Origin of the sequence: Chitinophaga barathri (assembly GCF_003807585.1) — a bacterium.
GTDB classification, from domain to species: Bacteria; Bacteroidota; Bacteroidia; order Chitinophagales; family Chitinophagaceae; genus Chitinophaga; species Chitinophaga barathri.
In genome coordinates this window covers 173,014-281,501 of the sequence record NZ_RMBX01000012.1, presented here as the reverse complement: position 1 = coordinate 281,501, position 108,488 = coordinate 173,014, and the positions used below count along the sequence as shown (strand labels likewise).

Below are 108,488 nucleotides of genomic sequence, written 5' to 3'. Positions count from 1 at the left end.
CGCTTTTATGTCAATCCAAATCCGTATTATTGACAACCCCTGTAAACCTCCAGCAGGATAAAATCATCGACTGTAAAGTCCTGCCAGGACAAAATACCCCACTGTAAAGTTTTTTCAGGACAAGACACTACCTTCAGGAACGCCTTTACTATGCTGTTAGAACGCTTTTACCTTGCCGTATCAATACTGTTTGGATACGGTTACAATACTGTTACTGTTTTAATACTGTATTAATACGGTTAGGATACAGTTACAATACTGTTAGACCGTTTTTTCCCGCCTCCCTGGCCTACCCCGGCCTGCTGTTATGGTAGTCTAAATATATTTCAATAACTTTTGAAAGTTCAAAAACATTGTATAGCTTTGGAATATGAAATTGCCAGAAGCCAAAGCACAATTCATCCAGGCGTGGGGTCTCCTGGGCGCACAATGGGGCGTGAACCGCACCATGGCCCAGATCCACGCCCTGCTCCTCATCGCCCCCGAACCCCTGAGCGCGGAAGAGATCATGGAAGCACTGGACATTTCCCGCGGCAATGCCAACATGAACGTACGGGAACTGATGAACTGGGGCATCGTGGAAAAAGTATTGGTGCCCGGCGAAAGAAAAGAGTTTTTTATCGCGGAGAAAGATATCTGGAAAGCAGGCACCGCTATCGCCCGCGAAAGGAAAAAACGCGAACTGGACCCGATCCTCAAAGTACTGCTCCAACTCAATAAAGTAGAAGGCGACCAGAAAGACAAACACGTAAAAGCTTTCCGGGAAACCATCCAGAACATCCAGAAGTTCGCGCACCAGACGGATGCCGCGCTCAACGCCTTTATCAAATCGGAAGAACACTGGTTTTACAGCACCCTGCTGAAGGTGATCCGCTGAGGTAAATCACTCCCGGAATATCTTCAATATCCCTATACCTATATATTTCAATTTTTACTGAAAGTTCAATAACATTACCGACATGAAAAACAAAAAGATCGTACTGGCCGGAGGAAGCGGTTTTTTAGGCGCCGGGCTGGCGGATTATTTCGGGCACAGCAATGAGATCATTATCCTTACCCGTAACCCGGGCGGGCTGAACGGGGCCGCACATCCGGATGCGGTTTACGTACAATGGGATGGGCGCAGCACAGGCCCCTGGACAGCATTCCTCGAAGGCGCGGACCTGCTCGTGAACCTCTCCGGCAAAAGCGTGAATTGCCGCTATACCGAGGCCAATAAAGCCGAAATATTCGCCAGCCGGACAGAGAGCACCCATGCGCTCGGCGAAGCCATAAAGGGGCTTAAACAGCCTCCGGCACTCTGGATCAATGCCGGCTCCGCCACCATTTACCGCCATGCGGAAGACAGGCCGATGGATGAATTCGACGGGGAGATCGAAAATGACTTTTCCGTACAGGTATGTAAAAAATGGGAACAGGCTTTTAACAAAATCAACCTTCCGCATACCCGCAAGGTGATACTGCGAATAGCGGTGACGCTGGGTAAAGGCGGCGTGATGAACCCTTACCTGAACCTGGTGAAATTCGGGCTGGGCGGCCACCAGGGCAACGGGAAACAGAAATACAGCTGGGTGCATATCATGGACGTGGCGCGGATGATGGAGTGGCTGTATCATCACCCGGAATGTGAGGGCACGTATAACTGTTCCGCTCCTAACCCGGTGGACAATCATGAATTTATGGCCACGCTGCGCAAAACGGCGGGTCATCGTTTTGGGCTGCCCGCGCCCGCCTGGATGCTGGCGGTCGGCGCAGCGATGATCGGCACGGAAACGGAGCTGCTGCTGAAAAGCCGGTGGGTATTGCCCACGCGTATCACGCGGGCGGGGTTCGCTTTCAAATACCCGCATTTGCAGGAAGCGATGCAACAGATCGTGGGGAGCTGCCCCGGAAGACGTATCACCTGTTTTGAGCCGCCCCCGGCGAATAAAACGCCCGTGTTAAGGTCCGTCGACCTTTCGCCAAATGCCCTCCCAGAGGGCTGCCGGCAGATATTACCACCATGAATTGGTTTTTGATCCAAAGCAGCGGGAAACATGCCATCCATGCCGTTGCAATGCAACAATGTCATATATCCCATCATGGTATAACTTTTGAGCCACCACTACCGGAATCAATACCTGAATCATGGCAAATACACCTAAACTGACCGTTGTACTTGGCGCTTCGCCCCATCCCGAACGCTACAGTTACCTGGCCGTTACCCGGCTGAGAGCACATGGTCACCCGGTGGTAGCCATCGGCCAGCGGGACGGGAATATCGGGGACACGCCCATTACGGCGGAGCATCCGCAAACGGAAGGCGTAGATACCGTCACGTTATACCTGAACCCGCTCCGGCAGCAGGAGTATTACGATTACATCCTGAGCCTGAAACCCAAACGTATCATCTTCAACCCGGGCACTGAAAACCCCGAGCTGATCCAGCTGGCGGAAGCCAACGGCATCAAGGCGCAGCCTGCCTGTACGCTGGTATTGCTGAGCACCGGCCAGTACTAATCCACACGATTTCCCCAAACTTCTCCCTTCATATTGCGGTAACACTCACTGCAGTAAAAAGTCGTATATTCGGACAATACTTCATACATCCTGTTAGCCCCCGGCCAAAGACCCAACAGACAGGCATTCGTATACGCTTTACCGTTCAAAACTTACAACCCATGAAATGGAGAAGATTCAACGGCGAACCTATTCAGTTGCCCATTAAGGAGGAGGTGCGGCACGCCATCGTCCGGGAGACCGGCCTTGGCCACCGTTTAAAGGTCTGTATCGGAACAGACTCACAGGTAAAAGGGCTTGAAACGGAATTTGCCACCGTAATCGTGTTCCTGCGTGAAGGCCACGGCGGGTTCATGTTCATCCACAACGAAAAAACGCGGGACGTTTATTCCATCAAAGAAAGAATGCTGGTAGAAGTTGCCAAAAGCATCGAGATCGCGTATGAATTATGCGACCTGTTCACCGAATATGACGTGGACATGGAGGTGCATGCGGACATCAACACCAATCCCCAGTTCAAAAGCAACCTGGCGCTCAGGGAAGCGATGGGTTACATCCTCGGGATGGGGTTTGCTTTCAAAGCGAAGCCTGAAGCATTCGCCAGCAGCTCCTGCGCGAACAAGATCGTGAATTAGGCGATGCGCTGAAAACGGCCGTTCATTTCGTCTATAAACTCCAGGATCTTATCCCGGCCGGTTTTTTTGACGGTGGACGTAACGTAGTTGGCAGGCAGAAATTGCCAGGTTTCACGGAGTTTGTTCAGAAATGCCTTTACATTACGGCTGGTTTCCAGCTGTGTACTTTTGTCTGCCTTTGTAAAAACCAGTTGAAACGGCACCTGCCATTCTCCCAGCTGGTTAACGAACTCGATATCTATCTTCTGAGGGGTATGCCGGCTGTCTATGAGTACAAATACATTCACCAGGTTCGTCCGCTTTCTCAGGTAATTTTCGATCATCTGCTCCCAGCTGCGACGCTGGCTTTGAGACACTTTCGCAAATCCATACCCCGGTAAATCCACGATATACCAGCTTTTATTGATCAGGAAATGATTGATCAGCTGTGTTTTGCCCGGAGTGCCCGAGGTTTTGGCGAGCTTGTCATGATTCATCAGCATATTGATCAGGCTGCTCTTGCCCACGTTGGACCGGCCAATAAAAGCATATTCCGGCATGTCCGGCGGAGGGCACTTTTGCCAGTCCACGTTACTGATGAGGTATTCAGCAGATTTGATCACCATAATTTTCCCATTTTGCGGCCCTTCTGTTACCTTTGCCCCACTATGGCGAGCAACGATGTACAGAAAGTGGTTCCTTTTGAAGGGTCAAAATTAAGCAAGAAGGAGCAGATAGCCCACATGTTCGACGATATTGCGGGCAGATACGATTTCCTGAACCATTTTATGAGCCTGGGAGTGGACGTGCAGTGGCGTAAAAAGGCCCTTAAACTGCTGGCGCCCCTGCAACCCAAAACCCTCCTGGACGTAGCCACCGGCACCGGCGATGTGGCTATTATGGCCCACCATATGCTGAAACCGGAAAAGATCACCGGCATAGATATCTCCGAAGGAATGCTGACCCTGGGCCGCGAAAAAGTCGCCAAAGCGGGCCTGGACGGCGTTATCACCCTCCAGCAGGGAGACAGCGAGACAATAAGTTTCCCCGATGCAACGTTTGATGCCATAACGGCGGCATTCGGCGTCCGGAATTTTGAAAACCTGGAAAAGGGGCTGGCGGAAATGTGCAGGGTGCTCAAACCCGGGGGTAAAGCGGTGATACTGGAGTTTTCCAACCCCACCAAAACGCCCGTGAAGCAGTTATATAATTTTTATTTTCGCTACATTACACCCCTGATAGGGAAATGGATAGCCCGGAGCCAGGCAGCTTACAGCTACCTGCCTGAATCCGTAAAGGCGTTCCCCCAGGGCCAGGCAATGTGCGATATTTTACACAAAGTTGGCTTCCAGGCTGTTACATGCAAAACGCTAACCTTCGGCATATGTTCCATTTATTGCGCTACCCGCTAACGGGGGCATTGTTCCTCCTGTTGAGCACCATATCTGCCAAAGCGCAAATGAACATGGAGGAGCACGACCGCAAACCCTATTACTTCGGCATCACCCTGGCTGCGAACCAGTCTTATTTCAGGCTTTCCCATTCAGACCTCTTCCTCCACCAGGATTCCATCATGGTGGCAGAGCCATTGAAAACAGTCGGTTTTAATCTCGGACTCCTGGCAAATCTCCGCCTCAGCAACCGCTTCGACCTGCGTTTTAACCCGCAGCTCTTTTTTGCCAACAAAAATCTTTATTTCCGCGAAAACTACCCGGACCGGTCCACCGAAAAGAAAGTGGAATCCATCGTGGTGAGTTTCCCGCTCCAGATAAAATTTAAATCGGACCGCATCGGCAACATGCGCGTGTACACCATTGCCGGTATGAAGCTGGACCATGACCTCGCTTCGAACAAAAGCGTACGCCTGGCTGAAGACCTCGTAAAGATCAATAAAACCACCTATGGTTACGAGATCGGCGCGGGGTTTGAATTTTATTTCCCCTCCTTCATCTTCACCCCTGAATTTAAGATCAGCAACGGCCTGAACGACGTACATGTAAAAGATCCGAACCTCCGTTACTCCAATGTAATAGACCAGCTCAATTCCCGCATGATCGTGTTTTCCATTCATCTTCAGGGGTAAAAGTTTTACCTTTGCGACATGCAAAATGTCATCATCAAAAATATATCCGTCGTAAACGAAGGCGTTACCAGCGTGCAGGACGTACTGCTGCGCAATGGCCGTATTGAAAAGATCGCGGCGCAGATCGGCGAAACCGGGACAGAGATCAACGGCGAGGGCAAATACCTGCTGCCGGGCGTGATAGACGACCAGGTGCACTTCCGCGAGCCGGGCCTTACCCACAAGGCCAACATTCATTCCGAAGCCCGTGCCGCCGTGGCCGGGGGCACCACCAGCTTCATGGAAATGCCCAATACCAAACCCGAAGCCGTTACCCAGGAAAGACTGGAAGACAAATACGACATCGGCGCGCGTACCTCGCTGGCGAACTACTCCTTTTTTATGGGCGTGTCGAACGACAACGCGGAGGAAGTGCTGAAGACCAATGCCAAAAAAGACCGCGTAGCCGGCGTTAAGATATTCATGGGTTCTTCTACCGGCAATATGCTGGTGGACAATTTCCTCACCCTCGAAAAAATATTCTCCGAAACGGAACTGCTGATCGCCACCCATTGCGAGGATGAAAAGATCATCCGCGCCAATATGGAAAAATACAAACAGGAAAAAGGAGACAACCTCTCGGCGGCCGATCACCCGCTGATCCGCAACGAAGAAGCCTGTTTTGAATCTTCGCTGGTAGCCGTGCAGTTTGCCATGAAACACAATTCCCGCCTGCACATCCTGCACATCTCCACCGAAAAGGAACTGCAGCTGTTCAGCAACCTGCTGCCGCTGAAAGAAAAAAGGATCACGGCGGAAGTATGCGTGCATCACCTCTGGTTCACCGCGGATGACTATACGAAATACGGCAACCTGATCAAATGTAATCCCGCCATCAAAGCCCCGCACCACCGCGAAGCGCTTTGGCAGGGCCTGCTGGACGACAAGCTGGACATCATCGCCACGGACCATGCGCCCCATACCTGGGACGAAAAACAACAGGCATACCTCCAGGCGCCCTCCGGCGTGCCGCTGGTACAGCACAGCCTGCTGATGATGCTGGAGCAGGTGAAGGCCGGCCGTTTCTCCATCGAAAAGATGGTACAGAAAATGAGCCACGCCCCCGCTGACTGTTTCCGCATCCGCGAAAGAGGATATCTCCGCGAAGGGTATCATGCGGACTGCGTGATAGTGGACCTTGCCGCCAGCACTACGGTGGACAAATCCAACATCCATTACCATTGCGGATGGAGCCCGTTTGAAGGCCATACCTTCCCCGCGGCGGTGACCCATACCTTCGTGAACGGGCATCTTGCTTACGAAAACGGCACGTTCAACGAAAACCAGCTGGGGCAACGGCTGTTATTCAACGCATAAGATCATTGTCAATAATCTTCAAAGGCCGGGAATCTCAGGTTCCCGGCCTTTGTCATTTATGGAAAATTCCCGTCCCCGCATCTTTCACCTTAACATCTTTCACTGTAAATTCACCAAAAATTCTGCGCATGGAGCTGGATAAAACAACCTACCTCGACCTGTCGATCTTTAACCGCGAAGACGAATACTCCCTGTTCCATAAGCTGGATTTCACCACTACCTCGGGCGGAAGGGAATACCTGCGTACGCTTTTCGGCAGCCCACTGAAAGACATAGACGCCATTCACAACCGCCAGCAGATGCTGCAGTACCTGCTGGAAAAAGAAGATACCTGGCCGCCGATGATCACGAACGGCACCATTGTGGTAGTGGAAAATTATCTCAATGCCGAAATAGAGCCCATCTCCACTTCCGAAGGCCCGCTCCTCTACGTGAATGCACTGATCACCAAAACTATTTACGCACCGGACTTCGGGTTCATCAAATTCTCCTTCGACCAGCTGCTGAACCTGATCACCGGTTTTAAATCCCTCACCGACACTTTCCTCTCCGTGGAAGCGCCCCTGAACCTGCGACTGCTGCTGGAAAGAGCGCGCGTACTGATCAACCAGCGAGAGTTCAACGACATCGTGGCCATGCGCGAAAACGGCACGCTGAACTTTGTGCAGATACTCCGTTATGACAAACAGATCCGCAAAAAACATAAAAAAGTACTCTGGGAACTGACCGAGCTCTACACCCGCCTGGACGCGTATCACAGCATGGCTATGGCCATCCGGCATTTTAAACTCAACTTCCCCGTGTTCTCCGAAGAAGGGAAACCGTATTTCGAGATCAAACAATTGTACCACCTGATACTTCCGCAGCCCGTGGCATACGACGTGGCCATGGACCCGCACCGTCATTTTACTTTCCTCACCGGGGCGAACATGGCGGGCAAAACCACGTTCATCAAAGCGGTGGGCATTTCCGTGTTCCTCGCGCACCTGGGCATGGGCGTGCCCGCGCAGCACATGTGCCTGAGTTTCTTCCACGGCATCCTCAGCAACATCGACGTGAAGGATAATATCTTCAAAGGAGAAAGTTATTTCTACAACGAAGTGCAGCGTATCAAAAACACGATCATCAAGATCAGCGACGGCAAAAACTGGCTGATACTGATCGATGAAATGTTTAAAGGCACGAATGTGGAAGACGCCAAGAACTGTTCCCTTGCAGTAATACGCGGGTTGCTGAACAATCACCGCTGCCTTTACATCCTCTCCACGCATCTATACGAGATCGCTGAAGAGCTGCAGGGGGAAGACCAGATCATTTTCAAATATTTCCAGTCGGAAGTGATAGACGACAACCTGCATTTCACTTACGAGCTGAGAGATGGTATCGCAAAAGAAAAGATCGGGTATTTGATCCTCCGGAAAGAAAAAGTAATTGAGTTGCTGGCGAACATGAAATAAAAATTCCCTTATCTTCGGAAGGTAACAACCATTGTTTGTCCCATGCTCGTCAAAATCTTTGGCAGCGCCATACACGGCGTGGAAGCCATTACCATTACCATCGAAGTTAATGTCGGCCAGGGCACGCGTTTCTGTCTTGTGGGCCTGCCGGACAATGCGGTAAAAGAAAGCGAATTCCGCATAGAAACGGTGATCAAAAACATCGGCTATAAAATGCCACGCCTCCGCACGGTGGTAAACATGGCGCCGGCGGGCATCCGCAAAGCGGGCTCCGCGTACGACCTTCCCATTGCACTGGGGATCATTGCCGCATCTAAACAGGTCACATTTAAACGCCCTCCGCATGATTACATCATTATGGGCGAGCTGTCGCTGGATGGGGCGCTGAGGCCGATCCGAGGGATATTGCCGATGGCGATGCAGGCCAAAAAAGAAGGATTCAGCGGCATCATACTGCCCATGCAGAATGCGCGCGAAGCTGCGATCGTGGAGGGGTTGGAGGTGTTCGGAATGCAAAGTATCGGTGAGGTGCTGGCGTTTTTGCAGGGGAATGCGGATGTATCGCCCATGGAACCGCTGCCGTTCGAACCAGGTTATCCCGGGGAGTTTGATTTTTCCGAAGTAAAAGGCCAGGGAGCCATCAAACGGGCGATGGAAATCGCGGCGGCGGGCGGGCATAACATCATCCTGATCGGGCCGCCCGGTGCGGGAAAAACAATGCTGGCCAAAAGGCTGCCCACCATACTGCCGCCATTAAGCCTTGAAGAAGCGCTGGAAACCACCCGCATACATTCCGTGGCAGGCAAATTAAAAGATGACACAGGCATTATTACCATGCGCCCGTTCCGGTCACCGCATCATACCATGAGCGACATGGCCATGGTGGGAGGAGGCAGCATACCGCAGCCCGGGGAAATATCGCTTGCGCAGAACGGTGTGCTTTTCCTGGATGAATTACCTGAATACAAAAGATCCGTGCTGGAAGTATTACGCCAGCCCATGGAAGAAAGAAAAGTAACGATCTCGCGGGCACGAAGTTCCGCTGAGTTTCCCGCTACTTTTATGCTGGTGGCATCAATGAATCCCTGCCCCTGCGGCTTCTTTAATCATCCTGAAAAAAAATGCACCTGTATGCCGGGCGTGGTGCAAAAATACCTGAACAGGATATCAGGCCCGCTGCTGGACAGGATCGATCTGCATATTGAAGTTGTACCGGTAAGCCCCGCGGCATTTTCCAGGAACCTGCCGGCCGAAACCAGCAGCCAGATCAGGGAAAGGGTGATTGCCGCAAGAGCCATACAATGGGAGAGATTTGCGCAGCAAACTTCCATCTATTCCAACGCCCAGATGAACGCCAGGCAACTCCATCACTACTGCCGCCTGCCGCCGGATGCACGGGACCTGCTTTCACTGGCGATGAAAAAATTACAACTCTCCGCGCGCGCATACGAACGGATCATCAAAGTAAGCCGCACCATCGCGGACCTTGACGGCGCTACGGACATCTCGCCCGGCCATATCGCCGAAGCCATCCAGTACAGAACGCTGGACAGGGAGAGCTGGGGCAGGCAATATTAGGAAGCAATGGCATACATTAATGCGTCCCGTTCTGCTGCTCCACCTTTTTATAATCTTCACTCAGTTTCTTTTGTACGTCCGCGGGTACCGGCGCGTATTCGGCAAATACCGCTTTTACTTTTGCCTTGCCCTGCGTCACGTTACGAAGGGCGGCGTATAATCTATCCAGCTCGGCCTGCGGGGTGCGGGCTTTGATCACCTGGCTGGAAGTGCCGCTGTCCATACCCGTGATGACGCTACGGTGGGTTTGCAGTTCGCTCATGATGTCGCCCATCATCACGTCCGGAGCGCTGGCTTCCAGGTCGTACACGGGCTCCAGCAGTTGTGGCGCGGCCTGGTGGAAGGCTTCACGGAAAGCCATCATGCCGGCTATTTTGAAGGAAATATCATTACTGTCTACCGGGTGCATTTTGCCATCGTACACGGTTACACGCACATCGCGCACGTAAGAGCCGGTGAGCGGGCCTTCCTGCATTTTTTCCATCACCCCTTTGAGAATGGAAGGAAGGAAACGCGTGTCTATCGCGCCGCCCACGATGCAGTTGTTGAACACCAGCTTTCCGCCCCAGTTCAGCGCGATCTCTTCCGTATCGCGCACGGGCCATTCCTTGCTTACCGGCATGCCGTCGTAATAGGGTTCTATTTTCATGTACACCTCGCCAAACTGCCCCGCGCCGCCGGATTGTTTTTTGTGCCGGTAGCTGGCCATGGCCGGTTTCTGGATGGTTTCCCGGTATGGGATGCGCGCTGGCAGGTAATCCACCTCCATGTTGTAGATATGTTCCAGCCGCCACCGGGTAACGGCCAGGTGCAGGTCACCCATGCCGTGGAGTATCACCTGCTTCAGTTCCCGGTTGAATTCTATTTCCAATGTGGGATCTTCCATATGAATCTCCGCGAGCACTTCACTTAATTTCTCATCATCGCCTTTGTTTTTAGCTAAGATGGCCACCCGCACTTTCGGCGGCGGGAAATGAATCGGCTCGATCTGCGCGGTGAAATTCTTTTCGTTGAGGGTATGATTGGTGAAAGTGTTCTTCAGTTTGAGGGTACAGCCAATGTCACCGGAGCGCAGGCGCTCTACGGGCTGCCTGTTTTTACCATCGGTGATAAACAGCTGGTTGAGCCTTTCGGTGGTGTTGCCTTTTTCATTGTACAGCTCCTGCCCGGCTTTTACTTCGCCGCTCAGTACTTTAAAAAAGGACAATTTCCCGATATGCGGTTCCAGCAATGTTTTGAATACAAAAAGGCAGGTGAGTCCTTCGGGGTTACAAGGCACTTCTTTGCCTTCTTCGGAGAGTTCGGGCGGCATTTCCACGGCGGAAGGGGCTACGTTGTCTATAAATCCCATCATACGGCCGCTGCCCATGTTCTTTTTGGCGCAAAGGCAGAAGACGGGGAACACCTGGTGTTTCATCATCCCGATCTTGAGGCCCAGCCGCAGTTCGTCCTCATCCAGGCTGCCTTTTTCAAAAAACAGCTCCATCAGGGCGTCATCGTTTTCCGCCGCCTTTTCCACGAGTACATTGTGCAGGTTATCAGCCTGCTCCCGCTCCTCCTCCGGGATGGGCAGTTTTTCAGGTTTGCCGCCTCCCGCGGGGAAGCGGTACATGGTCATTTTCAACAGGTCGATGATGGCGTTAAAACCCGTCCCCTGGTTCACGGGATACTGCATAATGGTCACAGCGTGGCCTAAAAACCCCCTTGCCTGGTCCAGCGCCTGGTGATAGTTGGCGTTTTCATGATCAAGGTGGTTTACCGCCAGGATGGTGGGTTTGTTATAGCGGTCCACATAGTCCCAGATAAGCTCCGTGCCCACTTCCACGCCGTTGTAGGCGTGCAGCAGCAATACCGCGGTGTCGCACACACGGATGGACGATACCACTTCACCGGCAAAGTCCTCCAGCCCGGGGGTGTCTATGATATTGATCTTATAATCCCTCCATTCCGTGTGCAACGTGGTGGCGTATACGGAATTGCCCCGCTCATGCTCCACTTCATGATAATCGGACACCGTGTTCCGCTCCTCCACGGAACCGCGCTTACTGATGATGCCGGCCTCGAACAGCATGTCCTCGGCCAGCGTGGTTTTGCCGCTCTTGGCAGCGCCAATGAGCACGACATTTTTAATGTGTTTTTCATCATACATTTTCATACGGCAGGAGTTTTTTGCAGTGATGGTACGCCGGGTTGTTGCGTATGCCGTTCGGGGAATTGTATCAGTTTTCAGGCTCAGAACATGCTGGTGGATAATCTTCCGGCTTCTACTATTAAATTACGCAATTTTTAGGGTAAATACCGTGATAAGTCCAGTTTAAAATTGATGTTCCAACACCATTGCAGCCCCTTTTTCCACTAACTTTGCCCCATGAAATTGTTACTTCAATATCTCAAAAACTATAAATGGCTCATTGCGCTGGCGCTTCTGCTGGCCACCGTCAACCAGGTGTTTTCCCTTCTGGATCCCTGGATTTTCGGGATGATCGTCGATAAATTCGCTTCCCATCCCGCTTCCTTTAACAAAGAAGGCGAATCGGTAATTTTCCGCAGCGAGAACCAGTATCTCGTGGGCGTATTGCTGCTTTTGCTGGCATCCATCGGCGTAGCCATGGTAAGCCGTATAGCCAAAGCATTCCAGGATTATTTCGTAAGCGCCATCACCCAGAAGCTGGGCGCGCAGATGTATACGGATGGTTTACGCCACTCCATGCGGCTGCCCTACCAGGAGTTTGAGGACCAGCGCTCCGGCGAAACCCTGGCCGTACTCCAGAAAGTAAGAGTGGACAGCGAAAAGTTCATTTCCGCTTTCATTAACATACTGTTCACCTCCCTTATTGGCGTGGTGTTCGTAATGATATTCGCCTACAATGTACACTGGAGCCTTGTGTTCGTGTACTTCGGCGGTAGCGTGATCCTCGGCTGGCTCATGAACGTGCTTAGCAAAAAGATCAAAACCATCCAGAAAAGCATCGTGAAGGAAACAACCGTGCTGGCGGGCGCCACTACAGAATCCCTGCGGAACATAGAGCTGGTGAAAAGCCTCGGGCTTACGAACCAGGAGATCCGCCGCCTCAATGCGAACACGATGAAGATCCTGCTGCTGGAACTGAAAAAGGTGCGCAGTGTGCGAAGCATCGCCTTTGTACAGGGCACTTTTGTGAACCTGCTGCGCTCAAGCATCCTGTTCCTGCTGCTGTGGCTGGTGTATGGAAACGTGGCCACCCTTGGCCAGCTCTTCTCGCTGCAACTGTACTCCTTCTTCCTGTTCGGGCCTTTGCAGGAACTGGGAAACATCATCCTGGCTTACCGTGAAGCACAGGTGTCATTGGCGAACTTCAACCGCATCCTTAAAACACCGGTGGAAATAACACCCGCCAATCCGCCCAAACTCTCCACCGTCCAGGAGCTGACCTTCAGCCACGTAGGTTTCAAACACCTCACCGCCATGGGCAAAGCACTGGACGATATCAACTTCTCCATCAAAACCGGGGAAACCATTGCGTTCGTAGGCCCTTCGGGCAGCGGCAAAACCACCCTGGTGAAACTCCTGGTAGGATTGTACAAACCGGGCGAAGGCGATATTCTTTACAACGGCCTAAACAGCAACAGCATAGACATTGAAGAGCTGCGCCACCAGATCGGGTTTGTAACACAGGACACCCAACTGTTTTCCGGCACCATCCGCGAAAACCTTGCGTTTGTGAACCCGCGCGCCACGGAAGAAGAAATGATGAACGCGTTGCAACGCGCATCCGCCTACAGCCTGCTGGCAAGAGCGGAGAAAGGGATCGATACGGTGATCGGCGAAGGCGGCATCAAGATCTCCGGCGGTGAAAAACAACGCCTGTCCATCGCGCGTGCGCTGCTGCGCCAGCCCCGCCTGCTGGTGTTCGACGAAGCTACTTCCGCGCTGGATTCCATCACGGAAGAAGAAATCACGCAGACCGTGCGCCAGGTTTCCTCCAGCAAAGAACATATCACCGTGATGATCGCTCACAGGCTGAGCACCATCATGCACGCAGACCGCATTTACGTGCTCGAAAAAGGCCGCATTGTGGAAACCGGGAGCCACTATACCCTACTGGACGAAAAAGGGCTGTATTACGCTATGTGGAGGCAGCAGATCGGGGAAAGAAAAACGACTGAGAGCATTCAGCCCGTGGCGTAACATATATAATTTTACAAAACATTCAGACGGGACTGCTTTGGCGGTCCCGTTTTGTTTTCCTGCTGAAGCATGACGCGCATCATTGACCTGCCTGCGGGAAATCGTACCTTTGCAGCACCATGAAGAAAAAAAGACCGAATTATTTCCTGAGCATCCTGAAGATGAAATGCCCGCATTGCCGCAGGGGCGACATGTTCCTCCGGAAAAGTTCATTTCACTGGCGGCTCTCCAAAATACTGGGCATGTACGACAACTGCCCTGTATGCGGTCAGAAATATGAGCTGGAAACCGGCTTCTGGTTCGGCACCGGTTATGTCAGTTATGCATTGGGGGTAGCATTGTCCGTATTCACCCTGATCCTGTACTGGATGATATTCGGCATGTCTTTCTGGGACAATAGTATATTCTGGTGGTTAGGTATCAATGGTGTTATTCTTGTCTTAGCTCAGCCCTGGCTGATGCGTATTTCCCGTGTGGTGTATCTTTATTTCTTCGTGTATTACGATGAAGATACAGCTGGCCTGCCGGATGCAGTTCATAAGCATGGTGAACACTCCCGTCCGCACCCGGCAGGGCATTCACATTAAAAAGACACTAAAGATATTTGTTTCAGGAAGGGCCGTGAAAACGGCCCTTTTTGCTTTTCATCCAAAATCTGAGCAGTATGTCAGATCATCTTTAGTTCGTTTTAATATGTTCGAAACCGGCTTCCCGGTTAACAGTTTCATCAACTAACAAATATATCTTATCCCCGTCACTCTTTCGCTGCTTTTTTGTACGAACGGCAGCAGCGCGGTTTCCGTGCTAATCAGATTTAGTTATAAACGGCAACGTCTGCATAAGTTCTTCAACACATCATTGGTAAGCTATGTTGACATATTCCTGTCTATAAACGAAAAAATCTTTCAGGGAAATGAAAAAAAGAGGCTTTGCTATTTGCAACAACGATGCATTTATATAGATTTGCAACTTTGTTGCACTTATTAAATCATCATTATGAAAAGAATCCTGACGCCTGTAACACTAGCCTTACTATTGCTGGCGGCGTGTAAAAAGAATGACCGTCCAATGGAACCCGAAAAGCCCGAAGCGGAGTACCTGCGCCTGGTGATCTCCGATGCGGACAAAGCCCAGATCACCGTACTGGAGCCGGTTACAAAGAAAACGACGGTGTACCCGATCCGGTCATCGAAGCCCTCGCTTTACGCGACCGGCACAGGCCAGTTTGCGACAATCATCAGCCGTGCGGCAAACGTGGTGGAGTTTTTTAACACCGGCATTGAAGCGCATGGCGGGCACCTGCATGTACATCCGCCGGAGATGTCGCCCGTTCAGTTCACACAGGCCGGGCCCACCCACTTCTTTGCGCATGAAGGGCTCAATGCCATCTTTAATGATGGCGCGGGCAGCCTTAGCGTGTTCAAGGACAGTGACCTGGAAGACGGCGAAGGAAGGATACTTCCCGTAGCCGCCCCGCATCACGGCGCCATGGTGATCTATGATGACCACACCATTGTGGTGACGCAAAAAGACGGCTCCGCCAGCGGCACGCTGCCGGAAAAAGTGAAGATCATCGACCGCTTCGGGGTTACGCTGCACGAATCGCGGATCGTCACCAAAGGCATTCATGGTGACGCCGGAAACGGGCGGCTGGCGGCCTTTGGTAGCCAGGACGGCATCCTCATCGTGAATCAGAATGGTACTCAAAATCTGATCACTTATCCCACCGACTTTGGTACCAATTGGTTCGGGACCGTGTTGGGCAAAAAGGGATTACCGCATTTTTTTGGTTATACCGCCGCCCTGGGTCTTTACAAGATAGACCCCGCCAATTCGCAGATCACAGCCGTGCTGAAGAACGAAAACCAGTCCATCGTGCAGTACGTACTGGATACGGAAGGGAAATACCTGTATGTGCTGCTAAAAAACGGCAACCTGAAAGTATTTGACGCAGTGACGGTGCAGCTGAAAACAGAAGGCAGGATCACCGCCGCCATCCCTGATGGTACGGCGGCGGCGGATATCCCGTTCTTCGCCGTGTCGCAAAAGGTGGTGTACGTCACCGATCCTGCCAGCGCAGCGGTGAAGATGTTCAATGCCGCGAACCTGAAAGAGACCGGCAGCGTGAATGTGGGCGGCAAGCCGTTTAAGTTGCTGGTCGTGGGCGATCAGAAGGGGCTGAAGGCGGAAGAGCATTGATTAATCCGGGTTATAATTTAAAAGGGCAGCTGGTGATCCTGGCTGCCCTTTTTGTTTATTTCTTTATTTGTTTTTTCATCTGGCGCACTTCTTCCGTCAACGCTTCGTGTTTTTTATTCATTTCGATAACGTAAAGCGTCAGTTCTTCCACTTTTTTCAACAGTTTTTTATTCATTTCTCCAAGATCAGCTCCGTCCTTTTCCACTTCAGCGGCGGAAGGCATTTCCGGTAAATGCTGATGTCTATTCACAAACGTTTCCACATCGTACAAAGCGGGCAGTTTATAATCTTTCGCAAACACATAATCCGGCCAGTCTGCCGCAGTCTGTGTCACTTTTATTTTCCTGGCATAAACGGTTCCGTTCACCGCCAGTTTTGCCTGCGGGCTGACCGTGCCGATGCCTACATTTCCGTTTGGCAACACCACCATGTCTTTGCCTGTTACATCGCCGCCCAACGTAAGCCCTTCGCCGGTGGTACCGAACAAATGAGGATTACCGATCCTCGTAAACCCAATGCAATAGGCGGTTCCACCCGTACCGGCACCAATTCCCAGCCTGAAATTCCCGTGCACGTCCAGCTGCGCAGTGGGCGTGATGGTGCCAATACCCACGTTACCGTTGGCCAGAAGCGCCATCCGGTATGAAATCGGAGAAGTGCTGGTATCACCGGTAGATGAGAAAAAATAAAGACCGTCGGGAGTGGTGCTGCCAATACCAAAGTAACTGGTGCCGCCATTTATAAATCGTACAGCTCCGCCGGCTCTCAGCCTGATGGATTTACGCCATGTTGCCGTGGTCCAGCTAGGACCGCCGGCTATTTCCAGCGCTGCCGCCGTAGGTTTTCCTGTTCCAGTGCCAAGACCTAAATTTCCGGTAATAGGATAAGGGTCAGTATTCTGCTGGGCATAGGCACAGGAAATAGACAGCAGTAGCAAAAACAAAATGGTTAACTTTTTCTTTAAGTATAGTTTGCGACTAAAATAACAAAAAAGGAACGCACGAACGGCGTTCCTTTTTCCACTTTGTATACTTGTTTCCGTTATTTGATCTCAATGGGAAATTCCGCGCTGGCGTCCGTGCTGCCGGGGCCGTAAGTACCGTTTTTGGTACCGGGCTGATGCCTCACCACCATCCGCAGGAAACCGGTGAATGCATTTTTTGTGGCGACAGACACTTGCAGGCCGATGGGCAGGTTGTTCGCATCTTTATCCAGGGGGATTACGGTGGCGGCGGTCGTCAGTGAGTCCGTCACCGGTGCGTTCGCATTCACGAAGAACAGGTGAAACAGGCGGTGCTCGTCAGACTCCTCTTCGATCTCCTCCGTCACATTGTCCGGGGGATTTTTTGTTTCATCCAGTACTTCCGTGGAGAGCGTATAAGTGGTGTTGGCTTTCAGGTTGATCTTGTCGATCACGGGTACGGCGCCGCCGGAGCCGTCAAGGTCTTTCCAGTTGGCGATCACTTTTTCAGCGGGCACGGCAACGTTTGTAAAAGTAAGCTTCACCGTGGTGATCTCTTCGTTTTCATTTTCATCCGGCGTATCGTTCTTTTCCTTTTTGCAGGCGGCAAAAAACAGTGTAGCGGCAGCTGCGTATAATGCGATATTTTTCTTCATGATGTAGTTCGTTTTAAAAATTCTCAGGATGCTTTTTTGCCGAATTGCAGCGGCAGTTTAAGTTTCAGATAAACGTTCGTGCCCGGTTCGTCCGCGAAGTAGCGGAAGAAGTTCAGGTAATCGCGGTAACGGGTGTTAAAAAGATTGCTGGCACCAAGGATCACAGACAGCGGCTGCTTGCCCAGTTGTAAAGTGCTTCCGGCCTCCAGCCCTACCAGGTTGTAGGCGGCGGGCGGCGGCATCAGGTCCTGGCCGCGGGGATCGTTTTTATTTTCCAGGTTGGCCGGTATGCGGGTTTGTTTCAGCACATTGCTCAGGCTTACGGAAATGTAGTTGTCCTTCATCCGGGCGGTGTTGCCGGGGAAAAAACTCAGTTCATGCTCAAACCGGTCCGATGGCATATTGATCAGCCAGTCATTCTCGGATTCGTTGTATGCGCGGAGTATGGAGGCTTTGGTGGTTAGCTGCCATTTGGGAAGGAACTGCCAGCGCAGCTGCGCATCCACGCCTTTCATATTTACGTCGGACTGGCGGTAGTAGGTGAACGGAAACGCGCCGCGGATCGTCACCACAATGCTGTCTGTCGGTTGCAGGTAAATGAAGTTCTGAATGTGATTGTAGTACAGGTTCACATCTGCTTCCAGTTTGTCCGATATATCGTAGTGAAAAGCGGCGTTGAATTTGGTGGCGGTCTCCCCTTTCAGGAAAGGATCGCCCTGCTCGATAACAGCCGCGCCATGATGCAGCCCCGAAGCATACAGTTCATTCACGGCTGCGGGGCGCCATGCGCGGGCTGCGTTCACCGATACATGAAAATGGTCGGTGATGCGGTATTGCCCGCCTAATGAGCCTGAAAAGCTGGAATAACTTTGTTCGGGATAATTGATATCCCCTGTGTTATCCCCAAGGTTAAAATATTCTTTGTTGTCGTAGCGGATCCCTCCTTCGAGCAACCATTTTGAATCATTGCTTTCCCATTTCTCCGTCCAGAACGCGCCGTATTGCAGGCTTTCGTAGTTCGGGATAAAAAGGCGGCGTTTGTAGCTGTTCTCCTGGTACATGTAAGACACGCCTACTGTGCCGCGAAGGCCTTTCCAGCTGTTGTGGTCCCATACCAGGTCGCCCGTCCAGGTGGTGAGGTTCAGGTTCATCTGGTTCACCGAGAGCGCGGAATTGCGGTCCAGCTCATCGCGGTAGTTGAACTGCCGGGCGAACGTCAGGTTCAGCTTCCCGGCATTACCGGTGTTCACATACCCTTTCACTTTAAACAGTTCATGCTCCACATGCTGGTACGGCCTTTCGATATCGTAGCTGAAACCTTCCGTGTATTCGGGCAAAGGTTTCTGCTGGCTGATCAGCTGCTCCAGGTCCGTCCGGTTGCCGATGTGCGAGCCTTCGAATACGCCAAGATTGGTATTGAACTGGCTGTAGAACAATTCGATGCCGTACTTCGGTTTTTTCCAGCCCGCGGCGGCGGAGAAATTAAATTCTTCCACGCCGGTATTGTCCAGCCAGTAATCCGGCGTCCGGGTATTGCCGCCTTTGCGTATTGTGCCTTGCAGGCGCCAGCTTAGGCCAGGTACCGCGGGCACCTGCTGTTCGATGATCGCGGAAAGCGCGCCGAGGCGGTTGTTGGAAAAGCCCGCCATGTTCACCTCTCCGGCCAGGCCGGGTTGTACAGGCAATGCTTTCGGTTCTACCAGCACCACGCCGCCAATGGCGTCGCCGCCATAACGCAGTGCGCTGGCGCCTTTGATCACCACCATTTTATTCGCGAGAAAAGGGTCTACTTCAGGCGCGTGCTCAGAGCCCCACTGCTGGCCTTCCTGCCGGATGCCATTGTTCAGGATGAGCACACGGTTGCTGTGCAGGCCGTTGATCACGGGTTTGGAAACGTTTGGGCCCGTGGTCATGGAGGTAACGCCGTTTATCTTTTTCAGCGCTTCACCCAGGGTGAGGCCGCGCGTCTGGTCCAGGGCATTGCCGCTCAGCGACTCTACCGCCGCGGTGGTTACTTCTTTGGCGGCATGACCGGTAACGGCCACTTCCTGCAATTGGGTAACGCTATGCGGAAGGACGATATTCCTCCGTTCGTCCCCGCTTACCTGCCAGCTTATTTCCAGCGGCAGGCAGCCGATGTGGCTGATGCGCAGGGTATAAAACCCGGGGCAAAGCCCGTCTATGGCATATGTTCCGTTATCCGCGCTTTTTACGGAAGCGCCGGTTTCTTTCACTATGATCGTAGCGCCTGCAAGCGCCTGTTTCGTCTGGCTGTCCGTCACCGCTCCGCTGAGGCGGATGGTACATTGTGCGCCGGCCGTGCCCGCCAGTAACAGCAGCACGCCCGCAAGCGCGAGTATCCTTATCATCTTGTATGAATCAATGCGTCAAGGCAACAAATCCGTTGTTGCCATCAATAATTATGTAAAAAAAGGGATCCGCTCTTAAGCGGCAGGAGGTGCACGAAGGGAAAAGAAATACGCGGGGTAGGAAAAAATATGAGCCGGCAGGCCCTGAACGGGGTCCGCATAGGAAATTGAAGCGGCGGTAAAATGAATGGTATGCGAGTGAAGGTACACATCCACCGTCCAGTTCAGCCATTCGCAGTGCCGGTGCTGTGTGGACAGCGCGTGACCGGCGGGCTGGGTATGATCACCGACCGTCACCTCATCCACCGTGTCCTCATGGCCGGTAAAATGGTGCACATAATCCCTGGGCGTAATGTATAAACAAAACACGCCCAGCAGAATAATAGCTCCTATGGAATGGAACAGCTTTCTCACCTTACCGGATATAGAGGCAAAGATAAGAAAAAGAGGACGAATGCAACATTGTTGCATGAAAGAATACACCAGCGGTAACGAAGGCTTAACGCACCTTCAGCATGGTACGTACCTGTTGTACGGCGCCATTCTGCAAGCGGATGTAATAAACGCCTGCCGGCAGGTCCGTTTCAAAGTCCACGGTATAGTTGCCCGCTACATGCACCCTGTCTGTGAGGGTGGCCATCAGGCGGCCCATCGTGTCAAACACCTGGAGCATCGTATGCCCGCCCCGGGATTTGTAGGATACCACCGTTTTGCGGGTGAAAGGATTGGGATAGTTGGTCACCAGTACATCATCGTCGTTTACGCCGGGCACACCCGTTACCACGCTGCAGGCCAGGCCGTTGATCAGCGGAAGGCTCTGGTAGTTGTTCAGCATGATCGTGTTCAGATCAGCCGGTTTTACGCAGAACCATTGTTCTAACAGGGAGGCATATACGGAACGGAAGTCGTACTGCATGGGGATGTTATCTATGGCTGAAGCGGCGTCCGGCATGGTAGGCGTATTGCCCAGTACCTGCTGGTTCACGTAATCTCCAAAGATGATCATGGGAGCGGATGCGCCGTGATCCGTGCCCATACTGCCGTTCGACTTGATGCGGCGCCCGAATTCGGAGAAGGTCATACCTACCACCCGCTGCGATTTTTTCATGTCGCGCAGGTCTTCGGTGAATGTCCTTACCGCGTCGGAGATATTTTTGAGCAACTGTGCGTGACTACCGGTAGTGGTGTCGCCGCTGTTCACCTGGCTTGCGTGAGTATCAAAACCGCCGATGCTCACCATATACAACCTTGTTTTGAGGCCACCACCCACGAGGCGCGCAACGATCTTGAGCTGTTCGCCCAGGTAGTTGTTTGCCGGATAAGTGCGCTGGTTGGTCACTTTGGAGGCTGCCGCTTTGATGGCGTCCGCAAAGCGGTTGGTTTGTTTCTGGATGAGGCGGATGTATTTCAGTTCCTTCCCCGCGCGGGTATTGGGCACATCCTGCTCACGACCTTCGATCAGGTCGTAAAAGTCCGTGGCGCTGGTCACGGCCATGCCCATGTTACCACCATTGCCTACAAATGAGGGCGATACGATGGAGCCGATCTGGATAGCCAGCGGGTCCGGCATTTCGGCGTTGGGATAAGCATCCGGGTAACCGGGGTATTCGGTATCGAGGTAACGGCCGCCCCAGCCGGTTTCCAGGACGGTATTGGCGTCCGAACCGGAGAGCCAGATATCTGTTGCGCGGAAGTGCGAGAAGTTTGGTGAAGGGTAACCCACGCTGTGAATGATACTCACATGCCCGTCGTCGTACATATCACGAAGGCCCGTCATGGCGGGATGCAGCCCTGTTTTGGTCTGACCGGTGAGCTTCAGCACGTTGCCTGTAGGGATGGCAATGTTGGTACGCGCGGCCTGGTATTTATCGTACTGATCCAGGGGGATCACCATGTTCAGACCGTCGTTACCACCATTCAGCTGGATCATCACGAGCACGTGATCATTATCTGTGGCGGTAGCTTCCAATGCGGCCAGCAAGGGAGAACCGCCGAAAGCCTTTACAGCGAACCCGTTGATAAAAGACGGCAGTATGGCGGCCGGCGCGGTATATTTAAGGAAGTCTCTACGTTTCATCCGTTCATGATTTATTTTAAGTGGTCGGATGGAACCTTAGGGTTCGGTTTCATCCGTTCATGATTTATTTTAAGGGGCCGGCCGGAACCTTGTGGTTCTGCCCGGTTTCATAAATAGGTTTTCAACATTGATCACGCTAAGTGATATTCAGACATGTTCATGATGGCATGGTAAAGGTCTTTGAGCATACTCACCACCAGCCCGCGGGCCATTGCATCCCCGGGAGCGGCCTTGTAGGCATTCCAGGCCTGCGTCCAGTAGTAATCCTGGTTCTGGTTCTTCAACAGGATATTTGTTTTGAGATATGTTTTCATAGCATCTGAGATGCCCATGCGGTACAGGATGCTGAGCGCATCGTTGATGAGCGCTACTGGATCGGAAGGGTCGGCCAGCTGTTCTGTGAAGATCAGCGGATCGATCTGGAGCGTAGCACCGCCGGAAGAAAACCCGGTGGTGATCAGCCTGTCCGCCATGGAAGTACGTTTAGGCAGCGTATCGGTATTGATCCACAATTCATGGAACTGCGGAGCGAGATAATACGCATCCCAGCCTGATACCCCGGGAGGATCGCCGATGTTCTGCTGTTGCGTGGCGGCCGCGTTCTGCAAAGCGCGCCATTGCGGGTATGCCTGTGCATAGTTCGCGGCGGGCGCAAACTGCACACCAAACTCGCGGCAAAGGCCCACGGTAAAGTCCACCGGGCTTTTGATGAGGCAGCTCATGTTTAGTGGGTCGTAGAAGTGCTCGCTTTTGAGCAGCGCAGCCAGCAGCGGTTTTATTTCGTAGTTACCCGTGCGGAAAATGTCCGCCAGCGGCGTGATCACATTTTCCTCAGCGTTCTGGTCTATTTCGTAGTAGATAAAGAACTGGTAAAATTTGCGGCAGATGAATTTGGCTACTTCATGCTGCTGGAAAATAATGCCCAGCATATCGTCCAGCTCCGTGGTGCCCATCTCTCCGGTCTTACCGGTGATCACTTTGTTCGAGAACCAGGATGAGAATTGTTTATTGGTAATGTCGTGTTTGGTAGCGTCGAAGTAAGAGGTGATGGCCACTTTATCCACCTTGTAACCGGTGAGCACATGCGCGGCGGCCCTTACGTCTTCTTCCTGGTAAAGAGAATCGGGCCCTTTGCCGCAGGTAAAAAGCTCGAGCAATTCACGTGCGTAGTTTTCGTCCGCCGCTGTTTTTTCATTCAGGTATCCGTTCAGATACACCAGCATTCCCGGATCTATCGTCACTTCTTTGGCGAGCGTTTTAAAATTGCCGAGCGCATTGTTGCGCAGCATCACATTGTGTTTATACATAAAACGCGCATCACCGATGGTCTGCGTTTCTGTAGCGAAGTGGTTATGCCAGAACAGCACGAGTTTTTCGTGCATGGTCCTTTCCTGGTTGAGCATCACACCGGTCCACCAGGCTTTATAGGAAGCGCGGCGGTCATCGTTCAGATCTTCGTCTCCTTCGGGAGCCAGCACCCATGGAGCGCCGGCCGCCACGCCGGTAGTGTCCGCGCCGTAATTGTTTACGGGAGGTGCCGGTGTGTTTGCATTCGGCTGAAGTAAAGCATCCACGGCCTGATCGAGGGTCATGGCCTCGAAGTGTTTTACATCCGCGGGCGCCGCGCCAAACATGCAGCGTTTCAGCAAATGCACCACCTGCGCACGTCCCCACTCACCTGTGTAAGGATTAAGCCCTGAAAAGGTCCTGGAAGTATTTACTTTTTTCGCCGTTTTTTTGCGGGAAGGGGCTAGTGTTAAGAAGTCTCTACGGTCCATCTGGGATACGGTTATGACGATTTTCGAAATGGTTTTTGCTTTGCCGCCTATCGGTTCAGTTATACATATTCGTTACAAGGCATAGTCAGGCAGAGCGGTTTTCCGACACCAAATTAGCAAAAACTTTAATTCAATCATATTATTTTATATGAAATAACATCTTAAATATTTTCCACAGGTGAAAGACAGCCGGTTTACCATCAAAAAAGCCTGGCGCGCGTTTGGGCTCCAGGCTTTTGATATTGATCCAGTGGATGGTATGACGATTTACTGTCGGCTACGCCAGGTTTTCGATGATCCCCGCGATGCCCTGCCCGCCGCCAACGCAGGCGGACACGATGCTGTATTTCTTTTTCAGGCGCTGCATTTCGTGCATCACCTGGATGGTCAGTTTGGCGCCGGTACAGCCCAGCGGGTGCCCCAGGGCAATAGCTCCCCCGTTGATATTCACGATATCCGGGTTCAGGCCCAGCTCGCGGATCACAGCAATGGACTGGGAAGCAAAAGCTTCGTTCAGTTCCACCAGGTCAATGTCCTGGAGGGTTTTACCCGCCTGCTGCAATACTTTGGGAATAGCAGCTACCGGCCCGATACCCATGATACGGGGATGAACGCCCGCTGAAGCACAGGCTACCAGGCGGGCCAAAGGTTTGAGGCCCAGCTCTTTCACCATCTTTTCGCCCATTACCACCACAAACGCGGCGCCGTCGCTCGTCTGGGAAGAGTTGCCCGCTGTTACGGACCCTCCCGCGGCAAACACCGGTTTCAGTTTGGCCAGCGCTTCAATGGAAGTATCGGCGCGCGGTCCTTCGTCTGTATCCACGGTGAAGTTGCGCGTTTGTTTTTTCCCTTTTTCATTGAGGTATACATCCTCGATGGTGATGGGGAGTATGCCGGGTTTAAAGTACCCGTTCTTGATGGCGTTGATGGCTTTCAGGTGGGAATTCAGGGAGAACTGGTCCTGCTCTTCGCGGCTCACGTTAAATTCTTTGGCTACTGCTTCCGCGGTAAGGCCCATGCTGAGGTAATAATCCGGGGTGGTGGTGGCTACACTGTAAGCCGGTACTGTTTTCCAGCCGGCGGTGGGCACCAGGCTCATGCTTTCGGTACCGCCTGCAATGATACATTCCGCCTGCCCGCTCCTGATCTTGGCCGTTGCAATCGCAATGGTTTCCAGGCCGGAAGCGCAGTAACGGTTCACCGTCATGCCGGGCACTTCAATGCCCAGGGCCCTTACGGAGATCATCCTGCCTATCTGGAGGCCCTGCTCCGCTTCGGGAACGGCGTTCCCCACGATCAGGTCATCCACTCTTTTCGGGTCCAGCTGCGGAACGGATTTCAACAAACCGTTGATCACGTCCACCGCCAGGTCGTCCGGGCGGTAAAAACGGAAACCTCCTCTCTTGGACTTCGTAACCGCCGATCTGAATCCTGCTACTATATATGCGTCTTGCATGGCTAATCCTTTTTTTTGGTGTTAATCAAATTTACGGAATTTGATCCTTATTTGACCTCCACCGTCAAACGCGCCGTATTTACGCCGCCGAGAATTCCGTACCCCTTTACCACATTGGAATACACCTTGCTCGGATCCACCAGCAGGTTCCCCTGGTTGAAGGTCTGCAGCTCCAGGGTTTTGAGATAAAGCCAGCTGCTGCGGGTAAGACCGGTCACTTCCAGCAGCAGGATATTGTCTTTTACGTTCACGTCCTTCGTCTGCATCACGATGGTGATCGCCCGTCCGTCAAACCGGTCGTCCGGAACGAGGGTGGACTCCAGGTAATTTTCCGTGAGCATGTCCGTGAAATTGTTATTGTAAGACGGGTCGAAGCGGTAAAGGCGGCGCTCGGAAGGGATCACCTCGCCATTTGCGTTTTTGATTCCCTGGTAAAGTCGGAAACGGTAATAGTCCACGCCGGGCATGTCCTGCATCACAAATTTAATGCGGTTGCCGCCGCCCTGCGCAAATGGCCCGGACAACAACGGCCGGCGGGGCAGCGTGTCTTTGGCGGTGATCGTGTCCAGCCCGGGAGCGGATACGCTGATATTGTACTCCACCCCGGGTTTCGCCGGACGTACAGATACAAAATAACCTTTCCCGCCAATGATGCTCCACTGCGTAGGAAGCGTTTCCGTGCCTGCTTTCAGCGCTATCACCGCGCCGGGCACTTCGGGAAATTCACTGCCTCCCGGCGGTTGGGAACGGGTGATGCGGAGATAGATCACAGAATCCGGCTGCACAAAACTGTTCAGCACGAGTTTATCCCCTTCATAAGGAATATCCAGCTCCACGGTCTTTTCGCAGGCGGCGAAGAGCAGGGAAAAAATAATGATATGCCACTTGATTGCTTTCATAATTAAAACCTGAGTGCGTAGGACACACTGGGCAGGATGGGCAAAATGCTCATCATCGTCAGCTCCCGCTTTTGTGTGCCTTCATTGCGTTTATAATAATAAAAGAAAGGATTCTGCTGGTTGTAAACATTGTACAGGCTGATGTTCAGGATATATGTCAGGCCTTTTCTTGTTTTGGTATGCGTGGCGCCAAGGTCCAGCCGGTGTACTTCCTGCATACGCAGCGTGTTGCGGTCCTGCACCAGGTCCACCTGCCCGGGATCGTTCGTAGTGGGCGGCAGGTGCGGGGACGGATCGGTGATCTGTTCGTAACTGCCCGTGGGCAAGGTGAGCGGCATGCCGGTTGAGTATTGCCACTGGCAGGAAAGTTCCCACTTCTTGCCCAGCCGTTGTGTGAGCACTACTTCCAGCTCGTGCCGGCGGTCGTATTTGTAAGGGAAGATGCTGCCGTTGTTCACATTCGGGAACGAACGCTGGGACCATGCCAGCGTGTAAGCCACCCATCCGCGGAAGTTTCCCTGTTTCTTTTGCAGGAACAGCTCCGCGCCATAACTCCAGCCGCGGCCCTGTATCACCTGGTCTTCCCAGCTGCTGGTCGCGGAGTTGAAGTTATCCAGGTTCTCCACGTATTCAATTACGTTCTGCATGGATTTGTAATATCCTTCGGCGGAAAATTCATACTTGCCATCGTTCGTGGTTTTGGCGAGGCCCAGCGCCACCTGCGTGGAAAACATCGGCGGCACCTTGTCCGTAGCGGCTACCCAGAGGTCCGTTGCCAGAAAGGTCGCGTTGTTGGTGAGCAGGTGGATGTACTGCGTCATCATGGTGTAGGACAGTTTCAACGCCCATCTTTTCGGCAGGATGTACCGAAAGCCCAGGCGCGGCTGTACGGAAAAATAAAAACGGTTATTCACCAGGAAACCGGATGTGTGCACGCCTAAATTCAGGTGCACGGAGTCCCGTATTTTCCAGTCGTCTTCCGCGTACAGCGAAAGTTCCACGCCTTTGCTCGTTTGGTTGTTATAGGCAGTATCCGTCAGTTCCTGCTCGTCGGACACGTTGTTGAAGCTCGTGATGCCCGGCTGAAAGATATGCCAGGTGGCCAGTCCTCCGAATTTCACCGCGTGTTTCGGGTTGGGCTTATAATCAAAATCGATCTTGGCGGATGCGTTCTGCACTTTGGACATGTAGCGGCCGAACATATTGTCGGACTCCCGGATTGCGGGCGTGTCCAGCGCGAGATGTTTGTAATGGTATTCCGTAATGAAGTAGAACTGCGAATAGTTGAGGGTTACATTGGAAAAAAGTCTTGGGTTGAAGATGTGGTTCCAGCGGAGGGCATATGCCTGGTTGCCCCAGCCCAGGCGGAACCTCATTTCTTCATGGTATCTTTTAGCTGTGCCGTTCATGGAATCGAAGGTCATGTTCCGGTTGAGGCTCATATTGTCCTGCCCGCCGTAGGCGCTGATATACAGGCGGTCTTTCGGAGAAAAAATATGATTGATCTTTATGTTCGCGTCATAGAAATAAGCAAAAAACTCACCGTCTTCACCAAGGTTCAGTTCGCGTTTCGTAAAGTCGGACATGATGAGATCGGCGTAGGTGCGGCGGGCGGTGAGGATAAAAGATGTTTTCCCCTTTTTGATCGGCCCTTCCACCATGATCTTCGAAGCCAGCAGCCCCAGCGATACTTCGCCGTGGTATTTGTACATATCCCCGTCTTTCATCGAAATATCCACCACGCTGGACAACCTTCCGCCATAACGCGCCGGGAACGCGCCTTTGTAGAGGTCTACATTTTTGATAATATCGGGATTAAACACGGAGAATATGCCGAAAAGATGGGTGGAGTTGTACACCGGCGTATTGTCCAGCAGGATGAGGTTCTGATCCGGGCTGCCACCGCGCACGTGGATGCCGCTGGTGCCTTCCATGCCGCCGCTTACGCCGGGCATGGCCTGTATGGTGCGCAGCACGTCCGCTTCGCCGAGCATACGCGGCATATTTTTTATCTGCGATACGGAAAGGTTCACTTTGCTCATCTGCGTTTGCTCCTGCAGTTGGGGGAGGGTTTCCGTCACTTCCACTTCCTGTAAAGTATTGGAGGGGCCGAGTTTTACGTGCAGCTGGCGGTTTTCTTTGTCTTTGAGGGGGATCTGCGCGGGTGAGTAACCCGTGTAGGTCACCAGCAGGCTGAGGGTGTCGCGGGCGGTGGTAAGACTGTAGAACCCGAACTGGTTACTGGTGGTGCCCACACGAAGGGCGGGTGAATAAATGGTGGCGCCGATTAGTTTTTCCCCCGTCAGCGCATCCTCCACATACCCGCTGATGGTACGCGTGGTAGCTTTGCTGGCGGTAAGCACCAGCTGATCGCCGATGCGGCGGAACTCAATGCCGTTTTCGGAAAACAGCAGTTCCATCACCCGGCGGAGGGGCATCTGGTCCACATCGATGCTCATGCGGCGGCTCATCTTTACTACATCTGAGCTGTAGGAAAAATGTATCCCGTATTCTTTTTCTATTTTTTCACAAATGGCGGAGAGTGGCTGATCGTTCAGCGACAGGGAAATCCGCGTTCGCCAGTTCCATGCAAAAACCTGGAGGGGCAACCAGGTTAAAAGCAATCCCAGCAGAACTTTCCTCATCATTCTAAAACAAATTAACAGTTACAAAGTCAGGTTAAATTATTCTTGCAGGGTGAACTGCTGCGTGCCGGCTTTCTGTACCGTGGTGTTGGTAATAAAGGCAATAGACGCCATCACGTTGTCGATGGTTTCGTTTTCAAAGTTGGAGGTGATGGACTGGCGCAGGATGGCGGAATCTTTCACATCCACTTGTACGTCATACATTGCTTCGATGGACAGTATTACATCTTCCAAAGGCACGTTCCTGAAAACGAGCCGTTTCTTTTCCAGGTCAGGAATATGCGCTGCTACGGTAAACGGTTCTTTCGTTTCATTGCAGCGCAACAGCATTCCTTCTGTCAGCACCACGCTTTTCTGCCGGTCGGGATCATTCACCTGTATCTTTCCGCTGGAAACATGGATGACCAGGTTTCCGGCGGCATAGTTTACGGTAAAACGGGTGCCGAGCACTTTTATTTCGGTACGGCCCAGGAGAATGACGAACGGGGCGTCCGGGTTGGGGCTGATATCAAATTCCCCTTTCCCGGTAAATGCCACGCGGCGTTCATTTTTCCCGAAACCGTTTTCCAGTTTCATTTCAGCGTCGTCAAACAGCCGCACTTTACTGCCATCGGGCAAAGCGGCCTGCTGTGCGCCGGTAAACACCTGTTCCCGGTTGCTTTTGGAAGGCAGCAATACCCAGGTGAGGCCCAAAGCCAGTACGAGTACCGCGGCGATCTTCAGCCACAGATAATTGCGGCGTATAGGCACTACCGTAGCGCTCGTATTCATTTCCACCGGTTCAAGGCCGGCGCCGGTGATATTTGCCTTCAGCCTGTCCCAACTTGCATCCGTACTGAGGCCGGGGTACGCGGCAACGGGGAGCGGCACTTCCAGCATCCTGCGGATGGCGGCCAGTACGTCCTCATTGGCGGGCACTTCCTTCAGCCAGGCACCCACCCACTGACGTTCGGCGTTGTCCGCCTCGTTCAGCAGGTACTTGCACAGCAAGGAGTATAAAGCCTCATCAGGTTGCAAATTGCTCATGAACAGTTGTAAAGTTATCGGTTCGGGTAAAAGACGCCTGTGGTGGCGTTTTCCCCCTATTTTTTTATAAAATAAACAGGTTCAGGTACTCTCTCAGCTCCTGGTGGAGGATCTTAAGCGCCTTACCCATTTGATTTTCAACGGTTTTAACGGAAATATTCATCACCGTGGCGATCTCCGCATATTTTAATTGTTCCTTCCGGCTGAGGATAAACACCTCGCGGCAGCGTTCCGGCAGCTTCTCCAGGGCCGTATGCAGCTTTTGCTCCAGTTCCCGCGCCTGCATGGACATATGCACGGTATCGTCCTGCATCCGGCCAAAGGACTGCTCTTTTTCAGAACGTACGTTCTGTTTGCGCCACTGGCTGATAGCCGTGTTCCGGATGGCGGTAAAAAGATAGGACCTTTCGGACCCGTTGATCATAATAGTCTCCCGTTTCTCCCAGAGCTGGGAAAAAACGAGCTGCACTACTTCTTCGGCCTCGTACGGGTCGCCCGTATAATGAATGGCAAAAGCAAGGCAATGCGCATGATGCTCCCTGAAGAGCCGTTCAAATGCATGGAGATCCAACATATTATAACCGGGGCAAAATTAGGCGGCTACAGCTGATTAACCAAATAGGGATTGGTGAATGGCAATTTTATATCTTTGCGCGTACATGTACGGTTTTATAAAGAAAATACTCTTCGGCTTTCCCCCTGAAAGCATTCACCATACGGTGATGCGGGGATTAAAAGTGGTGAACGCCCTTCCATTCGGCAAAAATGTGCTGGATGCTTTCTGCCAGCCTAAAAACAACGGCCTGGAAAAAAAACTCTGGGGCCTTACCTTTTCCAATCCCGTAGGCCTGGCCGCGGGTTTCGACAAAGACGCCCGTTATATCGACGAACTGGCCCATCTCGGCTTCGGATTCGTGGAAATAGGCACCGTCACCCCCCTGCCGCAGCCGGGCAACGATCAACCAAGATTGTTCCGCCTGCCGCAAGACCAGGCCCTGATCAACCGCATGGGCTTCAACAACGAAGGCGTGAGGGCCGCAGCCAAAAGATTACAGAAAAGACGCTCCAATATCATTGTGGGCGGCAATATCGGGAAAAACAAACTGACCCCGAACGAAGAAGCCGTCAGCGATTACGAAAAATGTTTCCATGCATTGTTCGACGGGGTGGATTATTTCGTGGTGAATGTTAGTTCCCCCAATACCCCCGGCCTCCGCGCATTACAGGAAAAAGAACCGCTGAAACAGTTGCTGCATCACCTGCAGACCCTGAATTCACAAAAGAACAAACCCAAACCCATCCTGCTGAAAATAGCCCCGGACCTTACCAATGAACAACTGGACGATATCATCGAGATCATCCAGGAAACAGGACTGGCGGGCATTGTAGCTACCAATACCACCATCAGCCGCGAAGGCCTTGCCACTCCGGCCACGGAGCTGGAAAAGATCGGCATGGGCGGGCTGAGCGGGCTCCCCGTAAAAGAACGCGCCACCGAGGTGATCCGTTACATACATAAAGGCTCCGGCGGCAAGATCCCCATCATAGCCGTAGGCGGCATCTTTACCGCGGCCGACGCACAGGAAAAACTGGATGCCGGCGCTTCTCTCGTGCAGGTATACACCGGCTTCATCTACGAAGGGCCGGCCATTGTTAAAAAGATCTGCCAGGGATTATCATCACAATCATAAATCATGGAAGAATTACTGACCTTAGATTCTCTTATCAGTTTACTGACCCTCACCGTCATGGAAGTGGTGCTGGGCATCGACAACGTTATTTTTGTATCTATCGTTATGAACCGCCTGCCCGAGGCTAAAAGGCTCCAGGCACGGCGTATCTGGATGTTCACCGGTATTGCGGTACGTATTATCCTGCTGCTGCTCATCGGCCGTATTGTGGCAGCCGTACACCCGCTGTTCTACATCTTTGACAAAGGCATTTCGCTCCGCGACCTTATCATGCTGGCCGGCGGTTTGTTCCTGCTCATAAAGACCACCCTCGAAATACATCATAAACTCGAAGGCGATGATGAAGAAGCGCCCAAACTCGGCGGCAAAGGCGGCGCCACGCTGCTGAATGTCGTGGGGCAGATCATCATCATCGACATGGTATTTTCATTTGACAGTATCATCACGGCCGTAGGGCTCGCCAAACACGTGGAGATCATGATCGTGGCGGTGATCATCGCCATGTTCATCATGTTCACCTTCGCCCCGCGCATCAGTAATTTCATACACAAACATCCCACGCTCAAAATGCTGGCGCTTTCTTTCCTGATCATGGTGGGCGGCATCCTGATCATTGAAGGGTGGAATGCGGAAGCGGCGCACAGCCTTCACCTGAAGAACTATGTGTATTTCGCGATGGCCTTCTCTTTTGCGGTAGAACTGCTGAATATGAAAATGCGGAAAAAATCCGATCCGGTGCAACTGAGAGGCCCTGTGGACCCGAAAGAAAAGGATTCATAATGAACGACTTATATTTATAGGTAGTAGTATATTAACAGCAAGGTCATTATTGGGCAGTTATAGGGAAATACAATGGTAGCCGAAGGAGAAGCGGAGTTGAGGTGGAGATGAGGCGGAGTTGATCAGGAGTTAATATAGTACGAGCCATACCCCTAAAATATTCTATATAAATACTTTATAACGAAAAGGGCTGCGGTAACGCGGCCCTTTTTTTATGATGAGAACGATCTAATTTGAAGCATTTACACCGGCCATCAGGGCACAACCCACCATCCCAGCCGTTTCTGTGCGCAGGCGGGTATTGCCCAGGCTCACCGGCACAAAACCATATTGCAGCGCCAGCTCCACTTCCTGCGGGGCAAAGTCACCTTCCGGCCCGATCAATAGCAGCGAATCTTTATTGGGTTGCATCGCGGCAAACAGGTGTTGTTTATCACCGGGCAGGCAATGGGCGATAAAACGCTGTTCCGTAGCACTCATGAGCGATTCAAGCGGCGTGGGCTCCGCCAGGTCAGGGAGGAACCATTGGCGGGATTGCAACATGGCGGAAACGAGGATGTTTTCCAGTCTTTCCGCCTTCAGTTTTTCTTTTTCAGTACGCAGCGTCACCAGCGGGATAATCCCCTGCACGCCGATCTCCACCGCCTTTTCAAGGAACCATTCCATACGCGCCGCATTTTTGGTAAAGGCGATGGCTATACGAATACGCGGCTCAGGTTCAGGCATCTGCTCCACCTGCCTGATGGCCGTTACACATTTCTTCCGGTGATCGTCCGCGATCTCCGCTTCGTAACGGTTGCCCTTGCCGTCCGCCAGCAGCACCTTATCTCCTTTCTGCCGCCGCAGCACCTGGATGCAATATTTGGAAGTGGGCTCGTCCATCGTGTAGGACGCTGCCCCTGGTATCAGTTCCTTTGCGTAAAATACGGGTAACTCCATCCTGTAAAATTATACTTTTCCGACGGTCTGTTCCAGGCCGCGTGTAATGGATTGAAAACGGAAAAACAGTAATACCGAAGCGATCAGCAATCCCAGCGAAAGCCCCCACCAGATACCATACACACCAAAACCAAACGTGAACCCCAGCAGGTACCCTACCGGCAGGCCCAGCACCCAGTATGCCAGCATGGTGATCACCGTAGGCACCTTCACGTCGCCGAGGCCGCGCAGCACGCCGAGGCCCACCACCTGCGTACCGTCGAACAGCTGGAAAAAAGCCGCGATGAGCAGCAGGCCCGAAGCGATGTGGATCACCGCGGGGTCCTGGATGTACATGGCGGGCAACAGCCGGTTGCCCAATACAAACACCAAAGCCGCGATGCCCATGAGCACCAGCACCATATGATAACTTGCAATGGCGGAATGCCGAAGGTCCCGGAAATTACCGGCGCCGAGATTGTTCCCGCTGCGTATGCCCGCCGCGGCAGATATGCCGCTGGCCATCATATACGTCATGGATGCAAGGCTGATCGCGATCTGGTGTGCAGCCTGCTGCGCGGAGCCTATCCAGCCCGCCATGATCACCGCGCCACTGAATGCGCTCACTTCAAAAATATATTGCAGGGCCACAGGCATGCCCAGGCCGGTGATCTTTTTCAGCGAAGCGGCACTGATCTCCCGGAAATGGAACGTAGCTAAATATTCTTTAAATCGCGGGCTTTTCAGCACATACCAGGCCATGGTGACGCCCATCAACAGACGGTCCGTAAACGTGGCAATACCCACGCCCGCAATGCCCATACGCGGCATCCCAAGAAGGCCGTACACCAGGGTGATGCCCAGCAGGATATTCAGCAGGTTTCCGATAATGCTGATGTTCATCGCCTGCTTTGTAAAGCCCAGCCCTTCCGCAAATTGTTTGAATGTCAGGAATACCATCAGCGGGATGTAAGACGCGGCGAGGTATTGCAGGAAGATCTTTGCCTGCGCCGCTACGTCCGGCGGCTGTTTCATGCGCTCCAGGTTATGCCCCACCAGCAGTATGCCGCCGGTGAGCACCAGCCCGGTGATCATGTTGATGATAAAACTATGCGCCAGCAAATGCCCGCAGCTGCTGCGGTTGCCCCGCCCGTTCTCCTGCGCGATCAATGGCGTGAGGCCATAGGACATACCGATGCCCGTCACCATAAAAATGGAAAACAGGCTTACGCCGAGTGATACGGCGGCCAGCGGCACTTTGCCGGTATGGCCGATGATGATGCTGTCGCTGAGGCCTACCAGCGTATGGCCCAGCTGCGAGATCACTACGGGGTATGCAAGATGGAAGTTATGAGTGTAGTGTGTTTTGTATTTGGTGTATATCCGTTTCATGGTGTATGATCCATTAAAAAAGCCGGTTTCTTTTCAGAACGCACCGGCTTTTTAGTATCTCTTAAAAGATGTTCCTGTTAGAAAGGAGCATCTCCGAATGCATCGTCTTCAAAATCCATATCGTTCATCTTCGATCCTTTCTGGATGAAGATCTTGGCTTCGTCGTAACTGCCGCTGCCCTGGTGGCCTTTCATGCCGGCGAAGGAGTTTCCGCCGCCACCCGCGGGCGCGGGGGGGCCATCCACAAAACCATCGTCCTCAAAACGCTGGAATTGCAGCACCGCGCGGAGCTTTACAGTGTCAAGCTGACCGTTACGGTGTTTCGCGATACGTACGTGCGTTTCCCCTTTATTGGATTCGCCATGTTCGTTCGTGGTGATGTCATAGTATTCAGGGCGGTAGATGAACATTACCATGTCCGCATCCTGCTCGATCGCACCGGATTCGCGAAGGTCACTCAGCTGGGGCATCTTGTTGCCGTCCTTACGTTTTTCCACGTCGCGGCTAAGCTGGGAAAGCGCCAGTACCGGCACATGCAATTCTTTTGCAAGGCCCTTCAGGTCGCGGGATATCTTGCTGATCTCCTGCTCGCGGTTGGTGTTCCTGCCGTCTGCGGAGCCGCTCATCAACTGCAGGTAGTCGATGATGATGATGCCCACGCCGTGGTTGTGTACCAGCCTGCGGGCTTTGGCGCGCAGCTCGAAGATATTGAGACCGGGGGTATCGTCGATGAAAATGGGGGCTTTGGCCAGGCGTTCGATACCGTGGGTCATCAGCTTGCGCATTTCATGTTCTTCCAGTTTACCCCTGGTGATCTTTTCAAGGTGAATTTCCGATTCCGCGGAAAGGATACGTTGTACGATCTGCCCGCTGGACATTTCAAGGCTGAATACCGCCGCGCCTTTCGGGAATTTCGGGTGAAGGGCTGCGTTCCTGGCCAGGTTCAGCGCGAAGGCCGTCTTACCTACCGCGGGACGGGCCGCCAGGATGATAAGGTCGGAAGGCTGCCAGCCGTAGGTGATCTTATCCAGTGAGGGGAAGCCGGAGGGCACACCGGTGATATCGTCGCCTTTGTTACGAAGGTCTTCGATACGCTTAATGGTGTTCACCAGTACGCGGTCTATGGAATCGTAGTTTTTACGGAGGTGATTATTGGTTACTTCAAACAGTTTGGATTCCGCGGCATCCAGGAGGTCGAACACATCGGCGGTATCTTCATAGGCTTCGCTGATGATCTCCCCGGAGATGCGGATCAGCTCACGCTGGATGAATTTCTGCAATACGATACGGGCGTGGGCCTCAATATTGGCGGAGGAAACGACCAGGTTGGTCAGGCGGGTAACGGCAAAAGGGCCGCCTACCACTTCCAGGTCGCCGGAGCTTTTCAGCTCTTCCACGACGGTGAGGATATCCACCGGCATCGATTTTGCGGCGAGGCGCTGCATGGATCCAAATATCTTCTGGTGGGCGTCCACATAAAAACACTCGGCTTTAAGGATCTCGATCACAACGTCAAACGCCCCTTTTTCAAGCATAAGGGCACCCAATACAGCTTCTTCCAATTCTTTCGCCTGAGGGGGGATTTTACCGTACACCATGGTGGAAATGTCTACGCCGGGTTTGCGGCGGGTGTTACGGTCTTTCTTAAGATTGAGATCCATTTATATTCTAGGCGTTAATAAGGTTAAAAAAATGGTTACTGGATGGCTTTTGCTCATACATTTACAACATTTTGGGCACCTTGATCCTTCAACTATCTTTAACAAATTGTAAATTTTTTTCAGCCAGGGAAACTAAGGTAACGGCATTTTTCCGATAAAACCTGCTTCCTTCAGAACTATATTTATCCGTCGGCAATCCACCGGTTAAGTCACATACCGTACCGGGTTATCCACCGTTTCCATCCGGGTTATCCACCAAAATGACAGAAAATCCATAGCAAAGGTCCGATTATTCACATTTTTTGTGCAAAAAGATTTTCCACATTTTGTTTGGGAAAATTCCCCCTTTCCGTACAGCAGAAGTTGTTAACTTTACGCGGCACAATCACGGCTGCACGAAGCGTGCAAAAATGATTTAAATAATTGATTTTCACAAAATTAAATCGATACAAAGCGTATCGGGCAGGATAATACAAGGAGCATACAATGACTATTTCGTACAACTGGCTATGTGATTATTTACCGGTGAAACCAACCCCGGAGGAACTTTCTGTGATTTTGACGGCCATCGGCCTCGAAGTGGAAAGCCTCGAGCGGTTTGAAAGTGTGAAAGGCAGCCTGGAAGGATTGGTGATCGGTGAAGTACTGAGCGTGGAACAACACCCCAACGCAGACAAGCTCCGTTTGACCAAAGTAGATATCGGTAATGGCGAACCGCTGTCCATCGTATGCGGCGCCCCCAACGTAACCACTGGCCAGAAAGTAGTGGTAGCCCCTATCGGCGCGACCATTTACCCCTCCACCGGCGAGCCGCTGACCATGAAAAAAGCCAAGATCCGCGGAGAAGAAAGTTTCGGCATGATCTGCGCGGAAGACGAAATAGGCCTCGGCGCCAGCCACGACGGCATCCTTGTGCTCGACTCCTCCCTGAAACCCGGCACCACCGCCCGCGAGCTGTTTCAGCCCGTACAGGACTGGGTATACGAAATAGGCCTCACCCCGAACCACATGGACGCGATGAGCCACATGGGCGTAGCCCGGGACGTATGCGCCTGGATGAATAACCATGAGAACACGGCGGTTTACCAGGTACGAAAGCCCGGTATCCACGCAGCCACCAGGGCCGCACAGCCGCTGAACATCGGCGTGGAAGTGAAAAACAACGAGGCCTGCCCCCGTTATTGCGGCCAAAGCATCACCGGCGTAAAAGTAGGGCCTTCCCCCGCCTGGATCCTGCACCGACTGCTGGCCATCGGCGTAAGGCCCATTAATAATATCGTTGATATCACGAACTACGTGCTTCATGAAACCGGCCAGCCTCTGCACGCATTTGATGCGGACCAGGTGAAAGGCGGCAAAGTAGTGATCCAAAACCTGCCCGCCGGCACTGTATTCCTCTCCCTGGACGGCAAGGAACGCAAGCTGGATGCGGGCGACCTGATGATCTGCGACGGCGAGAACAACCCGATGTGCATCGCGGGCGTATTCGGCGGCCTCAATTCTGGCGTAAAGGCGGAAACCACCAATATCTTCCTGGAAAGCGCCTATTTCAGCGCCACCGGCATCCGGAAAACCTCCGTACGCCATGGCCTGCGCACAGACGCAGCGGTACGTTTTGAAAAAGGGCTGGACATCGGCCTGGCGCCTTTCGCCCTCGAAAGAGCCGTGGCCCTGATCAACGAACTGGCGCATGGCGCGCCCGCTTCGGACATCGCGGACGTGTACCCCACGCCAGCCGTTCATAAACATATAGACATCACATACGCCTATATCAATAAACTCAGCGGCCATACCTACGCCCCTGAAAAAGTGAAAAACATCCTCTGCACCCTCGGTTTCACCGTTCATTCCGAAAATGACATGGAACTGCGTGTAACCGCGCCGCTGCACAAGCCGGACATTAATATCCCGGCGGATATCGTGGAAGAAGTGATGCGTATAGACGGCCTGGACAATATCCCCATCCCCGAGTTCGTACGGATGGTGCCCAGCCGCCAGGCCCAGCCCGATAAAGAGCGGGTGAAGGAAAAAGTAGCGGATTATCTCGCCTCGAACGGCTTTTCCGAGATATTCACCAACTCCATCACCAACAGCCAGTATTACAAACACCTGGACCAGGATTCGCTGGTAACGATGCTGAACAGCCTTACTTCAGACCTTGACGTGATGCGCCCCTCCATGCTGGAAACCGGCCTGGAACGCATTGCCTATAACCTGAACCGGCGCAACGAAGACCTGCTGTTCTTCGAATTCGGCAAAACCTACCAGAAAGAAGCCGTTGGCCAGTACCCGGAAACGGCGCACCTGAGCCTTTACCTCACCGGGCAGAAGCTCCCCGAGAACTGGATGCACAAAAGCCAGCCGGTGGATTTTTATTACCTGAAAAGTTTCATCGGCAACATCCTGCAGCAGCTGGCACTGCCCGCCGCACAGATGACCGCTTCCCATATTCACGGCCTGCAACCGGCATTCGAAATTGCCCTGAACGGCAAAACCATAGCAGTAGCAGGCGGCGTCACTCCCCAGAAACTGAAGGAATTCGATATCAAACAACCCGTTTGGTTCGCGGATTTTTACTGGGAAGAGATACTGCAACAGCTACAAACCAAAGATTCCTTCTACGAAGAGATCCCCCGCTTCCCCGCCGTGCGCAGGGACCTGGCACTGGTGCTGGATAAAGCGGTGACCTTTGCGGCGGTGGAAACGGCGGCACGTTCTGTAAAAACATCCCTCCTGCAACATATCAACCTGTTCGACGTTTTCGAAAGCGAAAAACTGGGCGCCGGCAAGAAGTCGTACGCCGTGAGCTTCACTTTCCAGGATAAACAGAAAACGTTGACGGACCAGGATACGGATGCTCTGATGAACAAACTGGTAAAAGCCTTCGAATCACAATTACAGGCGGAAATCCGCAAATAAATGGAGATCGAACAGTACATACAAAGCATAGAGGACAAGCTCCAGCAGCTGTTTAAGAAATTACAGCAGTTGCAGGCGGATAATGCCATGCTGCGCGAGCAGGTGCAGCAGCAGCAGGACGAGCTGCAACTGCAACTGCAGACCATAGAGGCTTTGGATGAGAAACTGAAACTGGCCAAAATAGCCACCATGACGCAGGGCAACGGTCTTTCGGAAGAAGAAGACGCGTTCAGGAAAGAGGTACGGGGCAAGATCAACGATTATATCCGGGAGATAGACCGTTGTATTGCGTTGCTGAATTCTTAATCGCCTCCTCCCCTCAACGGGAAAGGATAATAAAAGTCAACTACCTTCACTTCCCGCGCCAGCGGATGCCGCAAGTTGATCACATAGTGATATTCCCGTTCAAACCTGCGCGCAGGAAAACCTAATACCAATGTTTCCGCTGCTTCTAATTGCGCTGCACCAAAGGCCCGGCTACTGAACTCCGGCACGAGTTCCCACCCAAAGGGCAACTCTTCTTTTGTAAAAATCCTAATACTTCCGTCAGGCACTTCCAGGACGCCAATACCACGCCCGGGGGCAATCCTCGTAACTGGCTCCAGTTGCACGAGCGCACTTTCAAGCAGGCACATCAGCGGATGATCTACTACATAGAGACAATCATCCGTCGCTTTGTTCCATCGGCCCTCCACCCGGGCTCCGCTCAGATCGCGGAAACCAGTTTCGCTGGCCAGCCTATAAAAATTCATATATGGTTTTGTTTTAGTTAAATGCGTCTATCCTCTGCAATCGTTTTTTTACCTCCTCAATACCTGTGAACGTATCCAGCAAGGCAATCGGCACCACGCCGTCCAGATCATCCGATGGGCTCTTCAGCCAATTATGGAATAATTCTCTTTCCCGGAAAACATTATATCCCAGGCTGAATACATCTGCAATGGCGATGATGCGGTCGCTGACATTACGGCTCAGGATGTCTTTTCCTTTTTTGAGGTGAAGGGACCGGTTGGTAACGATCAGCAAAGTGCTCAGCGTGTCATAATCCAGCTCAAAGATCTCCTTGAGCCGCGTCAGTTGCTCTTTGGTCACTCCCGCCCTGGCTGCTTCTATCTTCTTGGAATACAGCATTTCCTGCATTTTCACGATAGATTCGTAGGACACGAGCATGTCATCTGTCAAAGATTTCCTGGGGGCTGCGGGCTTTTTGCCAGCGCCTGTTTTAGCCTTGTCTGACTTCAGGTTCATAGCGAAGATAAGTTTTTAATTGACAATTGTGCACATACCTACGTGAAAATTTGCAGGCAAGATTCTTTTAAACTCAATGTGAACGAGCCTCTATCACTAATTTTAGGCATGCGCATATTTTCATCAATTATAAATATAATTATCACAGCTTTGTGCAAAAACACAGCAATTATTTTTCCACTTCGGGAAGCGCGCGTATTTGTTACATTTGTAACATACACCACAACCAAGCCAATACAATGGAACCTCTAATACCCGTTAATATTGTTGTCGCGGACCGCACTTACCGGATCAAGATCCGTACTGAAGAAGAAGAAGACGTACGCAGAGTGATGAAAGAAGTGAATGAAAAGATCATCGAGTTCAAAGCTGCCTATGCCGGAAAAGATATCCAGGACTATATCGCCATGGCCCTGATCATGTACGCCACCCATCCGGCCACCAGCGGCGGCAAAGCCCAGGCCGGGGTAGCCCCTTTCCTCCGGGAAAAGCTGCAACACCTTGACAATCTGTTGGATGAGCAGCTTAAATAGCCCTTCCCCGCAACGTTTAGCATCCATAAATTATTCATTATCACATGCTCCCCTGTGCTTTGCTGCTATTTTTTTGTTATTTTCGCGGGTCGGCTTTAGCCCTTTCGTCGGAAACGGGCCAGGGACGTAATTATAAATACTATTAAATATTGAGATATGACTGAATCCATCATGGTAATAGTCGCCGGAGCCGTGGCGCTGGCGGTTGGAATAATACTCGGAAAACTGATATTCGCTAAAAACACCCAAATAAAAGTTCAGGAAGCAGAAGAGCAGGCTAAAAGGATCATCGCAGAAGGACAGCTGAGTGCAGAGAACCTGAAAAAAGACAAATTGCTGGAAGCAAAGGAGAAATATCTCCAGATGAAGTCTGAATACGACAAGGATGTAATGCAGCGTAATCAGAAGATCACCGAGTCAGAGAACCGCATCAAACAAAAAGAACAATCACTTAACCAGAAGAACGACAACATACAGAAGCAGGTTACCGAAAATGAAGCCATCAAGGAAAACCTCGCGCGCCAGATAGAACTGGTGAACATCAAACGTTCAGAACTGGAAAAACACCAGGAAGAGCACATCCGCCGCCTGGAAAAAGTGGCCGCCCTTACTGCGGAAGAAGCGCGCCACCAGCTCATCGAAAGCCTGAAAGAAGAGGCCCGCACGCAGGCCCTCAGCCACATCCAGGAGATCATCGAAGAAGCAAAGACCAAAGCCAACAAAGAAGCCAAAAAGATCATCATACAGTCCATCCAGCGTACAGCCGCGGAGCAGACCATCGAGAACGCCATCACCGTGTTCAACCTGGAAAGCGATGAGATCAAAGGCCAGATCATCGGCCGTGAAGGGCGTAACATCCGCGCCATCGAAGCGGCTACCGGCGTGGACCTGATCGTGGACGATACCCCGGAAGCCATCGTGCTTTCTTCTTTCGACCCGCTGCGCCGTGAAATTGCGCGTCTCAGCCTCCAGCGCCTTGTGCAGGACGGCCGTATCCACCCCGCCCGTATCGAGGAAGTAGTGGAAAAGACCAAACGCCAGCTGGAAGAACAGGTAATGGAGATCGGCGAGCGTACCGTGATAGAAATGGGCATTCATGGCCTGCACAAAGAACTGGTGCGTATGGTCGGTAAAATGCGTTTCCGTTCCTCTTACGGCCAGAACCTGCTGATGCACTCCAAAGAAACCGCTAACCTTTGCGCCGTGATGGCCGCCGAGCTGGGCCTCAACCCCAAACTCGCCAAACGCGCCGGCCTGCTGCATGATATTGGTAAAGTACCCGACGAAGAATCCGAACTGAGCCACGCCCTCCTGGGCGCCAAACTGGCTGAGAAATACGGCGAACATGCCGCTATCGTAAACGCCATTGGCGCACACCACGATGAAATGGAAATGGCTTACGTGATCTCCCCCATCGTACAGGCCTGCGATGCCATCAGCGGTGCACGCCCTGGCGCACGCCGTGAGATCATGCAGAGCTACCTGCAAAGGATCAAGGATCTGGAAAATCTCGCCATGGGATACGACGGTGTCGAAAAAGCATACGCTATCCAGGCAGGCCGCGAGCTGCGCGTGATCGTTGAAAGCGAGAAAGTAACAGACAACGATGCAGACCGCCTGAGCTTCGAGATCGCCAACAAGATCCAGAATGACATGCAATACCCCGGCCAGATCAAAGTAACGGTGATCCGTGAACGCAGAGCCGTGAACGTGGCAAGATAACCGCATACGTCAAAACGATATCCGAAATGCCGCCCATCCGGGGCGGCATTTCTATTTTCAGTAACCACATCTTTATGCGATAGTCCGGTACCGGATAACAACCTATATTGCAACAGCATTCATGGAAACCTCTCGTGCAACCCAGGAACCATCGAAACAGTTTGAACAGTTACCCAATCGGACCCATGAGATCCCGCAAGTGTTGCAGACCTTGTTAACCGATCCGCCCCGACGCCCCATGCCATAATATCCCGGCATGGCGGAAGTATCTCTTTCTGTTACGAATCTTCATCAAAGATTATTTGAGCGTACCTGCCGGTACGCAGCCCAACTGCCGCACAGGTAATTAAACCATCCCGTGCCAGCCCAGGCTTCGGCATTTCCTCATCCCAAAACATACAACACATGAAAAGAAGTATCCTTTTCCTGGGGCTTTGCATTGCCCTCGGGCTTGGTATTACCACCACCCTCAAAGCCAGCGGCAAAAAATTCATCAAGGTCTGCTGCGATCAGAACACCGGCGTATGCCAGCGCATCAGCGCCACCGAGGTGCTGTATGGACCGGACGTATACCAGCTCAATCAATGCCCCTGATCTTAAAGTCTTTCTTTTTTTCACCCAAAAACCCAAATCCATGAAACGTTCACTCGTTTTCCTGGGCCTTTGCCTCGCATTGGGCACAGGCCTCACCATCGCCAAAGAGGCGAAAAGCGCACCCAAAGCCGCAGCTTCCGTTTGCTGCAGCTTCAATACCACCCGTTGCCAATATGGCCCGTTAGGCTGGGATTACGGTCCCCGCGTCGCAAGTTGGAACGACTGCGTGGAATTTTAATCAGCGCCTTTGATGCAGACCCGGCGCTTTGCACGAGCGTCGCATGAATGCTCCGGCTTTGCCGGATTCCAATCACCGGGGCCGGTGGAAACACCGGCCCCATTTATTCTTTGTTTGTTTATGAAAAAACTGCTTCCAGGTATCCTCTTCATTTGCGTAGCGGTAACAGGCCTGTTCATCGTCCTCGTTTCCAGCTCGGACAAACCGGGGATCACCCGCACCGCCGTTAACCGCGATTACAACCGCGTCACCGCTTCACCGGCAGATACATTGCAGATGCCTGGTGAAATCCACCTGCTGGCCGCGTACGGCAGCATTGTATATGCACTCGACCGGCGCGCGGGCATCCTCTACCAAACTTCCCCGCACAAAACCGCCCCCGGCATTGTAGCCCGGCCAGGCTTATATTTCACGGAAATGCCTGCTTCCCTCCAGGCCGACTCTACCGGTATTTATTGTTTCGCCGCCAATAAAAAAAAGATCTTCCGCTTCCCGCTTAACGGCGGCCCGCCCGACTCACTTTCCGCCGCAGCACTTCCTTTTTCGCGCTGCGCCCGCCTGCCGGACGGCACCGTTTTCACCCACCTGTACGACTCCGCGGCACGGAAAGCCCGCTTCGTACTGGCGGATTACCGCAATGGCGGAAATATTATAAGCCATCTCCACGATCTTCCGCACACCGATGACGGCGGACTTGCTTCGGACGGCATAGCCCTTCCCGCAATGGCAGGCAGGCAAATCCTGTACGTCCAGTATCACAACAGTGACGTGTACCGATGGCAACCTCCCGGCCTTCATACTTTCCAGACCATCGACCGCACACCGGCTGAAAACACTATTATCAAGGGCGATAACACCTGGAGCATTTCCAGCAAAACGCAGTTCATCAACATCGACGCGGCAACGGAAGGCGACTATCTCTATGTGCTGTCGCTGGCGGTGTCGCACAACCTGCCCACCGCCGCGCCCGAAGTGGATATTTACCACCTGCCCGGCGGTGAATATACCGGCAGCCTGCGGCTCCCTTCATTCAAGAAGTCCGGTGTCCGCCACATCGCGGTGGCCAATGGCATCCTGTATGCAGCCCATTCTCAACATATCATCGCTTACCAACTCAGCCTCCCATGAAAAATATCTTCCTCCAGGCCATCTGCTTCAGCCTTTGTATCCTTTTTTTCTACGCGGCCTCTATGAAAGCCCTGGAATTCGGGCAATTCATGACGGACATTGCAAAATCGCCCCTGCTCGCCAACATCCCTCCGGCGCTTACCGGCGCCTCAACGATCCTGGCGGAAGTAGCGGCGGCCATGATGCTGGCCCTGCCCGCCACAAGGAAAGCCGGGCTCTACCTGTCCGCCTTTCTCATGCTGAGTTTCACGGCATATATGAGCATCCTTTATTTTTTCTACGAAAACATTCCCTGCTCCTGCGGCGGCATCCTCGGGACCATGGGTTATCCCGCCCATATTGTATTCAACACGGCTTTTACCCTCCTGGCAATTACAGGTATACTTCTACACCATTTTTCCCTATCTTACCCGTCCACAAAAACTACGGTAAGATGAAAAAAAGATGGTTAACGCTGGCTGTGTTCGGGATGCTCTCCGTAAGCACCGCCTTTGCTCAAAAGCAGCAGAAACTGTTCAACGGTAAAAACCTCGATGGCTGGAAGATTCACGGAACAGAGAAATGGTATGTAGACAACGGTGAACTGGTTTGCGAAAGCGGCCCGGACAAAGAATACGGCTATCTCGCCACAGACAAAACCTTCAAGGATTTTGAACTGACCGTTGATTTTAAACAGGAAGCCAATGGCAACAGCGGCGTGTTTTTCCACTCTTCCCTGGATGGCACTAAAATAGCAGGCTGGCAGGCTGAAGTAGCCCCTCCGGGCAGCAACACCGGCGGCATCTACGAATCCTACGGCCGCGGCTGGCTGATAAAGCCCGCTCCCGAAAAGGATAAAAACCTGAAGATGGGCGAATGGAACACGATGAAAGTAGTCGTGAAAGGCAACAACGTGACCACTTACCTGAACGGTGTGGAAATGATCACGCTCGATGACGAAAAGATTGGTGCGAAAGGCGGCCAGATCGCGCTGCAGATCCACTCCGGCGGCGGCATCAAAGTACACTGGAAAAACATCAAGATCAAAGAGATCAAAGGATAAAACAGAAAAAGGAAAGAGCGTTCTCTTTCCTTTTTTATTTCGTTTATTTTGCAGCATGACTTTACAGCAACAGCTTTCAGAAACCACCACATACCTGCGCCAGCAGGGCTTTGCGGACGCAACCGCCGGTATCGTGCTGGGCACCGGCCTCGGCGAACTGATCCAACACATCGATATTAAAAAGAGCATTCCTTACGGCAGCATCCCGCACTTCCCGGAATCCACCGTGGAGACACATAAGGGCCAGCTGATCTTCGGTTTTATCGGCGGCACGCCTGTGATAGCCATGCAGGGCCGTTTCCATTATTACGAAGGGTATACCATGCAGCAGATCACCTTCCCCATCCGTGTAATGAAAGCGCTGGGCGTGCAGCAGCTCCTGCTCAGCAACGCGGCCGGCGGCATGAACCCCGCTTACAAAAAGGGCGATCTTGTATTGCTGAACGATCACATCAACCTGCAACCTGAAAACCCTTTACGCGGCGCGCATGATCCCGCCTTTGGCCCGAGGTTCCCGGATATGAGCAGACCTTACAGCCCCCCGCTGGGAGACAAACTGAAAGCCGCGGCCTTACAACATAACAAACCACTACATGAAGGCGTATACGCGGCCGTGATGGGCCCCAATCTTGAAACCCGCGCGGAATACCGTTTCCTTCGCCTGATAGGCGCGGACCTTGTAGGTATGAGCACCGTGCCTGAAGTAATTGTGGCGAACCAGGCAGGGCTACCCTGCGCGGCCGTTTCCGTCGTGACGGACGAATGCGACCCCGATCACCTGGAACCGGTATCCCTCGCCGAGATCATTGCAGTGGCCGGCAGGGCGGACAAGGTGCTGAGCAGCATTTTCGCCACGGTGATCGAAGGGCTGGGCTGATCACTCGCCCAGCCATTTGCGGAATTCGGGCGCTCTCAGGCGGCTTACGATAATATCCTCTTCCAGTGCAGGTTTTACCTGCACTTTTAGTTTCCCGTTGAACCAGGCCTGCACTTTCACAATACTGCCGTAGTGCGCGATACATTGCCGGTTGAGGCGGAAAAAGTCCCGGGCATCCAGCTCGGCGCAAATATCATCCAGGCTTTTTTCCAGGAGATGATCCGTGTTGTTGTTCGTGCGGATGCAGGACATGCGGTCGCGCACATAAAAGTACGCGATGTCGCTCACCGGCAGGGAAATAAGGCGGGTGCCGCTTCTTACCAGGTAACGTTGCGGAGGGGCGGGAATATTCAGCCCGCTCAGCAGGCTGCCCATCTGGCCGGACATACGGAGTATCTCCACATCATAATCAAAGGTGGCAATAATGTCTTTTAACTGCTGGGCCGCTGCGGCTTCCGTTTCATTGATAAGTATCTTCATATCGGGGCATTATTTATACAAGCATGGGACGTTGATTCAAATGTAGGATGCCCCGGCTGAAAGGTTTGATCAAATCGATGAAGTGCATGGAGGGGCGATGAAAAGTAAAATCGGGGGGATGAAATGAGACGATCCGGCGGTTCACCACATATTCCGGCGCATTCGTCACATTTGGGGCTGCGGGGCGCGTGATTATCCGCAATTTGAAGGCTGAACACAAAACCTCAGCCATGCTCAAACAAGCCCTGATTACCGCCCTTTTGGCCCTCCCGGGCCTTGCCGGCCTTTGCCGGCAGACCGCCGCCTCTTCCAACGCGCCTTATCAGAAAGAAACCCCTCATGATAAAAATAAAACAGGTGCTTCCCTGCAGGCAACAGACTCAATTGCCCTGCTGAAAGGAGAAAAAGCCGAAGCCCTTTTGGAGGCTTACGCGAAACTGAATCAATTCAACGGCACCGCGCTGGTAGCCAGTCATGGAAAGATCATCCTGCAAAAAGAATATGGATGGCGCAATGTTGTACAACAGGCCCCCAATGATGAAAACAGCATCTACCAGGCCGCTTCCATCACCAAAACCTTCACTGGCACACTGGTGATGAAGCTGGCGGAAATGAAAAAACTCTCACTGGAGGATAAGCTCAGCAAATATTACCCGGGTTACCCCAAAGGAGACAGTATCACGATCGCGCATTTATTATCACACACTTCCGGCATTTACAATTATACGATGAACGGTGACTTTATGAACCAGAAGTCCACGCTGCCCGCCACCGAAGAAGAAATACTGGCTCTCTTCCGCGATGTGCCGCTGGACTTTTCACCGGGCACCGGCTGGAACTACAGCAATTCGGGTTACATGCTGCTGGGTTATATTATCCAGAAAGTGACCGGCCTGCCGTATGAAACAGCGATAAGAAAATACATCTTCGCTCCGCTGGGAATGCAGCATAGCGGTTTTGATTTTGCACATCTGCGGGATAAGAACAAAACACTCGGCTATGCCGCCGATTCCACCGGCGCCTGGGCCTACACCGTGCCCAGTACCGATTCTTCCGTTTCCTTTGCCGCGGGTTCCATTTACCTCACCGCAGGCGATCTCTTCAAATGGCACCAGGGGTTAACAAAATATGCCATCGTAAGCCCGGCAGGCTGGCAGGAGATCAGCACCCGCAAACGTGAAAATTACGGCTTCGGCTGGATCATCGACAGCCTGCAGGGGCAGCGCACTGTAGGCCACAGTGGCGGTATGCGCGGCTTCAGGACCAATTTCATCCGGGTGCCGGAAGATGATGCCTGCATCATCCTGCTAAGCAACTCGGAGACCATGGCGCTGGAAGCCATCACCCAGAAACTGCTGGCCATCCTCTACGACAAGCCATACCAGTTGCCCGCCAACAGAACGGCCATCAAGCTGGATACGGTTATCCTGAAAAGATATACCGGCACCTACCTGCTGGCGGAAAAGAACCTCAAAGTGCATATCGTCCTTGAAAACGGGGAGCTGGCAGCTTATCCCGAAAGAGGCCCGCGTTCTTCATTATGTGCAACAAGTCCTTCCTGCTTCTTTTTGAAAGAAGACACAGATTTTGAAACTTGTTTCATCACAGATGCAACGGGGAAAGGGGTTAAACTCATGATCAATAAAAACGGGAGAACAGGAGTAGCCAACCGTGTGGAAGAATGACCTGCAGAAGAGGACTATTCCTCTTCTTCGTCTTCTTCGTCATTCAACCGGTCGTCCGCATCTTCGATTTCTGCTTCCAGGTCGTCTTCTTTTTCTATGTCTTCATCATCGAATTCGTCCTCATCCAGTTCTTCCAGGTCGTCCAGTTCGTCGTCTTCTTCTTCATCTTCTTCCTCTTCGTCTTCATCCTCACCTTGTGCCGCGGCAGCGAGAACCTGCAGCATGGTATGGTAATCCGTTTCTTTCAGGTTCTCGAGGGATTCCCATTCTATTACGGCAGTGCCGTCGCCTTTTTGTCTGATCATTTTCGTAAAGTTTTATGATATGGAATTTACGGAAAAAGGGTGGGTAAAAATGAATATGAATTATTGTAATTGATGCGGGAATAGTGGCAGATCTTGCAAGAAAAAAGCCGGGCTTCGGTTCCCGGCTTTTTTAAGATTATGTTATCTTTTGTTTTCGTCGTTTTCTTTGTCTTCATTTCCTTCTTCGTCCTCATCATCTTCCCCGTCTTCTTCATCCTCATCTTCATCCTCATCTTCCTCATCATCTTCTTCATCATCTTCTTCATCATCTTCATCGTCTTCATCCTCATCACCCTCATCTTCATCCTCATCGTCCTCATCATCTTCTTCGTCATCTTCATCATCCTCCTCGTCTTCTTCATCTTCGTCATCATCACCTTCTTCATCGTCTTCTTCGTCATCATCACTATCTTCGTCTGTATCCTCTGTGTTTTCCGCGTCCCCGTCATCAGCACTTTCTTCCGCCGCTTCAGATTCCTCACCCTCTTCGCCAAACTCCTCTTCCTCAGATGCGTCAGCAGCAGCTTCCAATTCTTCCGTCTCCTCATCAACCTCCGCTGTTTCTTCCTCTTCTTCTGTTTCTTCTTCCGAAACCTCTTCCACAACTTCCTCTTCCGTCTCTTCAACGGGAGCCTGTATATTCTCTTCTTCCTCCGGCGGATTTGCTGTCTCCCCGCCGGTCTCAATATTTTCAACAGTCAATTCCTCAACAGCATCATCCACCTCCGCAATGTGCTCCTCCGTAGGCTCATCATCCATCATAATGGTGGTGGTCTCCGTCAGTTCGCCGGTTTCCGATATCACCAGGTGGCCTTCGTCGTCCCTGATCTCTTCGTCCACCGTAAGTTCTTCCGTATTGCCGTCCAGCGTCAGCTGCGTGGGTGGCACAAAATCCTCTTCGAATATCTCCTTCAGCTTCGGCAGGTCTTTCGGGGAATTGAGCCCGAAATAGTCCATAAAAGCCTTGGAAGTGGAATATAACAAGGGCTTGCCCGGCAGCTCCTCGCTGCGGCCGGAGATCACGATCAGCTCTTTTTCCAGCAGTTTGGTGATGGAATAGTCCGTGCTCACCCCGCGGATATGTTCAATTTCGCCCTTGGAAATGGGTTGTTTGTATGCGATAATAGCCAGCGTTTCCAGCGCGGCGGTAGAGAGGCGTTTCAGGAATTTCTCCCCGTTCAGCTGCGCAACTGTCTGGTAATAATCCCTTTTGGTCAGGAACTGGAACCCGCCGCCGCTTTCACGAACGCTGAATGCGTAAAACTCCGAGTTATATTTTTCCTGGATGGCTTCAATAGCAGTATCCACCTGTTCCTGCGTGGCCCTGTCTTCCAGGAAGGCCAGGGCATTGTTGAGCAGCTCCAGGATGTCCGTTGCCGGCAGGGGCCGGTCTGCGGCAAAGATCAGTGCTTCTACATGCGGAATGAGCTGGGAAATTTCCATGGACGGTGGTTTGTCTGAAACAAAAATGTCAAAGGCCGAAAATAAGACCTTTGACATTCTTTCAGAAATATAAAAAATGTGCTGTTGATTATTTGTGAATAAGATCAACCCATCAGGGCCGCGGCGCCGCTCACGATCTCGGTCAGTTCCGTAGTGATCGCTGCCTGGCGGGCACGGTTGTATTCGATCTTCAGGTTGCGCAGCAGTTCGCCGGCATTATCCGTAGCCTTGTCCATCGCGGTCATACGGGCGCCATGCTCTGATGCGTGGGCGTCCAGTACGGCTTTAAAGAACTGTGTATTCAGGATCTTCGGCATCAGCTCAGCCACCAGGATGTCTTTTGCAGGCTCGAAAATAAAGTCGGCTTTCTGGGTTTTGGTTTCTTTGTTTTCCACTTTCGCGATGGGGAGGAACTGCTCCACTTTGAAACGCTGGGTAGCGGCGTTTTTGAACTCGCTGTAGATGATCTCCACCGCATCGTATTCGCCTTTGATAAAACCTTCCATCGCCACGGATGCGGCGGCTTTTACGTTCTCAAAGGTGAGGTTGGCGAACAGGCTCCAGTAGCTTTCGTTCACTTTGTAGCCGTTTTTGGTAAAATGTTCCCAGGCTTTTTTGCCGATCGGGAAGATTTCCACCTGGCCTTTGGCGAACTGCTCGGAATACTTTTCACGGATGGTCTGTTTGGCCAGCTTAATGATATTGGAGTTATAAGCACCGCACAATCCGCGATCTGAAGTGACAGCCACGATCAGGACCTTTTCCACCTGGCGGTTGGCAGCCAGCGCCATGTCAAAATCGCCTTCGCTGTTGCTTACGATATTTTGCAGCATTTCCTGCAATTTCTCGGCATACGGGCGCATTTGTACGATGGCATCCTGTGCACGGCGCAGTTTGGCAGCACTCACCATTTTCATGGCTTTTGTGATCTGCTGGGTAGACTGGATGGATTTAATACGGTTACGAACTTCTTTAAGCTGTCCAGACATATATATTAAAAGGTTTACATAAAAGGGTATGCACCCCCCTATTTTTGGCTGCAAAGGTAAGTAAAGGAGTGATATTCCGGAATACCCGCCCGGATATTTTCTCCTGATTCTGGTCAGGTTCCACCCCGGAACGGCCGTAACACCCCAACCGCTTCCCTTCATTGATACTATTTTAACCCTTCTTCTCCTTGCTCTCTCCTTGCTCTATCCTTCGACGATCCTTGCTCTATCGTTCGACCAGGCTTAGGGTGAATATATCATCACTTTCGGACTACTACGATTTTACCATTTTTTATCCTATAGCGATCTAATAGCGATCCTATATCGATCGTATAAGATGGGTTTTGGGAAAATATACCGTCACTTTGCAATTTTGACCCATCCGCTCCCACACCGCCCTTGCGGATCCAGAATTATCCTGTTATCTTGGTAAAAACGCCCTTCATCAATCTTTTTGCAATCGTTTGCAAATATTGGTGATATTTTTCTATCTTGGTTCCCGCCTGAGCTCATCTTACTGGTGCATAACAGCTTAGTGCAGCGCCGCCCGGGCCGGCGCTTACCGGTCAACTTTAAAAAAATCAAACTGAAAGCGGCAGGTGCTTATACCCGGATGGCAAACGGCGGCTTTACTGATACAAATCTATTTCCATGAAAAAGTTTATCCTTCTCGGATGCGGCCTGCTATGGCTCACCGCCGTCTCCGCTCAGGGCGGCAAATGGCAGAACCTCTTCAACGGCAAAGACCTCAAAGGCTGGAAACAGCTGAACGGTAAAGCCATCTACACAGCAAAAAACGGCGAGATCGTAGGCACCACCGTACTGTCTGAACCCAACTCTTTCCTGGCCACCGAAAAAGATTACGGCGATTTCATTTTTGAAGTGGAGTATAAGCTGGACAAAGACTTCAATTCCGGCATCCAGTTCCGCAGCCAGAGCAAACCCGAATACCAGAACGGCCGTGTATATGGCTACCAGATGGAAGTAGACCCCTCACCCCGCCGCTGGAGCGGTGGCGTGTACGAGGAAGGCCGCCGCGGCTGGCTCTACCCACTGGAGCTGAACCCCGGCGCCCAGCATGCCTACAAAGCCAACGCCTGGAACAAATACCGCATCGAATGCCGTGGCTCCGAGATCCGCACCTTTATAAACGGCATATCCGCCTCGCATGTGATAGATAACGAGCTGCCTTCCGGTTTTATCGCCCTGCAGGTGCATGGTATCGGTAAAAAACAGGAAGATGCCGGTAAAAACATCCGCTGGAGAAATATCCGCATCATCGAAAACCCCGCCGCCTCCCAATATTCTCCCTACGACACCGTGTACGTGGTAAATAACATCCCGAACACCCTGTCCGAACAGGAAAAACGCCAGGGCATCCGCCTCCTCTGGGACGGCTCCACCACCAAAGGCTGGCGCGGCGCTTACAAACAGGCTTTCCCCGAAAAAGGATGGAATATCACAGACGGCACCCTGAACGTAGAACCTTCCAGCGGCGCTGAAAGCACCAATGGCGGCGATATCGTTTCAGACGAAGAGTTTTCCGCGTTCTCCCTGGAGTTTGACTTTAAACTCACCGAAGGCGCGAACAGCGGCGTGAAATATTTTGTGACCGAATCAGAAGGCAACAAAGGCTCCGCCATCGGCCTGGAATACCAGGTGCTGGACGACGAAAAACATCCTGACGCCAAACTGGGCGCCGCAGGCAACCGCAAGATCGGCTCCCTGTACGACCTCATCCCCGCTTACAAACTGTACGCCTCCCACAAAAAAGTAGGCGAATGGAACCACGGCCGCGTGGTAGTGTATCCTGACAATCGCGTGGAACACTGGATGAACGGGCACAAAGTGGTGAGTTATGTACGGGGCGACAATATTTACAAAGCCCTCGTGGCCCGCAGCAAATACGAGAAGATACCCAACTTCGGCATGGCTGAAAAAGGACATATCCTGCTGCAGGATCATGGCAATGCCGTGAGCTACCGCAGCATCAAAATAAAGAGTTTGAAGTAGTCAGCGACTATTTCATTGTTCACTGTTTTTCAATCGACATCCCGATTCCTCGGGATGTCTTTTTTTATGGGCAACCCGGTATTTCCTACTTTTGCGGGAATAAACACCGTGTTATGGTAGATACCCTTCGCAGTATATGCGGCAAGTTCCCGGGCGTTACGGAAGACATCAAGTGGGGTGCGGACCTCTGCTTTTGTGTGGGCGCTAAAATGTTTTGCGTAGTGGGCATAGAGGCCCCGCATTATTTTTCCTTCAAATGCTCGCCGGAGAATTTTGAGGAACTGACCGAACGGGAAAACATCATCCCGGCGCCGTATATGGCAAAACACCTCTGGGTTTCTGTCCGTAAGTCTTCTGCTGTTAAAAAGGATGAATTAAAACAACTGCTGGAAGAGTCTTACAACCTGGTAAAAAGCAAGCTGCCGAAGAAAGTGCAGGAGCAACTCGGCAAATGATAATAATTATATGATGATTTATTAAATATAGCACAATTATGCTATATATATTCCGGTATTTCCCCATATCTTGCCGCCTATTCCCTAACCTGATACACTATGCGGAAACCAAAATCCTGGCAGGTGGCACTACTTTTATTGTTGTCCCCTATCCTGTCCAAAGCCCAAACAGACTCCTTAGCCAAAGCCAAAGCAGCAATGCGCAAAGCGGGCAATACTACTAAGCTGGAAATCCTCTATGAAAGCGTAACCCACACTTCGCGCAGTTCGAGCGGATATTACAGGACCTATACGGTGGACCATCCCATGATCAGCATAGATGGCAAAGCGGCCGTGGAAATTGATAAACGCGGCGATATTCTCCGTCGTTATTATGCAAAATGTTACCTGGCCCAGGCAGAGCTCAACAAAAGCAACACCTACCGTAAAAATGCGAAACTGTACATGTGGGGCGGATTTGCCGCCGGAACCGCGATCGCATTCTCTGGCCTGTTCAATAACCCCGGGATGGACGAGGGCCGGTTCTTTTCCCGTTTCGGCATCGGCGCCGGCGTAATGGTCACCGGCACAGTAGTGGCCTGGATCAAATACAGAAAGGCAACCAAACATCTTCATATGTCGGTGGATGTATACAATGACAAGTGTTATTTCCCATTAAAGACAGATACGACGCAGCAACCCAAAGACACCACAGCTGCGCGGAAGCCGGGCGAAACCAGTCCTGTTAAAATGGTCCCTAAGAAAAAAGTACTTTATGATCTGCTGCGCAATGAGCCGGAGAATTCGGGAATGTCGGGATTTGCGCTTACGCTGGCCAATGTGGACGTCAACGGCCTCAATACCAATATAAAAGGCGGGGTGGGATTTTTTTATACCCACAAAAACAACATCGGCCTTTCTGTAGATTACCAGGTCGCTTACCTGGACAATCCGGAAGTGGAAAAAAATGTCACTCCTTTCGACTGGCAGGAGACCGCCGCACCTACCAGGTACCGCAGGGCGAATAATCTGGATATACAGACAAAGTTCCCTGTAAAGAGCTGGACCGTGGAGCGCAAGTATGGTGTTGGCCTTGGCAGTAAACGGTTGGGCGGCCGGGTAGCGGAAGTGGTGGGCTCGCTCACCGGCGATGTGCAGAAATCCGTAACGCTGCGGCTTGGTTACCAGATAGACAACCGGTTGATATACGGATCGTCCACCGGGATTGAATTCAAAACCAATACCGAGCCCTATATCTATCACTACGGCGGAGAGGAATATCCTTTAATCCCCGGCAATGTCAACGAGCAGTCTGCCATGATGCGCTCCGGCATTATCAGTGCGGGCATCGGACTCAGCTCGTACTGGGACATGAAAATCCAGTTATTGGATAATGAATTCAGCGGTGTCCGGGAAGTGAAAAGGCAGAACGACCTTTACCTGGACGCGATGTATGCGCAGCAGCTTAAACTGGAGGACCTGGTTTATTATCATTCGCTTCTCTATGTAACGGATGAAGGGGAGCACATTCCGCAACGCATCAACATAAGCGCTACGCCCCTCACCAAAATAGGCGCCAGGGCGGGCTACAGGTCAACCAGGATGAAAAGCCACCGCGGTCACAGGGTAGGTGCGGAAATAGGCATAAGGCCCGGGCCGAAAGTAGTTATAGACAACGTTTACTTTCAACTTCAGGCCGCACTGATCTTCGGAGGCAGAATTAACCATTAAATCCAGCATGATGAATTTCAACACTATTATACTCTCTGCTCTTTGCATCATTACGATCAATAGCTGCAAAAAAAGCGACGCCGGAAAGCCCTGCGATCCTTCAATAAAACCCGTTGTGAGCACCAATTCCCCTGTTATGGCGGGCGAAACCATCCAGTTGTCCGTCAGCGGCATTGACAACGTAGCCATCATCAACTGGCACGGGCCTGATAATTTCAATTCCCACGAAGCCAATCCCGAAATTCCCTATTCCAATGGATTTGCCGCGGGGCGTTACACCGTGGATGTTATCTCAAAATCAGGCTGCGTTTATACCGCCGTCACTGATTCCGTGGTAGTAGAAGGCTCGGAACCCGCCTGCCAGTTAAACGATAACACAGCCCAGCTTTTCCGCAATATCCAGTTCCATGATATCACTGTAACCGGGCAAACACAGGTAATTGCCGACAGCTACGACAGTGACATTACCTTCACCTTCAAAACACCCGGAACGCTTCCTACGGGCATGTACAGGATCAAAGCACAGCCGGAGTACAGAGACGAAGTGGACATCAGGTTCCTTGCTTACAGTGCCTATTATGTTGCAGAAAGCGGCAATGTCGCCATAACACGTGAGAACGGTAAAATCGTCATTACTTTCTGTGATATCGAATTCAAGGAAACGGGAACATATTTTAAAATGAAAGGAAGCGCAAGGCTGGTGTTTTAAGAAAACGCGATGGAAAAAACGAATTCTATTCAGCATAAAAAAGGGGCTACAGTGAGCCCCTTTTTTTATACCGTCTTTTTTATGATTACTTCATCAAAGTGATCTTCCGGATACAATGGTTGGTCAGGTCCGCTACATAGATCACACCGTCTCCATCCACACATACATCGGTCGGGCCGTTCATTTGGGCTGCCGCTCCCGCGCCGTCCGCATATCCTTTCACGGTGCCGGCCACCGTGCTTACCAGGCCTGCCGCATTGATCTTGCGGATCTTGTTGTTATTAAGATCGGCAATAAAGATATTCCCGTTTTTATCTCCTGAAATACCGTATGGGTCCGCAAAACGGGCACCCGCCGCATCTCCGTCGCGATAGCCGGTGTTACCGTCCCCCGCGATGGAAGTCACCACACCAGCGGGTGTGATCTTACGGATGCGGTGGTTCAGCCTGTCCGCCACAATAATATTCCCGTCCTTATCCACATCCAGGCCACTCGGGTTTTTGAACTGCGCGACCGTGCCGGTACCGTTTGCAAAACCGGCTGTGCCGCTCCCGGCAAGGGTGGTCACCGTACCGTCCGCTGCTACTTTGCGGATGCGGTGGTTCAGGTTATCCGCCACGTATACATTTCCCGCGGCATCTACCGCTACGTCCAGCGGCTGGTTAAACTTTGCGGCAGTACCCACACCGTCCGCGTAACCGGCCGTTCCACCGCCCGCGAGAGTGCTCACTACGCCAAGCGGGGTGATCTTGCGGATGGCGTTGTTATCCCTGTCCGCCACGTAGATATTTCCCGCTGCGTCCGCCGTGGCTTTCCAGGGCAGTTTGAACTGTGCTGTTGCACCCGCTCCGTCTGTGTACCCTGCGGCGGTATTCCCGGCTATTGCTTTTACTTCTCCCGCCGTTATCATCCTGATGCGGTTATTGCCCCTGTCCGTTACGATCAGGCGGCCATTTGCATCTACGGCCACCCCTTCGGGATTGCGGAAGAGTGCGCTGGTTACCGGGCCGTCCACCGAACCGGCCGTAGTGCTGCCGGAATATGTTTCCACGATATATTCTTCCATGGCGGGCACATACGCGTACACCGGCCCTTCTGTTTTAGTATTCCCTACGGCTACTGTTACCGGTCCTGTGGCACCTGTAGCAGGGCTCACCACCTGCAATTGTGTAGCGGCCGCTTCGATTACGATCGCATCCACACCGTTGAACTGCACTTTATTGTTCTCACGCACATAGCTGAAGTTTTTTCCTTTCAGTGTTACGATGATGCCGGCTGTGCCTGAAGACGGCCAGATGGCGGTAACTACCGGCGAGCCGGTTTCCTGTTTGTCATCATCCTTTTTACAGCCGGCGCTGAAGAACAATGCCAGCAGTAAACATCCCGTTATAATTTGTTTCATGATTCTGATCTGTTAGGGTTAGGATTATTGTGCCATGATCATCCACGCATTGCCCACGGCCCTGTTAGTACCATCGCTGGGACGGTTGCGCACCTGCCATACATCCGCCAGCGGATGTTTGATCATAAAGGTGCTGGAGCCGCCGCCGTCTACATTAATGGCAATCGTAGCGCCGCAGGCTTTCAGCATCTGGCCAAGACGGGTGATGGTGATGCCATTTGAATAATAGAAGCTGCGGCCGTCCACTACAATGAAATACATCTTGCCGGACGCGTTCATACCGATGCCGGTGCGCGGTTCCACGGTCAGGTCCGTTTGTGTCAGCACCTGGTTGTCCCTCACGAGCATGGGACCGCCACCGAGCGCTTCCCGGAGGTCGTTTTGTTGTTCTGCAAACTCCGCGCGGTTGCCGATCACGATCTCCCCCGTTTTCGTCACGCCCATAAATGTGGCGCTGCGTGCGTTTGCCCAGGTGGTTTTGATCACCTTCCCGTCTTTGACAAATATGCCGCGGGGCTCGCCGGTTGAGGTGTTAAAGAAGTCCGCATTTACAGCGGCCATTACTTTGGCGTTGCCGGTTTCGAGGTATTTAGCCATGTCCGGCACGGTCTGCATGGCATAGGCACTGGCGTTGTAAGGCGTACCTGCTTTCAGTTTCAGGCCGGGATGTTTCGTATCTATTTCAAGGATAAACACGTGCATGGCATAACCGTCCGTGCTCAGGTAATGAATGTCTGTCTCCATGATACCCGGCGTCACCTGGAAAAGCGTATCGGAAAATACCTGCGCCACCACGCCGGAGCTGTCCGCGATCTTTTTCGTAAGCGGACTTTCGATGATGACGGGGGCCTGGGCCACACTGTCCTTTTCGCAGCTCACGCTTACGGCTGCGAACAATATCAGTACGGGAATGAGTCTTAACTTATTCAACATATCAGTTCGTTTATTCAGTATTAATAATCGTCGTTTTGATCCAGCAGGTTGTTCAGCGCCAGTTCGTTCATGGGCAGCGGATATTTCACCTCGCGGCCCGCAAGGCCGATGTCCTGCACGGCACGGTTCAGGCGCACCAGGTCGTACCAGCGGAAGCCTTCGCCCAGCAGTTCTTTCCTTCTCTCCAGCAGTACGGCATCCAGGTAGTCTTCGTCCGTAGCAGGCTGTATGGGGTCCAGGCCCCGGAAAACGCGCAGTTCATTCAGCCTGTCAACACCCGCCAGGCCTCTTGCTTCCGCGCTGATCAGATACATTTCCGCCAGGCGTACCACGACGATCGGGTCCGTACCGCTCTGGCCGCTGGGATATTTATTGATCACACGCAGGCCCTGGAAAGTTTCCACGGACAGAGCAGTGCGTTTGTCCCCGGCGGTGAACATGTCCATCACTTCCTGCGTGGGCCTGTATACGTAACTTCCTTTTACGGTATGTGCGTAGGTGTAAAAGAGGGTGCTCACGCGGATAGACGATTCGGTGGTCAGGTTTTTAAAAGAAAATATCTCTTCCGTATTCTGCGTGGCCCGGAATATTTTCTCAAAAGCATCCAGCGAAAACAGGCCGCTTCCTATTACTTCTTCCGCAAGTTTGCCCGCATCTTCTTTTTTACCCTGCGCCAGTTTTACACGTGCCATCAGGGCTTTTGCGGCAATGCCGGACACCTGGTAGTACTGGCCCGCTGTATAAGCCGGCGCGTGTGTGATCGCCTGCTCCAGCTCTTCTTCGATAAATGCCCAGGTTTCCGCTTCGGTATTCCGTTTTACTTTCGCGGTGGTGTTTTTTCTTAATACCGGCACGCCGCCCCAGCGGGTTACGAGGTTATAATACAGGTACCCGCGGAAAAAATGCGCGATACCGGCTACCTGCATTTTCCGCTCTGTATCGGGCATGCCGTCCAGCGTTTCCAGCAGGTTGTTCACCTGGAAAAGTGCGGAATAATAACCGTTCCATGCGGCGGACATCAGGCCATTCTCAGGGCGCAGGATGTTCGTGATAAAGGTATTCAGACCACCATCTGTAGTGGCGCCCGCGTTGATCAGGTTGCCGCCGGTAATGTCGAAGGAGATGTAGGATTCCGCGCCGGGCGCATTTTGCATGCGGTTGTAAATGCCGGTCAGGAAGGCTTCCACGTCTGCTTCAGACAATGTGTTCGTAGCTACGGCGGAGTGCGACTTCACGTCCAGCATTTTGCTGCAAGACACCAGCAGGGTACATGCGGCGAGTATGAAAGGCATCACGGTTCGTTTCATAACAATATTTTGCATCGGTTTAGAAATTCAGGTTTATGCCGAAGTTGAAGGCCCGCGGCTGGGGCAATACAAGATTGTCCTCCCCGATAAAACGGGGGTCCAGGTTGGAGGACACCTCCGGATCGAGGCCGGAATATTTGGTCCAGAGCCAGAGATTATCCGCCTGTGCATATACACGCAGGCGTTTGATGTGCACCTTTTGCAGCAATGCGCGCGGCAGCTCATACCCGAGGGATGCGGTACGCAGGCGCAGGAAAGATCCGTCTTCCATCCACCTCGATGAATTATAGAGGTTGTATGCAAGACTGTAAATGGCCCGCGGCGTGGTATTGCTCGTGCCCGGCCCTGTCCACCTGTCTTCCGCTACCCTGGCCACATTGTTCACATTGTTCTGCCCCAGCCTTTCGATGGTGATACGTGAAGAAGCGTATATTTCCTGGCCTACGGAGTAGTTGAAGAAAACGGTGAGATCAAAGTTGCGCCAGCGGAAGGTGTTGTTCCAGCCGCCAAAAAAATCAGGATTGGAACTGCCCACGATCTGGCGGTCGTTGATATCGATATTGCCGTCGCCGTTCACATCTTCGTAATGCACGTCTCCCGCTCTTACCCCAATAGCTTTCAGCGGCGCGGGCACTTCTTTGTCATCCTGGAAAATGCCGATCATTTTATACACCCAGATGCTACCGATGTCGTACCCTACCTGCAAGGCCCTGTTGCCGCCGATGGACAGCACATCGTTGTTGCCGATAAGTGAGGTGATGCGGTTTTTGATAAAGGAGATATTAAAGTCCGAACGCCATTGCAGTTCCCCGAACTGGAAATCTGTCCCCAACGCTACTTCCAGGCCGTTGTTCCTCATAGACCCGATGTTGCTCGTCAGGCTGGTGAAGCCGGAGGTGGCGTGGACCGGCATGTTGTACAGCAGGTTCGTCGTGTTCTTCAGGAAATAATCCACGGTAAGGTTCACCCTGTTTTTCAGCAGTGAGAGGTCGATGCCCGCATCAAACTGGTTCGCTTTTTCCCAGGTAAGGTCGTTGTTACCAAATCCTGTGATGGCGATACCGCTTTTGCCGTCGTAGTTATAACCGCCGCCGGTGAGGGATTGGTAAGCGTAGTTGCTCACGCCTTCCTGGTTGCCCGTGGAGCCATAGCTCGCGCGAACTTTAAGATCCGTGCCGCTGAAGGTCCAGAAAGGTTCTTTGGACACCTGCCAGCCCGCGGATACGGAAGGAAAATAACCATACCGGTTATCGGGGGAGAAGCGCGAAGACCCGTCTGTACGGATGGAAGCGCCCAGCAGGTACTTCTCTTTCCAGGCAAGGTTCGCACGGCCGAAATAAGATTCCATGGCGTTCCCGTACAGGTTGGTGGTGGCGTTGGTGATCACGGAAGCCGCTGCCAGCACGTCAAACGATGGCGCGGGGAAACCGTTGCCGTCGATGCTGCTGGCGGAAGTCATCACGCGCTGGAAGGAATGGCCGCCCAACAGGTCCAGCTTTACGCCGCCGAACTGGTGTGTGTAAGTGAGCGTGTTTTCCAGCAGTATGTTCGTCATCCACCGGCGTTCGTCTATCAGCCTGCCGTTGCCGGTGCCGTAGGGATGCGCCTGGTTGTAATACACGTAATCGTGGGTAAGACCAAGGTCCGTACCGAAAGAAGTTTTATAGGTAAAAGAAGGAGAGAAACGTATCTCCGCGAAAGCATTGCCAAGCATACGGTAGCTTTTCAGCGCGGCTACTTCTTCTCTTAATATCTGGATGGGATTGTGATATACGAGATCGGGCGTGCCGCCTACGTAGTAGCTGCCATCCGGTTTGTAAGGCCGGTCAAACGGGCGGTGGGGAAGGCTTCTGCTCATCACGGAAGAGCCGAGGTTGGAGCCGGGCACCCTGTTGTTGTCCGAATAACTGAAGCTGAGGTTCACACCGGTTTTCAGCCAGCTGAGCGGTTCAGACGCGAGGTTGATGCGGCCGGTGTATTTTTTCAGGTCGTTGTAGATCACGGTGCCCTGCTGGTTCAGCACGCCGCCGGAGATGTAATAGGTGGTCTTGTCATTGCCGCCTGATGCGGAGATGTCCAGGTTTTGCGACCAGGCTTTGCGCAGCACCAGTTTCATCCAGTCCGTTTCGGGCAGGCCGGGATAGGGATTGTCCACACCGGGAATGAACTTGCTGTTGCCTGGCTCGTAACCGTATTGCTGGTTGTAGTTATCAATCGCTTCGTTCGCCACTTCCAGGTACAGTTTGGAGTCCGCCATTTTCACTTTACGCAGGTTGGGCACATCCGTAACACCGGTCCATGCGTTTACATTGAGCCCGCCAGTGCCTTTGCGGCCGCTTTTGGTGGTGATGATCACTACGCCGTTCGTGGCGCGTGAGCCGTATATAGCGGCGGAGGATGCGTCTTTCAGTACTTCAATGGAGGCGATGTCCGCCGGGTTCAGCTGGGCCAGCGGGTTCATTTCACCACCGAAGTTGAAGATGGCCGCGTTGTGCGGGATGATGGGCACGCCGTCGATCACATACAGCGGTTCATTGTTCGCGCTGAGCGAGCCTGTGCCGCGTACGCTTACACGCAGCGCGCCGCCGGGCATACCGGAAGAAGAAGATACGTTCACACCCGGCATACGCCCCTGCAACATCTGGTCCGGGCCCAGTACCGGCCGGGCATTCAGGTCATCGGGTTTGAATGTGCTGATGGAGCCGGTCAGTTCTGTTTTCTTTTGTGTACCGTATCCGACCACCACTACCTGCTGCATGGAGCGGCTTTCGCGTTGCAGGAGGATGGTGAGGTTTTTGCCGTCTTTTATCTCCACGGATTGTGTAGTGAAGCCAATGTAGGAAAACAGCAGCGTGGCCTGTTCGCTGACGTTCGCCAGCTGGAAGCGGCCGTTCGCATCGGTCACCGTGCCGCCGGCGGCGCCTTTTACAGATACGGACACGCCGGGCAGCGCTTCCCTGTTTTCATTATCCAGCACCACACCCGATATGGTAATGGCTTTCACCTGCTGTGTTGTTTTATCTTCCGGCTTCATCAGTATCACCGTTTTGTCCACGATGCGATAGGTGAGCGGCAGGCCTTCCAGCGCGCGGTCCATCACTTCCTGTATGGTAGCGTTGCGCAGCTGCAGCGTGATATTCGTTTTAACGCGGGCCATGTTTTCGTCCCGGAAGATGAACAGGTAATCGCTTTGCTGGCGGATGATCTTAAACACCGTTTCCAGCCGCGCGTTGTTTACCGTCACGTTCAGCGGCACATCCTGTACCCTGGCCAGGGCCGTGAGATGCAGCCCCGCCAGCAGCACAATCAGCAGCAGGTGTTTCAGCGCCTTGATTCTGTAGTTCAACATTGGTATGTTTTTAAGTTCAATAATTTCAAAATGGACAATACACCGGCTATACAGGCAGTGCCCTGCCGGTTCAGATAAGTTTCATGGTAGTTTTTTATTGACTGACCCTTACGGTTCTCCCCTCTACCGTAAAGTGTACATTGGCTGTAAGTTCCAGAATTCTTAATGCCTGCGAAAGGTTCTCCTGTTTGCGCATCGCGCCTGTTACATGAATGTTCCCGGTAACTTTGTTGTCATACGCTACATCCACATCATACCAGCGGCCCAGCTCCCGCATAACGGCGGATAACTCGTCGTTGCGGAAATTGATGATACCGTTTTTCCATGCAGTGGCGCCTTCCGGGTCGCCTTCCGCCATGGCCAGTGAGTTGGATGCGGGCGTAAACGTAGATTGCTGGCCGGGTTTCAGCGTTACCTGTTTACCAGCGGATATTACCCGTACCGCGCCCGCCGTGAGCGTCGTGGTAAACTCCCGCTCATCCGCATAGGCTTTGATGTTGAAATTCGTGCCCAGTACCTGTACTTTCATGCCGTTCATGGTCACATAAAAAGGTTTGAAGGCATCCGTGGCCACTTCAAAATAAGCTTCGCCTGAAAGTTTTACTTCTCTTTCGCTGCCGTTGAATGCCATCGGGTATTCCAGGCTGCTGGCGGCGTTCAGCCATATTTTCGTGCCATCGGAGAGTTGTACGCGGTACTGTCCGCCCCTCGGGGTGATGAGGGTATTGTAGGCCATTTTCCCATCCTGTCCGTCTTCGTTGTAGATCAGCGATTCATCCTGCTTGCGTATCTTTTCTTCGCCTGCAATAGCACCGTCCGCCGCCTGGTCCAGCACTACGGAGCTGCCATTGCTCAGCACCAGGCGTGCTTTGTTTCCTCCCGGCGCAATATCTCCTTTGTGAAGGTCCGCGGAAGCAACAGCCTGATCCGTTGCGTTACCCTGCTTTGGCTGCTGAAGGCTGAAGCGGATAATACCGCCCGTGAGCACGATAATACCTGCAATGGCCGCCGCCACCTGCCAGCCCCGGAAGCGGCGCATAGGCACGGCCTTCGTTTCCCGGACGGGCTGCATCTGTGCATGGATGCGGTCCAGGATGTTTTCCTGCAGGGAAAGATCCGGTACCGGGATGTTCCTTTGATGGAACTCTTCCAGCAGCATTTCTTTCAGTTCCGCGGCGGGCGTATGTTCCAGGTAATGAAGCAGCCAGCGGCTTTCTTCATCTGTCCATTGTTCTTTGGCCAGCAGCGTTTTAAGATATTGTTCAGGTTGCGTCAAATCAGGTACCTTTTGATATAAATACACCGGGTGGTGTAAAAAGGGTGGTTGGGGTAAAAAATATTTTTAAGGGCGTTTCTTTTCAGGAGAAATAAACAACCGCCAAAGGCGCTGCGATGGCCAACGCCTGCCATTCGGGCTGCAGGCGGATGTAATCGTGGATGAACCGGCTGGCTTTGGAGATGTGCTCTTTTACGGTATTGTGGGATATCTGGAGTTCGGAAGCGGCTTCCGCATATGTTTTGCCTTCCATCTTACACAGCAGGAACACCTTTTTGCGCTGGGGCGGCAGCTGGTCGATCGCTTTTTCCAGCACTTCCAGCTGCAGGCTGGTATGATCCCATTCTGCGGCGCCGGACATATCCGCCTGTTCCGCAAACCCTTCCATATGCAGCCGTTGCCTGAGCGTGGCGCGGAGGTGATTGACAGAACGGTTATAACTGACTACAAACAGCCAGTTGCCCGCCGTAGTACCTGCTTTCAGCGAATGTCTTTTTTCCCAGAGGCGGATAAACACTTCCTGCACAATATCCTGCGCAGCGGAAGGCTCCCGCACCAGGCGGAGTATGTTTGCGTACACAGAGGGAAAATACAGGCGGTACAGGGCATCAAACGCCGCGACGTCGTTTTCCCTTAATGCATCCACTAATAATATTTCTTCTGACTCCCTGGAAGACATGCTGATTCCTATGTTTAAACTGGTTGCCGTAGCGCGGCTTTAGATTCCGCGGGGGCAAATATTCAGCTTTTGGTTGACCGGTAAAAACCGTGGGAGCCAATTTAATAATTAAATAATACAAAAGAAAGAGGCCGCTGAAATTGCGGCCCCCTTTCTTTACACCTTTGGTTCCCAGCCCTTTTCGTAGGACCGTCCCCAAAGTGCGGCTGCTTCCTTGTTATGCAGAATATGACCATTTTTCGGATCGGTGGTGAGGATGGAGCCGGTGCGCTGGGAAATATTGCCCAGGTGGCAGAGCAGCACGCTTTTGCTGCCTTCCAGGATGCCGTAGTTCAGCTTGGCATTTCCCCTGATGGTTTCCATCCAGTTGCTGATGTGTACCGCGTCCAGGAATTCCCCGGCGGGGCTCACCACGTTGGTGGCGTCGCGGTTCTCTGTTTTGCTCTCTTTTACTTCTTTTACCACGGCGCCTTTCAGGTCCATGATCTTATAGCTGTCACCGCCATCGCAGTAAAGGGAACCTTTTTCGCCGAAGATGGTGAAGCCCCGCCCTGACCCTTCCAGCTTGTAGGGATGGGAGCTGCGGCCTTCCCACACGATGGCGCGGTTGCCTTCGAAGTTGAAGGTGATGGTCTGTGTATCGGGTGTTTCCCAGTCGTCGCCGGAATAGGCGAAGCGGCCGCCGGAAGAGGTGACCGTGGTGGGATAATCCACGCCCATGAACCAGCGCATACAGTCCACTTCGTGTGTACCGTTGTTGCAGGCTTCGCCGGTGCCCCACTGCCAGCGCCAATGCCAGTCGTAATGCACCACATTGTCAATAAAATCGCGGCGTGGCGCCGGGCCCTGCCAGAGGTTCCAATCCAGGTTCGCGGGCACGGGCACTTTTTTGCCTACGCCTATCGGTTTACGGTCGTTCACATACCAGCCGCGGGCGAAGTACACCCGGCCAATGATCCCGTCCTCGTGTATCTCTTTATAAGCCTGGCGCATATTGGGCCAGGAGCGGCGCTGGTTGCCCATCTGCACCGTGCGGTTGTATTTTGCGGCAGCTTCCACTACCATTTCACCTTCGCAGGGGTTGTGGCCTACCGGTTTTTCCACGTACACATGTTTCCCGGCCGCGCAGGCCATAATGGCGGCGGGCGCATGCCAGTGGTCCGGTGCGGCGATCATCACCGCGTCCAGGTCTTTCCTTTCCAGCATCTTCCGCACATCTTTCAGCACTTCCGGCTTGCGTGCCTGCTGGCTTACGGCTTTCAACCCCTTTCCGGCCGCAACGTCGTCCACGTCACAAATAAAACCCACTTCCGCATTCGGCAGCTTGGAGGCTACTTTGGCCAGCCAGTTGCCGCGGGAATTCACCCCCATCATCCCGATCACCAGTTTGTTGCTGGGGGCGTTTTTACCGAACACGGGGAAGTTCAGGACAGTGATCCCTGCCCCTACGCCGGCCATGGCGCCGGTCTTCAGAAAGTCTCTCCTTTTCATAAGAAATAATTTGATTTAGCCTTTGCTTACCTATCTGCATCTAACGTGGCGGACGGGTTGGGAAACCCTTATCCCTTTTGACAGCAATCGGTTGCAATTAAATGTAAGGAATGAATGGGAAATTATCAGGATAAAATAGATGAGCGGGGGAGGCTCCGCAGCAAGCCGGTCTGCATGAGCCGGTTAAACCGGCTAATCGGCTCATTTTCGGGCGAAATCCGAGCCGATTGGGAATATTCATTGCATTATGACAACGGGAATAACATTTTACCCCTCCAGCCCCAGGTGCTGCAAAATAATATCATGCACATCCACGGCCTGCACATTGTCCTTTACCTTTTGTGAGGTAATAAGGACAGGGTGATCTTTTTTGTCCCCGCTGATCCGCCCGTGCGAGCCTTTAATGAGTGTGGCATCCAGCGGGATCACGTCCATGAGGTAGCGGAAGCCGAGTTTCTTTTTCAGCACCTTGCCTATCACTTTCATTTTCACGAAAGGATCGGCCGGGTTCAGGAACATCTCCACCGGGTCGTACCCGGGCTTGCGGTGAATATCCACGATGCGGGCGAAGTCCGGCGCTTTGGCATCGTCTTCCCAGTAATAGTAAGTGAACCAGCTGTCCTCGTCGGCTACCAGCACGATGTCTCCGCTCCGTTCGTGGTGCAGGTGGTGTTCGTGTTTGCCTTCCCGGTCCAGTACCAGTTCTACGCCGGGAATATTTTCCACCAGTTCGCGTACTTCCTTCAGGCAACACGGATCGTTGATGTAAATATGCGCCAGCTGGTGATCCGCCACGGCAAAGGCCCGGGAGGCGCCGGCATCCAGCAGCTCAAGGCCTCTTTCCACTCTCACGCTGATCAGTCCGTGCTCCCGCAGCAGCCGGTTGATGTGAATGGGTTTGCTGACGTTCGTGATGCCGTATTCCGATAATATGATGATTTCGCTTTGCTGCTGTTCGTAGTATTCTACCAGTTGGCGCACCACGCCATCTATCGCTTTCAGCTCAGGCGCGATCTTCGTGTAGTCGTGACCGAATTTCTGGAGGCAATAGTCCAGGTGCGGGAGATAGATGAGTGTGAGGTCCGGATTGTGCCATTTATCTGTGAGGATGGACGCATCGGCTATCCATTGTGTGCTTTTGATATTGGCGCCCGGGCCCCAGAACTGGAAAAGGGGAAAGGTGCCCAGCTCCTGCTGCAGGCGGTCGCGGAGGGAGGCGGGATGTGAATAACAGTCCGGTGCCTTGCGGCCGTCAGACAGGTATTGCGGGCGCGGGGTTACGGAGAAGTCCGCACTGGAATACATATTGTACCACCAGAACATTTTTGAACAGGTGAAACCGGGATGCAGCTGGCGTGCGCGTTCCCATACCTTTTCGCCGTATACGAGTTTGTTGGATTGTTTCCAGAACTTGATTTCGCTGTCTGTGCGGTCGTACCAGCCATTGCCTACAATACCGTGTTCGCTGGGCCACTGGCCGGTGAGGTAAGTGGACTGTACGGCAGTGGTCACTGCGGGCAACATCGGCGCAATGGCAGATGTATGGCGTTTTTTAGCGTAAGCTGTCAAAAAGGGCGTGTGTTCGCCGATCAGGGCAGCAGACAATCCTACCACATCTATTACCACCGTTTTTTTCATAGTTTCTGTTCTTCTATCGCGTTACAATTCCGGTCCAAAGCTAGGGCCATGTCAGGATAATTCCAACTGTTGCAACACCCATTTCATCTCCCTGGCGATGGATCCGCCCATTTCCTGTTTTAATCCCGGAGGCAGTACTTCCCAGGTATAGGTTTCCACTTCAAGGTGTTGGGTGAACGGTTTGGCGGCCTGCAATGCCAGCACGCGGCTGATATCGTCGCGGGTGGAAGTGAGTACGCCAAAGTCCTGTACAAATACCGGCACGTGGAAATGCGCGCGCCATTCTTCCAGGTCTGCCCTGCCGGCATCAGCGAGTGCCGCGGGCATATCGGGATAATGTACTTTCTGATCGTTGTCCATCCGCGCGATCACCTGGTGCAGGTATATATCTTCGTTAAAAGCCGCAAACGCATTGACTACAGCTTCCCTTCCCTCTTTCGGGAAGAGGCCTTTCAGCGCGGCGCTTATCTGTATCTTACCAACTTTCAGGCCAAAGAAGTGCAGGCGTTCCAGCACTACTTTCGGCTCTTCGTAGCTCACCGCGAAGTGGCATACGTCATAACACAGCTGCACATGATTTTTAATGGCCAGTGTGGCTTCTTCTTCCGTCATGCCGAACTTCTCCGTGAATATCATCACGCCCGCGGGAAGCAGGTGCTGGAAATACCAGTCGATGTATTCCTTAGAGTTTTCCAACATGCCGTCCGGCTCGGGCTCCACGTCCAGGTGAAGCAGGGGGCCGCCGCCGCGGTGAATATGGATCAGTTGCTCCACTACCAGCAGCATGTTCAGCGTGGCGCTTTCCATGATGGCCTTATGTTCTTCGCCGCAGCGGTGCCAGATGCGGTAGGACAGCGGAGAGGTGGACACGCCGCCTTCCATGCCTTCAGGCAGTAATGCCGCCAGTATGCGGAAGAGGCGGATGGTATAAGATACACGTTCCGCAGTGGCCCAATCCGGCGTATGCACCTGGTCTTTTACGCGCTCATGGTGAAAACCGCCGTATGGAAACCCGTTCATGGTATATACGTAACAATCATTTTTTTTCAACCATTCACGAAAGGCATTTAAAGGCCCTTCCTTCGACAATTCGAGGCTGGCCAGGTTACTGAGCCGCAGGCCGATGCCAAAGGGCTTGTCCGGGCTTACAAGCGCTTTTACGGCGGGAATGAACCGCTGCAGCTGGGCAAAATGATCTCCCCAGCTTTCGCCTGCGTGAATATTGGTGCAATAAGTCAGGTGGCCGGATGGCGTATACATGTGTGTAGTCTTGTGCTAGTCTGATTAAAAAACCCGCGTTACCATTTATCGCGGAGCATGTTCACCGCTTTGCGCAGCGTGGCGGGATCGATGGAATGTACTTCCTTGCCTTTGCCAGGCCCTTCCAGCAGCGCAATGGTAAGTCTTCCGCCCAGGTGCTCCCTGAATTCTTCCAGGCCCGCCATGATGGGAGAAGAATCGTCTTCTATTTCCAGCAGGGGATGGTAAAGCGGGAGGCGCAGCGTTTTCAGCAGCTGAATGATCCTTTCGAGGGATTCCGCGTCCAGCATACCCATCAGCCAGGCGTACACACTGTCCAGCGCAATGCCGATGGATACGGCTTCGCCATGGCGCAGCTCGAAATCGGTGAGCTGCTCCAGCTTGTGCGCGCTCCAGTGACCGAAATCCAGCGGGCGTGAAGAACCGCTTTCAAAGGGATCGCCGGCGCCGCCGATGTGTTGCATATGCAGTTCCGCGCAACGGCGGATCAGGTATTGAAGACTTTTGGGCTCACCCACCGCCAGCTCGTCAGCATGTGTTTCCATCCACTCAAAAAACGCGGCGTCTTTGATCAGTGCCACTTTTACGGCTTCGATCATACCGGAGCGCCAGTCGCGCTCATCGAGGGTGGTGAGGTAAAACGCGTCGTTGAATACGGCCGCGGGCGGCGCAAACGTGCCGAGGAAATTCTTTTTGCCATGGTAATTGATACCGTTCTTCACGCCCACGCCGGAGTCGTTCTGCGACAATACAGTGGTGGGTATGCGGATATGTTTGATGCCGCGGTGGCTTACCGCCGCTACATAACCTACCAGGTCCAGCACAGAACCGCCGCCGATGCCGATCACGTAAGAGTGACGGTCTATGGCGTGCTGGTCCACCGCGTTCACGAGCCAGTAAAATAATTGCAGGTCGTTTTTAGACGCCTCACCGCCGGGCACCACGATGATGTCCTGCACCAGCTCGTAATTGTCCAGGCTGCTGCAATAAGCAGTGATCTGTTCCTGCAATGTTTCATGGTGTTTGGTCACACCATCGTCCACGATAAAAAGTAATTTTTTCCTGATGCCTTTTTCCGCGCGGGAGTCCAGGAACTCCGCGAATACCGGATTGGATGGGTCAAATAAATGTTCCGTAAAGAAAACCTTGTATTCGAACTGTACGCTGAAAGATTGTTGAATGTACGACATAGCTAAGCTCCTGCCCGGTTCCCGGGGAATTTTTAAACGGTTAAATGTACAAAAAAGAGCATTACCGCCTGCTATTTTTTACAGCGGAGGCGAAGCCCTTATCATGTAAACAGCGGATGTGGTAACAGTGGTCGTTTCCCTCCCGGTACGGGCAGGGATGAACGGCTCAGGTAACGGCGAATGCTTTGGACAGCAGCATGGAAAGCGGCAAAAAGGCCAGCACCGCAAGCGGGTAGGGAAATATCGCAAAGGCGGCCACCCAGGCGGCGTTCATGACAATGAGGCCGATAATGCCCCCTTTCACGGCTTTGCCGATATTGGGCCCCGTAGGCTCCTTCATGGCTTTAAAGAGCGGGGTGAGGATGAGATATAATAAAATGACGAGGTAAAAACCAACTTTCAGCGCCTCTCCTTTCATAAATCCCTGCCAGAGGATCAACGCACATACGATGGCGTAACCGATAGCGGCCATCACCAGCGTGCGTTTTTTTCCGCCATGCACTTCATCGCGGGAGATCATGGTGATGGAAGCGATGTACAATACCGGCACTACCGCCAGCCATCCGTAATGCGGCAGCGAAGCGGGCACGATGCTGATGCCCAGCAAAAGGTTCAGCCCCCTGCACAGCCCCATGTTAAAAGGGCCCAGTACTTTGTGATGTTTGCCCCATTTATTGTACACCAGCGCCGCCACCGCGATGCCGATCGCTATAAAACCGGAGAGCTCGCCCACGGTAAAAGCGGCCAGCACGCCTAACAGCAAAAGGTACACGCCCAGCACGACCGCTTCGGTCTTTGAAATAATACCGGAGGGAATGGGCCGCTCGGGCCGCTCTATACGGTCCAGCGATGCGTCAAAAATATCGTTGAATACCACGCCGCCGCCATAGAGGCCGATGGTGGCTATGGCGAGACAGGTCACCTGCAGTACAGCCTGAACGTCTGTGAGCCCATGCGCAAGAAACCCGGCAATGGCTATGCCGGCCATTATATCGGTAATGGCCGTCAGTATATTGGCGGGCCGCATCAGTCGCAGGTAGCCGGTCAGTTTGCTGAGGATATAGTTCACGTTTTAATCAGGTTTTTCAATACAATAAAGCAATGGATAAAATTGTTACCGGATAATGGTGGATTGTTTATTCGGCCTGGGTTGCTGCCCTCCCCGCAAAACAGTGCTTCCATTATATTTCAGGCTCTGATCAATTTCGCCGGGTTGTTCAAAATCCGCTTCGTTGATCTGGCCGCTTTGCGCAAACGCGGTAATGGCGTTGCGATAGGTCACCAGTTCAACATCCGCTTTTGAAATGCCGCGTTCCAGCATCAGCGCGGCCGTTTTGGGCACTGCGAGCGGATCGCTGATGCCCCAGTCCGCGGCGGAGTTCACCATAATACGTTCAGTACCGTATTGTTTCACTACCTCCACCATTCTTTCGTTGCCCATTTTGGTAAAGGGGTAAATGGTAAAGGCCGCCCAGAAACCGCGGTCCAGCACTTCTTTCACGGTCTCTTCGTTGTTGTGGTCCACGATCACCATATGAGGGTCGAGGCCCATTTCTATCGCGATGTCCATGCTTTTCTGCGTGCCTTGTTTTTTATCGCGGTGCGGGGTATGTATCTGCACGGGCAGGCCTGCTTCTTTTGCAAGCAGCAGCTGCGCGCGGTAATATTTTTCTTCAAGGGCCGTCTGATCGTCGAACCCGATCTCGCCAACGCCTACCACGCCTTCTTTGTAAATAAAGAGCGGGAGTATCTCCATCACCTGTTCGCTGAGCGCCTCGTTGTTCGCTTCTTTTGAATTGAGGCCGATGGTGCAGTAATGTTTGATGCCGAACTGCGAAGAGCGGAATCTTTCCCAGCCTACGAGGCTGCTGTAATAATCCCGGAAAGTATCCACGCCGGTGCGTGGCTGGCCCAGCCAGAAGGCGGGCTCTATAATGGCGGCCACGCCGGCGTCCGCCATGGCCTGGTAATCGTCCGTGGTCCGCGAAGTCATGTGTACATGCGGGTCAAAAAAACGCATGCCTTTGATGGCATCCAGGTAAGCTGGATTAAGCGATTGGGGTACGAGATCCTTTTCCGTCAGCTGAGCACTACAACACATATGAATATAAATTACAATTGGGTTTAAATTAATAATAATGGGCGCACCGGCCAATAACATCAATTAGCCATTTACACGACTGGCAACCGTGTGCCAGGTAAGCTTTCCGGCGCTTATGTCTTCTTTCATTTCCTTTCTTGTTTCCAGCAGGTCTTTTGCCGGCTGATATGCAGACGCAGCGCAGGTGAGCGCAGCGGCTTCTCTTTCAGCATGTTGCTCTGAAAACCATATCCTTTCGATATCCTCAAAATTGCCCGCATGGATGAACGGCGCCACCATCCGCCAGATAAGCGGATGGACGGTCCTCCCGGCGGCCCAGCGCTCATGCGCAAAGTCTGTGAGGATGCGCGCCAGCGAGGCATTGGCACGCTCGTCCATCCCAGCGATATGCTGTACCGCTTTTTCCGTGAAGAACGCTTTCATGATCAGCTGGTTCCACGCGGGCTCATCCAGGTACTGTGCTGGGTAAGGATTGTGAAGCATAATAGCTTCCAGCACGCCCCCGATGTTCGACCGGATGCCTTCCGCCGTGCGCATTTTCCAGGATTCCGGAAATGCCAGCAAAGGCAGCGCGCCGTAAAGCGCCACCAGCTCGTTCATTTCGGCGGCGTGAAAAAGATTTTCTATAGCGGGGGAATACGTTTTCTGATCGGCAGGCGGCAGCTGCATCAGCCACCATACCCGAAACAGCCTGTCCACGGTATAACCTTCCAGCTGGAAAGGCTGCAGGGCCACGGCCTGCTCTGCGGTTACGTTAACGGTCCCGCGCCCGAGAAAACGGGGCGCCGCGGTAAAAGCGAGATTAAATGCCTGCATGGAATTTTGCTCCTGCCAGTTGCGAAGTTTATCTGACACCCATTGTTGGCCTTTTTCCTGAGTATTGCTGACGAGTACCTGGTATAGTATTCCCGAAACCGATTCCCTGTTAAATGCGTATCCCATGGGGCTAAAATAATGAATTTCGGGTGTAAGGCGGAGCAGATAATTTTTGCAGGGAGGCGCCGGGGTAGTGGAAAAGCGGCGGCGGATGGGGGCTTTAACGGTTTCGTAAAAATAAAAGAGAGGCAACTAGTGCCTCTCCTTCCGCCATTCTAAAACCTGATTAGTAACCAGGATATTCTTTAGGGGATGCGGTCCCCAATGTCTTTTTCAGGGTTGGTATTTCAAAAGCCGTGCCGGGTTGGTGGCCCTGCTTTATACCTGCAATATAAGGATTAAAAATCGTTCAGCGCTCACCCCAAAGTGTCAAAATTTTAACATTCCCTTTGGAAAAACGATTTTGCAAGAAAAGGAAATCAAGCTGGCTGTCTTTTAATATGGCACTTTTCTGGAATAAAGTGCCTGATTCAAAGTGGAATTTATAAAGACAGAAAATTATTTAGGTTGACGAGTCAGCGTAGATTTTTTATTCATGCAATGGTTTAAATAACAATTTTGTTGTTCCTTATGTTCTAAAATTATAACATTTATTTAACAACCACAAACATCTTGGCCACTTTTTTTTTCGGCCTCATAATCTGATACTTGTGTGCGGGATTTTCCGTAAGTTTAATCAATTTAGCTAATATTATTTCAGTTTTAAACACCATGAAAATATTCAATGTCGTTTTTGCCGTACTGTTTGTCCTTTTTGCCGCACTTCAGTGGAACGATCCCGACCCTTATATCTGGATGCCCATTTACCTTTACGGGGCTATCTTCTGCGGTCTGGCGGCAGCTGGCAACTATTACAAAGGCTGGTACCTGTTCGGCATCTTCGCCTGCCTGGGTTACGCAGTATACCTGTTTTTCGCCAAAGACGGGGTACTCAGCTGGATGACCGAACACCAGGCGGAGAACATCGCCGGCGCCATGAAAGCCTCCACTCCCTGGATCGAAGACACCCGTGAATTTTTCGGTCTTTTTATTATCATCATAGTGCTGCTGGTGAATTTTGTGCATACCAGCCAGAAACGCGCGAAGAAGATGCGGAAGAAAATGATGAAGATCGGATAACATAACTCATTCAATATCAAAAGCCTGCCTCCCTGGCGGCCTTTTTTTATGCCCGGAAGCGGGCCTGTCTATTACAAAAAATGCAGGCCACCATACAATGACCTGCATTCTTAATAATTTGCTTCGTTGATCAATAATGATATCTGCACATCAGAACGTGAATCCTGTCATCATATACCTTGTACACCAGCCGGTGCTCCTGGTCTATCCTGCGGGACCAGCATCCTGCCAGATTCGCTTTTAATGCCTCTGGCTTCCCTAATCCCTCAAAAGGCTGCCGCATCGTATCTTTGATCAATTCATTGATTTTTTTGAGGATCCTTTTATCTGTTTGCTGCCAATACAAATAATCCTCCCAACCCAATGGGTCCCATGATAGGTTCATTCGTTAATCTATAAGCTGGTGATCTTCGCTAATACCTTCGTCAGCGCGGTTGAGCGCTTCTGTCAAACGAGCCCTGTTCTTATCGGACCTCATGAGATGTAATGTTTCCTGGATGGAGTTCCACTCCACCAATGAAATGATCACCACTCCTTTATCTTCTCCACGCGGCACAATCAGCGTATCATGATTGTCTGTGACATTATCAAGATGCGCCTTTAAAGATTGCCTGAACTCGCTATAGTTGATGACTTCCATTATTATTATTTGTACAATTATACGTACTTATTTAAGTACACACCAAAGGTAAGTTTAAAATCTGGATCTGCCAAAGGAAAAGGTGCGATCCTACTGACATCCTCCTGCCATTGTCCGACCATCCTCCGACCGTGTTCAGTCGTAGCAAGGGTTTGAGGGTGTTTCGTCGGAGGATGACCGAAGGTTCGTCGGAGGATGGCCGGAGGTTGACCGGTAAATGACTGTTAATCAATAAAATAGGAAAGGGAAGGATATGATCCTTCCCTTTCCGGGTAAAATTATGTGTGCGCGGGTGTTATTTTGCCAAAAGCCTCACTACTTCAATGCCTACCGGCAGCTTCTCAGCAGCATCGGCCGCCTTAAATACCAGGTAAAGCGTATGTTTTTTCCCGTCATTGAGCGCGGGGAAGGAAATAGTGGCCGTATTCGGCTTGCCGGAGGCAGCGCCCGCACCAATGCTGGCAGTGCCCAATTGCTGGCCGCCCTGGCTGTCCAGGTGCGCGGAAACGGTGTAACCGTACTGCGGCACTTCCTGTACAAAATAGGTCAGCTCCAGGCCGGTCACATCCGTCAGGTCCATTTCGCGGTAAGCCGCCCAGGAATCAGCCGTGGGGATCAGCAGTTTTTTACCGTTGATCTCTACCGAGGAAACTGCATCTGATTTTACATAGCTGCCCGCCTGGAACCTCGGGTTACGAAGTTCAGCGTTTGCCGCGCCGGTGATCGGGCGGATGCCTTTACCGCCTTTATCCGTATAGGACGCCATCAGGTAAAATACACCCCTGTCTTTCAGCTCGTTGCCCATCGTGGGGTCCACGGAGCCGGTTGCCGGAAGGCTGGGCTCCTGTTTGGCGCCGCCCGCGAGGGAGAAGATGTATTCCACGATCTGTTTGGCCTCCGCGTTGGAAATGGTCGGGTGCGCGCTCATCGCGGTTTCGCCCCAAACGCCGCCACCGCCTTTGATGATCTTCTCAGCCAGGTATTCCGGTGATTTCGGATCGGCTTTATATTTCTCAGCTACTTCCATAAAGCTGGGGCCGATAGACTTTTCGTTGGGCTTATGACAGGTCTTACAATCGGAAGATTCCATGATGTTTTTACCCGCAATAGCGCCGGAGATGATCTGGTGGCCCTGGCTCATGGCCGCTTTGTCCCTTCCTTCCATGTACACGCCCTTGATGTACAGGTTGGAAACGTCCAGCGTGCCGGCGGAGGTGCTGCCGTCTTCTTTATCCGTCACGCTTATTTCGTAACGCACCTGTTTGCCGGGGAAATAGAACTGCTGGTTGCCCAGTATGTTCACTTTCACTTCAGGGGTTTCGTTACCCGCGTATACATTGATCATCTTGGTGCGGGAAGTGGCGCCTTTATCGTCCGTTACGTCCACAAACACGGGGAATTCGCCCGCTGAGGTGAAAGTGTATTCGGCATAAGGTTCTTTTGTTTCCAGCTTGTTGCCGTTGCCAAAGTTCCAGAGGTAAGTAATGGCATCGCCATCAGGGTCTACTGCTCCTTCCGCTTCCAGTTTCACTTTGAAGGGCAATGCGCCGGTCAGTTTATCCACTTTCAGTGTGGCTTTGGGCGCGCGGTTGCCGCCGTTGTAATCGATGCGGGAAAGACCTGCGTCAGCATTTTTGCTGAACCAGCCGTTGCCATATTCCAGGATGTACAACCGGCCGTCAGGGCCCATTTCCATATCTATCGGCGCGTTAAATTTAGTGGAAGGCATAAAACGTTCCATCTTCTGGTAGTTGCCGTCCTTATCCATCGTCACAGCCATAATCCAGCCGCGTATCCAGTCGTAGATGAACAGTTTGCCGTTATAATAATCCGGGAAACGGGTTTCCTTGGGATAGAACTCGCTGTAATACACCGGGCCTGCTTCCGCGTTGCGGCCGCCCGCGCCTACGAGCGGGAACTCGTCAGACTTTGCGTAAGGGTACCAGATAAACGCGGAGGTTGCCGGCGGCAGCTCGGTAAGACCGGTATTGTTACGGGAGTTGTTGATCGGTTTGGCAGTATCGAATGCGGGGCCGGAAACACCGGTTTCGTAATCGAAAGCACGGTAAGGCTGGTTGTTCGCGATGAACAGCGGGTAACCGAAATAACCCGCTTTTTTAGCCTGGTTCACTTCGTCGTAACCACGCGGGCCGCGCAGGGAATCGTTGTTGGAGGCATCCGGGCCTACCTCGCCCCAGTATACGTAATTGGTCTTACGGTCCACTGAAATGCGGTAAGGGTTGCGGGTACCCATGGCGTATATCTCCGCTTTGGTCTTATCGGTCGCTTTAAAGAGGTTGCCCTCGGGTATTTCGTAAGTAGCGTCTTCCTTCACGCGGATGCGGATGATCTTACCGCGCAGGTCGTTTGTGTTGGAAGATGTTCTGCGCCCGTCGTATTGCAGGTGGCCCGGACGGTCGTCCATGGGGCCGTAACCTTTACTTACGTAAGGCTGGCCGGGCTCATCGAAGGGCGTGGTATTGTCGCCGGTGGAGAGGTACAGCAAACCGTCGCCTCCGAAGGCGATGGAGCCGCCTGTATGGCAGCAGATCTGGCGTTGTGAATAAAATTGCAGGATGATCTTTTCGCTTTCAGGGATCACTTTGTTGTCTTTGAACGTAAAGCGGCTCAGCCTGTTCACGGAAGTATCCGCGGGGGAATAAAACACGTAGATGTAATTGTTCTTTGCGAAGTCCGGGTCTGCGGCGAGGCCCAGCAATCCTTCTTCCGCATTCACTTTCGGCACGTCCGTTTTGTGATATACGTTCAGGAAACCCACCTGGGTAAGGTTCTTGCGGGATTCGCTGTACAGCATGATCTCTCCGCGGCGTTGTGCCACGAGGATGTCCAGGTTTGGCAGGATGGCCATTTCAGTAGGTTCAAAGAACTCACCGCTGGTGAGCATTTGTTTGGTGAAACGGTCTTCATCCGGTACGCGTTGTGATTTTGCGTTTGCGTAATCCAGTACGCGGTTTTTGCCGATGGCGTATTGAATGCCGCCGAGGATATGTTTGAGATAGGTAGGCTCTGTGTAAGATTCTTCGGTGTGGCCCAGCTCGGTGTACCAGGCGCGGCCGCCGTCATATTCATGATACCAGCTGATCCGGTGATCGTCTCCCATGGTGCCGCCTTTGTAGCTTTTCTCATCTACTTTCATCAGCACTTTGGTGTCTTTGTTCACGTTTTTGAAGTTGTACCATTCATCGGTATGTTCCCATGCGTCGGGGATCTCCGCGGTGGAGGGATGGTTCTTGTCCACTACGGTCAGTTTCGCTTTAGCGGTGCCTGCGGGGTGGTCGTTGAAATAAGCGCCCGCCAGCTTGCCATACCAGGGCCAGCCGTATTCCGTATCGGTGGCGGAGTGGATGCCCACGTAGCCGCCGCCTGCCTGGATATACCGTTCAAAGTCGGCTTCCTGGCGGTTATCCAGCACATCGCCGGTAGTGTTCAGGAAGATGATGGCCGCATATTGCGCCAATGAATCTTCGGTGAAACGCGCGGCGTTTTCTGTTGTGTCCACATCAAAACCGTTATCGGCGCCCAGTTGCTGAATGGCTTTGATACCGGCGGGTATAGAGGCGTGGCGGAATCCTTCGGTTTTGGAGAATACCAGCACTTTGGGTTTGCCGGGCCTGGATTTGGAGCAGCTTACGATGCCAAGGGCCGTCACAGCCAGGATCAGCAGTAATAATGAATTTCTCATTGAGTAAAACGTGTTTGTAATGTAAACGTGGTTGTGCCAAAACGCGTAGAGACGCAATGTTTTGCGTCTCTACGTGATAATATGTTGCATTGCCCTGCGGTCATTTTTTCATACGGGTTACATATTCAATCCCTCCGAGCACATGTTTCAGGAATGCTTCTTCCTTGTAGGATTCTTTCGTATGGCCCAGCTCCGTGTAGAAGGTGCGGCCGCCGTCAAATTCCCGGTACCAGCTCATGGGGTGATCGTTCCCGTTCTTCCCGCCCTGGTAAGAGCTTTCATCTATTTTGATCAGTACGTTCAGACCGGGTACAATGCTTTTAAAATTGTACCATTCGTCTTTTCTTACCCAGCTGGCGTCAAGGTGTCTGGTGGCAGGGTGTTCCCTGTTCACCACCTGCAGCGTGGCGGTTTGCTGGTGCGGATGACTGAGAAAATAAGCGCCTACCAGCTGGTTGTACCAGGGCCACTCGTACTCCGTATCTGTAGCGGCATGTACGCCGATGTAACCGCCGCCTTTTTTGATGTACGATTCCATCACGGTCTGCTGTTCCGCATTCAGTACATCGCCGGTAGTGTTCAGGAACATTACGGCTTTGTATTGTTTGAGGTTTTTGGTGTTGAACACCGACGCGTCTTCGGTAGTGTCCACATCAAACCCGTTCCGGGCGCCCAGCTGTATCATAGCCAGTTTGGCTACGGGGATACAATCATGACGGAAACCCGCGGTTTTGCTGAACACCAGCAGCCTGGGCTTTGCCTTTTTGAAGGAGGAGCCCGCTACCAGTATCACCAGCAGGAGCAGGAGGTATTTTTTGCTGAACATAGGTCAATTACAGTTCTCTGATCTTGATATTTCTGTACCACACTTTGTCGCCATGGTCCTGCAGTGCAATGTGACCTTTGGGATATTTGCCGAAGCCTTCCCAGGTCTTGAATTTGCTGCCGCCTACGAGTTGATTCCACTCTTCGGTGCCCATGGTAGTTTCAGCGGTTTTGTGGCCGTTGAAGATGAGGGTGAGCTTGCCGTCCTTTTTGATGATCTTCGCAGTGTTCCACTCTCCTACGGGTTTGGCGTAGCGCGCGGGTGCGGCGATCAGGTCGTACAGTTCGCCGGAATTGTGTTTGCGGATCTTACCGTCGGAATGTTTATCATCGTCCAGCACCTGCATTTCAGGACCGGTAGCGTAGGTAGCTTTATATTTCGGGTCTTCGTGAACACCGAAAATGATGCCGCTGTTGCCGCCTTCGGAGATCTTCCATTGCAGTTCCAGCTCATAGTTTTCGTATTCGCCGTCTGTGATGAGGTCACCACCGGCAGCACCTGCTTTTTTGGCATCGGTATCCAGGAACAGCGCGCCGTCCTGTACTTTCCAGGCGCCCGCATCTTGTCTCTGGTAGCCGCGCCAACCTGTGGTGGTCTTACCGTCGAACAGGAGTTTCCAGCCGTCTTTTTTCTCTTTGCTGCTCAGGGAAGGGCCGCCCTGGGCATATGTAGCCGTGGAGCCTGCAAGCAGGCCCAGCAGCAACGTGGAAGCGAGTAAACGTTTCATAAAAAAGGTTGTTTAAAGGATGAATTTATTTCACGGAGAGAATGTACTTCACCATTTCTTCCGCGTCGGATTTTGAGATCGCGGCGTGCGGCGCCATGGGTACTTCGCCCCAGTTGCCTGAACCGCCTTTGATGATCTTATCCGCCAGGGTGGCTACATTCTCCGGCGTGTTAGGATATTTAGCCGCTACTTCTTTAAAAGAGGGGCCGATCACTTTTTCAGTTTCTTTGTGACAGGTAGCACAATCCTGTGCTGCCATCAGCTCTTTGCCTTTGCCGGCAACGTCCGCAACCATTGAGTTATCCGCAGCGGGTGCAGTTGTTTCTGTTGAAGATGTGCTTCCTTCTTCTTTCTTTTCACCACCGCCGCCACAAGCAGCCATAAGGAGTACCGCGCTCATGCATACCGGCATCCACATTGTTTTTTTCATCGTTTACCGAATTTTATAATTGAGAAAAATCGTTTTAGCCTCCCGGACATTTTTTTGTCCTCTTATCAGATACCAAGAATCCGTTTATTCAGGTTGTCATCAGCGCCGGTACCCGCAAAGTCGTCAAAGGCTTTTTCGGTTACGCGGATGATGTGATCTTTGATGAACGGAGCGCCTTCCCTTGCGCCATCTTCCGGATGTTTGAGCGCACATTCCCATTCAAGAACGGCCCAACCGGCATAATCGTATTGCGTCAGTTTGCTGAATATTGCTTTAAAATCCACCTGCCCGTCTCCCAGGGAGCGGAACCTGCCGGGTCTTTCCACCCAGCCCTGGTAACCGCCGTACACGCCGGAGCGCCCGGTGGGATTAAATTCAGCATCTTTCACATGGAACATTTTGATCCTTTCGTGGTAGATGTCTATATAAGCAAGATAGTCAAGACATTGCAAAACAAAATGACTGGGATCATACAGCAGGCAGGCGCGGGCATGATTTCCGGCAGCTTCCAGGAAACGTTCGTAGCTGGCGCCGTCGTGCAGGTCTTCGCCGGGGTGGATCTCATAACAAAGGTCCACGCCATTGGCGTCCATCTCGTTCAGGATGGGCAGCCAGCGGGAAGCCAGTTCTTTAAAACCTGCCTCCACCAGCCCCGCGGGGCGTTGGGGCCAGGCGTAAAAGGTATGCCACATCAGGGCGCCGCTGAAAGTAGCGTGTGCGTCCAGGCCGAGGTTGCGGCTGGCTTTGGCTGCGTACATCAGCTGCTGTACCGCCCATTCCGTACGGGCTTTATTGTCTCCGCGCACTTCTTTGAGCGCAAATCCGTCGAACAGTTCGCCGAAGGCCGCATTTACAGCTACCAACTGGCCCTGCAGGTGCGTGCTCAGCTCGGTGATCTCCAGCCCCGCGCCATTCACGATGCCTTTGATCTCGTCCGCATAAGTTTTGCTCTCGGCCGCCTTTTTCAGGTCTATCAACCGCGCATCCCAGGTGGGTATCTGCACACCCACAAAGCCCAGGTCTTTCGCCCATTTGCAGATGCTCTCCAGGCTGTTGAATGGAGCTTTGTCGTCCAGGAACTGCGCCAGGAAAATACCTGGTCCTTTGATCGTTTTCATCTGTTCATAATGATTTTTAGCGGTCAGATGGAACCTTGCGGTGTCATCTGTTCATAATGATTTATAATGGTCAGATGGAACCTTGCGGTTTCATCTGTTCAAAATGATTTTAGAGGTCAGTTAAAACCAGGCCGGATGCCCGGTTCCAAATTGCTCTTTTTTGCTCTGGTTAAAAATCCAATATCCGTTAAATCGTACAAAACGACTTGTTAAATCTCGAATTTCGTCCATTTTTCAGTACTGGCGGAAGATTTCACCACCATATCGATGAACGCCATGCCGCGGATGCCCTCGCTTACGGACGGGAAGTCCAGTGCTTCGGGAGCGGGCGTGGTGCCGTCTATCTTTGACTGTAAAGTGAGCGCAAAATTGCGGTAAAGGTTGCCGAATGCTTCCAGGTAACCTTCGGGATGGCCGCCCGGGGTACGGCAGTTATGCGTGGCATAGCTGCTCAGGTGCGGATTGCCGCCGCCTGCGCGGAGGATCTCCGTGGGTTTGTCCAGCCACTTCACCAGCAGGGTGTTGGGTTCCTGCTGCGCCCATTCCAGGCCGCCTTTTTCACCGTATACACGGATCTTCAGGGCATTCTCTTCACCGGCCGCTACCTGCGATGCCATCAGTACACCGGCCGCGCCGCCGTCGAAACGGAGCAGTACGGAACCGTCATCGTCCAGCATACGGCCTTCCACCATTACGTTCAGGTCCGCGCAGAGTTTGTCTATCTGCTGGCCGGTAATATATTCCGCGAGGTTGGCTGCGTGCGTGCCGATATCTCCCATACATCCGCTTTTACCGGAACGTTTGGGGTCTGTGCGCCAGGCCGCCTGGGCATTGCCTTCGCGCTCGCTGAGTTTGCTCAGCCAGCCCTGCGGGTATTCCACCCATACTTTGCGGATCTTGCCCAGTACGCCGTTTGCCACCATCTGGCGGGCCTGCTTTACCATGGGGTACCCGGTATAGGTGTGGGTGAGCAGGAGGGTAAGACCGGTCTGCTCCACTTTGGCTTTCAGTTGTTTGGCTTCGTCCAGCGTAAAGGTGATCGGTTTTTCGACCACTACGTGGAAACCTTTGTCCAGCGCCATCATGGCGGGTTCAAAGTGCGCGAAGTTCGGCGTCACGATGGTGATGAAGTCCAGCCTTTTGTCTGCGGGCATATTGGCTTCATTTTCCAGCATGGTTTTGAAGTCTGTATAGATCCGGTCGCTTTCCAGGAACAGCGAGCGTCCGGAATCCTGTGCAATTTCGGGGTTGATGCTCAGCGCCCCTGCTTTCAGTTCGATCAGGCCGTCCATATTGGCGGCAATACGGTGGATAGCACCGATGAAGGCGTCTTTGCCGCCTCCGATCATTCCCATTCTAAGTTTCCTGTCCATACTATATTTTGATTTCGATATGATTATTATGCGGTTTGAGCTTCAGTGTGCAGGTTTACCTTGCCTTTGTTCCTGATGCTGAAATACAGGATCGTAAAGGCAACGATCAGGATCGCCGGCATGATCATTACGGTGGTGAGCGTGTCCCTTCCCGCCTGTAATTCCGCGGCAGCTGCATCAGCGCCGGCCTGGAGGGCTTTGGCTTTGTTGTTGTCGTACCAGCCACCCATAAAAGGCAGGATCACAGATACGCTCAGCATGCCCGCGCCGCCCATGATGTTCAGGCCTATCGCGCCGGTTTTGGGAATATATTCAGATACAAAACCGAGCAGGGTGGGCCAGAAATAACATACACCGATGGCAAATACAAATGCTGCGGCGAAAGTAACATAACCGGTGGCGGTGCTCAGCCAGTACAGGCCAATGGTGGCGAAGATAGCAGAGAACAGCAGCATGCCGGCAGGATTCAGCCGGTGTACCACGGGGCCTGCAAAGAGGCGGCCGATGGCCATGATCCCGTTAATAAATACGAGCAGGAGGATAGCGGAAACGCCTACCTGGCTCAGCAAAGCGGTGATCCACTGGCCGGTACCCAGTTCTGTGGCGGCGGTGAGGAACATACAAAGCACCATGAATATAAACAGCGGACCTACGCAGGCTTTCAGCATATCGCTGTAAGAAACGCCTGAGGCTACCCTTTCTGTAGCAGGAAATTTGAGGGAAGAGAAAAGAATGCCGTACAGGATAGTAGGAATGAGCAGGATGCCTACCAGCCACTGCCAGCCCAGGTGAAGCTCTTCCACCATATAATAAGAAATAAGGCCACCGATCGCGATGCCGCCGGGGAACCACATGTGGAAACGGTTTAGCATCTTGGTTTTTTCACCGGAGTAAATGGTGGCAACGAGCGGGTTGCAGGCAGCTTCCACGCTTCCGTTGGCAATGCCGATGAGCAGGGTACCGAGGAACAGTGGCCAGAAGCTCACCGCCGTAACGGTAACGATCACACCTAAAATGTGACCAAAAAATGCGATGTAAAGGATCTTCTTCATGCCCACAATATCGATGAGCGGGCCTCCGATGATCTGGGCAAGGGTAAAGCCCCAGAAAGCGGTACCGGCGATAAGACCCAACTGTTCATTACTCAGTGTGAAGTCCGATCCCCATAACGGCATGATCTCCGCGCGAATAGCAAAGGTCATAGCCGTTACAATTAATGAAAGACAGCTAGTGTAAAAAAGCTTTTTAGGCTGTATCTGCTTCATAGACGTGATTTTATAAAAAATTCAATAGCGTATTTAAAACCTTTAAATTTATAAAAAGTATTTACATATTTTTATCTTTCTTGATAAACAGCAGGCGAATTACTGAATAATTTAGTGATCTCCAACCGATCTGCACAGCAAATCCCATTTTTTTTGATGAACGGATGCCCGTGTCCCCCTTTCCGTAAAAACTACCTTTAAAAATAGCAGCCGCACAATATACAATTCGTGTTGAAAAGACAGTTATTTTTTCTGCTGCGGCAGGATGACAGGCTGGCATTATTTCCCAAAAAAAGGGTGACTATTTAAAGTAATTCCCGCATTTCCCCTCGTGCATCACCTAAAAATTCCTAATTTTACGAGCCTCGGAAAACAGGAACCTTAATTCCTGCCACCTTGGCACTACCTTGCGGGCGGGCTTAATATTTGACTATATTTCACCCGCTACGAGGTTATTTTATCTTTTGAAATCGAAATTTTTAACATGCTAGGTTTTTTAACAAAGCTTTTCGGAGGAAACAAGTCTGAGCGCGACATCAAGCTCATCCTCCCTATCGTGAAGCAGATTAACGAGGAGTTCGAAAAACTTTCATCCCTTACCATTGATGAACTGCGTCATAAAACGCAGGACTTCCGCGCCCGTATCAAAGCCCACCTGGCCGATATGGACAAGGAAATTGCTGATAAAAGAGCAAGCGCGGATACTGATGAAGACGTTAATACCAAAGACCTCACTTACCGCGAGATCGACAAGCTGATCAAGGAACGAGATAAAAAGATCGAAGAAATATTGCAGGTCATCCTCCCCGAGGCTTTTGCCGTGGTGAAGGAAACCGCGCGCAGGCTGAAGGAAAACAGCAGTATTACTGCCAAAGCCACGGACCTGGACCGCCAGCTGGCTGTTAAAAAGGAATATGTGACCATTGAAGGTGACAAAGTGACCTGGAAAAACGCCTGGATCGCCGGCGGTACCGAAGTGACCTGGAACATGGTGCATTATGACGTACAGCTCATAGGCGGCTCCGTGCTTCACCAGGGGAAAATTTCCGAAATGGCCACGGGTGAAGGTAAAACCCTCGTATCCACTCTGCCCGCCTACCTGAACGCCCTTGCCGGCGAAGGCGTGCACATCGTAACCGTGAACGATTACCTGGCCCGTCGTGACAGTGAATGGAACGGCCCCCTGTTCGAATTCCTCGGCATTACCGTGGATTGTATCGACAAACACCAGCCCAACTCCTTCGAACGCCGGGAAGCTTATAAAGCGGACATCACCTACGGTACCAATAACGAATTTGGCTTTGACTACCTGCGTGACAACATGGTGCACAGCCCCGAGGAAATGGTACAACGCAAACACCATTTCGCCATGGTGGATGAGGTGGACAGCGTGTTGATCGATGATGCGCGTACCCCGCTCATTATTTCCGGCCCTATCCCCCGCGGAGACGAGCAGGAATTCCACGCACTGAAGCCCCGCATCCAGCGCCTGGTGGATGAGCAAAGAAAAGTGGTGAACGCCAACCTGATCGAAGCCAAAAAACTGATCGCGGAAGGAAAAGACGACCCGAAATCCGGTGGCCTGGCCCTGATGCGCGCATACCGCGGCCTGCCTAAAAACAGCGCCCTGATCAAATACCTCAGCGAGCCCGGCGTAAAAGTACTCCAGCAAAAAGCAGAGAACTATTACATCGCCGACCAGCAGCGCGAAATGCCCAAAGTGGACGACGGGCTTTATTTCCACATTGAAGAAAAAAATAACAGCGTAGACCTTACCGAAAAGGGCATTGCCCTGATCACCGGCGCGGGCGAAGATCCCAACTTCTTCCTCATGCCCGATGTAGGTTCCGAAATAGCAGACCTGGAAAAGCTGGACCTGACCGCGGAAGACAAACTCCTTCGCAAAGATCAGCTGCTGCAGGACTTTGCCATCAAATCAGAACGCATCCACTCCGTACAGCAACTGCTCAAAGCCTATACGCTCTTCGATAAAGACGTGGAGTACGTGGTAATGGACGGTAAAGTAAAGATCGTGGATGAGCAGACAGGCCGTATCCTGGAAGGCCGCCGTTATTCAGACGGACTGCACCAGGCTATTGAAGCGAAAGAAAATGTGAAAGTGGAAGCCGCCACCCAGACGTTCGCCACCATCACCCTGCAGAACTACTTCAGGATGTATCACAAGCTGGCCGGTATGACCGGTACGGCCACCACGGAAGCGGGCGAGTTCTGGGAGATCTACAAACTGGATGTGGTGACCATCCCCACCAACCTCCCTATCGTCCGTAAAGACGCCGAGGACCTCGTGTACAAAACCAAGCGTGATAAATACAAGGCCGTGATCGAAGAGATCAAGAGCCTGCAGGCCGCAGGCCGCCCGGTACTGGTAGGTACCACCTCCGTAGAGGTGTCCGAACTGCTGGGTAAAATGCTCACCTTCGAAAAAGTACAGCACAACGTACTGAACGCCAAACAACACGCCCGTGAAGCGCAGATCGTAGCCGAAGCAGGTTTGCCCGGCGCCGTGACCATCGCCACCAACATGGCAGGCCGTGGTACGGACATCAAGCTCGGGCCCGGTGTGAAAGAAGCCGGCGGTCTGGCCATTATCGGTACAGAACGCCATGAAAGCCGCCGTGTGGACCGCCAGCTGCGAGGCCGCGCAGGCCGCCAGGGCGACCCCGGTACCTCACAGTTCTTCGTATCCCTGGAAGATGACCTGATGCGTATGTTCGGCTCCGAACGTATCGCCGCGCTCATGGACCGTATGGGCTACAAAGAAGGCGAAGTGATCCAGCACAGCATGATCACCCGCTCCATCGAAAGAGCGCAGCGAAAAGTGGAAGAGAACAACTTCGGCATCCGCAAACGCCTGCTGGAATATGACGACGTGATGAACAAACAGCGCACCGTGATCTACTCCAAACGTAACCACGCCCTGTTTGGCGAACGCCTCGCCATCGACATCGACAATTCCTTCTATGAAGTAGCGGAATCCCTGGTGACGGTTCATCGTGAAACCGGTGACTACGAAGCATTTAAACTGGAAGTGATCCTGAACTTCGCTGTAGACACCTCCATCACCCAGGAAGAATTACAGAAAGGAAACGTACAGGAAATAGCCGAGAAGCTGTATTCCGAAGCCATACATAACTATCACCGCAGGACCGGTGAAGTGACCGGCGGCACATTCCCCGTGATCAAGAAGATCTACGAAGAACAGGGCCACCACATCGAAAACATCTCCATTCCTTTCACAGACGGCAAAAAAGGCATTAACGTGCTGGCGCCGCTGAAAAAAGTAGTGGAAACGGGCGGCAAAGAAACCGTTGCCGCGCTGGAGCGCAGCATCACCCTGGCTTTGATAGACGAATCCTGGAAAGAGCACCTCCGCGCAATGGACGACCTGAAACAGTCCGTACAAAGCGCCGTGTACGAGCAGAAAGACCCGTTGCTGATCTATAAGTTCGAAGCGTTTGAACTGTTCAAACAAATGAGCGCCGAAACCAGCAAAGAGATCGTGTCTTTCCTCTGCAAGTGCGGCATCCCGGGCCAGCAGGGCGAAACCGCCGAGATCACCGAAGGCCGCGAGGAAAAAACCGACATGAGCCGCATGCGCGCCACTCACCAGGAATTTGAAGAGAATGGCAACAGCGCCGGTGCGGCAGCCCCCCGCAGGGAAGAATACGGCCCCGCCACCGCAGAGGAGCACAAGCCCGAGCCGGTGCGGGTAGGCCCGAAAGTAGGCAGAAACGATCCCTGCCCTTGCGGAAGCGGCAAAAAGTTCAAGAACTGCCACGGTAAAGACCAATAAACACCACAATACACCAAATTCATTCTAACGGAGTTACCCGGGCCAGCCTGCGTAACTCCGTTATCCTTTCAGGATAAACCGTCCGCCATGAAGATCAACCGCTACATAGACCATACCGTTCTGAAACCCGTCACCACGGTGGAGGATATCAAAAACCTCTGTATGCAGGCTGTGGAATATGACTTTGCAGCCGTATGCGTCCCCCCTCCCTTCGTAAAACTGGCCAAGACCTTTACCGCCGGTACCACCACCAAAGTGGCCACCGTTACCGGTTTCCCCTTCGGATATTCCGCCATCGAAGCCAAGGTGGCCGAAAGCGTGCTGGCGATCATAGACGATGCCGACGAGCTGGATATGGTAGCCAATCTTATTGCTATCCGCGGCGGGGACTGGAGCTACCTGGAGAAAGAAATAGCCACCATCATGCCCATTATCCGGAATAAACAGCGCGTCATCAAGGTGATCATCGAAAGTGGCATATTATTGGAGGAAGAGATTGTGAAATGCTGCGAATTGTACGCCCGGTACGGGGTAGACTTTGTAAAGACCTCCACCGGTTACGCCGAAAAAGGCGCTACCGTGGAAGCCGTAACGCTGATGCGGAAACACCTGCCGGCCAACATTCAGATCAAGGCTTCCGGGGGGATTCGTACATTTGCTTTTGCCCGGGAACTGATCAATGCCGGGGCTACCCGGATAGGAGCAAGCGCCAGCGTGGAGATTATGAAACAGGCGGCAACCATGCAATAATGGAAAACCCGTCTTCAAATTCTGCAATCAAACGATTTATTATATGATGTTAAGAACAGGCTGTTTAATTCTTTTTTTGTTCTCCGCCGCCACACTGCGCGCGCAGGACGGCGCTCCCCAGACAGGGAACGTAAAAGTGGTAAAAGACAGCCGGATAGACATCCTCATCAGGAAACAGATCTACATTAACAACCTGGCCATCCGCAACCAGCCCGGCTTCCGCGTGCAGGTGCTCACCACCAATAAGCGGAATGAGGCCCTGGACGCCAAAACCAAGGTAATGCAGCTCTACCCGGATTACCGCAGTTATGTGGATTTTGAAGCACCCTATTTTAAAGTGCGCATCGGCGATTTCAGATCAAGAGACGAAGCCACCGAACTGCGCAACAAGCTCTCGGACCTGTTCAGCGGCGGCGTATTTGTGGTACCCACCATCATCAACGTGTCACCGGAAAAAGAATCAGAATGAAGAACCGGATCAAGTCCCTGGCCAGTGAATACGCACCAGACCTCATTTCATACAGAAGACACCTTCATTCCCACCCGGAACTTTCTTTCCAGGAATATGAAACCGCTAAGTTCATCCGGCAGAAACTGGACGAGTATGGCATACAATACCGTTCCGGCGTAGCAGGCACGGGTATTGTCGCTTTAATAGAAGGAAAGAACCCCTCCAGCAAGGTGATCGCCCTCCGGGGGGATATAGATGCCCTGCCGATAGAAGAAGCCAACGAAGTACCTTATAAATCGCAAAACCGTGGCATCATGCATGCCTGCGGGCACGATGTGCACACCACCGTGGCATTGGGCGCTGCGAGAATATTACAGCAGGTGCGCGACGAATTTGAAGGCACCGTAAAAATATTATTCCAGCCGGGAGAAGAAAAACACCCCGGCGGCGCCAGCCTTATGATACAGGACGGCGCATTGGAAAACCCCGTACCTCAAGCTATCCTCGGCCTGCACGTACACCCGGGCCTGGAAGCGGGCAAACTCGGCTTTCATGCCGGTAAATACATGGCCAGCGCGGACGAAATATACATCACCGTCAAAAGCAAAGGCGGGCACGCCGCCGCGCCGCATCTTACCGCAGACACCATTCTCATCGCTTCCAACCTTGTGGTAAGCCTGCAACAGATCATCAGCCGGAACAACGATCCGTTCTCACCTTCCGTGTTGTCCATCTGCGCCTTCAACGGCGGGTTCACTACAAACGTGATCCCCAGCGAAGTAAAGCTGATGGGCACCTTCCGCGCAATGGATGAAACCTGGCGCTTCAAAGCCCACGAACTGGTCCGCAAACAAGCCACCGAACTGGTGCATGCCATGGGCGCGGAGATCGACATTGATATCCTCGTGGGCTACCCCACGTTGTATAACAACGAAGCCGTGACCACTACCGCACGCAAACTAGCGGAAGAATACATGGGCCCGGACCTCGTTGGCGACACCGAAATGCGGATGGGCGCGGAAGACTTTTCGTTCTATTCACAGGTGATACCTGCCTGTTTCTTCAGGCTGGGCATCCGCAACGAAGCCAAAGGCATCACCGCGGGTGTGCATACGCCCCGCTTTGACGTGGACGAACAATGCCTTGAAGTAGGCGCGGGCACAATGGCTTACCTCGCTACACAGTTCAAATAATTAAACGGTTCCGGTAAACACCGGGACCGTTTTCATATCTTTTTCCATTATTGTGAGACTAGAAACTATTGTTTGTTCAACAGCGACTGGATATAGGCCGCGTCTCCGCTGATATTGATATTTGTCCTTGAATCCACGCCACCCTGCACGACCTTCCCGAACTGATGCGGCGTATTAAAATAATAAGCCGATGGGCCCTGCGCTTCATACCACAAAGAATCCACCTTCATATACCGCGACAGATTTACATAACTGTTCTGATTATAAATGCTCAGCGCCGGCAGTTCCATTTTAGTGAACGTCACGCTTCGTGAATGGTCCTCCATTACTTTTAAAGGTATCTGCTGTTTTACTACGGGTATCTCCACTATTGCTCTCCGCGAGGTGAACGACTCCAATGAAGGTGCATACAGTTTCAGCAGCCGGTCGTCGTAAGACAACAGGTCCGCCCGGTCGCGGAGGCGGCCTATTTCATACCAGACGAAGAGCGTATCTCCGCTGTAACGTTCCCTTATAAAATCGCTGACACGGGCATCCATTGAAAGATGCGGAGGAAACTGCTGCCCTATCTCCAGCTCAAAACGTTTGACCTCATACCGGTAAGGATTATTGGAAAAATGGCTAATCACTTTACCATCGAACACCAGGTGCCTGAACGGCTTCAGTTGCCGGGTAATGCCCCGGGGTACTTCGCGTGATCTCGGGGTGAGTTTGCCCTGTGCATACTGCACCTGCAGCAGCAGGTTAAATATCACCATCATGGTCGGCAGCAGGATCAGAAAACCAATGAATATCTTATTGCTCTTTTTCATGTTGATCAGGTTTATTGCGCCTTCAGCTGGCGCTGTTTGAACTTTTCATACCGGGCCTTCAACTCGTCCAGCTCTACGCCCAGCATGTACATTTTCCGGAAGAACAGCGGCAATTCTTCCTGGAGGAACTGTTCCTTCCGCCCGGCGAGTATCTTTTTCACCGCGTCCTCACTTACGAAATAACCGAGACCACGGCGTGTATATATGATCCCCTGCTGCTGGAGGTGTTCGTAGGACCGCATCACCGTATTGGGATTCACTTCCAGCGTTACCGCCAGCTCACGCACGGAAGGCACTTTGCCCTCCGGCAGCCAGTACTGGAGCTGTACCTGGTCGCACACATAATCCGCGATCTGGAGATATATAGCCTGTGTTTGATTAAATTCCATAAAAAGGGATTAAGGTGTTACAGCTCCTGCTCACGCAGCTTGAGATAAGCCAGGTACAGGAAAAGGAAGGGAATAAGGCACAGGAAAAGCGTGAATACCCATTGCTGGCCTGCGGGTAGCAGCACATTGAACGACTGCGGATCGCTTTCCACATTGGGCGTTTTAACTACCACAGCCAGGTAAGAGAATGGAGTACTGGCCCAGTAAGAATACTCAACACCTTTAGGTGCGCTGGGCGCGGCATTGTTCACTACCATTTTGCTAAGCACGCTATTAAAAAATGAAAACACGAGCAGCGGCACACACAACATCACCATGGTCTTCACAAAAGTGAGCCTCCTGAACCACACCGCGCAGAACAACACCACGGGCAGCGTCAGCATCAGGATCGTCAGCGCCTTTATCTCCATTTCACCATTTAAAAGATACCATTCATTCGGATGACTCAATACATGTACATCCACCAGGTTCACCAGGCCGCTGCACAGAAAATAGACCAGGGTATACACAATAGGAAAAAGGATGAACACCATCAGGAAAGCCACACTCATCCTTTCAAGGGCGGATACCGGCAGCATAAGCGCCTGTATCCTTTGCGGCTTGCTGCCAAGCTGCCGGAATATCATGGTACCGAACACTACAGTAAGAAAACACATGGTAAAGGCATAGTTTTCTTCCTGCGCGTCGAACTCAAAACCAAAGTCGCCGTTTGCCGCGCGGAAAAACATGTACACCAGCAGCAGCCCGGCCAGGGCGGCTATACCCAGCAGGTAGAACCGCCTGTTCACGGCGAACTGCATTTTTAACAACAGTATAAAACGGTGGAAGGAGAAATTCATGGGTGACAGGTTTTAACGGTTAAACAGGGGAAGTATCTTTTCTTTTTCCGTCATCACGGCGTTGAAGAACATTTCCATATCCATACGGGATTGCTCCGCCTTACGGTTCACCGCTACCACGGCGTACCCCTTCAGCGCGCCTTCGCTATAGATGGGCGCTTCCGTTTCTTCCAGGCTCATTACCTGCCTGAAACTGAGCTTTTCCGTAATGCTGGAAATGGCCTCCTGGAGAATGATACGGTGGTCTTCCAGGATCAACACCTCATCTATAAGGCTGTCAAGGTCTTTTACCTGGTGCGTGCTGATGACGATGCTCTGGTCCTCCCGCAGGCTGCCCGCTATCACTTTTCGGAACTGGCGTTTGGAAGGCACGTCCAGCCCGTTGGTAGGCTCATCCATGAGTATCAGCCGGGCGTTGGTGGCCAGCGTAAAACTGATAAGCACTTTTTTCTGCTGGCCATGGCTGAGCGCCGGCAGAGACTGCTGCCGCGGTATTCCAAAGGTCTGCAGATGCCCTTCAAACGCATCGCTGCTGAAGGCAGGGTAAAAAGGAGCATACAGCCGGATGTACTGATCGATGCTCATGGCAGGCATTTCGAAATCCTCCGGCAGGAGGCATACCTGCTGCAAAAAAGCAGGGTCGCGGCGGGAGGGCGTGTGGCCAAGGACACTACAGCTTCCCGAGGAAGGGAACAGGAGGCCGCACATATTATACATCAGGCTGCTTTTGCCCACCCCGTTTTTCCCGAGCAGGCCATAAATACGGCCGGGGCTTAGCTCCAGGTTCACATCCTGGAGGATGGGAACGGCTTTGTTGTAGGCGAAATGAAGGTGTTGAAGGGATATCATATGCCGTAGTTAAGGGTTATAACTAGTGTACTAGATCGCTAGTACACCGTAAATGTACAGTTATTCCTTTATTCTCCAAATTTTTCTGTAAGAATTTGATCAATTACTATTAATCCTCCCGGAAATATGGGGTTAACTTGTGCATCTAACGTCTGCATATGTTTAAATGGCTACTCACCTGCTGTATGGCAATGGCCCTTCCTTCACTGGGGCAAACGCAAAAGATCTACCTCTCTCCCAACGGGAAAGACGATAATCCCGGCACCAAAGAACGGCCATTGGCCACGCTTCACCGTGCGCAACAACTATGGCGGCAGGCAAGGGCCAAACATCCCCGCGCCAATGTACAGGTGACCTTACGCGGCGGCACCTATTACCTGGACAGTACGCTGGTGCTCACCCCGGAAGATAACAGCGATATGAACCATGTGCTGTTCATCATGGGTTACCCCGGCGAAAATGCGGTGATAAGCGGCGCAAGGCCGCTGAAAGTGAAGTGGGAAGCACAACACGACGGCATCTATTCTGCTTCCATACCGGTATCCGTAAAAAACATGGACCGCCTGTATATGAACGGGCAGACGCAGATACTGGCGCGTTATCCCAACTACGATTCCAGCGCGCGTTTTTATCATGGCACATCCGCCGATGCGCTTTCCCCTGCCAGGATCAAAACGTGGAAACATCCGGAAGGCGGAATTGTACACGCGCTGCACCGCGCGGAATGGGGCGGTTATCATTACCGCATCACCGGTGTGGATTCCACCGGCAATGCCATACTGGAAGGCGGCTGGCAAAACAACCGCCAGATGGGCCTGCACGCGCAGCACCGCTATGTGGAGAATATACAGGAAGAACTGGATGTACCGCAGGAATGGTTCTTTGACGCGGCACAACACACCCTTTATTATAAACCGCTTGCCGGCAGCCAGCCCGCCGCCGATATCGCTTATGCCTCATTAACAGAACTGATCGTTATCAAAGGAGCGGAAACAAAACCCGTGAAACAGGTGATATTGAACAACCTCCAGTTCACCGGCAACGCCAGGACCTTTATGCTCACCGAAGAGCCACTGCTGCGCAGCGACTGGACCATCTACCGCGGAGGCGCGCTGCTGGTGGAGGGCGCTGAATACTGTTACATCAGCAATTGTTTTTTTAACGAAGTGGGCGGTAATGCGGTATTCATTAACAATTACAACCGGCACGTCAGCATCGACAGTTGTCATATTTACAAAGCAGGCGCCAGCGGCATCGCTTTTGTCGGCAATCCAGAAGCCGTGCGCTCACCGGCATTTGAATACAACAAGTTCGTGCCCTATACCCGGATGGATTTTGTAAAAGGCCCGAAAAACAACGATTACCCGAAGGAATGTAAAGCCACTGATAATCTTATTCAATACACCGGCGAAACCGAAAAACAATCCGCCGGCGTGCAGATATCCATGGCGTCGCATATCCGCGTGGCTTACAATACGATTCACGATCTGCCAAGGGCCGGTATCAATATCAGCGAAGGTACCTGGGGCGGCCACATCATTGAGCACAACGACGTGTATAATACTGTGCTCGAAACCGGCGACCATGGGGCGTTTAACTCCTGGGGCCGCGACCGCTTCTGGCATCCTGACCGCCGCGTGATGGACAGCGCCACCACAGCAAATATCGATATAGTATTGCTGGATGCGGAAGCCACCACTGTGATCCGCAACAACCGGTTCCGCTGCGACCATGGCTGGGACATAGACCTGGATGACGGTTCCACCAATTACCGCATCTACAACAACGTATGCCTCAACGGCGGCCTGAAGCTGCGTGAAGGATTTTTCCGCACCGTGGAAAACAACATCATGCTGAACAACTCCTTTCACCCGCATGTATGGTTCCTCAACAGCGGCGACATCTTCCGCAGGAATATCGTAACCACCGCCTACAAACCGATACAGATCAAAAAGTGGGGTGAAAGAGTAGATTCCAATTTCTTCCCCGATGCGGCCGCGCTAAAAGCCGCACAAACAAACGGCACCGACAAACATTCATTATACGGCGATCCACGGTTCGTCGATTTCGCGGCGGGCGACTACCGCGTAAAACCCGGCAGCCCCGCCTTGAGAACAGGTTTCCGCAACTTCCCGATGAATGAGTTCGGCGTGCGTATTAAAAGATTGAAAGCAAAAGCCGCGCCTGTGACTTTGCCCGCCGCACTGTTTTCCCAGCAAACAGGCGCACTGGCCAGCATCAGCTGGAAAGGCGCTACTGTAAAAAATATTGAAGGGCTGGGCGAACGGTCCGCCACCGGCCTGCCCGATGAAAAAGGCGCCTATTTCGTGACCGTGCCCGCGGGCAGCGAAGCGGAGAAGACGGGCTTCCGCACGGGAGACGTACTGCTTTCGCTGGACGGAGAAAAGGTGAACAATATCAAAGACTTCCTGAACATTTACCAGCCGAACGCATGGCGCGGCAGGTTGAAAGCCACCGTGTTCAGGAATCAGCAGCCCACGGACATTACTTTAACCAAATAGCATTTTCAATACATCATCACCTGAATAGTCTACCGTGAACAAAAACAAGAGGCCGCCTCCATTGAGACGGCCTCTTTCTTTACAAACCTCTTAAACTTTTATTACAGCTCGGGGTAGAGCGGGAATTGTTTCATGAATTCGTTCACCTCGCCGCGCACTTTCGCGATCAGGTCTTCGTTGTCCGCGTCCAGGATCAGCTTATCCATCCACTCCACGATCTGCGGCATGTGATCTTCTTTCAGGCCGCGGGTAGTGATGGCGGGAACGCCCACACGGATACCGGAGGTGATGAAAGGAGATTTATCGTCGTAGGGAACCATGTTTTTGTTCACAGTGATATCCGCTTTTACGAGTATCTGCTCGGCTTTTTTACCGGAGATATTTTTGTTGCGCAGGTCTATCAGCATCAGGTGGTTGTCTGTACCGCCGGAGATGATCTGGTAACCTTTCTCTACATAAGCGCGGGCCATAGCCTGTGCGTTGCGGATCACCTGGCGGGCGTACTGATCGTAATCGTCTGTGAGTATCTCGAAGAAAGATACCGCTTTGGCGGCGATCACATGTTCCAGCGGGCCACCCTGGATGCCGGGGAACACGGCCATATCCAGCAGGTTGCTCATCATGCGTATTTCACCTTTGGGGGTTTTGAGGCCGAAAGGGTTCTCAAAGTCTTTGCCCATCAGGATCATACCGCCGCGGGGGCCGCGGAGGGTTTTGTGCGTGGTGGTAGTTACGAAGTGACAGTGTGCGAAGGGGGAATTCAGCAGTCCTTTGGCGATAAGGCCGGCAGGGTGTGCAATGTCCGCCATTACAAAAGCGCCTACTTTGTCGGCGATCTCGCGGATACGTTTGTAATCCCAGTCGCGGCTGTAAGCGGAAGCGCCGCAGATGATCAGTTTCGGCTTTTCCTGGAGGGCTACTTCCTCCATTTTGTCGTATTCAACGAGGCCGGTTTCTTTATTTACACCGTAAAAGAACGGCTGATAGAGTTTTCCGGAGAAGTTCACCGCGGAACCGTGGGTAAGGTGACCGCCCATGCTGAGGTCCAGGCCCAGGATCTTGTCGCCGGCCTGAAGTATAGCCAGCAATACAGCTGCATTGGCCTGTGCGCCGGAGTGAGGCTGAACGTTGGCATATTCGGCGCCGAAGATTTGCTTCGCGCGGTCGATTGCCAGCTGCTCGCTCAGGTCCACCACTTCGCAACCGCCATAGTAGCGGCGTCCGGGGTAACCTTCTGCGTATTTATTGGTCATTACATTGCCCATTGCCTGCATAACCTGGAGGCTCGTAAAGTTCTCCGAAGCTATCAGCTCAATGCCATGGCGCTGTCTTTCCAGTTCCTGGCCAATGATATCAAATATCTGCTGGTCTCTTTGCATGGTGAAGGAAAATTTAAGACGCAAAATTAATCTTCTTCCGGGTAATTATAAACTTGGAATTAATGAAAAGAACGCTCTGATAATATAAATGTTAATCTTAATATTAATTCAATAATGATAAATCCTAATTCATTTTTGAGATTGATTCCGTAATTTGCCCGCGATTAAGCAGTGAGAACGGTATCGCAAGCAGTGAACCATACCTCCAAATCCGTTACATGAAGGCAATAATTCCAGTAGCCGGCGCAGGTACCAAACTGCGCCCACATACATATACACAACCTAAGGCTTTGATTCCACTGGCGGGCAGGACTATCCTGAGCATCATCGTGGATCAGCTGGTGGAAGCCGGCATCCGCGAATTCGTATTCGTGGTGGGTTATCTCGGCGAAAAGATCCAGCATTACGTTGAAAAAAAATATCCTGACCTGACCACCCATTTCGTGCAGCAGAACTCGCGCGAAGGCACGGGCCACGCCATACTTCTCACGCGGGACGTGGTGGCGAATGACGAAATACTCATCGTGCTGGGCGATACCATCGTGGAAACGGATTTCAAAGAAGTGATCAACTCGCAGCACTCCGTGCTGGGCGTAAAAAAAGTGGATGACCCGCGGAACTTCGGCGTAGCCGAGATCAGCGATCAGAATATCATTACCCGTGTGGTGGAGAAACCGCAGATACCGAAGTCCAACCTGGCTTTGGTGGGTATGTACAAGATCAGGGAAACGGAACAGCTGTACCAGTGCCTGGAAGATAATATCCGGCAGCAGGTGCGCTCGCACGACGAGTTTCAGCTCACGGACGCGCTGGAATGTATGATCCGCCACGGCGTACAGTTCAACGCTTTTAAGGTGAACAACTGGTTCGACTGCGGCCGTAAAGAAACCCTGCTCGAAACCAACGCCATTCTTTTAAAGAAATACAAACTGGCCACCAACCCGGTGCTGCCATATGAAAATACTATCATCATCCCGCCCGTGAGCATCGGTGAAGGCTGCAATATCAAAAACAGCATCATCGGGCCAAACGTAGCCATCGGCGACAATACGGTGATCAGTTATTCTATCGTCAAAGATTCCATCATCGGCTCGTTCAGCAATCTCTACGAAGTAGTGCTCAAGTCGTCCCTCATCGGCAGCGATGCCAATATCCGCGGGCTGAGCCAGAGCCTGAACATCGGGGATAATACGGAGATAGACCTGGGGTAATGACCGGGAGATTGATCCGCGTTGACAGTTTTATCGTTAAATTGCCAACCTGTAACCAATCACCCAACACATGGCGGTATTCAGCAATCCCATCACCCGACTTTTCAGCACGGATTATCCCATCATCCAGGCCGGTATGATATGGGCCAGCGGCTGGCGGCTGGCCAGCGCGGTGAGCAACGCGGGCGGGCTGGGCCTCATCGGCTCCGGCAGCATGTACCCGGACCAGCTGCGTGAACATATCCGCAAGTGCAAACGGGCCACTACCCGCACATTTGGCGTGAATGTACCACTCCTCTACCCGGACATCGAAAAACACATTGAGATCATTATAGAAGAAGGCGTGAAAGTGGTATTCACTTCCGCGGGCAATCCCAAAACCTGGACGCCTGTCCTCAAAGAAAAAGGCATCACCGTGGTGCACGTGGTATCCAGCTCGAAGTTCGCGGTAAAGAGCCAGGACGCGGGCGTGGATGCCGTAGTGGCGGAAGGTTTTGAAGCCGGAGGGCACAACGGCCGTGAGGAAACTACTTCCATGGTGCTGATACCCGCTGTGGCGGACGCGGTGAACATCCCCGTGATAGCGGCCGGCGGCATTGGCTCCGGAAGGGCTATGGCGGCGGCTTTCGCGCTGGGTGCAAGCGGCGTGCAGGTAGGCAGCCGTTTTGTGGCCACACCCGAAGCGTCTTCCCACGCTTCATTTAAAGAAGCCGTGATAAACGCCAATGAAGGAGATACGATGTTGTCCCTGAAACAGCTTACACCGGTGCGGCTGCTGCGCAACACGTTTTTTGAAGCGGTGCAGAAGGCGGAGCAGGAAGGCGCGAGCCGGGAAGAACTGAATATCCTCCTGGGCCGGGGCCGCTCCAAACGCGGGATGTTTGAAGGGGATCTTGCGGAAGGAGAGCTGGAGATCGGCCAGGTGAGCGCGCTTATCAGGGACATCCAGCCAGCAGCCGATGTACTGCGCGGGATATGGGAAGAGTTTCTTGAAACCAGCCGGAGATTGGGCGGTTTACCTGTTTAAAATATCATCCGTATAAAAAAGCCTGCAACCACCATGTGATTGCAGGCTTTTAATTATATCTCAAAAGAACTAGTTCTTACGCACCACCCATTTCGCCACTTCTTTCAGCGTTACTTTTTTGCCATACAGCAAAATCCCCGTGCGGTAGATCTTTGCCGCCACCCAGGTGGTACCGATGAAACCGGCGATCAGCAATGCCATAGACAATCCCAACTGCCAGTAAGGCACCGTGCCCGGCACGCCGTAAGGTATCCTCGCCATCATCACGATGGGCGATGAAAAAGGTATCATACTTCCCCATACCGCCAAACTGCTGTTCGGGTTGCGCACCGAGGCGATCATAATAAAGATGGAAAATATAACGGGGATGGTCACCGGGAAAGTGAGGGACTGCGCATCGTTCGGATCTTCATTTACCAGGCTGCCCACCGCGGCAAACAATGCCGCGTAAAACAGGTACCCGCCGAGAAAGTAGAACAGGAAACAGAAGATAATGAAGGTCCAGTTCACGCCTTCCATCACGCCCATCATCTGTTTTACGGCTTCCTCCGCAGCCGCGTTGTTACCGCTGTTAGCCATCGCGTTGCTCTTCATAGCCGCGTCCGTGGCTTCAGGGCCAAACAGCATGATCAGTAATGTATATAATCCCACGATCAGCACGATCCAGATCAGGAACTGGGTAAGCCCTACAAAAGCGATCCCGATGATCTTGCCCATCATGAGCTGGAAAGGTTTCACGCTGGAGATCATCACTTCCGCGATGCGGTTCATTTTTTCCTCCATCACCCCGCGCATCACCACGGTGCCGAACACCAGGAGGATAATATAGATAAGAAAACCCGCGCCGTAACCGATGCCGTAAGCCAGGCCCGCACTGCCTTTTTTCTCTTCTTTACCTGCCAGGTTCACAATGTCCACATTCACACGGATGCCTTCCAGCTTAGCTTTGTCTATGCCGGCCAGCTCCATGCGTTTGTCTTCTATGGCAGCCTCCACCTTCTTTTCCATGTTGGATTTCAGGATGATGTTCATCTGCCCCTTGCTGTAGTAAATAATGCTCGGAGGGCGGTTGATGTCCATCTTCGGGATGTGGAGCACGCCGGTATATCCCAGTTTGGTATAGGTGTTTTTAAGGGTATCGATATTGGCCTGCACAAATTTGTAATGTGTTTCCCCCTCGTCGGCCAGCTTGCCTTCGAAGAACTGGCTTTCGTCCACGACCGCTACTTTTTCACTGTCTCCCCCGCTCATGATGAGCACAGGCACTACGAGCATAGCCACGAACAGCAGCGGCAGCAGCAGGGTGGTCACAATAAAGGACTTCTTTTTTACACGGGTCAGGTACTCTCGCTTGATGATGATCCAGATCTTGTTCATGGTTGCAGGATTATTCGCTTATGGTATGCTTATTAACATATGTGGAATCGGGTACTTCATATGTTTTTTCCCCGATCAGGTATTTAAATGTCTCCGCCCATTCAGGCTTGTTTTTGTAGGCTGTGTCCAGCGTGCGGGCGGCCAGGTCTGCTTTGAAATAAATAGTGTTCGAATTATATACGCTATCCCCTGCTTCCTCCCAGATCGAATTCACCGCCATCCAGGCATCCACTGATTGTTGATTCCGGATCAGCCAGGTATTGTAACTCACCGCGTCGCCCGCATCTCCCCAGTCGTGCAGCAGGTCGAAGGCATAACCTACTGAATCCGCATCGTGGTCATAATATAAAAGGCTCAGCACTGAAATATCATATTCCCCCGGCGTTCTCGTGAGCAGGCCCGTCAGGCGCTCATTGATCGGGAACTTATAACAGGCGTAAAACCCGGTAAAATCGTTTTCCTCATTAGGGTAAATGCCGTTTGTCAATACCACCGGCAGCATTCGGCTATATGCTGAATCCAGCCAGCGGCCTTTATATTTGCCCGTCATCTGCCCCAGCGTATCTCTTTCCACGGTTCCCAGGTTCAGCGTATCAAAACCGGGCAGCTCCTCATACATCGCCAGGATGCCTTTGGCTGAAGGCCTCGGCAGCAGGGCCGTTGAATCTGTTTTTGTAATGTCTTTTGCGGGCTGCTGGCTGGTGGTGTTACATGCCACCGCCATTACGGCCAATAAGAATAAATATTTCATAGGTGCTTAATTCGCCATATCTGTCATCTTCACCTGCGAGATGAACACTTCATTGATAGTAGGCAGTATTTCCTTGAAAAAGTTCACCTGTATGCCATGGTGAATAAAGTGGGATAATATGTCATTCGTCTGGCTGAACTCGTTCAGCTTCACGGTATACGCCTTATCGTGGTTCTGAATGATGGTGAAATGATGCGTGGCCATCTGCGCGGGATTGGGCTGAGTCTCCAGCCCGATGCGGAACAGGTGCTGCTTGAAGTCCTGTTTGATCTGTTTCACCGGGCCGTCCAGTATTTTACGTCCTTTGTTCACCAGCACAATATGGTCGCAGATCTCTTCCACCTGTTCCATCCGGTGGGTGGAAAATATAATAGTAGTGCCGTTCTTCGCCATTTCGAATATCTCATCCTGGATGAGCTGGGAATTGATGGGGTCCAGGCCGGAGAAGGGCTCGTCCAGTATCAGCAGCTTGGGGTGGTGCATGATGGTGGAGATGAACTGTACCTTTTGCTGCATGCCTTTGCTGAGCTCTTCGATCTTTTTGTTGGACCAGGAGGTGATCTCGAACTTGTTGAACCAGTAATCGATCTTGTCCAGGGCGTCTTTTTTGCTCAGGCCTTTCAGCTGGGCAAGATAAAGGACCTGTTCCCCTACTTTCATCTTTTTGTAAAGGCCGCGCTCCTCGGGCATATAACCGATGGATTGGATATCCTGTGTCGGGTCAAAACGTTTGCCGTCAAAGAATATCTCTCCTGCGTCCGGGTAAAAGATGCCGGTGATCATCCGCAGCAATGTCGTTTTGCCCGCGCCGTTAGGTCCGAGCAGGCCGAATATGCTGCCTTTGGGTATGGAAAAACTGATATCATCCACTGCTTTATGGGTGGCATAGTGCTTCTTGAGATGCTGTAGGTCCAGTACGTTCATAACTTTGATTGACGATGTTAAATTACAGGTTATCCCCTAGCAGGCCAAGGAATTCATGTGATTTTCTCCAAATACTACACGAACAGGTAGTTGCTATATACGAACCCCCGCGATGGCTTCGGCCACACGCTCCCCGTCCATTGCGGCGGACACGATGCCGCCCGCGTAACCAGCCCCTTCGCCGCAAGGGTACAACCCTTTCACCTGCGGGTGCATGAGCGTGGCGTCTTCCCTTGGGATGCGCACAGGGGAAGAGGTGCGCGATTCGGTGGCTACCAGTACGGCATCTTCCGTATAATATCCTCTTATCTTTTTACCAAAGGCTTTGAAGGCTTCGCCAAGACGGGCATGTACGGCTGCGGGCAATACTTCACGGAGGTTCACGCTGTTCAGCCCGGGAATGTAAGAGCAATCCGGCAGCGAGGAGGATACCTTTCCTTTCACAAAGTCCGTCATACGCTGTGCGGGCGCTACAAAGCTGCCGCCGCCGGCTTGGTAGGCATCTCTCTCCACGGATTGCTGGTAATACATGGCGGCAAGGCTGCCTTCGGCCGCAAAGGGCGTGAAGTCGCTTTCATCCACGGTTACCACCATGCCGGAGTTCGCATAAGGGTTATTCCGTTTGGAGGGGCTCCAGCCGTTCACCACGAGTTCGCCCGGCGATGTGGCAGCCGGGGCGATGATGCCGCCGGGGCACATACAGAAGGAAAACACGCCACGGCCATCCACCTGCTCTACGAGGCTGTAGCTGGCGGGTGGCAGATAATCGCCGCGGAGGCTGCAATGATATTGAGCGCTGTCTATCAGCGACTGCGGGTGCTCCACGCGTACGCCCAGCGCAAAGGGTTTGGCTTCAATCAGTATATGTTTATTACGGAGGAGATGAAAGATGTCGCGGGCGGAGTGGCCGGTGGCCAGGATGACGTGTTTCGCATCCCAGGTGTCACCGCCGGCGGTGGTAACGCCGGTGATCTGGCCGTCGCGGACAAGGAAGTCTGTGACCTTCTGTTCAAAGATCACTTCCCCGCCGCTCTGGATGATCTGTTCCCGCATGGCGGTGATGATGTGGGGGAGTTTGTTTGTGCCGATATGGGGATGTGCGTCTGTGAGGATGGTTTCATCCGCCCCAAACTGTTGAAATATGTGGAGAATGCGGTTGATATTCCCCCTTTTGTTCGACCGGGTGTAGAGTTTGCCATCGGAGTAGGTACCGGCTCCGCCTTCGCCGAAACAATAATTTGATTCTGGGTTTACGATGCCGGTTTTGTTAAGGGCGGCGAGATCGCGGCGGCGGGCGCGCACGTCTTTACCTCTTTCGAGCACGATGGGCTTCAGGCCGAGCTCTATCAATCTCAATGCTGCGAAAAGGCCTGCTGGTCCGGCTCCTATTACGATCACCCTGTCTGCTTCAGGTTTAACGGGGTTATAATGAAAGCCGGGAGAAGTTCTGTGTCTGAAAGGCTCATTGATGAACACTTCCAGCGTGAGTACAAAATATACCTGGCGTGAGCGTGCGTCTATAGAGCGTTTGATGAGATTAAAACCGGTGACATCTGTGGGTTTCACGCCCAGGGAGGCTGCGGCGAGTTTTGTAATGGCCTTGTGCTGGCCGGCCTCCTGTGGAGGCAGCTTCAGAGAGATCTGTTGTATCATGCGTGGTTAGGTATTTATCCTAAAACTGGTGGCGAAGATACGTCATAAACGGCAAAAGGCCCCGTTGCGGGGCCTTTGCGATATAATAAGATTGACCAACGATTAGAAGGGTAAATCGTCCCCGCTGTTTCCACTGTTTCCGCCGCCCTGGGAGAAGGGAGCTTCCTGCGAGGTGTTGTAGTCTGGCTGGCGGTCCGCACCGGGCTGCGCCTGCATCATGCTTTCCATGCGCCATGCGTCGAGGTTGGTGATATAATTCACTTTACCATCTTTTTCCCAACGCGTGCCTTTTATATTAAAATAAACTTTAACCATTTCCCCTTCATTGTGACGGTCCACAATGCTGGTACGATCCTGCACAGACTGAAACTTGATATAATTCGTGATCACACGGCCGTTGATATCATCCGACTTCTCGATCACAAACTCCCGGGTCTTGAATGATTCGCTGCGCTGAACCGTATTGTACTTCACTACCAGCTTTCCGGTAATTTCAAAACTCATAATAACAAATTTAAAATTTCAATTGCGCCAAAGATAAGTTTTTCAGTACAGCCCGGCTTAATTACTTTTGCACAAGTTATTCGCAATTATTGCGAACCATATCATAAATTTGCACGGAATTTGAGAATAACGAGAAAGCAGTTACCTAAAAAAGTGAATAGCGTTACAGCCAACTGAGTACCCAAGGGTTTACGGATTGATAGGCGAACTTGGCAATGGTATTTTACCAGATATGCCGGGTATTTTATGTAAACAAGTAAACACTTTTACAAATTACTTGTTAATCATGCTTGTACGGTTTAACACTTTTCGTTGTAATGGAATTGCAGGCTAAACGGGTGTTTTAGCCGATAAAACTTGAATAAACAGGACCAGAACATTCTGTAATTGTTAGAAAATAAACAAGGCCAGATTTATTTTTTTTTTCAACATTTTCTACAGATATTCGTCGTCCTGTCAAAAAAGTTCTTCAACTGCCCGCATTGAAGAATTTGTATTCGAGAACACCCAAATTAATAACACGACTAATTATTTTTTATTAAATGAATAAAACTTGCGAACAAGTTTGGGAAAGGTGTCTGAATATAATCAGGGATATTGTGGAATGGCAGCCATTTAAAACATGGTTTGAACCGATAAAACCCGTAAAGCTTGAGAACAATGTTTTAACCATCCAGGTACCAAGCCAGTTTTTCTACGAATACCTTGAAGAACATTATGTAGGCCTGTTAGGAAAAACCATCAAGCGGGAATTAGGAAAAGAAGCCAGGCTGGAATACCGGATAGTCGTTGAGAATGGCACTCCACATCAACACCCTAAAACAGTGAATATGCCTACGCAGTTCACCAAACCCCAGAAGGACAGTGAAGTTGATTTCCCGTTGACGATACAGAACCCGGTAAAGAACCCATTCGTTATCCCGGGCATCAAACGCGTGCAGATCGATTCACAGCTGAATCACAATTACACCTTTGAATCTTTTATAGAAGGCGACTGTAACCGTGTGGCGCGCAGGGCGGGTAAAACCGTGTCCGACAAACCAGGCGGCACCTCCTTCAACCCCCTCGTTATCTACGGCGGTGTGGGCCTGGGCAAAACGCACCTGGCGCAGGCCATCGGCAATGAAGTGAAAAGACAGGCCCCCAACAAGGCCGTGCTGTATGTAAGCGCCGAGAAATTCATTAACCAGTTCATCGATCACTCCAAGAATAACATCATCAACGACTTCATTCACTTCTACCAGCTGATAGACGTACTGATCGTGGATGACATCCAGTTCTTCGCCCGCGCCGAAAAGTCGCAGGACGCATTTTTCGCCATCTTCAACCACCTTCACCAGAGCGGTAAACAGTTGATCCTCACCTCGGACAAACCGCCGAAAGACCTGGATGGCGTCCAGGAAAGACTCCTGAGCCGCTTCCGCTGGGGCCTCAGCGCCGATGTCGGTTTGCCTGACTTCGAGACCCGCATGGAGATCCTCGAAATGAAGATGCGCAACGATGGCCTCGAAATGCCGAAGGAAGTTGTGAAGTACGTAGCCTACAACATCCAGAGCAATGTACGCGAGCTGGAAGGCGCGCTCATCTCCCTGCTGGCGCAATCATCCCTCAACAGGAAAGAAATTGACCTGGAGCTCGCCAAACGCGTGCTGAAATCTTTCGTAAAAACCTCCTCCAAAGAGATCACCATCGAAAGCATCCAGAAAATGGTCTGCGAATACTTTGACGTAGCTTACGACAAATTGTTGCAGAAAACACGCAAACGCGAGATCGTGCAGGCCCGGCAGATCACCATGTACCTGGCTAAGAGTTTTACCAAAAACTCGCTCAAAACCATCGGTGAACACTTCGGTGGCAGAGACCACACTACTGTGATCCACTCCTGCCAGACGGTAAAAGACCTTATGGATACTGACAACAGTTTCCGCGACAGCGTGATCGAGTTGCAACAAAAAGTGCAACTGGCAGCAATGTAACCTAACCGCAACCTCTGCAAAATATTCTGAATGCCGGGCTCCACAGCCCGGCATTCTTTTTTCATTAACAAATGATTCTCTAAAACTCTTTATTTGTTAACGAAAATATATCTTCCCCATATCACCGCTTATTCCCGGAGTTCGCTATTTTAGCCGATTATGAAAACTTCAATGCGATACCTCGTTCTACTGCTCTGCTGCGTTGCCGTCCGCGCAAATGCACAGTATACCTCAGCTAACGCGCATTCCCACAACGACTATTTACAGGCCGCCCCATTCGAAACCGCCTTCGCGCGCAACTTCGGATCTATTGAAGCGGATGTATTTGAAAGGAATGGTGAACTGTACGTAGCGCATACCGCTTCGGAGATAGACAGCAGTAAAACACTCCGCAGCCTTTACCTGGAGCCGTTGCTGCGGAAGATCAAAGAACAGAAAGGCGTGTTTGGCGAAATGAAACAGGGCGTACAGTTGCTGATAGATTTCAAAACCAGCGGTGTGCCCACCATGCAGGCCCTCCTGCAGCAACTGGAAAAATACCCGGAGATCACCTCGAACCCCAAAGTGCAGATCGTGATCAGCGGCGGGCGCCCGGATGCCGCTTTATGGAAAAACTATCCTCCCTATATCCTCTTCGACGGTATCCCTTCCCAGAACTATACCCCGGAGCAGCTGGAGCGTATCCCCATCATCAGTGACAACTTCCGCAGCTACACCCAGTGGAACGGCAAAGGATACCTCGTGCAGGAAGACCTGGAGAAAATACAGGCCGTGCTGAACAAAGTGCATGGCATGCATAAAAAGTTCCGCTTCTGGGCTACCCCGGATGAAGTGAACGCCTGGAAAACAATGATCAATCTCGGGGTGGATTACATCAATACCGATAAAGTGGAAGCCCTTGCGGATTACCTGCGCAAACGCGTGCAGGCACAATACCAGGCCACGGCCTCGCATAATGTGTACACACCCACCTACAAAAACAACGACAAACAAACGAAGGTGAAAAATGTG

94 protein-coding genes (1 of these 94 running past the window's edge) are annotated in these 108,488 nt (G+C 52.2%); 39 read left to right on the top strand and 55 right to left on the bottom strand.

Annotated features, from left to right (window positions below):
* Positions 1-370 precede the first annotated feature (370 nt).
* From EG028_RS21635 to EG028_RS21620, 4 genes are all read left to right on the top strand, one after another.
* On the top strand, positions 371-877 hold the full coding sequence (locus EG028_RS21635) for a GbsR/MarR family transcriptional regulator (RefSeq protein WP_120518416.1): 507 nt from the start codon (positions 371-373) through the stop codon (positions 875-877).
* An 82-nt stretch (positions 878-959) separates the two neighbouring features.
* Positions 960-2,006, top strand: a complete 1,047-nt coding sequence (locus EG028_RS21630; RefSeq protein WP_120518415.1) for a TIGR01777 family oxidoreductase — start codon at positions 960-962, stop codon at positions 2,004-2,006.
* A 121-nt stretch (positions 2,007-2,127) separates the two neighbouring features.
* Complete coding sequence (locus EG028_RS21625; RefSeq protein WP_120518414.1) at positions 2,128-2,499, top strand: CoA-binding protein; 372 nt, start codon at positions 2,128-2,130, stop codon at positions 2,497-2,499.
* Between the two features lie 161 nt (positions 2,500-2,660).
* Entirely contained in the window at positions 2,661-3,134 is a 474-nt protein-coding gene (locus EG028_RS21620; RefSeq protein ID WP_120518413.1) for a ribonuclease H-like YkuK family protein, read from the top strand.
* Here EG028_RS21620 and yihA read toward each other — a convergent pair.
* Positions 3,131-3,739: a ribosome biogenesis GTP-binding protein YihA/YsxC gene (yihA, locus tag EG028_RS21615; RefSeq protein WP_120518412.1), complete on the bottom strand. Its 609-nt coding sequence runs from the start codon at positions 3,737-3,739 to the stop codon at positions 3,131-3,133. The two genes, EG028_RS21620 and yihA, sit on opposite strands and share 4 nt — an antisense overlap.
* A gap of 42 nt (positions 3,740-3,781) precedes the next feature.
* Here yihA and ubiE point away from each other — a divergent pair, with 42 nt between their 5' ends.
* The 5 genes from ubiE to EG028_RS21590 all read left to right on the top strand — a co-directional run bounded on the left by ubiE (position 3,782) and on the right by EG028_RS21590 (position 9,587).
* Positions 3,782-4,525 carry a bifunctional demethylmenaquinone methyltransferase/2-methoxy-6-polyprenyl-1,4-benzoquinol methylase UbiE gene (ubiE, locus tag EG028_RS21610; protein WP_120518411.1) on the top strand — a complete coding sequence of 248 codons (744 nt, stop codon included), beginning with the start codon at positions 3,782-3,784 and terminating at the stop codon, positions 4,523-4,525.
* Positions 4,498-5,196 carry a type IX secretion/gliding motility protein PorT/SprT gene (gene porT / locus EG028_RS21605; RefSeq protein WP_241559191.1) on the top strand — a complete coding sequence of 233 codons (699 nt, stop codon included), beginning with the start codon at positions 4,498-4,500 and terminating at the stop codon, positions 5,194-5,196. The genes ubiE and porT overlap by 28 nt, the downstream gene beginning before the upstream one ends.
* An 18-nt stretch (positions 5,197-5,214) precedes the next feature.
* Positions 5,215-6,552, top strand: coding sequence for a dihydroorotase (locus EG028_RS21600; RefSeq protein ID WP_120518410.1), 1,338 nt, complete (start codon positions 5,215-5,217; stop codon positions 6,550-6,552).
* A gap of 128 nt (positions 6,553-6,680) precedes the next feature.
* On the top strand, positions 6,681-8,009 hold the full coding sequence (locus EG028_RS21595; protein WP_120518409.1) for a MutS-related protein: 1,329 nt from the start codon (positions 6,681-6,683) through the stop codon (positions 8,007-8,009).
* Between the two features lie 42 nt (positions 8,010-8,051).
* A complete protein-coding gene (locus EG028_RS21590; RefSeq protein WP_120518408.1) occupies positions 8,052-9,587 on the top strand; it encodes a YifB family Mg chelatase-like AAA ATPase in 1,536 nt (511 codons plus the stop codon).
* A 16-nt stretch (positions 9,588-9,603) separates the two neighbouring features.
* Here the strand turns inward: EG028_RS21590 and EG028_RS21585 are convergent, their stop codons facing one another.
* Entirely contained in the window at positions 9,604-11,742 is a 2,139-nt protein-coding gene (locus tag EG028_RS21585; RefSeq protein WP_120518407.1) for an elongation factor G, read from the bottom strand.
* A 213-nt stretch (positions 11,743-11,955) separates the two neighbouring features.
* Between EG028_RS21585 and EG028_RS21580 the strand changes: the two genes are divergently transcribed.
* The 3 genes from EG028_RS21580 to EG028_RS21570 all read left to right on the top strand — a co-directional run bounded on the left by EG028_RS21580 (position 11,956) and on the right by EG028_RS21570 (position 15,954).
* Positions 11,956-13,755 (top strand): ABC transporter ATP-binding protein, encoded by a 1,800-nt coding sequence (locus EG028_RS21580; RefSeq protein WP_120518406.1) that lies wholly within the window; start codon positions 11,956-11,958, stop codon positions 13,753-13,755.
* A gap of 119 nt (positions 13,756-13,874) precedes the next feature.
* Complete coding sequence (locus EG028_RS21575; protein ID WP_120518405.1) at positions 13,875-14,342, top strand: DUF983 domain-containing protein; 468 nt, start codon at positions 13,875-13,877, stop codon at positions 14,340-14,342.
* 409 nt (positions 14,343-14,751) lie between these two features.
* Positions 14,752-15,954 (top strand): YncE family protein, encoded by a 1,203-nt coding sequence (locus EG028_RS21570; RefSeq protein ID WP_123864754.1) that lies wholly within the window; start codon positions 14,752-14,754, stop codon positions 15,952-15,954.
* Positions 15,955-16,009: 55 nt separating this feature from the next.
* Here the strand turns inward: EG028_RS21570 and EG028_RS21565 are convergent, their stop codons facing one another.
* The 11 genes from EG028_RS21565 to EG028_RS21515 form a co-directional block, all read right to left on the bottom strand.
* A complete protein-coding gene (locus tag EG028_RS21565; protein ID WP_120518403.1) occupies positions 16,010-16,891 on the bottom strand; it encodes a hypothetical protein in 882 nt (293 codons plus the stop codon).
* A gap of 104 nt (positions 16,892-16,995) precedes the next feature.
* Positions 16,996-17,571, bottom strand: a complete 576-nt coding sequence (locus tag EG028_RS21560; protein ID WP_120518402.1) for a hypothetical protein — start codon at positions 17,569-17,571, stop codon at positions 16,996-16,998.
* A gap of 23 nt (positions 17,572-17,594) precedes the next feature.
* Positions 17,595-19,940 (bottom strand): TonB-dependent receptor, encoded by a 2,346-nt coding sequence (locus EG028_RS21555; RefSeq protein WP_120518401.1) that lies wholly within the window; start codon positions 19,938-19,940, stop codon positions 17,595-17,597.
* Between the two features lie 75 nt (positions 19,941-20,015).
* Entirely contained in the window at positions 20,016-20,354 is a 339-nt protein-coding gene (locus tag EG028_RS21550; protein ID WP_120518400.1) for a hypothetical protein, read from the bottom strand.
* Positions 20,355-20,439: 85 nt separating this feature from the next.
* Positions 20,440-22,017: a DUF1501 domain-containing protein gene (locus EG028_RS21545; protein WP_120518399.1), complete on the bottom strand. Its 1,578-nt coding sequence runs from the start codon at positions 22,015-22,017 to the stop codon at positions 20,440-20,442.
* A gap of 131 nt (positions 22,018-22,148) precedes the next feature.
* Positions 22,149-23,795 (bottom strand): DUF1800 domain-containing protein, encoded by a 1,647-nt coding sequence (locus EG028_RS21540; protein ID WP_120518398.1) that lies wholly within the window; start codon positions 23,793-23,795, stop codon positions 22,149-22,151.
* Positions 23,796-24,072: 277 nt separating this feature from the next.
* A complete protein-coding gene (locus EG028_RS21535) occupies positions 24,073-25,251 on the bottom strand; it encodes a thiolase family protein (protein ID WP_120518397.1) in 1,179 nt (392 codons plus the stop codon).
* Between the two features lie 47 nt (positions 25,252-25,298).
* The gene (locus EG028_RS21530; RefSeq protein WP_120518396.1) at positions 25,299-26,150 is read right to left on the bottom strand and encodes a DUF4249 domain-containing protein; all 852 of its coding nucleotides are present in this window, start codon (positions 26,148-26,150) and stop codon (positions 25,299-25,301) included.
* Positions 26,151-26,152: 2 nt separating this feature from the next.
* Positions 26,153-28,798: a TonB-dependent receptor gene (locus EG028_RS21525; RefSeq protein ID WP_120518395.1), complete on the bottom strand. Its 2,646-nt coding sequence runs from the start codon at positions 28,796-28,798 to the stop codon at positions 26,153-26,155.
* Between the two features lie 36 nt (positions 28,799-28,834).
* Positions 28,835-29,821, bottom strand: a complete 987-nt coding sequence (locus tag EG028_RS21520; protein WP_120518394.1) for a FecR family protein — start codon at positions 29,819-29,821, stop codon at positions 28,835-28,837.
* Positions 29,822-29,885: 64 nt separating this feature from the next.
* Entirely contained in the window at positions 29,886-30,395 is a 510-nt protein-coding gene (locus EG028_RS21515) for an RNA polymerase sigma-70 factor (protein ID WP_120518393.1), read from the bottom strand.
* A 58-nt stretch (positions 30,396-30,453) separates the two neighbouring features.
* Between EG028_RS21515 and EG028_RS21510 the strand changes: the two genes are divergently transcribed.
* Together EG028_RS21510 and EG028_RS21505 are read left to right on the top strand one after the other, a co-directional pair.
* The gene (locus tag EG028_RS21510; RefSeq protein WP_241559190.1) at positions 30,454-31,512 is read left to right on the top strand and encodes a quinone-dependent dihydroorotate dehydrogenase; all 1,059 of its coding nucleotides are present in this window, start codon (positions 30,454-30,456) and stop codon (positions 31,510-31,512) included.
* A gap of 3 nt (positions 31,513-31,515) precedes the next feature.
* The gene (locus tag EG028_RS21505) at positions 31,516-32,292 is read left to right on the top strand and encodes a TerC family protein (protein WP_120518391.1); all 777 of its coding nucleotides are present in this window, start codon (positions 31,516-31,518) and stop codon (positions 32,290-32,292) included.
* A 228-nt stretch (positions 32,293-32,520) separates the two neighbouring features.
* On the opposite strand, the gene EG028_RS21500 is transcribed toward EG028_RS21505, so the two are convergent.
* The 3 genes from EG028_RS21500 to dnaB all read right to left on the bottom strand — a co-directional run bounded on the left by EG028_RS21500 (position 32,521) and on the right by dnaB (position 36,263).
* Complete coding sequence (locus EG028_RS21500; RefSeq protein WP_120518390.1) at positions 32,521-33,231, bottom strand: RsmE family RNA methyltransferase; 711 nt, start codon at positions 33,229-33,231, stop codon at positions 32,521-32,523.
* Between the two features lie 9 nt (positions 33,232-33,240).
* Entirely contained in the window at positions 33,241-34,602 is a 1,362-nt protein-coding gene (locus EG028_RS21495; RefSeq protein ID WP_120518389.1) for an MATE family efflux transporter, read from the bottom strand.
* Positions 34,603-34,679: 77 nt separating this feature from the next.
* A complete protein-coding gene (gene dnaB, locus EG028_RS21490) occupies positions 34,680-36,263 on the bottom strand; it encodes a replicative DNA helicase (RefSeq protein ID WP_120518388.1) in 1,584 nt (527 codons plus the stop codon).
* Positions 36,264-36,749: 486 nt separating this feature from the next.
* Here dnaB and pheT point away from each other — a divergent pair, with 486 nt between their 5' ends.
* On the top strand, positions 36,750-39,182 hold the full coding sequence (pheT, locus tag EG028_RS21485; protein WP_120518387.1) for a phenylalanine--tRNA ligase subunit beta: 2,433 nt from the start codon (positions 36,750-36,752) through the stop codon (positions 39,180-39,182).
* Entirely contained in the window at positions 39,183-39,488 is a 306-nt protein-coding gene (locus tag EG028_RS21480; RefSeq protein WP_120518386.1) for a hypothetical protein, read from the top strand.
* On the opposite strand, the gene EG028_RS21475 is transcribed toward EG028_RS21480, so the two are convergent.
* Together EG028_RS21475 and EG028_RS21470 are read right to left on the bottom strand one after the other, a co-directional pair.
* The gene (locus EG028_RS21475) at positions 39,485-39,934 is read right to left on the bottom strand and encodes an RES family NAD+ phosphorylase (protein WP_120518385.1); all 450 of its coding nucleotides are present in this window, start codon (positions 39,932-39,934) and stop codon (positions 39,485-39,487) included. The genes EG028_RS21480 and EG028_RS21475 overlap by 4 nt on opposite strands.
* Before the next feature lie 13 nt (positions 39,935-39,947).
* Positions 39,948-40,430 (bottom strand): antitoxin Xre/MbcA/ParS toxin-binding domain-containing protein, encoded by a 483-nt coding sequence (locus EG028_RS21470; protein ID WP_120518384.1) that lies wholly within the window; start codon positions 40,428-40,430, stop codon positions 39,948-39,950.
* 239 nt (positions 40,431-40,669) lie between these two features.
* Between EG028_RS21470 and EG028_RS21465 the strand changes: the two genes are divergently transcribed.
* From EG028_RS21465 to EG028_RS21430, 8 genes are all read left to right on the top strand, one after another.
* Positions 40,670-40,963 carry a cell division protein ZapA gene (locus tag EG028_RS21465; RefSeq protein ID WP_120518383.1) on the top strand — a complete coding sequence of 98 codons (294 nt, stop codon included), beginning with the start codon at positions 40,670-40,672 and terminating at the stop codon, positions 40,961-40,963.
* 156 nt (positions 40,964-41,119) lie between these two features.
* Positions 41,120-42,685 carry a ribonuclease Y gene (gene rny, locus EG028_RS21460; protein WP_120518382.1) on the top strand — a complete coding sequence of 522 codons (1,566 nt, stop codon included), beginning with the start codon at positions 41,120-41,122 and terminating at the stop codon, positions 42,683-42,685.
* Positions 42,686-43,090: 405 nt separating this feature from the next.
* Complete coding sequence (locus tag EG028_RS21455; protein WP_120518381.1) at positions 43,091-43,279, top strand: hypothetical protein; 189 nt, start codon at positions 43,091-43,093, stop codon at positions 43,277-43,279.
* A gap of 40 nt (positions 43,280-43,319) precedes the next feature.
* On the top strand, positions 43,320-43,517 hold the full coding sequence (locus tag EG028_RS21450) for a hypothetical protein (RefSeq protein WP_120518380.1): 198 nt from the start codon (positions 43,320-43,322) through the stop codon (positions 43,515-43,517).
* A 120-nt stretch (positions 43,518-43,637) separates the two neighbouring features.
* Positions 43,638-44,645: a hypothetical protein gene (locus EG028_RS21445; RefSeq protein WP_120518379.1), complete on the top strand. Its 1,008-nt coding sequence runs from the start codon at positions 43,638-43,640 to the stop codon at positions 44,643-44,645.
* The gene (locus tag EG028_RS21440) at positions 44,642-45,082 is read left to right on the top strand and encodes a MauE/DoxX family redox-associated membrane protein (RefSeq protein ID WP_120518378.1); all 441 of its coding nucleotides are present in this window, start codon (positions 44,642-44,644) and stop codon (positions 45,080-45,082) included. Before EG028_RS21445 ends, EG028_RS21440 begins: the two co-directional genes overlap by 4 nt.
* Positions 45,079-45,687 (top strand): 3-keto-disaccharide hydrolase, encoded by a 609-nt coding sequence (locus EG028_RS21435; protein ID WP_120518377.1) that lies wholly within the window; start codon positions 45,079-45,081, stop codon positions 45,685-45,687. Before EG028_RS21440 ends, EG028_RS21435 begins: the two co-directional genes overlap by 4 nt.
* Positions 45,688-45,742: 55 nt before the next feature.
* Positions 45,743-46,564, top strand: coding sequence for a purine-nucleoside phosphorylase (locus tag EG028_RS21430; RefSeq protein ID WP_120518376.1), 822 nt, complete (start codon positions 45,743-45,745; stop codon positions 46,562-46,564).
* On the opposite strand, the gene EG028_RS21425 is transcribed toward EG028_RS21430, so the two are convergent.
* Positions 46,565-47,044: a LytR/AlgR family response regulator transcription factor gene (locus EG028_RS21425; protein WP_120518375.1), complete on the bottom strand. Its 480-nt coding sequence runs from the start codon at positions 47,042-47,044 to the stop codon at positions 46,565-46,567.
* Between the two features lie 230 nt (positions 47,045-47,274).
* Here EG028_RS21425 and EG028_RS21420 point away from each other — a divergent pair, with 230 nt between their 5' ends.
* Positions 47,275-48,729 carry a serine hydrolase domain-containing protein gene (locus tag EG028_RS21420; RefSeq protein ID WP_120518374.1) on the top strand — a complete coding sequence of 485 codons (1,455 nt, stop codon included), beginning with the start codon at positions 47,275-47,277 and terminating at the stop codon, positions 48,727-48,729.
* A gap of 14 nt (positions 48,730-48,743) precedes the next feature.
* Here EG028_RS21420 and EG028_RS27785 read toward each other — a convergent pair whose 3' ends face one another.
* The 3 genes from EG028_RS27785 to atpG all read right to left on the bottom strand — a co-directional run bounded on the left by EG028_RS27785 (position 48,744) and on the right by atpG (position 51,466).
* On the bottom strand, positions 48,744-49,034 hold the full coding sequence (locus EG028_RS27785; RefSeq protein ID WP_162946598.1) for a hypothetical protein: 291 nt from the start codon (positions 49,032-49,034) through the stop codon (positions 48,744-48,746).
* Positions 49,035-49,175: 141 nt separating this feature from the next.
* Entirely contained in the window at positions 49,176-50,477 is a 1,302-nt protein-coding gene (scpB, locus tag EG028_RS21410) for an SMC-Scp complex subunit ScpB (protein WP_120518373.1), read from the bottom strand.
* A gap of 104 nt (positions 50,478-50,581) precedes the next feature.
* Complete coding sequence (gene atpG / locus EG028_RS21405) at positions 50,582-51,466, bottom strand: ATP synthase F1 subunit gamma (RefSeq protein ID WP_120518372.1); 885 nt, start codon at positions 51,464-51,466, stop codon at positions 50,582-50,584.
* Between the two features lie 651 nt (positions 51,467-52,117).
* On the opposite strand from atpG, the gene EG028_RS21400 reads away from it, so the two are divergent.
* From EG028_RS21400 to EG028_RS21385, 4 genes are all read left to right on the top strand, one after another.
* Positions 52,118-53,479 (top strand): 3-keto-disaccharide hydrolase, encoded by a 1,362-nt coding sequence (locus EG028_RS21400; protein ID WP_120518371.1) that lies wholly within the window; start codon positions 52,118-52,120, stop codon positions 53,477-53,479.
* Positions 53,480-53,592: 113 nt separating this feature from the next.
* Complete coding sequence (locus EG028_RS21395; RefSeq protein ID WP_120518370.1) at positions 53,593-53,934, top strand: MmcQ/YjbR family DNA-binding protein; 342 nt, start codon at positions 53,593-53,595, stop codon at positions 53,932-53,934.
* 99 nt (positions 53,935-54,033) lie between these two features.
* On the top strand, positions 54,034-55,644 hold the full coding sequence (locus EG028_RS21390; RefSeq protein ID WP_123864753.1) for a hypothetical protein: 1,611 nt from the start codon (positions 54,034-54,036) through the stop codon (positions 55,642-55,644).
* 7 nt (positions 55,645-55,651) lie between these two features.
* Complete coding sequence (locus EG028_RS21385) at positions 55,652-56,353, top strand: hypothetical protein (protein ID WP_120518368.1); 702 nt, start codon at positions 55,652-55,654, stop codon at positions 56,351-56,353.
* 85 nt (positions 56,354-56,438) lie between these two features.
* On the opposite strand, the gene EG028_RS21380 is transcribed toward EG028_RS21385, so the two are convergent.
* From EG028_RS21380 to EG028_RS21320, 13 genes are all read right to left on the bottom strand, one after another.
* Positions 56,439-57,755, bottom strand: coding sequence for an IPT/TIG domain-containing protein (locus EG028_RS21380; protein WP_120518367.1), 1,317 nt, complete (start codon positions 57,753-57,755; stop codon positions 56,439-56,441).
* 24 nt (positions 57,756-57,779) lie between these two features.
* Positions 57,780-58,688, bottom strand: coding sequence for a phosphodiester glycosidase family protein (locus EG028_RS21375; RefSeq protein ID WP_120518366.1), 909 nt, complete (start codon positions 58,686-58,688; stop codon positions 57,780-57,782).
* Between the two features lie 20 nt (positions 58,689-58,708).
* Positions 58,709-59,995 carry a RagB/SusD family nutrient uptake outer membrane protein gene (locus EG028_RS21370; protein ID WP_120518365.1) on the bottom strand — a complete coding sequence of 429 codons (1,287 nt, stop codon included), beginning with the start codon at positions 59,993-59,995 and terminating at the stop codon, positions 58,709-58,711.
* A 19-nt stretch (positions 59,996-60,014) separates the two neighbouring features.
* A complete protein-coding gene (locus EG028_RS21365) occupies positions 60,015-63,344 on the bottom strand; it encodes a TonB-dependent receptor (RefSeq protein WP_120518364.1) in 3,330 nt (1,109 codons plus the stop codon).
* Positions 63,345-63,438: 94 nt separating this feature from the next.
* Entirely contained in the window at positions 63,439-64,620 is a 1,182-nt protein-coding gene (locus EG028_RS21360; protein ID WP_120518363.1) for a FecR family protein, read from the bottom strand.
* Between the two features lie 82 nt (positions 64,621-64,702).
* Positions 64,703-65,299, bottom strand: coding sequence for an RNA polymerase sigma-70 factor (locus EG028_RS21355; protein WP_120518362.1), 597 nt, complete (start codon positions 65,297-65,299; stop codon positions 64,703-64,705).
* A gap of 156 nt (positions 65,300-65,455) precedes the next feature.
* A complete protein-coding gene (locus EG028_RS21350; protein ID WP_120518361.1) occupies positions 65,456-66,790 on the bottom strand; it encodes a Gfo/Idh/MocA family oxidoreductase in 1,335 nt (444 codons plus the stop codon).
* Positions 66,791-67,057: 267 nt separating this feature from the next.
* Entirely contained in the window at positions 67,058-68,428 is a 1,371-nt protein-coding gene (locus EG028_RS21345) for an alkaline phosphatase family protein (protein WP_120518360.1), read from the bottom strand.
* Positions 68,429-68,479: 51 nt separating this feature from the next.
* On the bottom strand, positions 68,480-69,688 hold the full coding sequence (gene eboE / locus EG028_RS21340; protein WP_120518359.1) for a metabolite traffic protein EboE: 1,209 nt from the start codon (positions 69,686-69,688) through the stop codon (positions 68,480-68,482).
* Between the two features lie 38 nt (positions 69,689-69,726).
* On the bottom strand, positions 69,727-70,878 hold the full coding sequence (locus EG028_RS21335; protein WP_120518358.1) for a 3-dehydroquinate synthase: 1,152 nt from the start codon (positions 70,876-70,878) through the stop codon (positions 69,727-69,729).
* Positions 70,879-71,044: 166 nt separating this feature from the next.
* Positions 71,045-71,947: a UbiA-like protein EboC gene (gene eboC, locus EG028_RS21330; protein WP_241559189.1), complete on the bottom strand. Its 903-nt coding sequence runs from the start codon at positions 71,945-71,947 to the stop codon at positions 71,045-71,047.
* 45 nt (positions 71,948-71,992) lie between these two features.
* Positions 71,993-72,979 carry a TatD family hydrolase gene (locus tag EG028_RS21325; protein ID WP_120518357.1) on the bottom strand — a complete coding sequence of 329 codons (987 nt, stop codon included), beginning with the start codon at positions 72,977-72,979 and terminating at the stop codon, positions 71,993-71,995.
* Positions 72,980-73,042: 63 nt separating this feature from the next.
* Positions 73,043-73,921, bottom strand: coding sequence for an EboA domain-containing protein (locus EG028_RS21320; protein WP_123864752.1), 879 nt, complete (start codon positions 73,919-73,921; stop codon positions 73,043-73,045).
* A 645-nt stretch (positions 73,922-74,566) separates the two neighbouring features.
* Between EG028_RS21320 and EG028_RS21315 the strand changes: the two genes are divergently transcribed.
* Complete coding sequence (locus tag EG028_RS21315; RefSeq protein WP_120518355.1) at positions 74,567-74,974, top strand: transmembrane 220 family protein; 408 nt, start codon at positions 74,567-74,569, stop codon at positions 74,972-74,974.
* 130 nt (positions 74,975-75,104) lie between these two features.
* Here the strand turns inward: EG028_RS21315 and EG028_RS21310 are convergent, their stop codons facing one another.
* The 10 genes from EG028_RS21310 to EG028_RS21265 form a co-directional block, all read right to left on the bottom strand.
* Positions 75,105-75,359, bottom strand: a complete 255-nt coding sequence (locus EG028_RS21310; protein WP_120518354.1) for a Txe/YoeB family addiction module toxin — start codon at positions 75,357-75,359, stop codon at positions 75,105-75,107.
* Positions 75,360-75,362: 3 nt separating this feature from the next.
* Positions 75,363-75,614, bottom strand: coding sequence for a type II toxin-antitoxin system Phd/YefM family antitoxin (locus tag EG028_RS21305; RefSeq protein WP_120518353.1), 252 nt, complete (start codon positions 75,612-75,614; stop codon positions 75,363-75,365).
* A gap of 295 nt (positions 75,615-75,909) precedes the next feature.
* On the bottom strand, positions 75,910-79,317 hold the full coding sequence (locus tag EG028_RS21300) for a ThuA domain-containing protein (protein ID WP_120518352.1): 3,408 nt from the start codon (positions 79,315-79,317) through the stop codon (positions 75,910-75,912).
* A 100-nt stretch (positions 79,318-79,417) separates the two neighbouring features.
* Positions 79,418-80,143, bottom strand: coding sequence for a ThuA domain-containing protein (locus EG028_RS21295; protein WP_120518351.1), 726 nt, complete (start codon positions 80,141-80,143; stop codon positions 79,418-79,420).
* Positions 80,144-80,150: 7 nt separating this feature from the next.
* Complete coding sequence (locus tag EG028_RS21290; protein WP_120518350.1) at positions 80,151-80,870, bottom strand: 3-keto-disaccharide hydrolase; 720 nt, start codon at positions 80,868-80,870, stop codon at positions 80,151-80,153.
* Between the two features lie 25 nt (positions 80,871-80,895).
* Entirely contained in the window at positions 80,896-81,300 is a 405-nt protein-coding gene (locus EG028_RS21285) for a c-type cytochrome (RefSeq protein WP_120518349.1), read from the bottom strand.
* A gap of 65 nt (positions 81,301-81,365) precedes the next feature.
* Positions 81,366-82,418, bottom strand: a complete 1,053-nt coding sequence (locus tag EG028_RS21280; protein ID WP_123864751.1) for a sugar phosphate isomerase/epimerase family protein — start codon at positions 82,416-82,418, stop codon at positions 81,366-81,368.
* A gap of 209 nt (positions 82,419-82,627) precedes the next feature.
* Positions 82,628-83,791, bottom strand: a complete 1,164-nt coding sequence (locus EG028_RS21275; RefSeq protein ID WP_120518347.1) for a Gfo/Idh/MocA family protein — start codon at positions 83,789-83,791, stop codon at positions 82,628-82,630.
* Positions 83,792-83,817: 26 nt separating this feature from the next.
* The gene (locus EG028_RS21270) at positions 83,818-85,056 is read right to left on the bottom strand and encodes an MFS transporter (RefSeq protein WP_120518346.1); all 1,239 of its coding nucleotides are present in this window, start codon (positions 85,054-85,056) and stop codon (positions 83,818-83,820) included.
* A 61-nt stretch (positions 85,057-85,117) separates the two neighbouring features.
* A complete protein-coding gene (locus EG028_RS21265; RefSeq protein ID WP_123864750.1) occupies positions 85,118-85,336 on the bottom strand; it encodes a hypothetical protein in 219 nt (72 codons plus the stop codon).
* 204 nt (positions 85,337-85,540) lie between these two features.
* Here EG028_RS21265 and secA point away from each other — a divergent pair, with 204 nt between their 5' ends.
* The 4 genes from secA (at position 85,541) to EG028_RS21245 (ending at position 91,264) form a co-directional block, all read left to right on the top strand.
* Positions 85,541-88,870 carry a preprotein translocase subunit SecA gene (gene secA / locus EG028_RS21260; RefSeq protein WP_120518345.1) on the top strand — a complete coding sequence of 1,110 codons (3,330 nt, stop codon included), beginning with the start codon at positions 85,541-85,543 and terminating at the stop codon, positions 88,868-88,870.
* Positions 88,871-88,957: 87 nt separating this feature from the next.
* On the top strand, positions 88,958-89,620 hold the full coding sequence (deoC, locus tag EG028_RS21255; protein ID WP_120518344.1) for a deoxyribose-phosphate aldolase: 663 nt from the start codon (positions 88,958-88,960) through the stop codon (positions 89,618-89,620).
* Between the two features lie 43 nt (positions 89,621-89,663).
* Positions 89,664-90,089 carry an SPOR domain-containing protein gene (locus EG028_RS21250; protein WP_120518343.1) on the top strand — a complete coding sequence of 142 codons (426 nt, stop codon included), beginning with the start codon at positions 89,664-89,666 and terminating at the stop codon, positions 90,087-90,089.
* Positions 90,086-91,264, top strand: a complete 1,179-nt coding sequence (locus EG028_RS21245; RefSeq protein WP_120518342.1) for a M20 metallopeptidase family protein — start codon at positions 90,086-90,088, stop codon at positions 91,262-91,264. The genes EG028_RS21250 and EG028_RS21245 overlap by 4 nt, the downstream gene beginning before the upstream one ends.
* Positions 91,265-91,329: 65 nt before the next feature.
* On the opposite strand, the gene EG028_RS21240 is transcribed toward EG028_RS21245, so the two are convergent.
* Genes EG028_RS21240 through EG028_RS21225 form a run of 4 tightly spaced genes read right to left on the bottom strand, consistent with a single transcriptional unit; the run spans position 91,330 to position 94,153 of the window.
* Complete coding sequence (locus EG028_RS21240) at positions 91,330-92,076, bottom strand: hypothetical protein (RefSeq protein ID WP_120518341.1); 747 nt, start codon at positions 92,074-92,076, stop codon at positions 91,330-91,332.
* Positions 92,077-92,087: 11 nt separating this feature from the next.
* Entirely contained in the window at positions 92,088-92,465 is a 378-nt protein-coding gene (locus tag EG028_RS21235; RefSeq protein WP_120518340.1) for a GntR family transcriptional regulator, read from the bottom strand.
* A gap of 17 nt (positions 92,466-92,482) precedes the next feature.
* Positions 92,483-93,304, bottom strand: coding sequence for a hypothetical protein (locus tag EG028_RS21230; protein ID WP_123864749.1), 822 nt, complete (start codon positions 93,302-93,304; stop codon positions 92,483-92,485).
* A 12-nt stretch (positions 93,305-93,316) separates the two neighbouring features.
* Positions 93,317-94,153 (bottom strand): ABC transporter ATP-binding protein, encoded by an 837-nt coding sequence (locus EG028_RS21225; protein WP_120518338.1) that lies wholly within the window; start codon positions 94,151-94,153, stop codon positions 93,317-93,319.
* Between the two features lie 158 nt (positions 94,154-94,311).
* On the opposite strand from EG028_RS21225, the gene EG028_RS21220 reads away from it, so the two are divergent.
* Positions 94,312-96,675, top strand: coding sequence for a PDZ domain-containing protein (locus tag EG028_RS21220; protein ID WP_120518337.1), 2,364 nt, complete (start codon positions 94,312-94,314; stop codon positions 96,673-96,675).
* A 101-nt stretch (positions 96,676-96,776) separates the two neighbouring features.
* Here the strand turns inward: EG028_RS21220 and glyA are convergent, their stop codons facing one another.
* Positions 96,777-98,054, bottom strand: coding sequence for a serine hydroxymethyltransferase (gene glyA, locus EG028_RS21215; RefSeq protein WP_120518336.1), 1,278 nt, complete (start codon positions 98,052-98,054; stop codon positions 96,777-96,779).
* A 218-nt stretch (positions 98,055-98,272) separates the two neighbouring features.
* Here glyA and EG028_RS21210 point away from each other — a divergent pair, with 218 nt between their 5' ends.
* Complete coding sequence (locus tag EG028_RS21210) at positions 98,273-99,265, top strand: sugar phosphate nucleotidyltransferase (protein WP_120518335.1); 993 nt, start codon at positions 98,273-98,275, stop codon at positions 99,263-99,265.
* A 70-nt stretch (positions 99,266-99,335) separates the two neighbouring features.
* A complete protein-coding gene (locus EG028_RS21205; RefSeq protein ID WP_120518334.1) occupies positions 99,336-100,292 on the top strand; it encodes an NAD(P)H-dependent flavin oxidoreductase in 957 nt (318 codons plus the stop codon).
* A gap of 69 nt (positions 100,293-100,361) precedes the next feature.
* Here the strand turns inward: EG028_RS21205 and EG028_RS21200 are convergent, their stop codons facing one another.
* The 5 genes from EG028_RS21200 to EG028_RS21180 all read right to left on the bottom strand — a co-directional run bounded on the left by EG028_RS21200 (position 100,362) and on the right by EG028_RS21180 (position 105,501).
* Positions 100,362-101,669, bottom strand: coding sequence for an ABC transporter permease (locus EG028_RS21200; RefSeq protein ID WP_120518333.1), 1,308 nt, complete (start codon positions 101,667-101,669; stop codon positions 100,362-100,364).
* A gap of 10 nt (positions 101,670-101,679) precedes the next feature.
* A complete protein-coding gene (locus EG028_RS21195; RefSeq protein WP_123864748.1) occupies positions 101,680-102,420 on the bottom strand; it encodes a hypothetical protein in 741 nt (246 codons plus the stop codon).
* 6 nt (positions 102,421-102,426) lie between these two features.
* Positions 102,427-103,344 (bottom strand): ABC transporter ATP-binding protein, encoded by a 918-nt coding sequence (locus EG028_RS21190; RefSeq protein ID WP_120518331.1) that lies wholly within the window; start codon positions 103,342-103,344, stop codon positions 102,427-102,429.
* Between the two features lie 93 nt (positions 103,345-103,437).
* Entirely contained in the window at positions 103,438-104,997 is a 1,560-nt protein-coding gene (locus EG028_RS21185) for an NAD(P)/FAD-dependent oxidoreductase (protein ID WP_120518330.1), read from the bottom strand.
* A gap of 102 nt (positions 104,998-105,099) precedes the next feature.
* Positions 105,100-105,501, bottom strand: coding sequence for a DUF3127 domain-containing protein (locus EG028_RS21180; protein ID WP_120518329.1), 402 nt, complete (start codon positions 105,499-105,501; stop codon positions 105,100-105,102).
* A 542-nt stretch (positions 105,502-106,043) separates the two neighbouring features.
* Here EG028_RS21180 and dnaA point away from each other — a divergent pair.
* Positions 106,044-107,477, top strand: coding sequence for a chromosomal replication initiator protein DnaA (dnaA, locus tag EG028_RS21175; RefSeq protein WP_120518328.1), 1,434 nt, complete (start codon positions 106,044-106,046; stop codon positions 107,475-107,477).
* A 171-nt stretch (positions 107,478-107,648) separates the two neighbouring features.
* Positions 107,649-108,488 carry the 5' end (the start) of an alkaline phosphatase gene (locus EG028_RS21170; protein WP_120518327.1) on the top strand. 966 nt of this gene lie beyond the right edge of the window, so 840 of the gene's 1,806 nt are visible here — the first part of the coding sequence; the start codon lies at positions 107,649-107,651; its stop codon lies beyond the right edge, outside the window.

Bases quoted from the DNA above. Each gene is read 5' to 3' on its own strand.
- EG028_RS21635 (WP_120518416.1), top strand. From the start codon at position 371: ATGAAATTGCCAGAAGCCAAAGCACAATTCATCCAGGCGTGGGGTCTC.
- EG028_RS21630 (WP_120518415.1), top strand. From the start codon at position 960: ATGAAAAACAAAAAGATCGTACTGGCCGGAGGAAGCGGTTTTTTAGGC.
- EG028_RS21625 (WP_120518414.1), top strand. From the start codon at position 2,128: ATGGCAAATACACCTAAACTGACCGTTGTACTTGGCGCTTCGCCCCAT.
- EG028_RS21620 (WP_120518413.1), top strand. From the start codon at position 2,661: ATGAAATGGAGAAGATTCAACGGCGAACCTATTCAGTTGCCCATTAAG.
- yihA (WP_120518412.1), bottom strand. From the start codon at position 3,739: ATGGTGATCAAATCTGCTGAATACCTCATCAGTAACGTGGACTGGCAA.
- ubiE (WP_120518411.1), top strand. From the start codon at position 3,782: ATGGCGAGCAACGATGTACAGAAAGTGGTTCCTTTTGAAGGGTCAAAA.
- porT (WP_241559191.1), top strand. From the start codon at position 4,498: ATGTTCCATTTATTGCGCTACCCGCTAACGGGGGCATTGTTCCTCCTG.
- EG028_RS21600 (WP_120518410.1), top strand. From the start codon at position 5,215: ATGCAAAATGTCATCATCAAAAATATATCCGTCGTAAACGAAGGCGTT.
- EG028_RS21595 (WP_120518409.1), top strand. From the start codon at position 6,681: ATGGAGCTGGATAAAACAACCTACCTCGACCTGTCGATCTTTAACCGC.
- EG028_RS21590 (WP_120518408.1), top strand. From the start codon at position 8,052: ATGCTCGTCAAAATCTTTGGCAGCGCCATACACGGCGTGGAAGCCATT.
- EG028_RS21585 (WP_120518407.1), bottom strand. From the start codon at position 11,742: ATGAAAATGTATGATGAAAAACACATTAAAAATGTCGTGCTCATTGGC.
- EG028_RS21580 (WP_120518406.1), top strand. From the start codon at position 11,956: ATGAAATTGTTACTTCAATATCTCAAAAACTATAAATGGCTCATTGCG.
- EG028_RS21575 (WP_120518405.1), top strand. From the start codon at position 13,875: ATGAAGAAAAAAAGACCGAATTATTTCCTGAGCATCCTGAAGATGAAA.
- EG028_RS21570 (WP_123864754.1), top strand. From the start codon at position 14,752: ATGAAAAGAATCCTGACGCCTGTAACACTAGCCTTACTATTGCTGGCG.
- EG028_RS21560 (WP_120518402.1), bottom strand. From the start codon at position 17,571: ATGAAGAAAAATATCGCATTATACGCAGCTGCCGCTACACTGTTTTTT.
- EG028_RS21555 (WP_120518401.1), bottom strand. From the start codon at position 19,940: ATGATAAGGATACTCGCGCTTGCGGGCGTGCTGCTGTTACTGGCGGGC.
- EG028_RS21545 (WP_120518399.1), bottom strand. From the start codon at position 22,017: ATGAAACGTAGAGACTTCCTTAAATATACCGCGCCGGCCGCCATACTG.
- EG028_RS21540 (WP_120518398.1), bottom strand. From the start codon at position 23,795: ATGGACCGTAGAGACTTCTTAACACTAGCCCCTTCCCGCAAAAAAACG.
- EG028_RS21535 (WP_120518397.1), bottom strand. From the start codon at position 25,251: ATGCAAGACGCATATATAGTAGCAGGATTCAGATCGGCGGTTACGAAG.
- EG028_RS21530 (WP_120518396.1), bottom strand. From the start codon at position 26,150: ATGAAAGCAATCAAGTGGCATATCATTATTTTTTCCCTGCTCTTCGCC.
- EG028_RS21525 (WP_120518395.1), bottom strand. From the start codon at position 28,798: ATGATGAGGAAAGTTCTGCTGGGATTGCTTTTAACCTGGTTGCCCCTC.
- EG028_RS21520 (WP_120518394.1), bottom strand. From the start codon at position 29,821: ATGAGCAATTTGCAACCTGATGAGGCTTTATACTCCTTGCTGTGCAAG.
- EG028_RS21515 (WP_120518393.1), bottom strand. From the start codon at position 30,395: ATGTTGGATCTCCATGCATTTGAACGGCTCTTCAGGGAGCATCATGCG.
- EG028_RS21510 (WP_241559190.1), top strand. From the start codon at position 30,454: ATGGCAATTTTATATCTTTGCGCGTACATGTACGGTTTTATAAAGAAA.
- EG028_RS21505 (WP_120518391.1), top strand. From the start codon at position 31,516: ATGGAAGAATTACTGACCTTAGATTCTCTTATCAGTTTACTGACCCTC.
- EG028_RS21500 (WP_120518390.1), bottom strand. From the start codon at position 33,231: ATGGAGTTACCCGTATTTTACGCAAAGGAACTGATACCAGGGGCAGCG.
- EG028_RS21495 (WP_120518389.1), bottom strand. From the start codon at position 34,602: ATGAAACGGATATACACCAAATACAAAACACACTACACTCATAACTTC.
- dnaB (WP_120518388.1), bottom strand. From the start codon at position 36,263: ATGGATCTCAATCTTAAGAAAGACCGTAACACCCGCCGCAAACCCGGC.
- pheT (WP_120518387.1), top strand. From the start codon at position 36,750: ATGACTATTTCGTACAACTGGCTATGTGATTATTTACCGGTGAAACCA.
- EG028_RS21480 (WP_120518386.1), top strand. From the start codon at position 39,183: ATGGAGATCGAACAGTACATACAAAGCATAGAGGACAAGCTCCAGCAG.
- EG028_RS21475 (WP_120518385.1), bottom strand. From the start codon at position 39,934: ATGAATTTTTATAGGCTGGCCAGCGAAACTGGTTTCCGCGATCTGAGC.
- EG028_RS21470 (WP_120518384.1), bottom strand. From the start codon at position 40,430: ATGAACCTGAAGTCAGACAAGGCTAAAACAGGCGCTGGCAAAAAGCCC.
- EG028_RS21465 (WP_120518383.1), top strand. From the start codon at position 40,670: ATGGAACCTCTAATACCCGTTAATATTGTTGTCGCGGACCGCACTTAC.
- rny (WP_120518382.1), top strand. From the start codon at position 41,120: ATGACTGAATCCATCATGGTAATAGTCGCCGGAGCCGTGGCGCTGGCG.
- EG028_RS21455 (WP_120518381.1), top strand. From the start codon at position 43,091: ATGAAAAGAAGTATCCTTTTCCTGGGGCTTTGCATTGCCCTCGGGCTT.
- EG028_RS21450 (WP_120518380.1), top strand. From the start codon at position 43,320: ATGAAACGTTCACTCGTTTTCCTGGGCCTTTGCCTCGCATTGGGCACA.
- EG028_RS21445 (WP_120518379.1), top strand. From the start codon at position 43,638: ATGAAAAAACTGCTTCCAGGTATCCTCTTCATTTGCGTAGCGGTAACA.
- EG028_RS21440 (WP_120518378.1), top strand. From the start codon at position 44,642: ATGAAAAATATCTTCCTCCAGGCCATCTGCTTCAGCCTTTGTATCCTT.
- EG028_RS21435 (WP_120518377.1), top strand. From the start codon at position 45,079: ATGAAAAAAAGATGGTTAACGCTGGCTGTGTTCGGGATGCTCTCCGTA.
- EG028_RS21430 (WP_120518376.1), top strand. From the start codon at position 45,743: ATGACTTTACAGCAACAGCTTTCAGAAACCACCACATACCTGCGCCAG.
- EG028_RS21425 (WP_120518375.1), bottom strand. From the start codon at position 47,044: ATGAAGATACTTATCAATGAAACGGAAGCCGCAGCGGCCCAGCAGTTA.
- EG028_RS21420 (WP_120518374.1), top strand. From the start codon at position 47,275: ATGCTCAAACAAGCCCTGATTACCGCCCTTTTGGCCCTCCCGGGCCTT.
- EG028_RS27785 (WP_162946598.1), bottom strand. From the start codon at position 49,034: ATGATCAGACAAAAAGGCGACGGCACTGCCGTAATAGAATGGGAATCC.
- scpB (WP_120518373.1), bottom strand. From the start codon at position 50,477: ATGGAAATTTCCCAGCTCATTCCGCATGTAGAAGCACTGATCTTTGCC.
- atpG (WP_120518372.1), bottom strand. From the start codon at position 51,466: ATGTCTGGACAGCTTAAAGAAGTTCGTAACCGTATTAAATCCATCCAG.
- EG028_RS21400 (WP_120518371.1), top strand. From the start codon at position 52,118: ATGAAAAAGTTTATCCTTCTCGGATGCGGCCTGCTATGGCTCACCGCC.
- EG028_RS21395 (WP_120518370.1), top strand. From the start codon at position 53,593: ATGGTAGATACCCTTCGCAGTATATGCGGCAAGTTCCCGGGCGTTACG.
- EG028_RS21390 (WP_123864753.1), top strand. From the start codon at position 54,034: ATGCGGAAACCAAAATCCTGGCAGGTGGCACTACTTTTATTGTTGTCC.
- EG028_RS21385 (WP_120518368.1), top strand. From the start codon at position 55,652: ATGATGAATTTCAACACTATTATACTCTCTGCTCTTTGCATCATTACG.
- EG028_RS21380 (WP_120518367.1), bottom strand. From the start codon at position 57,755: ATGAAACAAATTATAACGGGATGTTTACTGCTGGCATTGTTCTTCAGC.
- EG028_RS21375 (WP_120518366.1), bottom strand. From the start codon at position 58,688: ATGTTGAATAAGTTAAGACTCATTCCCGTACTGATATTGTTCGCAGCC.
- EG028_RS21370 (WP_120518365.1), bottom strand. From the start codon at position 59,995: ATGAAACGAACCGTGATGCCTTTCATACTCGCCGCATGTACCCTGCTG.
- EG028_RS21365 (WP_120518364.1), bottom strand. From the start codon at position 63,344: ATGTTGAACTACAGAATCAAGGCGCTGAAACACCTGCTGCTGATTGTG.
- EG028_RS21355 (WP_120518362.1), bottom strand. From the start codon at position 65,299: ATGTCTTCCAGGGAGTCAGAAGAAATATTATTAGTGGATGCATTAAGG.
- EG028_RS21350 (WP_120518361.1), bottom strand. From the start codon at position 66,790: ATGAAAAGGAGAGACTTTCTGAAGACCGGCGCCATGGCCGGCGTAGGG.
- EG028_RS21345 (WP_120518360.1), bottom strand. From the start codon at position 68,428: ATGAAAAAAACGGTGGTAATAGATGTGGTAGGATTGTCTGCTGCCCTG.
- eboE (WP_120518359.1), bottom strand. From the start codon at position 69,688: ATGTATACGCCATCCGGCCACCTGACTTATTGCACCAATATTCACGCA.
- EG028_RS21335 (WP_120518358.1), bottom strand. From the start codon at position 70,878: ATGTCGTACATTCAACAATCTTTCAGCGTACAGTTCGAATACAAGGTT.
- EG028_RS21325 (WP_120518357.1), bottom strand. From the start codon at position 72,979: ATGTGTTGTAGTGCTCAGCTGACGGAAAAGGATCTCGTACCCCAATCG.
- EG028_RS21320 (WP_123864752.1), bottom strand. From the start codon at position 73,921: ATGGGATACGCATTTAACAGGGAATCGGTTTCGGGAATACTATACCAG.
- EG028_RS21315 (WP_120518355.1), top strand. From the start codon at position 74,567: ATGAAAATATTCAATGTCGTTTTTGCCGTACTGTTTGTCCTTTTTGCC.
- EG028_RS21310 (WP_120518354.1), bottom strand. From the start codon at position 75,359: ATGAACCTATCATGGGACCCATTGGGTTGGGAGGATTATTTGTATTGG.
- EG028_RS21305 (WP_120518353.1), bottom strand. From the start codon at position 75,614: ATGGAAGTCATCAACTATAGCGAGTTCAGGCAATCTTTAAAGGCGCAT.
- EG028_RS21300 (WP_120518352.1), bottom strand. From the start codon at position 79,317: ATGAGAAATTCATTATTACTGCTGATCCTGGCTGTGACGGCCCTTGGC.
- EG028_RS21295 (WP_120518351.1), bottom strand. From the start codon at position 80,143: ATGTTCAGCAAAAAATACCTCCTGCTCCTGCTGGTGATACTGGTAGCG.
- EG028_RS21290 (WP_120518350.1), bottom strand. From the start codon at position 80,870: ATGAAACGTTTACTCGCTTCCACGTTGCTGCTGGGCCTGCTTGCAGGC.
- EG028_RS21285 (WP_120518349.1), bottom strand. From the start codon at position 81,300: ATGAAAAAAACAATGTGGATGCCGGTATGCATGAGCGCGGTACTCCTT.
- EG028_RS21280 (WP_123864751.1), bottom strand. From the start codon at position 82,418: ATGAAAACGATCAAAGGACCAGGTATTTTCCTGGCGCAGTTCCTGGAC.
- EG028_RS21275 (WP_120518347.1), bottom strand. From the start codon at position 83,791: ATGGACAGGAAACTTAGAATGGGAATGATCGGAGGCGGCAAAGACGCC.
- EG028_RS21270 (WP_120518346.1), bottom strand. From the start codon at position 85,056: ATGAAGCAGATACAGCCTAAAAAGCTTTTTTACACTAGCTGTCTTTCA.
- EG028_RS21265 (WP_123864750.1), bottom strand. From the start codon at position 85,336: ATGCCAGCCTGTCATCCTGCCGCAGCAGAAAAAATAACTGTCTTTTCA.
- secA (WP_120518345.1), top strand. From the start codon at position 85,541: ATGCTAGGTTTTTTAACAAAGCTTTTCGGAGGAAACAAGTCTGAGCGC.
- deoC (WP_120518344.1), top strand. From the start codon at position 88,958: ATGAAGATCAACCGCTACATAGACCATACCGTTCTGAAACCCGTCACC.
- EG028_RS21250 (WP_120518343.1), top strand. From the start codon at position 89,664: ATGATGTTAAGAACAGGCTGTTTAATTCTTTTTTTGTTCTCCGCCGCC.
- EG028_RS21245 (WP_120518342.1), top strand. From the start codon at position 90,086: ATGAAGAACCGGATCAAGTCCCTGGCCAGTGAATACGCACCAGACCTC.
- EG028_RS21240 (WP_120518341.1), bottom strand. From the start codon at position 92,076: ATGAAAAAGAGCAATAAGATATTCATTGGTTTTCTGATCCTGCTGCCG.
- EG028_RS21235 (WP_120518340.1), bottom strand. From the start codon at position 92,465: ATGGAATTTAATCAAACACAGGCTATATATCTCCAGATCGCGGATTAT.
- EG028_RS21230 (WP_123864749.1), bottom strand. From the start codon at position 93,304: ATGAATTTCTCCTTCCACCGTTTTATACTGTTGTTAAAAATGCAGTTC.
- EG028_RS21225 (WP_120518338.1), bottom strand. From the start codon at position 94,153: ATGATATCCCTTCAACACCTTCATTTCGCCTACAACAAAGCCGTTCCC.
- EG028_RS21220 (WP_120518337.1), top strand. From the start codon at position 94,312: ATGTTTAAATGGCTACTCACCTGCTGTATGGCAATGGCCCTTCCTTCA.
- glyA (WP_120518336.1), bottom strand. From the start codon at position 98,054: ATGCAAAGAGACCAGCAGATATTTGATATCATTGGCCAGGAACTGGAA.
- EG028_RS21210 (WP_120518335.1), top strand. From the start codon at position 98,273: ATGAAGGCAATAATTCCAGTAGCCGGCGCAGGTACCAAACTGCGCCCA.
- EG028_RS21205 (WP_120518334.1), top strand. From the start codon at position 99,336: ATGGCGGTATTCAGCAATCCCATCACCCGACTTTTCAGCACGGATTAT.
- EG028_RS21200 (WP_120518333.1), bottom strand. From the start codon at position 101,669: ATGAACAAGATCTGGATCATCATCAAGCGAGAGTACCTGACCCGTGTA.
- EG028_RS21195 (WP_123864748.1), bottom strand. From the start codon at position 102,420: ATGAAATATTTATTCTTATTGGCCGTAATGGCGGTGGCATGTAACACC.
- EG028_RS21190 (WP_120518331.1), bottom strand. From the start codon at position 103,344: ATGAACGTACTGGACCTACAGCATCTCAAGAAGCACTATGCCACCCAT.
- EG028_RS21185 (WP_120518330.1), bottom strand. From the start codon at position 104,997: ATGATACAACAGATCTCTCTGAAGCTGCCTCCACAGGAGGCCGGCCAG.
- EG028_RS21180 (WP_120518329.1), bottom strand. From the start codon at position 105,501: ATGAGTTTTGAAATTACCGGAAAGCTGGTAGTGAAGTACAATACGGTT.
- dnaA (WP_120518328.1), top strand. From the start codon at position 106,044: ATGAATAAAACTTGCGAACAAGTTTGGGAAAGGTGTCTGAATATAATC.